The sequence below is a fragment of the Chryseobacterium rhizosphaerae genome (assembly GCF_003385455.1).
Taxonomy (GTDB): Bacteria; Bacteroidota; Bacteroidia; order Flavobacteriales; family Weeksellaceae; genus Chryseobacterium; species Chryseobacterium rhizosphaerae.
The window spans coordinates 1-93,068 of the sequence record NZ_QNUF01000021.1 but is presented as its reverse complement, the minus strand read 5'-3'; the positions used below and the strand labels follow the sequence as shown (position 1 = coordinate 93,068).

87 protein-coding genes and 1 riboswitch are annotated in these 93,068 nt (G+C 36.4%); of the genes, 45 read left to right on the top strand and 42 right to left on the bottom strand.

The window, feature by feature from the left end; genetic code table 11:
- From tssD (DRF57_RS16700) to tssO, 18 genes are all read right to left on the bottom strand, one after another.
- A partial coding sequence (tssD, locus tag DRF57_RS16700) for a type VI secretion system tube protein TssD (protein WP_317126110.1) occupies positions 1-263 on the bottom strand: 263 nt, incomplete at its 3' end.
- Between the two features lie 484 nt (positions 264-747).
- On the bottom strand, positions 748-2,061 hold the full coding sequence (locus DRF57_RS16695; protein WP_084086637.1) for a hypothetical protein: 1,314 nt from the start codon (positions 2,059-2,061) through the stop codon (positions 748-750).
- Positions 2,062-2,073: 12 nt separating this feature from the next.
- A complete protein-coding gene (locus tag DRF57_RS16690) occupies positions 2,074-2,463 on the bottom strand; it encodes a hypothetical protein (RefSeq protein ID WP_123863338.1) in 390 nt (129 codons plus the stop codon).
- Positions 2,464-2,618: 155 nt separating this feature from the next.
- Positions 2,619-3,671 carry a LysM peptidoglycan-binding domain-containing protein gene (locus DRF57_RS16685; protein WP_157969907.1) on the bottom strand — a complete coding sequence of 351 codons (1,053 nt, stop codon included), beginning with the start codon at positions 3,669-3,671 and terminating at the stop codon, positions 2,619-2,621.
- A gap of 4 nt (positions 3,672-3,675) precedes the next feature.
- Positions 3,676-5,841 (bottom strand): type VI secretion system Vgr family protein, encoded by a 2,166-nt coding sequence (locus DRF57_RS16680; protein ID WP_052188783.1) that lies wholly within the window; start codon positions 5,839-5,841, stop codon positions 3,676-3,678.
- A gap of 208 nt (positions 5,842-6,049) precedes the next feature.
- Entirely contained in the window at positions 6,050-6,463 is a 414-nt protein-coding gene (tssD, locus tag DRF57_RS16675) for a type VI secretion system tube protein TssD (protein ID WP_084086641.1), read from the bottom strand.
- Positions 6,464-6,952: 489 nt separating this feature from the next.
- On the bottom strand, positions 6,953-7,819 hold the full coding sequence (locus DRF57_RS16670) for a lytic transglycosylase domain-containing protein (RefSeq protein WP_052188759.1): 867 nt from the start codon (positions 7,817-7,819) through the stop codon (positions 6,953-6,955).
- 75 nt (positions 7,820-7,894) lie between these two features.
- Complete coding sequence (locus DRF57_RS16665) at positions 7,895-10,390, bottom strand: ATP-dependent Clp protease ATP-binding subunit (protein ID WP_047494598.1); 2,496 nt, start codon at positions 10,388-10,390, stop codon at positions 7,895-7,897.
- A gap of 231 nt (positions 10,391-10,621) precedes the next feature.
- Positions 10,622-11,293, bottom strand: coding sequence for a hypothetical protein (locus tag DRF57_RS16660; protein WP_115919716.1), 672 nt, complete (start codon positions 11,291-11,293; stop codon positions 10,622-10,624).
- Positions 11,294-11,506: 213 nt separating this feature from the next.
- Positions 11,507-12,127: a hypothetical protein gene (locus tag DRF57_RS16655; RefSeq protein ID WP_123863337.1), complete on the bottom strand. Its 621-nt coding sequence runs from the start codon at positions 12,125-12,127 to the stop codon at positions 11,507-11,509.
- Positions 12,128-12,180: 53 nt separating this feature from the next.
- Entirely contained in the window at positions 12,181-12,738 is a 558-nt protein-coding gene (locus tag DRF57_RS16650) for a hypothetical protein (RefSeq protein ID WP_084086644.1), read from the bottom strand.
- A 75-nt stretch (positions 12,739-12,813) separates the two neighbouring features.
- A complete protein-coding gene (locus DRF57_RS16645; RefSeq protein WP_115919712.1) occupies positions 12,814-14,271 on the bottom strand; it encodes a reprolysin-like metallopeptidase in 1,458 nt (485 codons plus the stop codon).
- Positions 14,272-14,273: 2 nt separating this feature from the next.
- Positions 14,274-16,199, bottom strand: a complete 1,926-nt coding sequence (locus DRF57_RS16640; RefSeq protein ID WP_115919710.1) for a type VI secretion system Vgr family protein — start codon at positions 16,197-16,199, stop codon at positions 14,274-14,276.
- Positions 16,200-16,374: 175 nt separating this feature from the next.
- Positions 16,375-16,782, bottom strand: a complete 408-nt coding sequence (tssD, locus tag DRF57_RS16635; RefSeq protein WP_047494621.1) for a type VI secretion system tube protein TssD — start codon at positions 16,780-16,782, stop codon at positions 16,375-16,377.
- A 517-nt stretch (positions 16,783-17,299) separates the two neighbouring features.
- Positions 17,300-19,705, bottom strand: coding sequence for a type VI secretion system protein TssR domain-containing protein (gene tssR / locus DRF57_RS16630; protein WP_047494626.1), 2,406 nt, complete (start codon positions 19,703-19,705; stop codon positions 17,300-17,302).
- Between the two features lie 48 nt (positions 19,706-19,753).
- The gene (locus DRF57_RS16625; RefSeq protein ID WP_047494628.1) at positions 19,754-20,665 is read right to left on the bottom strand and encodes a PKD domain-containing protein; all 912 of its coding nucleotides are present in this window, start codon (positions 20,663-20,665) and stop codon (positions 19,754-19,756) included.
- A 51-nt stretch (positions 20,666-20,716) separates the two neighbouring features.
- Complete coding sequence (locus tag DRF57_RS16620; protein ID WP_047494630.1) at positions 20,717-21,241, bottom strand: type VI secretion system transmembrane protein TssO; 525 nt, start codon at positions 21,239-21,241, stop codon at positions 20,717-20,719.
- Between the two features lie 12 nt (positions 21,242-21,253).
- Positions 21,254-21,790, bottom strand: coding sequence for a type VI secretion system TssO (gene tssO / locus DRF57_RS16615; protein WP_084086647.1), 537 nt, complete (start codon positions 21,788-21,790; stop codon positions 21,254-21,256).
- Positions 21,791-21,969: 179 nt separating this feature from the next.
- Between tssO and DRF57_RS16610 the strand changes: the two genes are divergently transcribed.
- The 7 genes from DRF57_RS16610 (at position 21,970) to DRF57_RS24180 (ending at position 29,560) form a co-directional block, all read left to right on the top strand.
- Positions 21,970-22,641, top strand: a complete 672-nt coding sequence (locus tag DRF57_RS16610; RefSeq protein ID WP_047494635.1) for a response regulator transcription factor — start codon at positions 21,970-21,972, stop codon at positions 22,639-22,641.
- Between the two features lie 250 nt (positions 22,642-22,891).
- Positions 22,892-23,182 (top strand): HU family DNA-binding protein, encoded by a 291-nt coding sequence (locus DRF57_RS16605; protein WP_002984212.1) that lies wholly within the window; start codon positions 22,892-22,894, stop codon positions 23,180-23,182.
- Positions 23,183-23,549: 367 nt separating this feature from the next.
- Positions 23,550-25,109 carry an Rne/Rng family ribonuclease gene (locus tag DRF57_RS16600; protein WP_115919708.1) on the top strand — a complete coding sequence of 520 codons (1,560 nt, stop codon included), beginning with the start codon at positions 23,550-23,552 and terminating at the stop codon, positions 25,107-25,109.
- 73 nt (positions 25,110-25,182) lie between these two features.
- Entirely contained in the window at positions 25,183-26,613 is a 1,431-nt protein-coding gene (locus DRF57_RS16595; protein WP_115919706.1) for a T9SS type A sorting domain-containing protein, read from the top strand.
- 68 nt (positions 26,614-26,681) lie between these two features.
- Positions 26,682-28,112, top strand: a complete 1,431-nt coding sequence (locus DRF57_RS16590) for a T9SS type A sorting domain-containing protein (protein ID WP_115919704.1) — start codon at positions 26,682-26,684, stop codon at positions 28,110-28,112.
- Positions 28,113-28,211: 99 nt separating this feature from the next.
- Positions 28,212-28,682: an OsmC family protein gene (locus DRF57_RS16585; protein WP_047494646.1), complete on the top strand. Its 471-nt coding sequence runs from the start codon at positions 28,212-28,214 to the stop codon at positions 28,680-28,682.
- A 227-nt stretch (positions 28,683-28,909) separates the two neighbouring features.
- Entirely contained in the window at positions 28,910-29,560 is a 651-nt protein-coding gene (locus tag DRF57_RS24180; RefSeq protein ID WP_262484697.1) for a response regulator transcription factor, read from the top strand.
- A gap of 201 nt (positions 29,561-29,761) precedes the next feature.
- Here DRF57_RS24180 and DRF57_RS16575 read toward each other — a convergent pair whose 3' ends face one another.
- The 6 genes from DRF57_RS16575 to DRF57_RS16550 all read right to left on the bottom strand — a co-directional run bounded on the left by DRF57_RS16575 (position 29,762) and on the right by DRF57_RS16550 (position 35,224).
- On the bottom strand, positions 29,762-31,273 hold the full coding sequence (locus tag DRF57_RS16575) for a carboxypeptidase-like regulatory domain-containing protein (protein ID WP_115919702.1): 1,512 nt from the start codon (positions 31,271-31,273) through the stop codon (positions 29,762-29,764).
- Between the two features lie 11 nt (positions 31,274-31,284).
- Positions 31,285-32,649 (bottom strand): CsgG/HfaB family protein, encoded by a 1,365-nt coding sequence (locus DRF57_RS16570; RefSeq protein ID WP_115919700.1) that lies wholly within the window; start codon positions 32,647-32,649, stop codon positions 31,285-31,287.
- 24 nt (positions 32,650-32,673) lie between these two features.
- Positions 32,674-33,084, bottom strand: a complete 411-nt coding sequence (locus tag DRF57_RS16565; protein WP_047494654.1) for a curli production assembly/transport component CsgF — start codon at positions 33,082-33,084, stop codon at positions 32,674-32,676.
- Between the two features lie 11 nt (positions 33,085-33,095).
- Positions 33,096-33,830, bottom strand: a complete 735-nt coding sequence (locus DRF57_RS16560; RefSeq protein WP_228450431.1) for a curli production assembly/transport protein CsgE — start codon at positions 33,828-33,830, stop codon at positions 33,096-33,098.
- A gap of 7 nt (positions 33,831-33,837) precedes the next feature.
- Complete coding sequence (locus DRF57_RS16555; RefSeq protein ID WP_228450430.1) at positions 33,838-34,230, bottom strand: hypothetical protein; 393 nt, start codon at positions 34,228-34,230, stop codon at positions 33,838-33,840.
- A gap of 175 nt (positions 34,231-34,405) precedes the next feature.
- Positions 34,406-35,224, bottom strand: coding sequence for a hypothetical protein (locus DRF57_RS16550; RefSeq protein ID WP_115919696.1), 819 nt, complete (start codon positions 35,222-35,224; stop codon positions 34,406-34,408).
- Positions 35,225-35,572: 348 nt separating this feature from the next.
- Here DRF57_RS16550 and DRF57_RS16545 point away from each other — a divergent pair, with 348 nt between their 5' ends.
- From DRF57_RS16545 to DRF57_RS16530, 4 genes are read left to right on the top strand one after another with little or no spacing between them, the layout of a single operon-like run.
- The gene (locus DRF57_RS16545; protein ID WP_047494663.1) at positions 35,573-36,202 is read left to right on the top strand and encodes an NUDIX hydrolase; all 630 of its coding nucleotides are present in this window, start codon (positions 35,573-35,575) and stop codon (positions 36,200-36,202) included.
- A 27-nt stretch (positions 36,203-36,229) separates the two neighbouring features.
- A complete protein-coding gene (locus DRF57_RS16540) occupies positions 36,230-37,036 on the top strand; it encodes a lysophospholipid acyltransferase family protein (protein ID WP_047494666.1) in 807 nt (268 codons plus the stop codon).
- Between the two features lie 16 nt (positions 37,037-37,052).
- Positions 37,053-37,490, top strand: coding sequence for a hypothetical protein (locus tag DRF57_RS16535; RefSeq protein WP_115919694.1), 438 nt, complete (start codon positions 37,053-37,055; stop codon positions 37,488-37,490).
- Positions 37,491-37,496: 6 nt separating this feature from the next.
- Positions 37,497-38,834: a UDP-N-acetylmuramate--L-alanine ligase gene (locus DRF57_RS16530; RefSeq protein WP_115919692.1), complete on the top strand. Its 1,338-nt coding sequence runs from the start codon at positions 37,497-37,499 to the stop codon at positions 38,832-38,834.
- 108 nt (positions 38,835-38,942) lie between these two features.
- On the opposite strand, the gene DRF57_RS16525 is transcribed toward DRF57_RS16530, so the two are convergent.
- The 3 genes from DRF57_RS16525 to DRF57_RS16515 form a co-directional block, all read right to left on the bottom strand.
- Positions 38,943-39,392 carry a lipocalin family protein gene (locus tag DRF57_RS16525; RefSeq protein ID WP_115919690.1) on the bottom strand — a complete coding sequence of 150 codons (450 nt, stop codon included), beginning with the start codon at positions 39,390-39,392 and terminating at the stop codon, positions 38,943-38,945.
- A gap of 48 nt (positions 39,393-39,440) precedes the next feature.
- Entirely contained in the window at positions 39,441-40,502 is a 1,062-nt protein-coding gene (locus DRF57_RS16520) for an NAD(P)H-dependent flavin oxidoreductase (protein WP_115919688.1), read from the bottom strand.
- A gap of 175 nt (positions 40,503-40,677) precedes the next feature.
- The gene (locus DRF57_RS16515; protein ID WP_084086658.1) at positions 40,678-41,553 is read right to left on the bottom strand and encodes an aldo/keto reductase; all 876 of its coding nucleotides are present in this window, start codon (positions 41,551-41,553) and stop codon (positions 40,678-40,680) included.
- Between the two features lie 1,075 nt (positions 41,554-42,628).
- Here DRF57_RS16515 and DRF57_RS16510 point away from each other — a divergent pair.
- Positions 42,629-43,063, top strand: a complete 435-nt coding sequence (locus DRF57_RS16510) for a GNAT family N-acetyltransferase (protein WP_115919686.1) — start codon at positions 42,629-42,631, stop codon at positions 43,061-43,063.
- Positions 43,063-43,530, top strand: a complete 468-nt coding sequence (locus DRF57_RS16505) for a GNAT family N-acetyltransferase (protein ID WP_115919684.1) — start codon at positions 43,063-43,065, stop codon at positions 43,528-43,530. Before DRF57_RS16510 ends, DRF57_RS16505 begins: the two co-directional genes overlap by 1 nt.
- On the opposite strand, the gene DRF57_RS16500 is transcribed toward DRF57_RS16505, so the two are convergent.
- From DRF57_RS16500 to DRF57_RS16490, 3 genes are all read right to left on the bottom strand, one after another.
- A complete protein-coding gene (locus DRF57_RS16500; protein WP_047493969.1) occupies positions 43,504-44,403 on the bottom strand; it encodes a LysR family transcriptional regulator in 900 nt (299 codons plus the stop codon). The two genes, DRF57_RS16505 and DRF57_RS16500, sit on opposite strands and share 27 nt — an antisense overlap.
- Positions 44,404-44,657: 254 nt before the next feature.
- Positions 44,658-45,545, bottom strand: a complete 888-nt coding sequence (locus DRF57_RS16495) for an alpha/beta fold hydrolase (RefSeq protein ID WP_228450420.1) — start codon at positions 45,543-45,545, stop codon at positions 44,658-44,660.
- A gap of 364 nt (positions 45,546-45,909) precedes the next feature.
- A complete protein-coding gene (locus tag DRF57_RS16490; protein ID WP_115919728.1) occupies positions 45,910-46,656 on the bottom strand; it encodes a metallophosphoesterase family protein in 747 nt (248 codons plus the stop codon).
- A 261-nt stretch (positions 46,657-46,917) separates the two neighbouring features.
- Between DRF57_RS16490 and DRF57_RS16485 the strand changes: the two genes are divergently transcribed.
- From DRF57_RS16485 to DRF57_RS16460, 6 genes are all read left to right on the top strand, one after another.
- Positions 46,918-47,532, top strand: a complete 615-nt coding sequence (locus tag DRF57_RS16485) for an NAD(P)H-dependent oxidoreductase (RefSeq protein WP_047493965.1) — start codon at positions 46,918-46,920, stop codon at positions 47,530-47,532.
- Positions 47,532-48,416 carry an NAD-dependent epimerase/dehydratase family protein gene (locus DRF57_RS16480; RefSeq protein ID WP_115919680.1) on the top strand — a complete coding sequence of 295 codons (885 nt, stop codon included), beginning with the start codon at positions 47,532-47,534 and terminating at the stop codon, positions 48,414-48,416. The genes DRF57_RS16485 and DRF57_RS16480 overlap by 1 nt, the downstream gene beginning before the upstream one ends.
- 2 nt (positions 48,417-48,418) lie before the next feature.
- Positions 48,419-48,706 carry a putative quinol monooxygenase gene (locus DRF57_RS16475; RefSeq protein WP_115919678.1) on the top strand — a complete coding sequence of 96 codons (288 nt, stop codon included), beginning with the start codon at positions 48,419-48,421 and terminating at the stop codon, positions 48,704-48,706.
- A gap of 80 nt (positions 48,707-48,786) precedes the next feature.
- Positions 48,787-49,461 (top strand): type 1 glutamine amidotransferase domain-containing protein, encoded by a 675-nt coding sequence (locus DRF57_RS16470; protein ID WP_084086852.1) that lies wholly within the window; start codon positions 48,787-48,789, stop codon positions 49,459-49,461.
- A gap of 175 nt (positions 49,462-49,636) precedes the next feature.
- Entirely contained in the window at positions 49,637-50,620 is a 984-nt protein-coding gene (locus tag DRF57_RS16465) for an aldo/keto reductase (RefSeq protein WP_115919726.1), read from the top strand.
- Positions 50,621-50,698: 78 nt separating this feature from the next.
- Complete coding sequence (locus DRF57_RS16460) at positions 50,699-51,667, top strand: cyclase family protein (protein ID WP_115919676.1); 969 nt, start codon at positions 50,699-50,701, stop codon at positions 51,665-51,667.
- A gap of 266 nt (positions 51,668-51,933) precedes the next feature.
- Here the strand turns inward: DRF57_RS16460 and DRF57_RS16455 are convergent, their stop codons facing one another.
- From DRF57_RS16455 to DRF57_RS16445, 3 genes are all read right to left on the bottom strand, one after another.
- Positions 51,934-52,377 (bottom strand): carboxymuconolactone decarboxylase family protein, encoded by a 444-nt coding sequence (locus DRF57_RS16455; protein WP_115919674.1) that lies wholly within the window; start codon positions 52,375-52,377, stop codon positions 51,934-51,936.
- Positions 52,378-52,384: 7 nt separating this feature from the next.
- Positions 52,385-52,813, bottom strand: a complete 429-nt coding sequence (locus DRF57_RS16450) for a DoxX family membrane protein (RefSeq protein WP_047493992.1) — start codon at positions 52,811-52,813, stop codon at positions 52,385-52,387.
- A 63-nt stretch (positions 52,814-52,876) separates the two neighbouring features.
- Entirely contained in the window at positions 52,877-53,449 is a 573-nt protein-coding gene (locus tag DRF57_RS16445) for a Crp/Fnr family transcriptional regulator (RefSeq protein WP_047493945.1), read from the bottom strand.
- Between the two features lie 65 nt (positions 53,450-53,514).
- On the opposite strand from DRF57_RS16445, the gene DRF57_RS16440 reads away from it, so the two are divergent.
- The 4 genes from DRF57_RS16440 to DRF57_RS16425 all read left to right on the top strand — a co-directional run bounded on the left by DRF57_RS16440 (position 53,515) and on the right by DRF57_RS16425 (position 57,356).
- Positions 53,515-53,880: a DUF1304 domain-containing protein gene (locus tag DRF57_RS16440; protein WP_047493942.1), complete on the top strand. Its 366-nt coding sequence runs from the start codon at positions 53,515-53,517 to the stop codon at positions 53,878-53,880.
- Positions 53,881-54,420: 540 nt separating this feature from the next.
- Positions 54,421-55,671: a quaternary amine ABC transporter ATP-binding protein gene (locus DRF57_RS16435; protein WP_047493939.1), complete on the top strand. Its 1,251-nt coding sequence runs from the start codon at positions 54,421-54,423 to the stop codon at positions 55,669-55,671.
- Between the two features lies 1 nt (position 55,672).
- Positions 55,673-56,500, top strand: a complete 828-nt coding sequence (locus tag DRF57_RS16430) for an ABC transporter permease (protein ID WP_047493936.1) — start codon at positions 55,673-55,675, stop codon at positions 56,498-56,500.
- A 1-nt stretch (position 56,501) separates the two neighbouring features.
- Positions 56,502-57,356: a glycine betaine ABC transporter substrate-binding protein gene (locus tag DRF57_RS16425; protein WP_115919672.1), complete on the top strand. Its 855-nt coding sequence runs from the start codon at positions 56,502-56,504 to the stop codon at positions 57,354-57,356.
- Between the two features lie 67 nt (positions 57,357-57,423).
- Here DRF57_RS16425 and DRF57_RS16420 read toward each other — a convergent pair whose 3' ends face one another.
- Positions 57,424-57,813: a winged helix-turn-helix transcriptional regulator gene (locus tag DRF57_RS16420; RefSeq protein ID WP_047493989.1), complete on the bottom strand. Its 390-nt coding sequence runs from the start codon at positions 57,811-57,813 to the stop codon at positions 57,424-57,426.
- 170 nt (positions 57,814-57,983) lie between these two features.
- Between DRF57_RS16420 and DRF57_RS16415 the strand changes: the two genes are divergently transcribed.
- Both DRF57_RS16415 and DRF57_RS16410 read left to right on the top strand, forming a co-directional pair.
- On the top strand, positions 57,984-58,973 hold the full coding sequence (locus DRF57_RS16415; protein WP_115919670.1) for an NADP-dependent oxidoreductase: 990 nt from the start codon (positions 57,984-57,986) through the stop codon (positions 58,971-58,973).
- Positions 58,974-58,976: 3 nt separating this feature from the next.
- A complete protein-coding gene (locus DRF57_RS16410; protein WP_115919668.1) occupies positions 58,977-59,453 on the top strand; it encodes a cupin domain-containing protein in 477 nt (158 codons plus the stop codon).
- A gap of 279 nt (positions 59,454-59,732) precedes the next feature.
- On the opposite strand, the gene DRF57_RS16405 is transcribed toward DRF57_RS16410, so the two are convergent.
- A complete protein-coding gene (locus DRF57_RS16405; protein ID WP_115919666.1) occupies positions 59,733-60,194 on the bottom strand; it encodes a thioredoxin domain-containing protein in 462 nt (153 codons plus the stop codon).
- Positions 60,191-62,260: a TonB-dependent receptor plug domain-containing protein gene (locus tag DRF57_RS16400; RefSeq protein WP_115919664.1), complete on the bottom strand. Its 2,070-nt coding sequence runs from the start codon at positions 62,258-62,260 to the stop codon at positions 60,191-60,193. Before DRF57_RS16400 ends, DRF57_RS16405 begins: the two co-directional genes overlap by 4 nt.
- Positions 62,261-62,383: 123 nt before the next feature.
- Here DRF57_RS16400 and DRF57_RS16395 point away from each other — a divergent pair, with 123 nt between their 5' ends.
- The 9 genes from DRF57_RS16395 (at position 62,384) to DRF57_RS16355 (ending at position 72,406) form a co-directional block, all read left to right on the top strand.
- Positions 62,384-63,535: a homogentisate 1,2-dioxygenase gene (locus DRF57_RS16395; protein WP_047493917.1), complete on the top strand. Its 1,152-nt coding sequence runs from the start codon at positions 62,384-62,386 to the stop codon at positions 63,533-63,535.
- A 322-nt stretch (positions 63,536-63,857) separates the two neighbouring features.
- Positions 63,858-65,369: a succinate CoA transferase gene (locus tag DRF57_RS16390; RefSeq protein ID WP_047493914.1), complete on the top strand. Its 1,512-nt coding sequence runs from the start codon at positions 63,858-63,860 to the stop codon at positions 65,367-65,369.
- A 199-nt stretch (positions 65,370-65,568) separates the two neighbouring features.
- Positions 65,569-66,843, top strand: coding sequence for an acetyl-CoA hydrolase/transferase family protein (locus tag DRF57_RS16385; protein WP_047493911.1), 1,275 nt, complete (start codon positions 65,569-65,571; stop codon positions 66,841-66,843).
- A gap of 136 nt (positions 66,844-66,979) precedes the next feature.
- A complete protein-coding gene (locus DRF57_RS16380; protein ID WP_115919662.1) occupies positions 66,980-67,771 on the top strand; it encodes a hypothetical protein in 792 nt (263 codons plus the stop codon).
- 237 nt (positions 67,772-68,008) lie between these two features.
- Positions 68,009-69,139, top strand: coding sequence for a 4-hydroxyphenylpyruvate dioxygenase (hppD, locus tag DRF57_RS16375; protein WP_047493905.1), 1,131 nt, complete (start codon positions 68,009-68,011; stop codon positions 69,137-69,139).
- Positions 69,140-69,209: 70 nt separating this feature from the next.
- Complete coding sequence (locus tag DRF57_RS16370) at positions 69,210-69,671, top strand: hypothetical protein (protein WP_047493902.1); 462 nt, start codon at positions 69,210-69,212, stop codon at positions 69,669-69,671.
- Positions 69,672-69,733: 62 nt separating this feature from the next.
- On the top strand, positions 69,734-70,981 hold the full coding sequence (gene fahA, locus DRF57_RS16365; protein WP_047493899.1) for a fumarylacetoacetase: 1,248 nt from the start codon (positions 69,734-69,736) through the stop codon (positions 70,979-70,981).
- 97 nt (positions 70,982-71,078) lie between these two features.
- Positions 71,079-71,495, top strand: coding sequence for a GxxExxY protein (locus tag DRF57_RS16360; RefSeq protein WP_047493895.1), 417 nt, complete (start codon positions 71,079-71,081; stop codon positions 71,493-71,495).
- An 86-nt stretch (positions 71,496-71,581) separates the two neighbouring features.
- Complete coding sequence (locus DRF57_RS16355; RefSeq protein ID WP_115919660.1) at positions 71,582-72,406, top strand: flavin reductase family protein; 825 nt, start codon at positions 71,582-71,584, stop codon at positions 72,404-72,406.
- Positions 72,407-72,468: 62 nt separating this feature from the next.
- On the opposite strand, the gene DRF57_RS16350 is transcribed toward DRF57_RS16355, so the two are convergent.
- The gene (locus DRF57_RS16350; protein ID WP_084086677.1) at positions 72,469-72,984 is read right to left on the bottom strand and encodes a hypothetical protein; all 516 of its coding nucleotides are present in this window, start codon (positions 72,982-72,984) and stop codon (positions 72,469-72,471) included.
- Positions 72,985-73,051: 67 nt separating this feature from the next.
- Entirely contained in the window at positions 73,052-73,891 is an 840-nt protein-coding gene (locus tag DRF57_RS16345) for an alpha/beta hydrolase family protein (RefSeq protein ID WP_084086678.1), read from the bottom strand.
- 70 nt (positions 73,892-73,961) lie between these two features.
- On the opposite strand from DRF57_RS16345, the gene DRF57_RS16340 reads away from it, so the two are divergent.
- The 8 genes from DRF57_RS16340 (at position 73,962) to tenA (ending at position 81,302) form a co-directional block, all read left to right on the top strand.
- The gene (locus tag DRF57_RS16340; RefSeq protein ID WP_115919658.1) at positions 73,962-74,735 is read left to right on the top strand and encodes a HipA family kinase; all 774 of its coding nucleotides are present in this window, start codon (positions 73,962-73,964) and stop codon (positions 74,733-74,735) included.
- A complete protein-coding gene (locus tag DRF57_RS16335; protein ID WP_047493883.1) occupies positions 74,722-75,105 on the top strand; it encodes a DUF3037 domain-containing protein in 384 nt (127 codons plus the stop codon). The genes DRF57_RS16340 and DRF57_RS16335 overlap by 14 nt, the downstream gene beginning before the upstream one ends.
- A 21-nt stretch (positions 75,106-75,126) precedes the next feature.
- Positions 75,127-76,146, top strand: a complete 1,020-nt coding sequence (locus DRF57_RS16330; protein WP_115919656.1) for an alpha/beta hydrolase — start codon at positions 75,127-75,129, stop codon at positions 76,144-76,146.
- A gap of 210 nt (positions 76,147-76,356) precedes the next feature.
- Entirely contained in the window at positions 76,357-78,198 is a 1,842-nt protein-coding gene (locus DRF57_RS16325) for a carbon starvation CstA family protein (RefSeq protein ID WP_174772384.1), read from the top strand.
- Positions 78,199-78,244: 46 nt separating this feature from the next.
- Positions 78,245-78,338, top strand: a riboswitch (TPP riboswitch).
- A 67-nt stretch (positions 78,339-78,405) separates the two neighbouring features.
- The gene (gene thiM / locus DRF57_RS16320) at positions 78,406-79,203 is read left to right on the top strand and encodes a hydroxyethylthiazole kinase (protein ID WP_174772385.1); all 798 of its coding nucleotides are present in this window, start codon (positions 78,406-78,408) and stop codon (positions 79,201-79,203) included.
- Entirely contained in the window at positions 79,200-79,835 is a 636-nt protein-coding gene (gene thiE / locus DRF57_RS16315) for a thiamine phosphate synthase (RefSeq protein ID WP_115919652.1), read from the top strand. Before thiM ends, thiE begins: the two co-directional genes overlap by 4 nt.
- On the top strand, positions 79,832-80,665 hold the full coding sequence (thiD, locus tag DRF57_RS16310) for a bifunctional hydroxymethylpyrimidine kinase/phosphomethylpyrimidine kinase (RefSeq protein ID WP_115919650.1): 834 nt from the start codon (positions 79,832-79,834) through the stop codon (positions 80,663-80,665). The genes thiE and thiD overlap by 4 nt, the downstream gene beginning before the upstream one ends.
- Positions 80,652-81,302, top strand: a complete 651-nt coding sequence (gene tenA / locus DRF57_RS16305; RefSeq protein ID WP_115919648.1) for a thiaminase II — start codon at positions 80,652-80,654, stop codon at positions 81,300-81,302. The genes thiD and tenA overlap by 14 nt, the downstream gene beginning before the upstream one ends.
- An 81-nt stretch (positions 81,303-81,383) precedes the next feature.
- Here the strand turns inward: tenA and DRF57_RS16300 are convergent, their stop codons facing one another.
- Both DRF57_RS16300 and DRF57_RS16295 read right to left on the bottom strand, forming a co-directional pair.
- Positions 81,384-84,161: a TonB-dependent receptor plug domain-containing protein gene (locus tag DRF57_RS16300; RefSeq protein WP_228450421.1), complete on the bottom strand. Its 2,778-nt coding sequence runs from the start codon at positions 84,159-84,161 to the stop codon at positions 81,384-81,386.
- A gap of 517 nt (positions 84,162-84,678) precedes the next feature.
- On the bottom strand, positions 84,679-87,009 hold the full coding sequence (locus DRF57_RS16295; protein WP_047493862.1) for an ATP-dependent helicase: 2,331 nt from the start codon (positions 87,007-87,009) through the stop codon (positions 84,679-84,681).
- 287 nt (positions 87,010-87,296) lie between these two features.
- Here DRF57_RS16295 and DRF57_RS16290 point away from each other — a divergent pair, with 287 nt between their 5' ends.
- The 3 genes from DRF57_RS16290 (at position 87,297) to secG (ending at position 91,311) form a co-directional block, all read left to right on the top strand.
- Positions 87,297-88,610 (top strand): M16 family metallopeptidase, encoded by a 1,314-nt coding sequence (locus tag DRF57_RS16290; protein WP_115919646.1) that lies wholly within the window; start codon positions 87,297-87,299, stop codon positions 88,608-88,610.
- A 7-nt stretch (positions 88,611-88,617) separates the two neighbouring features.
- Positions 88,618-90,648, top strand: coding sequence for a M16 family metallopeptidase (locus DRF57_RS16285; protein WP_115919644.1), 2,031 nt, complete (start codon positions 88,618-88,620; stop codon positions 90,646-90,648).
- Between the two features lie 309 nt (positions 90,649-90,957).
- A complete protein-coding gene (gene secG / locus DRF57_RS16280; RefSeq protein WP_047493852.1) occupies positions 90,958-91,311 on the top strand; it encodes a preprotein translocase subunit SecG in 354 nt (117 codons plus the stop codon).
- 51 nt (positions 91,312-91,362) lie between these two features.
- On the opposite strand, the gene DRF57_RS16275 is transcribed toward secG, so the two are convergent.
- The gene (locus DRF57_RS16275) at positions 91,363-92,202 is read right to left on the bottom strand and encodes a glycosyltransferase family 2 protein (RefSeq protein WP_115919720.1); all 840 of its coding nucleotides are present in this window, start codon (positions 92,200-92,202) and stop codon (positions 91,363-91,365) included.
- Positions 92,198-92,809, bottom strand: a complete 612-nt coding sequence (gene recR / locus DRF57_RS16270) for a recombination mediator RecR (protein ID WP_047493845.1) — start codon at positions 92,807-92,809, stop codon at positions 92,198-92,200. Before recR ends, DRF57_RS16275 begins: the two co-directional genes overlap by 5 nt.
- Positions 92,810-93,068: the final 259 nt, after the last annotated feature.

Genomic DNA, 93,068 nt, shown 5'->3' with positions numbered 1-93,068 from the left:
AAAGTAATCAATGTTCCTTCTTCGTGAGATTTGTTGAATGTAATTTCTCCTTTAGTTGGCTTGTACTTTCCGTTCAATAAACTTTCAAGGATATCAGACTTTTCAGTAGCCTCTACTGTAACTTTGATTAAGGCATTAGAAGGATCTGATGCTACACGTCCAGATACATCGGTAGATCTTGATACGCTGTAGTTCATTTTTAATAGTTTTTGTCCTTCGCCTCCGTTGAATTTTAAGATTCCTCTTGAATTTCTTTCTGCCATGATTTGTAAATTTTAATCGTTAGTAATAAATTGTTATTCAATAATTATATAACAAAGATAAAGCCCCTGGTTTTGAAAAAAAAGCTTTTGATAAGAAATCTGAAATTTTGTAGTAGTTCTACGATTTCATGTCGTAATTCTACGACAATAGAGTTAAGCGACATCACAATCGCTTATTAATAAATAATTTAACTGTAATTTAAAAACAGCAATAAAATATCCATTAATACACTTTTATGGGAAATATTTTAATATAAAGACTCAATTATTACGATTTAAACATCATTCTGATTGAAGTCCTTTTTGTACATATTGGGATATAGATAAGATCTGAGAAAGCCCCTATCAAATGACAAAATATTTTCAAATGCGCATCTTTTCTTTCCTAGTTGCCATTGTAAAATCCGAAAAGTGACATGTCTACAGAATTATAGAGGTGAATAGATTTTTTATAAGTATTGGGGAAAATCTACATGCTTTATAGTTATCCATAATTAGCTACAATATTAATCCCGTTACCGGCATCTTCAGCCATAGCGTTGGCTAAAGCTTTTCTGGAATCTTCTGAAAAGCCTGTGGCAATAAACGGGAAGAAGAACCCAATAAACCCACCTCCTTTTACGCCAAGCTTCCCTATGTTCTTAATGTTTTGAAGTTTTAAAGCCGGTAATTCTTTCGCTAAATTGGGTAGGTTTCGGGGACGTACTCTTCCTAATCCATCTTTTGCTGTCTGTACAAGTGATTCAGAATATTTTCCGTTTCGAATGTTCTCCACGATTGCTTTTCCTTCCGGTGTTTTCCATACTTCACGAGAGTTTATCCCTTCCAGTGCTGATAAATCCTTGGATAAAGCTGTTCCTTGTTTTATTTCTATAAGATTCTTCTGCCAATCCTGAACGTACCACTTTCCATTAAAAAATATAGGTGTCTTTCCATCTCTGCTCGCCAGTCCTCCTTTTTCATTAAGTTCCAAAATATCCGGGCTGGCAAGATCAGAAGGTGTTATCCCCACTAAACTCTCTGGCACATCTTTTACGTATCCCGGTATTCTACTGTTTTCATCAACTTCATTATTCATATCCTGGTAATGGGTATTATCTTGTAATGAGCCACCTCTAATCCATTCCCTTTCCCAATAGGTACCTTCATTCATAGCCACCATCGTTCCTCCCATCCATAGTAAAGTTTTTGCTATTCCCATTTCTGCTCCGGCAATAACAATTCCGGCTCCTCCAAAGAAGGAAGCAAAAGCATTCAATCCTATTTCTTTATTATTATTGGATTTAATTTGCTCAGCATATTTTTTTGCTATTGCATAACTAAAAATTGGACTTAAAAGTCCTCCTGCATCACATACCAATATAGAATTTTGAGTAATGGCTTTTTGCTTGTCAAATGTTACTTTTTCATGTTCGATTTTCCAAGTTCCTTTCTCCAGAGATCCAGTACATAAGTGATTTATTTTTGTACCATGATAAATAGCTGCTCCTGCACACAAGAGCACCCCTGCTCCTACTGCCAATGCTGCCCACCCAATAGGTCCTGATAATACTAAAAGAGCACCCACAATAAGTCCTGCACCAAAACAAATAAACCCCCACATTGCATTTTTAGGGCTTTTACAGGGAAATTCCTTATCTCTTATATTTTTATCTGCAACGGTAAGCAATGGCCTTGTTGTATCCGTTCCATAAAATACAGTTGGAGCATTTCTTGTATCAATAAATTGTCTGGGCTCTGCATCTGTTTGAAATGTACAAACAGCATAAACATCTTTAGGTATATATGAAGCACTCATAATTTTATATTTTTATTTTGTGGAATACCAATAAATATTTTGAAATTTTTCTTTTTTTATTTTTGAAAAATGCAATTCTTTTTGTGCATGCTTTAAAAATTTCTTTAAACTTTCTCCTTTTTCTGTTTCATATTTGTTTTTATATTCAACATCATTAAGATAAATTTTAGAATCATTCATCAAACAAAATTTGAAATATATCTTGGAATTTTGTAGCGAAGGTGCTTTGCTCTCATAATCATAGGCATAAAATCCTGTAATATCAGACTTAAAATATTTTTCGATTGGTTGCTTTCCTTTTTGTATAAAAAGATAGTTATCATCAAACCAAATTTTAACCTGAACTGAAAAAGCCTTTAAAATTAAATAGCAACTTCCAAAATAGAAAAGTGTAAAAAACATTACAAAAGACAGCCTGAACATCCCTTTAAATAACAGATAATATAAAGCTCCATAGAAAATCATACATGGGATAATCACAAGTAGTGTCTTTGCTATATGGTATGGCAAAACATTTTTAAATATAAAACCTCGGTTCTCAATCATAATAAAGATTTCTAATAATCAATTTGCTTTAAATCAAATTGTGTAATAAATTGATAATTATTTTTCACTTCTTCTTTCATCAGTGCAGAAGCATTTACAATGGTTCCCGTTTTTTTATCTACCATTCTTCTGATCCGATAATCATAATTATATTCTGTAAAACCATATTCTATAACAGGTTTATAGAATTTGTCATATTGATTTTCTAAAACAGAATTATCAATTTTATGTTTTAAAAGGGTCCCTACTGTTCTATATTCTACAAAATAATCATCTTCTTTTATAATACTGTGCTGCAGTTCCAGTTCAATCGGAATATTAACAAATATCTGGGAGATAAATTTTAAAATATCATTTTTTTCTCTCTTTTTATGGGCATCATAATCATTAAACAATACATGATATAAGAGTGACTTGTCATAGGTCTTTCTAAGATTGATCTCATTTTCAAACTCTAATCCGCCCCCTTTAATGATATCTTCTGCTGCTTTTGAATTGATATTTTCCACCTGTCTGTAAAATTCTGAAGCGGCCAATTTGGGTTTAAAACTTTCCCATTTTTCTTTAATCTCAGAAAAATTAACTACTTCCTTGATCGTATTATCGTTATTTAAATCCAGTACAACATTTTCTTTATCAAACTCAAGTTCCTTTACTGCCTCGATAGCCAGAGCCATATTTTCAGGATTTATTTTATACAGGTATTCTTTAAGTTTTACCTTAGCCCTTGTGTGGGCTGCATTTTTTTCAACAGTATATTCTTTCTTCGTATTACAATGAAATGATATTCTATCTTCTAATTTTGTAGTATTAAACTGCTCGCATCTATACCTAGCTTTTAAAGGGAAGTTTTTATCTTCTATAATTTTACTTATTTCTTCCTTAGTTTTTTTTTCCAGAAGCAAACTCTGCAGATGAATCGGCAGTTTTTCTCCAATGATAAAATTTGTTGTTCCACAATATAAATTATGGAAATTAATAAGTTCTTGAATAGATATACCTTGCTTATCTGCAATAGATTCTAAGGTATCCCCTTTTTTAATATCGTATTTTATAAACTCCATCCTATTAATTAATATCAACCTGACCTCCGGTAATCTTCGTATTTCCTTTAAAATTAGCCGTAGCATTTCCAGCTTTGATATCTACTTCGCTACTGGTAATCGAGATTTTAGTTCCTGTAATGACGATCTCACTGCTTCCTACTTTGAGGGTTATTTTATCAATTCCGGTGAGATCGATCACTCCGGCATTATCCATTGTAAAAACACTTTTTCCTTTTCCTACTTCTACTTTATGGGTGTTCCCTACATCTGCGATATGATCACAACCTACTTCCAGCTTTTTATTATTGCCAATTTTATCTGTTTTATTATTACCAACAGTCTTAGTACTATCATTATTAGCATTATGTACTACATTACCGGCTCCGTCAAAAAACATATTGGCTCCACCCTGATCTTTTAGGTTCATTGATCCGGCTCCATTGTCGTACTTCAGTTCAGCTCCACTTCTTCCGCTAAAGCTCATTACATTATTTCCTGCTCCACCACCTGCTCCGATACCTCCATGAAACATTCCTCCCATAACGAATGGACGGTCAGGGTGCTGATGTACAAAATTGATGATCACCTGGTCTCCCACTTCAGGAATTGACATGAAGCCCCGGTTTTTATTTACCTTATCACTGCTTCCGGCATCCGGAGACATGACACGGATAAATTCTGTAGTATCAGGACCATTCTGCCAGTCAAACTGTACCTTAACCCGTCCCTGGTTTAAAGGGTCTGCATTGGAAGTTACTTTTGCAAACTGGGCTTCGGCCCTTGGAGCTTCAAATTCCGGACGGGGAATAAATCCTGTATCAGCAGCAATGGCCTCAAATTTACCGTCATAATACCCCCTTGCATCTACTTCATGAGTAACTTCAAGGATCATTAATTTGGTAAAGTAGGACGTTTCATTGCTTCCGGATTTACGCATTTCAATATCTGCGGGACATCCCGGATACAAGAACGGAACTGTTGTGGTTCCTGAAGTAATGAAAACTTCAGAAGCCTTACTTCCTGCCGTTCCTTTCTGAGAAGCATCAATATCCATAAAAGATGTGGCCTTTATAGGAGCTACTCTCAAAGAGGGTGTTGTAAATGTTTTTTCTGATATTTCGTAAGCACGCCGTGCAATATCTGAAGTATGGTTTATTTTTGAATTTCCGGTAATTAGTTTTTCATTTTTGCTGCTGTTGTACCCATAAAATGTTGGGTTGACATGCTGTGCTTTCATTTTGATAGCGATATCACTTACACTGCTGCCATAAGTAAGTTTTACGGGTTTTTCCTGTGGTGGAAGTTTTCCAAAATGCAGAACTTCACCATCATAATAAAACTGTTCGCCATAAGCTTCAGCCATTCTGGCAAGATAATTATAATGGGTCTCTTCATACTGAGAGCTATAGGAAACGTTTCCATGCTGGGCATCTACCCGAAAATCGAATTTATTCTGTCCCAGCCCTTCTCTGATCACCTGGTCTGCAATACTGTTCAGGCTGACTGGCTGGCCCCCTCCAAAACTCTGGATGTGAGGTGCAGCATCTAAGAGAACTGTAGGACTATATCCTTTAAGAACAATATTTCCCAGACTTCCTTTTTCCTGGCTGAAGCCTACCTCTGTAATCACTCCTACAAAGTTACGTTCAGCTCCTTTTTCAATATCCTTATATTTGAAGACTACTGTAATTCTTTTTCCCAGAAAATTCTGAGCTTCTTCTAAATTGTGGTTCTCCGCATTTCCAAGGGTGTCATGAGCCAGTGTTAAACTGAATTCATGATGTTTAGCGGCACTTTGAACCAGCTTGAAATGCTTAAAATGTTTGATCATCTGACCTTCAATAACCACATCCAGCTTTACCACACGGTTTATACCGGAGACAAAGCTTTCAGCAATAGCCAGAGCGTTATGTATTTTTGAAGTGGGTTGTTTTGCCCATACTTTATTTTCAATGACGGAAGGTTTATTAGAAACCAGAGCCTGATTCATAAACATATCTGCGCCCTGTACAGCGCTTAAGCTTTGCTGTCCTGCTCTTGCTGCTTTCTTTACTTTTTCACCCGCTTTTTTTAATTTTCCCTCTGCCTGTTGGGTAGTTTTTTCCTTTACTGTGTTTTTCAACTTATCGACATCTGCTTTTTTAGCATTTTGCCCCTCTAGTTTAATTGATTGATCATCCTGAAACATAGTGTCTTGTGTTTTAATTAAAAAATTATTGAATAAACTACTGCTGTACAGAACATGGAATCAAAAATAGCAGAGCAAATTATACTCTTTCCGAAAAAAATGATTCCTGATGTCCTTCTTAGTCCTTATAATGGAAAAACAGAACAGCATACCCTCACGAGCGCGCTGTCCTGTACCAATTTTATTTTTACTAAGATGATGAATCGGCTTATTTACCCGATGAAGGCCACAGTCCTGCGTACTGAGAAGTACCGTAGTCGATTGTTTCAGCGCTGATCACGAAACTGATCAACATACTGTTGCTGTCTACTGCATCGAAGTCTACTTCGTGCTGAATTACATATCCGTTTTCCCAGTTTAAAGTAATCAATGTTCCTTCTTCGTGAGATTTGTTGAATGTAATTTCTCCTTTAGTTGGCTTGTACTTTCCGTTCAATAAACTTTCAAGGATATCAGACTTTTCAGTAGCCTCTACTGTAACTTTGATTAAGGCATTAGAAGGATCTGATGCTACACGTCCAGATACATCGGTAGATCTTGATACGCTGTAGTTCATTTTTAATAATTTTTGTCCTTCGCCTCCGTTGAATTTTAAGATTCCTCTTGAATTTCTTTCTGCCATGATTTGTAAATTTTAATCGTTAATAATATTTTGTGATTCGGTGATTGTATAGCAAATATAGAGGGTCTTTTTTTCTAAAAAAAACTTTTGAATATAAATTTGAAAAATTGTAGTAGTTCTACGATTTTATGTCGTAATTCTACGACAATAGAATTAAAAACAAAACTTAAAACACTATTAAACAACATATTACAACTGAATCAAAACTATATCAAAAAATAAAACTTTACACTCTAAAGAGAAATACTAAACTTTTTTAGTATAGATTAAGATGCTTTTAACAGATGTAAAGCTCCAGTACAATATTTGAAAAACAATATCAAAATAAACTCTTCACAATACTCTCCAGTCAGACCATTTTCCTATAGAATCTTTTACAATAAAAAATACAAAGACAGAAGTTCTGTCTTTGTATTTTATTGAGTTTATTAGTTTCATAAAGAATCCTTTTGGAGCTCTTTATGATCTAAAAAAATATAGGTATCATTATTATGGCAGCTGAGCCGCTCCCTCTTTTATGGACCTGGAAAGTATTTTATTCTTTTTCAGCAGAAAATCGGGCATAAGATCTGTGGGAAGGTAGAAAGTGCTTTCTCCCTTTTTCTGCAGTTCTTCCACTATCCCCGGATTCCAGGCAAGGATTTTATCTACTTCCACATCCAGTTCATCTGCAACAACCTTTAAATTAAAACCGGCATTGATGTCTGTTTCTGAAAGAGCTTCATTTGTTACATTTCTGCCACCCTCTTCAAAAAAAACTTTATTAATTCTCGAAGTATTATAATTACTGAGGACACTCTGAAGTTCTCCTGTTGCATAACAGGCATTCAGGTATTTTTTCACATGGTTGATTGTTTCTTCGGGAAGGTATTTTGAAAATTCGTGATATTGTGAAGAACCTGCAGCCTGCATTGCTTTTGCTATATTTCCTTCCCCGCAATTATAAGCTGCAACCACTGTTACCCAGTTGTTATACTTTTTATAAAGGTTTCCTAATGATATTACAGCTGTTTTTGTACTTTTATATACATCCGTACGGTTCTGCTCTGTAAGCCCGTACTGATTGGCATGTGCCGTCATTAGCTGCCAGATTCCTACGGCCCCGGCACCCGATGTAATATTTCTGTTAAAATGGGACTCAATCAGGGCCAGGTTTCTCAAATGTTTGGGAAGCCCTTTCTGAAGGAGTAGCTGCTCAATAAATTCCACAAGATCTTTATTGGAATTTATGATTCCTTTGTATTTTTTCACGCTGCTTTCCGAGGTATCAGAAGCAGTTAAAAATTGTCCGTTTACAAATATACCGGTACCTACCAGCATTACACCTGTAAAGATATTTCTGACAATAGTTTTCATTTTAAATATGTTTATAAAGCTAAAAACAAAAAAGGCTAAAGAACCAACTGGGCAATTAGCCTTTTTACTTTATTATTAGTCTACTTTCCAGTTCAGTTTATCTTCTTCTGTATTCCAATCCACATGGATGGTCTGACCGGATTTTACTTCTTCTCTTACAATCATTTTGGAGATAGGTCTGGCCAATTGGGCACGGATAACCCCTGAGATCTGTCTTGCACCATATTTACTGCTGAACCCTCCCAATGCAAGATTTTTCACGGCTTCATCACTAATCTTCAAGGCCATTCCTAATCGGGTCAATGAAGCATGAAGTGATTTCAACTGGATATTGAAAATTCTTTCTGCAATAGATTCTGTAATCGGTGCAAAAGGAATGATCTCGGTAATTCTTGCTAAAAATTCAGGTCTGAATCTTCCTGAATTAGACATGATCTGCATCAGTGAAGATGATTCCGGAATTTTCCCTTCTTCAAACTGTTTTACAATTTCTTCACTTCCGATATTGGAAGTAAAAAGGATCAGTGCATTGCTGAAATCTCCTTCTTTTCCTAGTTTATCATGCACTTTCCCTTCATCCATAATCTGTAGAAATACATCAAAAACAGAATGGTGTGCTTTTTCAATCTCATCAAATAAAACAACGGTATACGGCTGCTGTCTTATTTTGTTAACCAGCATACCTCCTTCTTCATATCCTACATATCCCGGAGGCGCTCCATATAATAATGCAGCAGAATGTTCTTCTTTAAACTCTGACATATCAAAACGTACCATGGCTTTCTCATCGTTGAAAAGCAATTCCGCCATTGATTTTGCAAGCTCTGTTTTACCTGTTCCTGTAGGTCCTAAAAGGAAAAATGAACCAATGGGCTGCCCCGGTTTATTCAATCCGCTTCGGTTTTCAACAATAGCATCGGAAAGGATTTTCAAAGCATGATCCTGCCCTACCACTCTGTTAAGTAGAAGGGATTCCATGTTCAGAAGTTTTTCTTTTTCCTGAGCCTGAATTTTACCGATTGGGATATTGGTTTTAGCAGCCATAACAGCAGCCAATTCTAATCTTCCCACTTTTTCTCTTTTCTTAGCGGCATGCTGAAGAAGCTCTGCGTAAGTATCATCAATAATTTTATGAATCTGCTCTACCGGCATTGAATTGTCAATAGCCGGTTGTTCGCTCAGTGATCCCCATAAAATAGGGCTTATTTTATCACGCAACAGATTGTAAGTCCAGATCAATTCGTCAGCCTGATCTTTATTGTCTGTATATTCTTCTTTTAAAATCTCTTCATAGCTTGCTTTCCAGCTTTCGAGTTCTTTTTCTGAAAGTTCATCAAGCATTTTGATAGCAGCCATTGTTCTGTCTAATAAATCGATGGCTGCATCCGGTAATTTTTTACCTTTTGCATATCTTTTAGCCAGACGTACACATTCAGGGATAGCTGTTTTTTCTACCTCAATCCCATGGTGCTTTTTATAGCCATCAAGCAGTACATCGATCATTTTCACGCAAGTCTGCTCATCCGGCTCATTAACGGTTAGCACTTCAAAACGACGGTTGAAAGCCTGTTCCGGTTCTATAATTTTTCTATATTCTTCCTGGGTAGTAGCTCCTATTACTGTAATTTCACCACGTGCCAATTCCGGTTTCAGAAGGTTGGCTACATTTCCTATACTGCCTTTCGGATCTAAAAGGGTATGAATTTCATCAATGAAAAGGATGGCTTTTTCAATTTTCTTGCATTCATTGATTATTTTTTTCAGGCGGTCTTCTATTTCTCCTTTATAAGAAGTTCCGGCCAGTAAAGCTCCGGTGTCCAGTTCCAAAAGGGTTCCATTTTTAAGCATTTCAGGAACATTCCCTTTGGTGATTTCAATAGCAAAACCTTCTACTAAAGCTGTTTTTCCAACTCCCGGTTCGCCAATAATGATGACATTCGGTTTACTTCTGCGGCAAAGAATCTCTACCAGCATTCTAAGTTCTTTATCTCTTCCGATTATATTTTCAAGATCTCCGTTTCTGGCCTGAGCCGTTCTGTCTACACAATAGCTTTTAATAGATGGAAATGAAGAGTCTGAAAAGTCTGAACCGTTTGAAAATAAGGAAGCAAAATCTCCATTTTCAGATACGGTGAATGGGGTATCTTTTCTATACAGGTTGAAGATCTCATGTTCTCTCAACGGAAGTGATTTCAGTTGCTGAAGAGTAAATACAACCTGTGGTTTTACGATAGCGGTAAGGATACAAATGGGTGTGATCTCATCCAAACCTAATTTTAAACGGATATCATCTGCTTCTTCCACAAGGGTATCAATGGCATCATCCTGAGCCACTTCGTCAGGAAGATGAGCTGTCTTAGGATATTCTTCAATGCGGACATCTGCCCATTCATAAAAATAGCCCGGATCTTTATCTATGCTTTTCAAAAATTCATTAAGTCCGATATCTTTGTGCATTAAAGCCTGTAGAATATGAGGTCCACCATAAGTAGCATTATAATTTTCCTTCGCTATCGACTGAGCAATATGAAATAGCTGTTTTACTGTTTCGTTGGTTACTAGTACTCCCATTTATAATTTTTCTTATATTAATATTTGCGCTCTGTTTTGTGAGACTTAAGTTCTCATGGCGGAGAATCAGAAGCCGTGATTTTTTATCTGCCTAAAATTAAATATTTTATTCTAAACGAGATAAAGATAGTTAATTCTTCAATTAGAGAAGTAACCATGGTGTTTTTTTAATTTTCAGCACTGGCATATATTGTCACATGTTACCCTTTTTTGATATATGATTACAATATTCTATATTTTTAGAAAATAAAGTAAAATTAAACTTACCCACTGCAGACCGATAAAGATATAGAACAACATAGCGGAAGGCTCTGCCAATTCCTGAAGTTTTTCAATAAGTGCCACTTTAATGATCTCGGAAAAATCTGCATTATCCGCTGATAGGTTCAGTTCGTCGAATTTTATTTTATCCAAAGCATAGCTTACAACACGTTTTACTATTTTATTTTCTGAGCTGTTTTTAAATTCATTCAACAGTTTGACTTTTGCAATGGCAAAATCTGAACCGGTCCGGATAACAGTAGGCTGCTTTGCCTTACATATCCCAATCACCTTTTCAATAAAAGGAACTACAATGGTCTTGGAATGATCCTGTAATAGTTTACTGATCACAACAGACATCGCATATTTTGTGGCAAACATAACAGTAAAGAAAGGGGCTATGATGATCAGCAGATAGAAAATACCCGCAGAAACCGGTTTTGCCGTAACGGTAGCCACTAAAAATGCGAGTCCACCACTGTGTCCTAATGACGAACCTAAACTGTCTGCTAAAATATAAATTCCCAGTACAAGGGTAATAATGGTGGAAAAAACTCCTATTGCGTAAATCTGCAGGACACTGAAAATAAATGCTGCAGATAGTTTTGAAAAGTATTTTAAATGGGTAGTAATGGTACTCATTGGCAAATTTTGTTTAATTGGTTTTATGGTTTTGTTTTTGGCAATATAGTGTAAAATAAACAAAGAGCTATAGAATAAATATTGGCTATGTAACCCTTTGATTCCGCTCTTCATATCAAATGGTATGGAGATTTTCCTTTTCATCACTGGAATCGTCGATATGGATTCTTCTCCTACGTTTATCTTAATTAAAAATTCTTTGTTGAGATAAGATTAATTGTTAATAAACTTCGATTCTTTTCTCGAAATTTCTTTACCGGAAATACCATCTAAAATAATATTTTCAACTAAACTTGGCTTTTTAAGCCATTCTATCTCCCAAATAGGTTTTTCATTTTCTATTCTTCGGGTAATGGTGGTATGAAAACCTGTACTTTGTAATACAGGACCTTTGGTTAAAGGGATTCCTTCTTTCTCACAGAATTTTAAGATATCTTCAAATGAAAATTTGTAAGGTTTGTCATAATCTACTTCCTTGATTAAATTTCCCTTTTCATCAAATTCATACCAAGTACCCTTAAGAAAAGTACTCCAGGGCAAATTAAGAGTTATACCTTTAGTCTGTATGATATTATTTAAATAATATACTTTTACAATCTTGAATAACGAATTATTAGGTGTGAATTTATAGCTAATATTGTTTTTATTTTTCATTATTTCAATAAAACCAGAATCTGTTTTTTTATTTACATTTTCTAATTTATCTATATCAGGAAACTTATTTGCATTGAAAGTTTCACTATGATTATCTATTAAAGGCAACATACTTTTTTTATTTTGTGATTTACAAGAAAAGATCATTACTAAGCTTAGAAAAAACATTATTTTTTTCATAAAACTCTGTTTTATATTATTATCGGTTATTCCTGTTCCTGTAAAAACAAACATTAATTGTTAATAAACTTCGATTCTTTTCTCGAAATTTCTTTGCCGGAAATACCATCTAAAATAATATTTTCAACTAAACTTGGCTTTTTAAGCCATTCTATCTCCCAAATAGGTTTTTCATTTTCCATTCTTCGGGTAATGATGGTATGAAAACCTGTGCTTTGCAATACCGGGCCTTTCGTTACCGGAATCCCCTCTTTTTCACAGAATCTTAAGATATCTTCAAAAGTAAATTGATAAGGTTTATCATAATCTATTTCCTTTATTAAATTTCCTTTTTCATCAAATTCATACCAAGTACCTTTTTGAAAACCTCCCCACACATTAAACTTCAGCCCTTTTTTTCTTATATTATCAGAGGGATAAAAATCTTTAAAAATCATAAAATATGATTTTGGAGGTGATTCATAATAGGCAGATCCTGACTTTATTTTAATCCTTTCTATAATTGTCCCATCATTTAGTTTTTCATAAACAGAACTTGATTTGTTCTGATGGAGTTCATTATATCTGATATTATCAAATTTTTCAAAATTATTATCAATTAAAGGCAACATATTTTTTGTATTTTGTGATTTGCAAGAAAGGATTATTAGTAAACTTAAAAAAAACATTATTTTTTTCATAAAATTCTATTTTGTATTATCATTGGCTATAATCCACTGCCACTTCCAAAGGCTGTAACGTGTTTCCGGAATGTGATGGGAATAGTCCATAATATTTTCTGTTTTGGCATATTCATAAGTAAATTGTGCTTTTGCATCAGCCTCTGAATTGGTAAAACTATGAGGTAATGCAAAACTATGCAGAAACTCATGAGCAGCCGTTTGATCATTTTTTGAAGGAAATAATACAACAAACTTGCCGGAACTATATCCATTAAGCCCCTTAACATTTCCTGATGCATCAACAAAACCTCCATTTTCACCTAAATAAATAGCGACATAGTATTTGTTATATTTTGTTTCAGGAATATTATTACTTTTTAAGTTTTCTTTCACTTTATTGTAAGCATAGTTTTGTAGTGCAACAAATCCGGAAGGAGCATTGCCAGCAGGCTCATAATAAGCTGCTATTTTCCCTCCAATCACATATCTACCTCCAATCTGAAAATGAGCATCACCAGACACATCTACAGTTTCGGTTTCTACATCTGCTTCTATAAGTGCTTGTCTCAAGTAACTTTCAAATAATTCCTTTTGACCAGTAGAATTCCCTGCCTTTTTACCATTTATATCGGTTTCTAAATTAATAATAAGTATTTTTGATTTTTTCCTTTTAGCAGCATGATTAGCCCAAACGTTTAATCTTCCCGCTACTTCAGAAACTTCAAGACCAGCACTGTCTTTCTTAACGGCAACCACTTCTATAATTTGATCATCTGAAAATTCTTCCAGACATTCTATAGTTACAAAATCTTTAAGATCATGTTTACCTTTTGTTTTAGGTGTAATCTCCATGGGAGAAATTTTGAAAAGTTTATTTTCTTTAAATCTTAAAGTATCCGGTTCCTCATCAACTTCAATATTCAGGCTTAAAATAGCTTTGGTATTTTTAAAATTGGAAGCGGTAAGCTGGTTTGTTTTAGTATCTTTAATTTGTGAAGGATAAAGTGATAGCCAGGAGCAGTAATAATTTTCAAGCGTACCATCCGCTTTTTTCTTCCACGGAATACTGTATACACCATATACCTGCTTTAGCTTAGAATATAAAGTAGGAGCCTTTTTAAAACTTCCATCATATTCATTAATATCTCTTTCTAATGTGGCATAAGTGGCATCTGTATATTGCTTCGCTACAATATCTTCATAATTAACATCACCAAAATTGGATGTTTCACCTAATCTCATCCAGTCAAAACCATATTCTTCACCTTTCCATCCATTTTTACTACGAAAATGTACAACACATTTTGCTTTTATTTCTGGAGGAGGAGGATCATTTGGTGTACCATGACTCACCCCTTTTTTATCACCTTTTTCTGTAAACCATTTAAAGGCACGCGAAATAATATTCTCCTGAGAATACATATTGTGGTCTTCATGAGAGATTTTATTATAAGTACCTCTTACAATTCTTGTTCGGCTCATGATTAATGTGCTTTAGATTTCTCCCCACTATTATTTTGTACTTCCTTCTGTGCATGTTTATTAATCGAAGCATTAGAACTTATGTTCATTTCTTTTTCAGAAATCTCATTCCGTCCTTTCTTTGTTTCACTGTGCACATCTCCTTCAATAATTTCAGTCAGTTTTCCCGTAATAAATGTACTTGCATCACCCATTACGGAAGTCAGCTTCATTGCTCCCACACTTTCTGTATTATTCAGGCCAATACTGTCCGATTTATTCATCCCTACCGTTGTACTCATGCTTTCAATCACATTGATATTCATATTCTTACAATTCAGGGTCATGGTTTCCGGTGCGGTAATATTGATATTGCTTCCTGTAGTATCCAGATGAATCTCATTTCCGCTCTTATCCGTGATAATGATGCTTTCATCTTCTGTAAAGACTATTCTGTGGCCGCTTCTGGTTTGGATCGATTTTACACGGTTATCTGCTCCGCCTCCAAGGCCTATTCCTCCATGGAACATTCCCCCCATAACGAATGGTCTATCGGGGTGGCTGTGAACAAAATTAACCATTACCTGGTCTCCTACTTCAGGAATGGCTACATATCCCCGGTTTTGAGTAATCTGATCAGTTCCTCCCGCATCAGGACTCATCATTCTTATAAAATGAGTCGTGTCATTCATCTGCCAGTCGAATCTTACCTGAACCCTTCCCTGACCTTCAGGGTCGGCATTGGAAATGACTGTGGCAATCTGAGGTTGTGCGGCAGGCACTGTAAACTCCGGTTTCGGCAGGAAGCCTGTATCGGCAGCTATAGATTCAAAACTGCCGGTGTAATGTCCAATGGTATCAATTTCATGTACTGCTTCTGTTACCATCACTTTGGTAAAATATGAGGTTTCATTGCTATCCGGTCTTCTCATATGGATATCTACCACGCAGCCGGGGTGCAGAAAAGGGACAGTTGTAGATCCTGAGACTGAAAATACACTTACGGCTTCACTTCCGGAGGTGCTTTTTTGGGAATTTTCTACATCCAAATGGGTAGATGCCTTTATAGGAGCTACCTGAAGAGCAGGAGTTTTATAAATTTTTTCGTTGTGACTGTATGCTGTTTTGGCAAGATCTCCCACATGGGCAACGGGCGTATCACCAGAAGTCAGTTTTTCATTTTTACTGCTGTTGTAGCCATAGTATTGCGGCTTGGTATGTACCGCTTTCAATTCTACTTTAATGTTATCGGCATTGCTTCCGTAAATCAGTTTGATCGGTTTATTCTGTGGTGGAAGTTTTCCAAAGTGCAAAACTTCTCCGTCATAGTAAAACTGTTCGCCGTAAGCTTCTGCCATTCTTGCCAGGTAGTTGTAATGGGTTTCATCATATTGGCTGCTGTAGATAATCTGGGAGTAATCGTTGGTATCAATTCTTATATCAAAACGCTCTTTATCAATCCCTTGTTTGATGACATCTGCCGCAATGATTCCCATATTAACGGACTGGCCTCCACCAAAACTTTGGATATGGGGAGCTCCATCCAATAATATAGTGGGACTATACCCGGACAATACAATATTTCCGAGGCTCATTTTATCCTGGCTGAAACCTACTTTGGTAATAATTCCCACAAAATTTCTTTCGGGGCTTTTATCTATATCTTTATAGGAAATAACTGCTGTGAGGCGTTTTCCCAAAAATTTATTAGCTTCTTCAAGGGTATGATTCTGCTGTTCTTCCAATGCATCATGGGCAAGGATAAGAGTAAATTCATGATGATGATCTGCCCTTTGTTTAAGAGTGAAATGTTTATAGTATTTTATCATTTTACCTTCCACAACCAAGGATAACTTTACTAACCGATTGATCCCTGCATGATGGTTTTCGGATATGGCATCCGCATTTTGTGACGGACGGAAGGAAGATCCGTTTAAGTCAGTTCTCATATGTATTTTGTGTTTGTGTTTGTTTAAAGATAATAATATTTAACGAAATAGTCATTCAATATATCCTATGGAAGTGATAAAAATAAATCCTCGTTAACGCTTTATCTTAGAAAAAAAAGACCGTCTTTGATAAGGACAGTCTTTTTTCGTATGAATGTGTGATAATGTGTCAATTTTAACTGCTTGGCCAAAGTCCAGCATACTGAGAAGTACCGTAGTCGATTGTTTCAGCACTTACTACGAAACTGATCAACATACTGTTGCTGTCAATAGCATCAAATTCTACCTGGTGTTGGATAACATATCCGTTTTGCCAGTTTAAAGTAATCAATGTTCCTTCTTCGTGAGATTTGTTGAATGTAATCTCTCCTACTGTAGGTTTGTACTTACCATTCAATAAACTTTCAAGAATATCAGACTTTTCAGTAGCTTCTACTGTAACCTTAATTAATGCGTTAGAAGGATCTGATGCTACACGTCCAGATACATCGGTAGATCTGGATACACTATATTTCATTTTTAATAGCTTTTGTCCTTCTCCTCCATTGAATTTTAAGATTCCTCTCGAATTTCTTTCTGCCATGATTTGTAAATTTTAATCGTTAATAATATTTTGTGATTCGGTGATTGTTTAGCAAATATAGAGGGTCTTTTTTTCTAAAAAAAACTTTTGAATGTAAATCTGAGAAATTGTAGTAGTTCTACGATTTTGTGTAGTAATTCTACGACATTAGATTTATCAACACACAGATAACTCCCTCCAGTAAAAGGATTTAAGTAATTTACATTTTTTCAGTAAAAAAGCAATTTTCCACTTAAAAGAGAAATAAAAGTCTTTTCAAGACATAAAATTTAAATTTTGAAGCTCTAAAATGAACCTCTCAATTTGTTTTTTATGTTTGATTAAGAATTATGAATCAATATTTAAATCTTAGTTCGATGTGTCCATACATTCTAATAGGTGCTGCCATTTGCTATAAACGTTCAAGCAAAAATTCCTATTCAAACTTAAGTATATACCATATCTCGGCTCTCTTCCTCCCCCAAACAAAAAAAGCAGAAGTATAACTCCTGCTTTTAATAGTATAAAATATAAACAATTAATGTTTAGTGTATTCCGGCTGTTCTGTTGGAATTCTGGTAGGTGTAAAGTACTCATTAAGCCAATAGAATGTCTGTCCGTTCTGCTGAATCTTCACCGCAGGATTATTCCTGTTGGCAAGCATTCTGTCTGCAAGATCTTTATAGTGATGGAAATAATTCTTCACCGTTTCATTAGGAACAATTTTAGATTTCCTCCAACCTTTAAGCTTATATTTAGCCATCAGTTCTTCTTCTGTAAGATCAAAACCGGTACTCATTCCAATTGCATAAGACATAGGCTGCTCATAAAGAGCTCCTTTGTCAAGGAATTTTATCGTTGGGTTATATTTCTTCAGAAGTTTTACATATTCTTTAATGGCTTTTGCCTGGTTAAACCCTGGTTTATCAGCTTCTGTATTTCTATAGACTTCGGTATAGAAAGCTTTCAGATTGTCATATTCCGCTTCAGAAATAAGGATTCCTTTTTCGATGACCGGTGTAAACTCTTTTAAATCTTTCGGGATATATCCTTTTACCAGGAACGGACTTCCATAGTTGATCAGCTGGGCTGCAATTCCTGCAGAAACAGGATTGGTAAGTCCCGGATACAGATATTTATATTTCAGGTCAACATCTGTTTTCCCTGCTCCTACGGAAGAATGGAAATATTCGTTAAGCGATTGATCAATGGCCAAATTATCGGCAGTTACCTGAGAAATCAGGCTATCCACAGATTTTTTCAGGTATCCCGGAGTTGCAACATCTCCTTTTTTAGGGAAAATAACATACCCCTGAGACATACTCTGCTTAGGATAAGCCAATGAGAAAAATCCTTCATCCCCTTCTACAAGGCTGAAATTATTCTTAGTCAGAACATCATATTGATTGATGATCTTTTGTTTTTTAAGCTCTGCAATATTTTTCGCCGTATTGGTTACAATATTTTCGGCCATCAATACAAAGTCATTATAAGTATCTGATGATCTTGCGCTCGTCTGGAACATAATCAGTCTTGCCTGAGCCTGGGTAAGGGAACTGATTACACTGTACATATTTCCGCTTTGGTTAGCAGAAGTTCCTACAGTCACTACAATATTCGTTTCATCCGGAACGTTTGAAAGAAGGTTTCCTGCAGCCGTAAGCGCTTCTCCTACCGGTTGATAGCCACTGTTGCTGTTACAGTTCATTTCATTCGTTTTTTCAGTAATGAATGTAGTGATTTTACTGTAGTCTGCACTTAAGTTTGAAACTGAAGTATTGTTTCCACAAGGGTTATTTTTATATAAAACCACTCCATACTTAACGTTACTGAAATAAGATGGTTTTTCAAATCTAAGCTGTAAATCCTGTAATAATGATTTTACAATAGGTGCGTAGGGTGCATTCGGTGCGCTTACATCCAATGCAAAAACAATATTGATATTTTTGTCCCTTTCTGTAATTTCCCTGTAACGGTCAAAATAAATAGGTTCCCCTAACACATTGTAAACAAAGTTTTTACTGTAATCTAGAATATTGGTGAAATATTTTGTTTTGATATCCGGAGTCGGAGCTTCATCCAAAGGCAGATTCACCGGATAAATATTTTCCAAAGGTGATCTTTTGTTGATATCTGAAATAAAAATAGCCGTTTTGTTAGTGGCATCTGATGCTGATCCACCCGGATAGCCTTCGTGTATCCCTAGTTCAGAATCATTAATTCCGGTTGTATTTTTCAACTTTATAGCAGAACGTTCTCCCCATGTAGAGATCACGTTAGAACTCACCCATCCGTAAAGACCTGTACTGATACTGTCTATATCAAGAGAAGGTTTTTTACCTACCAAAAATCTTTTATTATTCTCAGCCTGCTTGTACACGTATACCATCTGTCCGTTAGGAATCTTTACGTTGGCCGTTTCAATAAGACTTGGAGAATTAAATACAATGATAGAGTCATTCTTATAGTATCTTTCTGCACTTCTGATCACCTCGCTGTTATTAGGCACTACGGCTACTCTTACAGGATATCCTGTCTTTTCACTTTTTAAAGAATTATTCCATAATAAAAGGTCAGATTCAGGAATCCAGCCATACGTCTTAATAGACTTTGATGAAACTTTTTTCATTAAAGCATCCGGAACGTATTCGGCCACCTTTACCATTCCGTCTCTATGTTTTAAAACCATTAAAGGTTCTAAAAATTTAACTTCTTTATATGACTTTTCGTCATTTTTATCTAAATACGCTGTATTTCTTGACCGGTCTGAAATCACAATCCATGGAACAGATTTCTTGGGGTATCCATTGACAACAGTAGAGTTATCTACCTTTCCATACTGAGATGGTTCGGGAGTTTTCTTTGACGGAAGCTTTACCTGGCAACTCGTCAACAATACTGAAAGTCCTATATAATATGCTGCTAGAGGAAATTTATTTCTCATCCTATTTTATCTTTTTATGATTGGCGCATCCGGCAGTGCCGGACGGTATTATTTGCTTTGGTTTATATCTACTTTAGTTACACAGTTTTGTGTATCATCTAAATTCACCTTTACGGTTTGGATCACAGTATTTTTGTCAAACTGAAGACCTGCACAGTACATATAGAAGTTATTTACTTTGCTGTCATTTACTTTTACCACTGTGTTTTCATTGTTACACAGGTAAGTTTTCAACAAGTAGTTGTAGTGCATATTGAAACTGTTCCCGTTGGCAATCTGCTGTAAGTGATATTTAAAATCATTATCCACCTTAGCGTATGAATCTTCTACAGAAACTTCATCCTCTGCCAGAGAGTTATAAGCAGGAATAATTTTGATATTGTGATAGATAGGCTCCTGAGTTTCTTCGTTGTATAAAGTCACCAGATAGTCACCCGGCTTTTTATAAGCATAAATTGCCAGCTTATCTTTCGAATCTATATTTCCTGTTTCACCAAATTTCCACGCAAACTTTTTAGCTTCAGAAACGGCACGAAATTGCACGTTTTCATTTTGCATCGCCTGTATAGGGGCCTCAATGGTTGATTTGATTTTTGAGGTATCTTTGGCCTTCTGCAGGCTTCTTGCGGCCACCATTACAGGGAAAGATTTCGTATACTTGTTGTCAACGATTAAGCTTACCTGATAATACCCCGGTCTGTTGTAGAAGTGAATACCACTATTTTTGTCAGAGGTTGTACCGTCTCCAAAATTCCATCTTTTGGTTTTTGCAAATTGGGTTTTATCTTCAAATAGAAGTGTATCTCCCACAGACAATGAGGACGGATAAACCACCCCAACAATATCATCCGCAGAATGAATCACCTTTTTCTGCAGCCATAGTGCAACCAGTGCTGCTATGAGCAATGTTGCGATAACACCAATGATAATGTTCTTTTTGTTCTTTTGAAAATAATTCATAGTTAATAATTGTGATGTGTTCTGTTTAAGTTCCTAATATTTTATTTCAGACTATTGAGTTCGTGCTTTCAGTGCGCTTTCACGCTCATAGAGTCTATTCTGTTTATCTTTAAAGCCAATTCTGCAGTCTTCAACCTGTTTTTCAAATCTCTTGATATCTTCTGTAGTCGTTGAAACCACTTTTTTATCTTCAAAATACATTTTGTAAAACTTGGCAATTTGTGGGTAAGCATCTTTTCGGATATCAGAAATATCATAGTTGCTAAAGTAGCTGTTCAAATCGTTAATACCTACCTGAATATTATTTTCCACAAAAGGCTGTGGGGCTTCGTCTGTAAGTTTGGTGATCATTGTGTAAGTGCTGTCCATGATCGGTAACACAATCTTTTGGTGCTGTTCAAATTCTGCTTTCTGCTCAAGGTTCTGAATACCTCTTACATCTTCATCAGAAAACGGAGATTCAAATCCTTTTAAAAAGATAATTCCCAGAAAAATCATAGACATCACAAGCATCAGTATTAAATAAAAAAACTGATAATGCCTTTCCTTTTTAGATAATGTAATTTGTCCTTGCATTGTTTTTCTTTTTTATTTTCTTCTTTTACTTCCCGTGAAATTTCTTGTAGGGTCTTTTCTGAGCTCGTTATTGGCTCTTACCGTTTTGCCCATGCATTCTTCAAGGTCCCTGAAGACTATTTTCTTTTTGTATTCTACCTCAATGATCTTACTTTTTAAGTTCATGATAGATCCAATCTGCTTCATCAAGACAGCATAATGCTTAAGGCTTCCGGCACTATCTTTACTCATGATATTTTTGGCATCCCTTACATTATCCATAATACTGGTTCTGAGAAATACATCATTCTCCACCTTGTTTATATTAAGCTGGGACATCTGGTCGTAAATAATATCAACGTGATTTTTCAGTACATCACTTCTTTGCATCAGTTCCTTATAGGCATCAGCTTCCTTACTGATTCCCTCTCTTTGCATATCATAACTCTTAAAGAAGAGAAATAAACACGCAAAAGAAACCACAGACAAAACAGCAAAAGATAGAATAAACTTCCAAATGCCCGTTCTGACGTCAGATTTGTTCAATTTTTTTTCCCGATTTGAAGACATAATTTGCGATTTGTTTGGCCTGTGAAAGTATAAAAAAAAAATTTTATGTACAATACGTATTTTCCCTCAGCAAATTTCGTGAAAACCCGGATTAACCTAATATTAATTTTCTCTTTGATAAGTTTTTCCTAAATTAGGCCTCTGAATTTCAAATATCATTTGCCAAATCGATATTAAGAATGAGTAAAATATTATCTAATACCGTGCGCTTTTCTATAGCTGACAGCGATTTTTATTTTAAAAAAATAATGATCAAAACGCTTATGGAAAACCCTTTCTATATGCTTCTGAACGACTGTAATAACGGCCATGAGCTGGTAAACAGAATCTACAGAAGACAGGAAGACGTGTTCATCATAGAGCTCTTTATGCCGGTATTAAGCGGAATTGAAGCTATAAAATATATCAGGAAAAGTAATACGGAAACCCCTATTGTCACTTATTCCGGGACCTTTCAGGAAGATATGGCCGAAATTCTTGCAAAGATTCCCAATACGTATTACTGTCAAAAGAAAAGCAATACGATAAAGGATATCATTAAAGGAACTATTGCTTCAGATGAGTTTGATTATCATACTTATTCTAAAGAATGGGAACAGCAGCCCCTTGCCGTACAGGAATACATGGACAGGCAGAAAAAAAGCCAGGAAGAACTTTCTCCGGCAGAAATACAGCTGATGAGATTCTGCTATGAAGGATACAGCAATAAGGAAATTGCAGAGAAACTGAATTTAAGCACAAGAACTATTGACACTTATATCAACAGGCTTACAGAAAAGCTGGGATTGAAAACCAAGCTTCATCTCATCCGTTTTTGTGTAGAAAACGGATATTATAATTCCAGTATGTAAAAAAAGTTTGAATAATTACAGGACGTCAAAGAGGAGTTATTATTGAACCGGTTGAACACGGTTCTTTTTCACTTTAACCATTGTTATACGGCTATATTATAAATTCATTAAATGATCATAACTCTGCCTTAATATAGTGTTTACAATAAAAACTCAACGATCAGAACAAAAATATTTCGCCACTAATTTGCTAGTATTCAATTTTTTTAACTAAATTTGCACACCTAAAATTTAAAATTAAAATAAGGAAATGACAAAGGCAGAATTGGTAAACACCATCTCAAATAAGTTGGGAACAGAAAAGAATGAAACACAGAAAGTTGTAGAAGCTTTTATGCAGGAGATCAGAACTTCTATGTATAATGGGGATAACGTTTATCTAAGAGGTTTTGGATCTTTCATCATTAAAACAAGAGCTGCTAAAACAGGAAGAAATATTTCTAAAAACACTGCAATTGAGATTCCTGCTCATAACATTCCTGCTTTCAAACCATCAAAATCTTTTGTGGAGAAAGTAAAAACTAAAGTCGCAGTAAAATAAGAACATTAACTGAATATTAACTAGTTACTAAAAAATTAAAATTATGCCAAGCGGAAAGAAAAGAAAAAGACACAAGGTTGCAACACACAAGAGAAAGAAAAGAAGAAGAGCAAACAGACATAAGAAAAAATAATCTCTTCTTCTCGAGATTTACAATATAATAATATAGTTGGTGGTTTTAAATTTTAAGACTCACCGACTATATTTTTATTTACAACTATAAGATTCCGCGGAAGACAGCCGGTTTCAAATATTATTTTAATAAAAATATAATGGTTTTCATTCTAAATCCTTATATTTATATTTATGAATTAACAGAGACACCAGCCAATTTCCTATAATCTTAACAATTTTATCTAATAACAAAATGAAGAAAGAACTAATAGTTTCGCATGAAGATGATCTTACAAAGATTGCACTGCTGGAAGACGGAAGACTATGTGAACTTCATGAGCAAGAGGACAAAAGCGATTTTATAGTTGGAGATCTGTTTATAGGAAAAGTAAAAAAACTGGCACCTAACCTGAATGCCGCATTCGTTAATATCGGATATGACAAGGATGCTTTTCTGCATTATCAGGATCTGGGCCCACAATATCTTACATACAGAAAGTTTTTAAAAGATACTATTTCTAAAAAACAAAGCGCTTCAAGCTTAAAAAATTTCGAGATACAACCCGAAATAGACAAAAACGGAACAGTAGACAAAGTAATTGCAAAAGACGATTTGGTTCTTCTGCAGATCACTAAAGAACCCATTTCCACAAAAGGCCCCAGGATTTCTACCCAGGTCTCTCTTACCGGAAGATTTTTGGTTCTGATTCCTTTCGACAATAAAGTTTCCATTTCCAAGAAAATAAGAAGTTTTGAGGAAAAAGAAAGACTGAGAACCCTCATTGACAGTATCAAACCTGAAGGATTTGGGGTTATTATCAGAACAGTGGCCGAAGGAAAAAAAGTAGCTGACCTCCATAATGATATGAATCAACTGATTCAAAAATGGGAAAGCACTTTTAAAAACATCCAGAAAAATAAAGTTCCGTCAAAAGTTTTAAGCGAAGAAGATAAAGCTTCCGCTATTTTAAGAGACAATTTCAATCAGGATTTCGTCAGTATTATCTGTGATGATGAGCAGATGGTCCATGAGATGACCAATTATGTTGAAGTAATTGCTCCCGAAAGAAAAAATATTGTCCAGTTTTATGACTCTCATATTCCACTTCTGGAATATTACAATGTTGAAAAACAGCTTAAACAAAGCTTCGGTAAACACGTCAACATTCCAAGCTCAAAAGGAGCATACCTTGTTATTGAACACACAGAAGCACTCCATGTTGTGGATGTCAATTCCGGAAACAACATTACTACCGGAGCCGCTGTCAATAAGGAACATGCCCTAAAAGTGAACAAAATGGCAGCCACAGAGATTGCCAGACAGCTACGTCTTCGAGACATGGGAGGTATTATTGTCATCGACTTCATCGATATGCCTAATGCCGACCACAGAAGAGATCTTTACGAACATCTTAAAGAGGAGATGAAGCGTGACAAAGCACGCCACAAAATCTTACCTCCAAGTAAATTTGGACTGATCCAGATTACCAGACAGAGAAACCGTCCGGAAAAACAGATCGAAACCAAAGAGGAAAACCCTAATAAAGACGGAGAAATTGTAGCTCCTATTGTTATTGTGGAAAGAATGGGTGAAACCATCAGAACCATTATGCAAAAAGAAAAGGGTAAACTTTACCTCCATGTACATCCATTCGTAGAAGCTTACCTTACTAAAGGAATCAAAAGCATCCAGATGAAATGGTTTATAAAGTACAAAAAATGGGTAACCATTATCCCAAGGGATTCTTTTAAATATTTAGAATACAGAATTTACAATTCAAAAAAAGAAGAATTGATAGGACATTCTAATTAAATCAAAACAAAATTCAAACCTTCAGCTATGCTGGAGGTTTTTTTACTACATTTACACCAAATTTATTTACACAATGAAAAAAAGTTTATTTCTTGTATTCATTCTGACTATTCAGAGTGTGTATTCTCAGATCGTTTCTTATGATAATAACTTTGCTGTAAACGGAAAATATGCTATTACAGCTGGCGCCAATGCCAATTATCTCACCAAAATTCTTCAGCATACTGACGAAAGCATTTACTTCACATACGCCAGAGACAATACTGTTTTAAACAGTCCGGAATGCGTGGTATCAAAACTTCATCCCAATGGAACCCTTGATTCTACTTTCGGAAATAATGGAGAAACTGTGATTAGCAACTATTTTACAGCTGTGGACAGTCAATTAACTCAACAAACAGACGGCAAACTTTTAATCTATGGTTTTAATACCGACGGATCCGTCATTACAAGGCTGCTGCCCAACGGCCAGGTTGACACTACGTTTGGAGTAAATGGGGTTGCAAAAATCACCAATGTTTTTACAGATTTCAATGGATACGGCTATGGTTTATATGTGCAAAATAATAAGATCATTATATATGGATTATCCACTGACGGACCTTCCAATTTTTATAAAATAATTTACAGATTGAACAACAATGGAAGTATTGACAACACATTTGGTAATAACGGTTCTATCAAAACAACTGGGAATTTTGTATTTCTAGACAGTCAATCAAATATCATCAGCCTGATTAGTGATCATAGCCATACGAATGCAAATACCCTATACCCTAACGGAGGATTGGAAAAATATACCTCAGATGGACAGCCTTTAACAAGCTTTGGAAATAACGGAACTTTGGCTTTCAACACTTATCCTGGAATGGTAGGAAATGCTCTCATAGATAGCAATAACAATATTATCTGCTATAATATGAATAACGAAATTTTTAGGATTAGCGCTAACGGGGCTTATGATACCTCTTTTGCATTTGACAGTGCTAACGCCTATCCTTTTGCAATCATCAGCTTATCTTCTGTAATGGAAAAAAACAACAGTTATTATATTGCAGGGCAGACAGGAGCAATGGGAGAGACTTTTTTCATTTCCAAACTGACACCTTCAGGAACTGTAGACCCCGTTTTTAATTATTACTCCGAAACTACCCCAACTTCAGAAGGAATTGGTGATATGATTATTAATAACAATTCGATCATTGCAGGAAGAGGAACTCATATTTTGAAATTTTTATTAAGTAATTCAACATTAGGAACCTCTGCCAAAGTAACGGAAACCAATCTTCCTTTATTTTCATTTGAAAATCCTGTTCAGCAGAATTTGATTTATCATACAAAAGAAAGAGTACAGTCCATAGAAATATATGCTTTAAATGGTAAGCTTATCAAAAATATAGAAAGTAACAACACCCGTATTTCTGAGGTCCCAAAAGGAGTTTATATGGCAAAAGTTGTCTTTGAAAATGGAAAGACAACCACAAAGAAGCTGATCAAAAACTAATACATATTTCTAAAATGTTTGTTTAAAACAGACACTTTTCATTTCTCATTAAAAACTAAAAAACTACAATGACAAAAAAATTATTTCTCGTGCTGCTTCTGGCGGCACAGGCTGCTTTTGCACAAATCATCTCTAAAGATCCAACATTTGCTTCGAACGGTGTCGCTGAAATCCCCAGCTACTCTATGAGTAACTCGTATCAAATGGTTCAAAATTCTAATGGAGAAATTTATTTTACTTATAATGTGGACGTTGCCACGGGAGTCACTCACGGATTTGTATCCAAGCTTACCCCTAATGGACTCCTGGATCAATCTTTTGGAAACAATGGAACGGTTAAGCTAGCTTCCGAACCATTCATGAACCAAATCAAGCTACAGGCAGATGGAAAATTATTAATTTTCGGTTTATGGGGCAATGCTCAAATAGTAAGAATGCTCCCTACCGGTCAGCTAGATCCTACCTTTGGTACAAATGGTATATCACCGGAAATATATGCCGATCATGATGATTTCTATAATTCTTATGAATTTATTCTGCAGAATGAAAAAATAATTGTGCATGGCATCAGGAGAGATCAAAATCCACATCATGCAATCTACAGACTGAACTCCAATGGAAGTATAGATCAGACTTTTGGTAGCAACGGTTATGTATCCACACAGGGAAACATTACCGGCAGAACATTTGTGCTTATTGATAATCAATCTAATATTATCAGTTTCAGTGACAATATCGGCGTTATTGAAAAATTTGACTCCAACGGACATCCTATGACAAGTTTTGGAAATAATGGAGTGGCACAAATTAACATTAATGGCTTCGCTGTAGGGAATGTTAGTGCTGCAATGATGGACACTAATAATAGAATTCTTTTCTCAACAAATGAGAATCATGATATTTTCAGAATAAACCCGAACGGAACCCTTGATACCACATTTAATTACGACTTATATACCAGTCTGGGATTAAGTGCAGGGCCGGATATTTTTAGTATAAATGAAAAAAACGGATCTTATTACGTTGGAGGAAATGCTGGAAACACATTATTTAGTACTAATTATTTCATTTCAAAACTTAATCAAAATGGGTCTATAAATTCCACGTTCAACTATTATATAGAACCCAATTTTGCTGATCCTCCCTATCTTACTCCCCCTTTCTCAGGAATAGCAGAAATGATTGTGAATAACAATAATATTATCGTAAAAGGGAATAATTATATTGTAAAATACCTGCTTAATAGCGCTACACTATCGACAACAGATATTACAAAAACTGATTCTGATATTTCTTTTGAAAATCCAATTAAAGAAAGCTTAATCTACCATACAAAAGAAAAAGTACAATCGATAGAAATATATACTTTAGATGGTAAACTTATAAAAAATATAGAAAGTAACAATACCCGTATTTCTGAGGTACCAAAAGGAGTTTATATGGCAAAAGTTGTCTTTGAAAATGGAAAAATATCTGTAAAAAAACTTATAAAGGATTAATTCCCCTTTTAAAATCTTTTCAGGTTGATAAAAGTATTTACTTACAGGCTAAGTAAATACTTTTTTGTTTTTTAAGCTTAAACAAAATAAATTTACATTATGAATAAAGAACACCACTACAAAACCATCATCCAATGGACCGGAAATAAAGGAACCGGAACCAGCGGCTACAGAGATTACGAAAGAAGTCATACGATTTCTGCAGAAAACAAACCTGATATTGAAGGTTCATCCGATCCTTCTTTCCGGGGAGATAAAAAGAAATATAACCCGGAAGAAATATTTTTGTCTTCGCTTTCCTCATGTCATATGCTTTGGTATCTTCATTTTTGTTCCGAAGCAGGCGTTATTGTCATAGACTACACGGACGAAGCTACGGGAATAATGGCAGAAACCTCCAATGGTAGTGGACATTTCACCGAAGTAACCCTATATCCTACAGTGATTGTAGCTGAAGAATCTATGATTGAAAAGGCAGCACAGCTCCATCATAAAGCCAATGAATATTGCTTTATTGCCAATTCTGTTAATTTCCCTGTAAAACATATCCCCACAACGTTGATTAAATAATTTTATCATTAAAAAAAAACACTCAACAAACCATTATAAACATTAAGTTTTAACAACAATAACTCTAAAATATACAACTAAAATTCATCAAAAAGAGATTTATTTATCAAATAATCAATAAAAAATAAAATTTTTTACACATAAATTCATTAAAAAGCGTAAATATTTATCAATTTTACTTAAAATGTGATTTTTTATTTATATTTTTATATAAATAAAACAAAACCATGATGAAACCCAGATTAACCATTTTTGATGAGCCCATGCTGTATACGGAAGGACTCTCAAAACTGCTTATGCAGAGTAAAATTTTTAACACGATTGACATCTGTAATTCTTTAGAAACCCTTTCCAGGCACTTAAAAGATCAACCTCCCGAAATTCTGGTAATGAGTTCCAACATCCTTATGTTTACTGAACTTTATAAATCTATAGAAGATATTACCCATGAATATAATGGTATAAAAATCATTATTATAGGAAACTGCTATGATGTAATTGATATCCGAAAGCTTTTCAATAAAGGGATTAAAAGCTATCTCGACAAAAACTGTAAATATGATGAATTCCTGAAATCCATCAACGCTCTTCTGCTAAACGAGATCTACATCTGTGATCACGCCAAAGAAAGAATGATCAGCTTTATCAGCAATGAACAGGAAAAGCGGAATCTTCATATGAAAGATCCCCTTACCCGTCGTGAAATGGAAATTCTAAAACTCATTTGTGACGGTTACAGCAGTAAAGACATTTCTGAAAAACTCTTCATTAGCATCAATACGGTAGAGACACACCGGAAAAGAATCCTTTTGAAATTGAACGTAAAAAACTCTGTAGGAATTGTAAAATACGCATTAGAAAATCATATCATCGACTAAGCCATAACCAATTATCATTAACCAAAAACTTCCAAGCCTTTCGGTTTGGAAATTTTATTTACGATCATGAATTTCTAATGACCAGTGCTTATGAAAATTCAGCAATAAAGGTTGGAAAACTTAGAGCTAAGACCTGTGATGGAAAACAGAAATCTTAGCTCATACACTTTAAACCCTGTTTTTCACCTTTACAGCTATTCATTACTCATAATCCGGCATTTCACCATTAGTAAAGAGAGAGGTTCGTGAAAGATCTGTCATACTGCTGTTCAGATCAATGACCATAACATTTTTCAACGAGATATTATCATTGGAGGTATTCATAAAGATCACCTGTGCATTATTCGGTGAGAATCTTGGATCGAGATCATTGGTTCCCATAGGTTTCTCGCTCGCATCAGAAATATCGTACACCATGTCATTGACGAGGTTGTAGATAAAAATATGAGAATCAAGCTGACGGTAGTTTCCGCTTCCATCCTGATATCCCGAAATATCCCGGGTAAACAGGAGAAGCTGACCATCTACCGAAAAATTCAGTCCTCCACTTGCTCCTGCTGATCCTGAAACAATGGTTTTAAGAGTATTTCCGGTCATGTCAATAATGTAGATTTTTGTATTGTAGCCATTGTAATCATTGGTTTTCAATGCAATTTTGCTTCCGTCATAGCTCCAGTCGCACTCGGAGATCATACTTCCATCCGGAGTGGTATACACCAGATTCAATCCACTCCCGTCCTTATTGATCCGGTAGAGTTTATTAAAGTTTGAATAAATAATTTCCTGACCATTGGTACTCCAGGCAAAATCCATTTCATAATTATTAAAACCCGCTGCCGCAACAGTTGTTACCTTAAACGGATTGGAACCATCAGGATTTGCTGTATAAATATGGGTACTTCCACCTTCCGTACGTAGAAAGGCAATGAGACCGGCGTTATTATTTTTCCTTGGCCGCCAGCTGTTATAAGAAGCACTGGTAAACTGAAAATTATTCCCTTGTGCATCACTTGATATGATTACAAAATTACCATTCTGTTTCTGTACATAATGATATCTGTTGGCAGGAACCGTATTGGTCGTAAATTTACCTATTGAGCTTAAAACTGGCTGGTGAATGTCGTCCGAAACAGACACCTGCCAGAAGTAACTTACACCAAACTTCAGATTTGACAGCGAATAATGATTAGCTGTCAAATCATTAACCTGAATCACATTAGTGTCAAGATTATTTTTAATTGTTAAACTATATTTTAAAACATCTGCCGTATCGGGATCTGTGGCACTCCAGGTCAGCTCCACACTTAAAGGCTGATTGACCGCATTGTCTATCGGACTTAGCAATTGCGGTGCTGTAGGTGGCGAATTCAGAGATGTATCATCATTCATTTCAAACACCACTGTTACCACCTGATTCTGGTTCTGTATATTAACCGCCTGAAAGCTTGTCAGGTATCCGGAAAGTTCTGCTTTTACAGAATAATTACCAATGGGCATTGCATTAATTTCAAAAGAACCGTCTGTACCGCTAAAAACAGTCTGTGTGGTAGGGTTTGTGAAGATTTTCACGTTAGCAAGAGGTACATTACTTCCCCTTTTTACTACTTTTCCTTTTAAGATTCCCGTCTGAGCCTGTTCTACAAGATCTTCATTGCATGAAAACAGACAAAAAGCAAGGATGAATATGCTGAGTATTTTTATTAAAGTTTTCATAGTTTAGATTTTTATTTGTTTCCAAAATAGAAGTTGATTCCCAATGCAAAGCGCAAAGACTGGTCTTTTCTTTTTCCATTTACAAGCCCTTCCCAGTTATCTTTAAAACCGAGATCGTACTGTGCGGAAGCTCTCAGGGAGATATTATGGTCAATCATATACTCGAGTCCGCCGCCAAACTGCCCTTTATACTGAGGTTTGTATTTTGAATACATGGCTCCTGCGCCTCCGTAAACATATGGACTGAATTTATATTTGGGAAAAAGCAGAAATTCGAGATTCACCTCGGGACCGAAATAGTTTCTTTTCACAATATTCTCATTCTCCAGTGTAAAATAACTACCATTGACTTCAATGTTAAAATTAGGGTTGAGAAAATATTTAAAGCCCACTTTTCCTCCAATATTCATTTTGGGATTCACATAATCATCTTTAACCTTTTGTGCTTCAACATTTGCAAATACAGCGACTTTCTGTCTATAATTTTCAGGAAATCTATTGCCCACTACCCTTCCTTTGTTCTGATCCTGTTCTCTGTTATATTCATTGATTAAAGATTGGTAAGCAGATGTATTTTCTGCTGCTTTTCCCCATATTTTATCTCTCACCCCTTCAACAATCAGAGATTTCACCGCTTTTTCAATGGCTTCAGTCACCGCAAGCTGAACGGGTTCGTTCTGGGTAAGTCCTACTTCAGCCTCAAGAAGCCTTTCCGTATCAATATATCTGAAAAAGCTCCCGTTTATACTTGTTGAAAGAATCGTTTTGGAAGTATAGACTGTTTTAAGAATCTCCCCATTAAGGGTAGAAACAGCACGCAGGTAAATGGTAATCCTGTCCTGACGGTATTGGGTAGAAGCCCCGATTCCGAAATATCTCGCACCAAGCCCTCCCGTCATAATATTACTGTCATAGGAAATCACACCCCCTTCGAGAAGAATGCCCGCGTATAAAAGTGGGGGTAATGCCTGGTTATTTTTATCAGCATCTTTCATATATTCCTGTCTGGTGGAACGGATGATCTGCCTTTCATTGAGAAGATTTGCAATATTTTCCCTTTCAATAGGGATAAACCAACGGCTGTCTTCCAATGCTTTAATAAGGATGGTTGTAGTACCCTGCGGCACTGCCGTACTCCAGTTATTCCCATTTTCAGAAGGTTTATACTGACCGGTCTGGTCTCTGAATTTGTAGACTCCTATGACTATTTTTTCACTAGGCAAAGGAAGGTTTTTCAGTTCTGTAGTAGAAGTCGTGGTCTCTCCCATCGTTGATTTCTCGGGATCCGATGGCAAACCAAAGATCGAGCTGCAAGCCTGCAATATACATAGCAGCAATGTACAGAAAAAAATTCTGGTGTAAGTGTAAGTTCTCATGATAAGTCTGGTTTTTAGTTATGGCTATTTCGGAATCACGATCTCGGACTGATCGCCTGTACTGGTATCCAAAATATTAATCAAAAGTCCCTGATTGGTCGTTGTAATCTGAAGGTAAAGTGATCCGAAAAGATAATCTCCGGGCTTTATTCCTCCATCTCCGAACTGATCTTCAAACAGTTTTCTGGAAAGTTCACTTAGTATCTGGCGGTTGAGGCTCTGACTGAAACTGTCCAGTGAATTCAAATTATCAAGAAGACTTTTATAATCATCTTTTTCATCAAATTGATTTTGTGCATTGGCGGAGCTTAGAAGCCACTGATAATTAAAGGTATCTCCTCCGAAAGCCGGATTCACAGGTTTATAGACAAGTTGCTGAGATTTTCCGTAAAAAATACCCGCAATAAAGGTCAAAATAATGATACACGTTTTCATGGCGAATGTTTTTAGTAGATGAATTCATTTTTAATAAGGTTTTTCTTTACATTAAATTCTTTAATATATTTTAAACTGGCAGCGAGCTGCTCTTTTAAATAGTCTTCACTTGGATTGGTCATAAAGCTGTAAACAATCTTATCTTCAATCTGGATATTGATCTGACCGCTTGTTCCCCGAAGAGGAAGCTCTGAAATAGTGACGGCCCCACTGCTTTTATCCGGAAGCTGGCTGTACTGCATATAGAAAAGGTCATAAAAATCCTTTCCTACTTTAGTTTTGGTTTCATCAATCGTAAGTCCTTTAAGTTCGAAAACCGCATCCTCTTCTATTTTAGCCGCTTTTCTTTTAAAAAAAGTATTGTTAATTTCCAAGCTGTCTTTGGCTATTAGATTTTGGTTTTCCTCGTCCCTGATATAGAGGAAAGCTTTCAGGGCATCTTTTGGTTCAAGATTTACACTGATTTCAGATAAAATTTTTACTTCATTGGGATTAACAGAAAATTTACCGCTTTGTTTGTTATTGGAAAGGTTTCCATCACTGTTCTTTTTGATGGATACCAGAAGATAATTCAGCTCCTTGTAGACCGCTGTATTGTTCATGACAACAGCTTTCAGTTTGATCTGATTTTCAAGGAGACTATTTTCAAGCCTTGCAATTACTTTTTTATCATCCTGCCCATAAATCATCACAGACAGGAAGATAAAAAAAGTGTTCAGGCTCATCGAGTATAAAATTTTCATCATTTGTGTTTTAATAATTTCTCATGAAAACAGTTTTATTATCTCCTTTCATATTGATCTGCATTCCTTCCGAAATACTGTTACTCCCTGTAACATCAATAATGTTATTATTTCCCTGGGTAGTAATGCCTGCCTTTGTTTCCTTATCTGTAAAGGAATTGATGAAGTACAGTGTATTATAGTCTCCCAGTTGTTTTACTGCTATACTAGTCCTGGCATTAAGAGAAAGTTCAGCATTATTGAAATCACCGATTTGGATGATATGAGACAGATCCTGATCCATATTCTGCATGGTTATCATATTAAAGATTGTATTACTATTGATCTTATCCCAGTCTGTATTTTGCGCATGCAGGGGCAACATCGTAAAAAGAAGTAATACTCCCCATTGTAAATTAAGCATGACATTAGTTTTTATTATTAAAGGTACATTAATAGAGAATCGGGAAAAACACACCTGGCAGGTATTGATATAAAATCACGGTTTACCGGTATATTTGTCTTGAAATAAAAAAAGGAGAAACCCTGCAGTCTCTCCTTCACAATTTCTAAGATTTACAGTATTGTTACTAAAGGCCTTAGTTTGATTGAGTGATTACCATTGAATTACTGTTTCCTATCTGAGTTCCTACATGAATGTGAGAATCACCGCTTTGAGCCACCCAGGTAAAGTTACCGTTACCCAACTGAACATCTATCGCTGTGTTGGAATCTCCTAACTGAAATTGGTATAATTGATTACTGTTTCCGACCTGTAATCCCATAGAGGTGTTATCATTTCCCATCTGAACAGATCCTGCAATATTATTATTACCTGCCTGAGTATGAGTAGCACTGTTATCATTACCATCCTGGTATTGTACCAAAAGGTTAGCATTTCCTACCTGAAGACCATCAGCATTATTTCTTCTTCCTAATTGAGTCTGAGCAGCTATATTACCTGTTCCTATCTGGATCATCGAAGCATCATTTCGTCTTCCGTCCTGATATTGAACAACCGCATTACCCACACCAAGCTGTACTGAAGAAACACTATTTCTTCTTCCAATCTGAGTTTGATCTGTAGAATTTAATATTCCAAGTTGCCAGGTTACTGCAGAGTTTCTGTTTCCCTGTTGAAGCACATCATTAGAGTTTCCCAAGCCTATCTGATCAACATCAATAGAGTTTCTGTTACCAATACTTTGTGCTGTATTCACATTCAAAACTCCTACCTGATCAATGTCTGCTGTATTACGGTTTCCATTCTGTGTTAAAGAATTAATGTTCAGAAGACCTGTCTGGTCCACGGTAGCAGTATTTAAGTTTCCAATCTGTGCAGTCACATCAATATTAGATTGCGCAAAGCCGAAACTCATGGCCAATAGTGTAAAGACACCTGTAAGTAAATTTTTCATTTTGGTAAAAATTAATTGGTTAATAGTAAGACAAAGGTAACCTGTGCCCCAAAGTGAAAAACCACCATCAAAGTGTAAATTTCAAAAATCATGGTTTCCGGTTTTGAAAGTCACCATTTATGGTTTTCCCTGTATCACTGGTTTCGGTTACGGGAAAATACGGTAGCAATATGGGGCAGCTGGTCATGATTACTCCACTTTGCTTGTGAATCTTCCCCAAACCCTATTCATCATTCACTTTGCGAAGTAAAAAATCCACTCTTGACAGTTCTATCACTAAAAGAATCAACATAGGTTAATTATTGTTAAGCCCTTTAATTCTTCGAGATATATTGTTAAATTTGGACTATGGAAAATTTTGGAAAAGATTTATTAAGGAAAATAACGAATGTAGAGCTGCCTGGTGAGCATGCACACGGGGTATTCTCACCCCCTTACCGTCCTGTTTTCACCTACGATGAAGTGCTGGCAAAGAATCCCAAATTTGCCGCAGTAAATATTGTATTGTATTTAAAAGACAATGAATGGTATTTTCCTCTGATCCAAAGAACGATTAATGAGCATGACAGACATAGTGGCCAGATTTCACTGCCTGGCGGAAAACGTGAGGAAATGGATCAGGATTTTGCGGAAACAGCCATTAGAGAAACCTCTGAAGAAATTGGAATAGATAAACATTACCTGAGAGTGATCAGGGAAATGTCCCCTATCTACATTCCGCCAAGTAACTTTTATGTGTATCCCTACATTTCATACACTAAAAAGAATCCACTTTTTGTTCTTCAGCAAAGCGAAGCTGTGGAAACAATTGAATTTCCTATCACCTCTTTTCTAAATCTGTCTGACACCCCGGAAATGATGGCTCTTCCCAGTGCGGGAGGGCATGAGGTTCCTGTGATTAATTTCAACGGATATATTATCTGGGGCGCTACAGCGATGATATTAAGTGAATTCAGCCAGTTGCTGAAAAATATGTAACTTTGCACAACCGTGTTTAATTGAGAGATGGCGAAGAAAAATATTTTCACCGATGCATTCGGAACACCTTATTTTTTAAAAAGGTTAGTTATTTTTATTTTAGGAATTGTATCCTATAGACGATTCAATGGCTTTAATAAATTGAAGATAACCGGCACAGAGCACCTTGTGGATCTTCCGGACTCTAATGTACTTTTTGTGTGTAACCATCAAACCTATTTTGCGGATGTGGCAGCAATGTACCATGCTTTCTGTGCCGTAAATAATGGTTATTTAAACACCATCAAGAACCCGATCTACCTGTTGAATCCAAAGATTGATTTTTACTATGTAGCCGCTGAAGAAACTATGAATAAAGGTATTCTTCCAAAAATTTTTAAAATTGCAGGCGCTGTAACCGTAAAAAGAACCTGGAGAGCAGAAGGTAAAAATGTCAACAGAATGGTAGATATGAGTGAAGTTGACAATATCATGAAGGCTTTAGACAATGGTTGGGTAGCCACGTTCCCACAGGGCACAACATCAGCTTTTGCACAAGGAAGAAGAGGTACGGCCAAACTGGTGAAAAACCAGCGTCCCATCGTAATTCCTATCAAAATAAATGGGTTTAGAAGAGCTTTTGATAAAAAAGGACTTCGTGTAAAAGTAACCGGTGTAAAGCCAACCATGGAATTTAAAGCCCCTTTGGATATCGACTACGATAACGAAAAGGCACCGGAAATTTTATTAAAAATTATGACTGCCATTGAGCAGACCGAAGATTTTAACCTACTACACACTTATGATGAAGAACTTAAAGCTAAAAAATTAGAACAACAGGACCCTAATAATTAAAGTAAATTAAAGAATTATGAACAGAATAATAGGAATCTTATTCGCCATCATAGTATTAGTTTCGTGTAATAGCCAAAAAGTATATTCAGATTTTGATATAAGTTATTCCAAAAGTGGAGGATATGCACCGGTATATGAAAATCTACTTATAAAAGATAATAATGCACACTATTCTTTCGAGGGGCAGGGTAAAAAATACAAACAGGATTTTAAAATCTCAAATGAAGATTTAAAAAAACTGGACCAAACCCTCTCTCAGAACAATTTTAGAAGAATTCAGGAAAGTCGTAAAAAACTTTATGATAACATTACGACTTCTATCAATATCAAGAAAGGGCCAAATGAAGGCAGTAAAACAGATGCAAGTCTGATTGTTCCCAACTTTCAAACCAATTGGAACAATATCCTTCAGGTTTTCCAGGAGCTCATTAATAATAATGTTAAAAAACAGTAAATACAATTGAAAACCCACTTCATTGCCATTGGCGGAAGCGCTATGCATAATCTTGCTATTGCGCTAAAAGATAAAGGATATCAGGTTACAGGTTCAGATGATGCTATTTTTGAGCCTTCAAAATCCAGATTGGAAAAAAAGGGACTCCTGCCACAGGAAATGGGCTGGTTTCCGGAAAAAATAACTTCGGATATTGATGCTGTTATCCTGGGAATGCATGCGCATCAGGATAATCCTGAATTGGCAAGAGCAAAAGAATTGGGTCTAAAGATATATTCTTATCCGGAATTTTTATACGAACAGTCAAAAAATAAAACCAGAGTGGTGATTGCCGGTTCACATGGTAAAACAACCATTACCTCAATGATTCTCCATGTTCTGAATTTCCATCAAAAGGAGGTAGATTTCATGGTAGGAGCACAGCTGGAAGGTTTTGACTGTATGGTAAAACTGACTCAGGATAATGATTTTATGGTACTGGAAGGTGATGAATATCTATCCTCTCCTATTGATCTGCGTTCAAAATTCTTATTATACCAACCGAATATCGCTTTAATGAGCGGTATTGCCTGGGACCATATCAATGTTTTCAAAACTTTTGACGACTATATAGATCAGTTCAGAAAATTTGTGGCAAGCATTACTGCCGGAGGAGTATTGGTTTACAACGAAGAAGACCCGGAAGTAGTAAAAGTAGTGGAAAATGCTGAAAACTATTTCAGAAAAATCCCTTACAAAACTCCTGAATATGAGATCAGTAACGGAAAGGTTTATCTAAAAACTGAAATGGGAGACATTCCTCTTTCTGTGTTTGGAGCACACAACCTGCTAAACATGGAAGGAGCAAGACATATTTGCCGACAACTCGGAATTATGGATGAGGATTTCTATGATGCAATTATGAGCTTCAAAGGAGCTTCCAAACGTCTTGAAAAAGTAGAAAGAGAAGATAAAGGAACTCTTTATAAAGACTTTGCCCATGCACCAAGTAAAGTGAAAGCAGCGGTAAAAGCCTTCAGAGAGCAATTTAAAAATGAAAAGAAATACGGATTCCTTGAGCTTCACACTTATTCCAGCTTAAATCCTGCCTTTTTAGAGCAATATGACCATGCAATGGATGGATTGGAAGAAGCTATCGTATTTTATTCTGAAGATGCATTGAAAATCAAAAGAATGGAACCTATCTCTCCTGAATTCATTAAAGAAAAGTTTAAAAATGAAAATCTAAAGGTTTTCACCAATGCAGAAGACCTTCATGCCTACTGGAATACTTTAGATAAGACTAATGGTGCTTATTTGATGATGAGCTCCGGAAATTTCGGCGGCCTGGATCTGACAAAATAATTTTAATTTGAAAATAAGCTTATCTGACCATTTGAAAATAGAATGCTTATTTCAGATTTCTGTATAAAACAAAAAACCTTTCAGTTGTTCTGAAAGGTTTTTTATTTTTTATTTGATTTTTCTAAAGTATCTTATCACAAGATCCTTTACACCATCATCATCTCGGTCTTCTGTACGGTCTTCCGTCACCATTTCAGTAGGAGTGAGTTTAGACACAATTACAGCATTGCTGTTATTATCTTTATACCAGAGTTTTTTACTGGTTTTATCATAGGTATACTGGGTATTATAAGCTTCTGATGGAACACATACTCCTTTACTTAATGCATACCCAACTGTATTCAAATGGGTCTGATTAAACTCAAAAGTATTTTCCGACTCACAACCTTCCGGATAATGAACTTTTACTTTATTGTTGAATGAAGTATGTTCTTCACCTTTATACTGATTCCATGTTCCAATGATAGGAGATATCTCCTGTTCGTTATTATTATCATTATCAGTACTGCATGATCCTATTACTGAAAATACAGTAAATGATAGAAATATTTTTTTCATTATTAAGCCTACAATTATATTTAAGGCCCGAAGATAAAGCTTTTATTTCTACTTCACCTCTGTTTGAATAATGAGATTCCTCAGGATTTCTTCTGTAGAAAGCTCACTGTACTTATGAATAGACTGCCCTACCCAAAGTCCCAGGAAATCTGAATTCTGTAAAGACTTTGCAACTTTACGCAGCTGATTGGTCAGTTTGTTTTGATATGGATAAGGTAAAATATATTCTGAATTTTCAAGAACTTCAATGTATTTATTTTTAACCCCTCTGGCATATCTTCCTGAAAAACTTTTCGTTAAAATAATCTCATCTTCTCTCACCTTTTTAAGCCTTTCTTTTTCAAAAGGGAGCAAAGCACTTTCTTTAGATGCCAGTAAAAGATTACCTACCTGGAAACCCTGTGCTCCCAAATCCTTTATTGCCTGTACTGTTTTAGCATTATAAATTCCCCCTGCATAAATCAATGGAACATTCACATGATCATAAACCTGTGACAATAGAGATAAGCCTCCAATCTTGGGAATATCATCTGCATCAAAACTTCCTCTATGCCCTCCTGCTTCTATCCCCTGCACACAGATCATATCAATTCCTGATCTCTCAAGAGCCAAAGCTTCTTCTACAGAAGTACAGGTGCCAATAAGGGTTAGCCCGTTTTCTTTTAATTTCTGAATACTTGTATCATCTAAATTTCCAAAAGTAAAGCTTAGAATCCTGCATTTTTCAGCTATTATAGCATCTATTTGTTCATGATAAGTATGTAATTGAATAGCTTCAAGATCCGGAAGGCTGACTTCAATATGATTCTCTAGAGCCAACTGTTCTATAAACTGTTTGGCTTTGACAAATTTCGTTTTTAGCTCTGCTGTGATTTCTGGAATAGAGTGTACAAAAATATTTGCCGCAAAAGGCTTATCGGTAAGCTTTCGGGTTTCTCTGATCAGCTCTATAGACTGATCGGCTGAAAGATCAGCCAACGCCAGAGAGCCCAGACAATCTGCTTTTGCTGCTGCTGTAACCATCTGTGATGTACTTACTCCAAACATTGGAGCCTGAATTACAGGATATTTTACCCCTAATTTTTTACTGATTGTATCCGGCCAAAACATAAGGATTATTTTTATTAGAAGTTACGGATAAGCAGACAATACTCATGATTAAACGAATATGACATTGCTCACAAAGATGATTTTTAATAATAATCCCACAGATTTCACGGGAGATACAGACCTTTTGATCTGTAAAAATTTGTGAAATCTGCGGGATTATTTCAATTTTTTATTACTAAATATCTGCTACAGCATTCAGCATCTTCTGTTCCCATTCCGGATCTTTCGGATCAAAAAACAGTCTTTTTCCTGTATCCAAAGAACGGACAACATTCATTTCATCTTCTGTCAGTTCGAAGTCGAATACATTAAAGTTTTCTTCAATTCTTGACGGAGTTACAGATTTCGGGATAACCACAAAACCTTCCTGTAAATGCCATCTCAAAATAACCTGAGCTACAGTTTTACCATATTTTTCGGCAATAGTCTTTAATTCAGCATTGTTCAAAAGATTGGCGTTTCCGTTTCCAAGTGGGCTCCATGGCTGTGTGATGATGTTATTTTCTCTGTCGTAAACCTGTAATTCTTTCTGCTGGAAAACAGGGTGGAGTTCAATCTGATTAATCACCGGTAAAACACTTGAATGAGCTTTCAGTTCTTCCAGTTTCTCGATAGTAAAATTACAAACTCCTATTGCCTTAATCTTTCCTTCCTGATACAATTCCTCCAAAGCTTTCCAGGTTCCTAAAAAATCCCCGTAAGGCCAATGTACAAGATACATATCAAGGTAGTCCATCTGTAATCGGTTTAAGGTTCTCTGAAATGCACTCTTTGTTTTTTCATACCCATGATCCTGAACCCAAACCTTTGAAGTGATAAACAGCTCATCTCTGTTGATTCCGCTATTTTTCACAGCAGCTCCCACCGCAGTTTCATTCTGATAAATGGCGGCTGTATCAATCATTCTGTACCCTGTCTGAATAGCTTTAATGACTGCATTTTCACATTCCTTCAAGTCTTCCATCTGCCATACTCCAAATCCTAAAGCAGGAATATCTATCCCATTATGTAAGGTTACTACAGGTTGCCCTGTGTAGGTTTTCTTTTGCATAAACTCTTAGTTTTAATTTTTAATATAAAGTGATTAAACAAATTTGCAATAAAAATTTGAAATTTTCACCTACCATTTTTACTGGTTTTGTTAAAAAAATGTTATTTAATAGGCTTTTTTAAGCATTATTTTTTGAGATCATAAAGGGTTGGAAAAACGCAAAGACGCAAAGGGTTTTTCATACTTTATGCCATAAGACGCAAAGATTTTATCTCCGATAAAATGGAATGCTGCTAATCTAAAACTGCAATATTCTACTTGATAAGACTTACTGAAAATCTTTGATTTTCTTGCGCCTTAAAAACTGTTTATAATGAAACTTCTTTGCGTCTTTGCGTTTTTCCAACACATTATAACATAAAAAATTCATTTAATATTGGAAACGCAAAGACGCAAAGGGCTTTTCATACTCTACGCCATAAGACGCAAAGATTTTATCTCCGATAAAATAGAATGCTGCAAATCTAAAACTGCAATATCCTATTTGATACGACTTACTGAAAATCTTTGATTTTCTTGCGCTTTAAAAACAGTCCTGCTTATTAAATCTTTGCGTTTTTCCAACACATTACAACATAAAAAATTCATTTAATGTTGGAAACGCAAAGACGCAAAGGTTTTTACATACCCTACGCCATAAGACACAAAGATTTTATCTCCGATAAAATAGAATGCTGCAAATCTAAAACTGCAATATCCTATTTAATACGACTTACTGAAAATCTTTGATTTTCTTGCGCTTTAAAAACAGTCCTGCTTATTAAATCTTTGCGTCTTTGCGTTTTTCCAACACATTATAACATAAAAAATTCATTTAATGTTGGAAACGCAAAGACGCAAAGGGCTTTTCATACTCTACGCCATAAGACGCAAAGATTTTATCTCCAATAAAATGGAATGCTGCTAACATAAGACCACAATATTCTATTTGATGAGACTTACTGAAAATCTTTGATTTTCTTGCGCCTTAAAAACAGTCCTGCTTATTAAATCTTTGCGTCTTTGCGTTTTTCCAACACATTATAAACTCTTTTTCCTAACTTCTAATTTTCTATTTTTGCCTAAATTTTAAATCATGTCACATCAAATAAGGCTTGCCACTTCCGAAGATTATCCGAAAATCATGGAAATATGGGAATCTGCTGTAAAGGCTACCCACGATTTTCTTTCTGAAGAAGATTTTACGTATTTCAAAGAAGCCATTCCAAGGGACTATCTACCCAACCTGGAGGTCTATTTAATTATTGAAAATGGTGAAAGTAAAGGGTTTTCATCTGTTGCTGAAGGTAATTTGGAAATGCTTTTCATCCATAATGAAGTCCGTGGGAAAGGCTATGGAAAGGTTCTTTATCAATTCATGAAAGAGAAAACAGGCCTTACCAAAGTAGATGTTAACGAACAGAATCCCCAAGCCATTGGATTTTATGAGAAGATGGGTTTCCAACCAGTAGGAAGATCAGAAAAAGATGGTTCAGGAAAGGAGTATCCAATTATTCATATGAGTTTGTAATGGAAAATTTCACTTTCACCCGCATTGAATCAGGTTCGGAAATTCCCTATAAGCTGCTTTTATTAGCAGATGAAACTGTAGAAGCTATTGACCGATATATTTTCAACTCTGACATCTATCTTTTACAGGACGGCCTGCAGGATGTTGCTGTTATGGCATTGTACAAAAACAGTGATACCGAACTGGAAATTAAAAATATTGCTGTTATAGACCCTTATAGAAACAAAGGAATCGGAAGTATTTTGATAAATAAGGCGAAAGAAATTGCAAAAGAATATCCCTATAAAACGCTGACTGTTGGAACCTCGGATACAGGCTTCCAACAGATCAGATTTTATGAGAAAAACGGGTTCATCAAAAAGGGTATTCTCAAGGATTTCTTTATTGAAAATTATCCTGATCCTATTTATGAAAACGGATTACAAATGCGGGATATGATTTTACTTACCCATCATCTTGCGGAATAGTCCTTTAATATGTTCTATTTCCGATTGATAGTTAGTCTTTTTTCTGCATCCGAAATAGAGGGTATTTTCCAGCTTTTTCTTCCCTTCCCAAATAAGTTTTACATCTCCGCTCTCAATTTCATTCTTACATAAAAAATCAGGAATAACCGCTAACCCGGCTCCTCCTTTCAGACAACGGATGATTGAATTTAAATTCGGAACAATGAAATTCGGGCGAAAATTTGGCTTATGTCCAAAGTTCAATGTCCAGAACTGGAATAGATGTTCCATATCTCCCGTGGTTCCATACCATTTTTCTTTTTTCAGCCACTCTTCTATCTGTTCCCCATCCTTTGTTTTCAAAATCTTTTTAAAACTATCTGTATCGACCTCTTTCCCCCCTACCAAAACAATTTGTTCAGAAGAAAAAGCCTCATGTTCTATATTAGGAGAAGATCCTTTTTTAGGAGTGATGATAAGATCTAATATTCCTTTATCCAGCTGGTCAAGCATTTCCGGATATTCTCCAAAGCTGATGATCAGATTAAAAGGCAAAGAAGAAACATATTGCTCCAAAGTCGTCTGAAAAGTTTCAAAACACATTCCCACACTGATGGTCGGAGTATGTTTTTCCGTAGATTTCTGAAAATTTTTCTCTACATCTTCCAGTTTGGTAATAGGCTCAGCAACTGCGTTGAATAATACTTTACCACGCTCTGTTGGAATCATCTTCCTACCCGTTCTGTCAAACAATTTATATCCCACATAAGCTTCCAGTGAACTTAAATGTAAACTCACCCCTGGCTGTGAAATGAATAAAGCATCAGCTGCCCCAGTCAATGTCCCGGTTTTATAGATCGCCTTAAAAGTACGATACCATTCTAAATTGACCATAATTTAATCTATTAATATTCTGATGCAAAAGTACAAAATAATTATAATACTAATTACTATTTTAATAATATCAGGAAGCTTGAAATTGGAAGAGAGAAGCTAATATGCTTTCTAAACAATAATAACTGACTTTATTGATTTTACTGATCATTTAAATTACTTAACCCGATAACAGCAATACGTAATCTATTCAATAGCAACTATAAGCTTCACTCTCCCATCTTCCGCCCTTCAACTTTCCTCTAAAATTTTGATTACTTTAATACATGAATGATTGTATTCTGAAATTTTTCCGGTTCATCTTTATGTATCTGATGTCCTGAATTTTCGAATAAAAATAGATCTTTTCGGGGTGCTTTTACTTTTCTAAAATAGTCAGTTGTAATTCTCGTGGAAGTTTGAACATCGTTTTTACCCACAAAGAAATAAATAGGACAATCCACTTTTTTTAACGTCTTGGGCAGGTCAATATTCATCACTTCATTCCATGCAGGTGACCAGGTTTTTGACCATTGAAGAAATCCTTTTTTGAAATCCTCACCGGTTACATATTGTTTTCCGTCTTTGTAAAAGAGCCATTTTCTTAAATAAAACAGGTCCTCATCTACCGTGAATGGAATATGTACACTTCCTAGCTCTTTAGTGGCAACAGGATCTTCTTTAAAATGATCTTTTAAAATCTGAAGCAATTCTTTCTCACTTGCTAACTGGCTTACAACAGGATTTACCGCAAAATAAGCATGCAACAGTTCAGGATGATTTCTGACGATGTAGAAACCTAAAGCGTTCCCCCATGAGCTTCCTAACAGATATATTTTCTCCTGTTTTAATTCTTTTCTCAGGAAATTGATAACCTGATAAGTATCTTTCCCCATCAATTCAACGGAAGGCTGGACTGGTGAAGGATTTAATTCCAGCGTTTTTCCGGCATCTCTCTGATCCCATTGAACAATAGTGAAACTGTTTTTTAAAAGGTCGGTAAAAGAATTTGCATTTTTCCGCATTGAGCTTCCGGGTCCTCCTGATAAAAAGAGCAGTATAGGTTTCCCGGAGTCATCTGTCTTAATATCTATAGCTTGTTTTATTCCGCCAATTTCCGGAGTAAGCAAAGTGTCTATTTTTCCTTTGTGTAATTGTGACATACAAAATACTGATAATAGTAAAAAAATAAAAAAGCTTGTTTTTTTCATGATTTCTAAATTTTAATTTGACACAAATATCCTTCAGAGTATTTTCAGAAAAGACCGAATAAAAAAAGTCGAACTGATTTTAATAAAAAAATAAGTTCGACTCCCTGCAAATCAAAGTTCGAATAATTACAAAACACTGTAAATCAGACATTAAAAACACAATTAATCTTTACTTGACAGTTCCAAAAAAACTCAGTAAAATCCAATATTTTCAATCTATAAAATTTTATTATCCCTTTTATGAACCGGGAATGTCTCAATAGCACAAAAGAAATGTGGTTCTTCTCAGAACTATACACTGTATATTCAAAAAAAATTAAGACATTGATACCTGTTCATTTCTTAGAAATGAGGCATAATAATCCGGAATTTCACTTTCTTCAATCCGGCGGGCTGTTTCATCAAGCGGATAGCTGAGTTGTATGATCTCCGGAATAATCTTTTCTTCATCCAAAGTTAAAATTAAATAGGAAGCTAATCTGTTCTCTTCCTTAGAGCGCCCTACAGATCCACAATTAAGAGCCCAGCTATTATTTTCAAACTGTTTTTTAAATGATAAATGGGTATGTCCCATTACAATAACATCAGATCTGGATTCTTCCAACATTTTTATAAAAACCTCATCGCTTTCAGATTCATACAGATAAGTGTCATTACTCGATAAACTTGAGTGCACAAGTTGAATATTCCAGTGCTTCTCCCCTATCTTATAATTTAACTGCAAATGAAAAGGGAGCTCAGAAAGAAACTTCTTATTTGATTCCGTAATGTATTTTTTAGAGTGATCAATTGCAACGAAACGGGCAAAAGTTTCTTCTTCGGTATGCTTAGATAAGGGAACTACAGGAATATCGAAAGCAATTCTTTCGTCATGGTTCCCCATTAGACAGGGAATATTCAGGTCTTTAATTTTTTCAGTAACTTCATTTCCCCAGGGAGCAAAATCTACAAGATCTCCCAAACAGAATTTTTGACGGATTCCCCTTTTCTCTATATCCTCTAACACCGAATCCAACGCAGGAAGATTTCCATGCACATCACTAAAAACTGCAATCTGTATCATATTCATTCTGTTTATCATAACAAATGTACAAGAGAGAAAGGAATTTTGGCTCAGATAGAAGATGACATTTTACCATAAAACCATGAATGGTCAGTTTTGCTGCATAAATCCAATTCTGAATTTTTACACAACGAACAAAACCAATGAATCCAAAAAACTAAAACTATCATTATTATAATACTTTGGTATAATTTATACTATTTTTATTATACAATCATCCATCCTAACTTTGCATCATAAAATTTAAACAATCATAAAAAAATGAAAAAAGTATTAATCATCAACGGAGGGCAAAATTTTGGACATTCCGGAGGAAAATATAATGACACTATCGCAGAAAATACATTAGAGGTTCTAAAATCATTTGATAACATAGAAGTACAGATCACCAACGTAAGTGAGGGTTATGATAAACATGAGGAAGTAAAGAAATTTGTTTGGGCAGATTATATCATTTACCACACTCCGATCTGGTGGTTTCAGCTTCCGAATGGTCTTAAAAAATATATTGATGAAGTTTTCACTGCAGGTCATGCAAAAGGAATTTATATGAGTGACGGGAGAAATGCAGAAAATCCGCAGATCAACTATGGTACCGGAGGAATGCTTGGCGGTAGAAAATATATGCTGACAACAAGCTGGAACGCTCCTGCAACAGCCTTTACACTTCCCGGAGAGTTTTTCAGTGAGAAAAGTGTAGACGAAGGACCATTATTTGGGTTCCATAGAATGAATGCCTTTGTTTCTTTAAAAAAAATGGAAAGCTTCCACTTTCATGATGTGGAAAAGAATGCCAATATAGAACGTGATATGAAGCTTTACAGAGCGCATGTTAAAAACGTATTTGAACAGGAACTAAAACCACAATTAGCCTAATGGAAAAAATACTCATAACAGGAATTACCGGTTATATTGGTGGTACTGTTGCAAAGAAACTATTAGAAAAAAACTACAGCGTAGCAGGGCTTGTCCGCAATGCAGCCGCTGCAGAAAAACTACAGCAGTTAGGAATCGAACCTATTATAGGAAATATACATGACGAAGCCATTCTGAATGCTGCAATTTCTCATGTTGATGCCGTTATCCACACTGCTGATTCCGCTGATGATGCCTATGCTGCAGATAGTTTTATAAATGCTTTGGAAGGGAGTGGAAAAACTTTTATTTTCACCTCAGGCTCAGCCATTTTCGGAGGAAAAGAAAATGGAGAAAAAAATGACTTTATTTTTACAGAAGACTTTCCTCTGAATCCAAGGCTGGAAATGGCGTCAAGGGTATTAATCAATAATTATGTGCTTCAATCCGCCAAAAAAAATATAAGAAGCATAGTCATTGTACCGACCATGGTTTACGGAGAGGGATTAGGTCTGAAAAAAGACAGCATTCAGCTTCCGGCTTTAATCAATTTATCCAAAGAAAAGGGATTTGGAGTTTATTTTGGAAAAGGTGAAAATATATGGTCGAACCTTCACGTTGAGGATTTAGCCGATATGTATGTACTTGCTTTGGAAAAAGCAAAACCCGGTTCAATATACTATGCAGAAAACGGTTCTTCAACAATCAAAAATCTGGCGGAGCACATAAGCCTGCACTATAAATTACAGCCTGCACAATCTGTTAGCGTACAATCTGCTGTAGATCAATTTGGCCCCGCGGGTGGATATTTTGGATTTGCATCAAACAGTGTATGTCATTCCGATAAAGCACGAACAGAATTGGGATGGACCCCTCAATATAAATCAATCGAAAATTTTATTTAATTATGAAAATTTACCTTACAGCAATAATAAAATCCAAAGAAGAGCATCAGGCAGAAGTACTGGAAGTTCTTCAGAATATGGTAAAAGAAACGAGAAAAGAAGAGGCTTGCGAGTTGTATACCCTTCATCAGGGGATTGAAGATAAAAACCAGTTTATTTTCTATGAAATCTGGAAAAGTGAAGAAGGGCTGGCACAGCATAATCAGCAGCCTTATATTCAGGCTTTCGGAGCTTTGGTTGATATAAAGCTTCAGGAGAAACCTCAAATTTATATCACGAATATTATTTAATTATGAAAAAGCTGGCACTTTTATGTCTTAGCCTGTTCATGATAGGATTTATTCAGGCACAACACCAAAAAACGAGTCATATGAAAAAGAAAATTTTATTTGTCGTAACCAGCCATGATAAGAAAGGCAATACGGGTGAAGACACAGGATACTATTTGGGAGAAGTTTCTCATCCATGGGAAGTTCTTCACCAGGCAGGTTATGAAATCGATTTTGTAAGTCCTAAAGGCGGAACTCCTCCGGTAGATGGATTCGATTTAAAAGATCCTGTCAACAAAGAGTTTTGGGAAAATAAAGAATATAAAAACAAGATTGATCATTCCTTGACTCCATCTCAGGTTAACCCTAAAGATTATTCAACAATCTTTTATGCAGGAGGACATGGAGCAATGTGGGATTTCGCAGATAATACTGAATTGGCAGATATCGCTTCAACTATTTATGAAAATGGCGGTATTGTAGCAGGTGTATGCCACGGTCCTGCAGGCCTGGTAAATATTAAGCTTAAGAACGGGAAGTACCTCGTTGACGGTAAGAAAATCAATGCTTTTACCAACGAAGAAGAATCTGAAGTAAAATTGACAGATGTTGTTCCTTTCTTACTGGAAAATAAACTGAAAGAAAGAGGAGCTAAATTTGAAAAATCAGGTCTTTGGCAGAATCATGTAGTAGCTGATCAAAGAGTGATTACAGGACAGAATCCACAATCTGCAAAAAGCGTTGGAGAAGCAATTTTAAAAGAATTAAATAAATAACAACTCATTTTTAATCCTCAAAACCTGACGCTTAAGAAATACTTAAGTACTCTCAAAAACCTTTACTACTGTCAGAATTAAAACTGTAATAGCTCTCTCTTCCTTAGAGGTGGTAAATCAAAGATTTGAAGGAGTGGTTTTAATAGGGGATAAACAAAATTTTAAAATAAAAAAAATGGAATATAGAAAATTAGGAAATACAGATTTAGAATTATCAACCATCACACACGGGGCTTTCGCCATCGGTGGCAATATGTGGGGAGGTAATGAAAAACAGGATTCTATAAACTCTATTCATGCATCGCTGGACCACGGGGTAACTTCTATCGACACTGCACCATTCTATGGTTTCGGATTAAGTGAAGAAATGATCGGGGAAGCCATCAAAGGGAAAGACCGTTCAAAAATCCAATTACTTACAAAGTTTGGTTTAGTATGGGACGGAAGCAACAATGGCAAAGGAGAATTTTTCTTTGATGCTGAAGACGAAGGGAAAACAATCCCTGTTTATAAGCTAGCTTCCAAAGAAAATATCATCAAAGAAGTTGAAGAAAGTTTAAAAAGATTAGGCACAGATTATATTGATCTTTTACAACTTCACTGGCCGGACAGCACTACTGCGATCAGTGAAACAATGGAAGCCATGGAACTATTAATCCAACAGGGAAAAATCCGTTCTGCAGGAGTAAGTAACTACAGTGTAGCTCAGATGGAGGAAGCCAACAGAACTTTGAAACTGGCAAGCAACCAGGTCTCTTACAGTATGCTGAACCGTAGTATTGAAAATGATCTTGTTCTTTATTCTTTGGAAAACAATTCAGGAATTATCGTATACAGTCCTATGGAAAGAGGTCTTTTAACAGGTAAATATTTCAAAGAAAACAAATTAAAAGACAACGACCATAGAAACGGTTATTTCTCCCAGTTTGATGTAAATAAAGTAAAAACGTTCTTAGAAAAAATAGAACCTATTGCTCAGGAAAAAGGAGCCAGCCTTTCTCAGCTGGTGTTAAGATGGACAACACTGCAACCTGCAATCACCGTAGTATTGGCAGGAGCAAGAAATGCTCAGCAAGCTATCGAAAATGCAAAGACAATGTCTATTGATCTTTCACAGGAAGAATTGAACGTTATCAATTCTGCTTTGAGCGAAATATAATATAAAGCTGGAAGTACGATCAACATACTGATAAGAACTTCCAGCTTCATTTCTCTTACCTCATAAATCATAAAAAAAATGAAAAAGAATCTGATCAAAATGTTCGGATTAGTCACCCTATTGACTATAAACAGCGTAACATTACAGGCTCAAACCCTGGTCAATCCTGAAGATCAATCGTGGTACCCTTCTGCTTACGGGGCACAGGATGAAATAGGAGCCGCTAACCTGTTGACCCCTGAGGTAGTAAAACAAGCTTTAGGACTGGTAAAACAAGGTAAAACACTAGCTCTTGCCGTTCCTATTGATAAAAATCTTCCCGCTTTCAGACACAGAAGTTTCAATTTATACAATATCCAACCCGGAGAACAGGCCGGAAAAAGTATAGGCCCCAATAAATTCACCTTCAATGATGAACTGGTAAACGGCTGGACCGGAGTGGGAACACAGCTTAATGGTATTGGGCATATCGGTATTGACAATATCTACTACAACGGAAATAAAGCTACCAATTTTGTAAGTGTAGAAGGTGTAAAAAAACTGGGAGTTGAAAAAGTTCCTCCTTTTGTTACCCGAGGTATAGTCCTTGATATGACCGCTCATTATGGAAAATCAATCGTTCCGGGAGGAACAGAATTTACCGTAGATGATATTCAATCAGTTTTAAAGAAACAGGGACTGAGTTTAAGAAAAGGAGACATCATTCTTTTCAATACCGGATGGCTTGAACTGATAGGTAAAGACAATAAAAAGTTTCTGGAAACAGAGCCAGGAATCGGGATGGAAGCCGCAAAATGGCTTGCAGATCAGGGAATCGTTGCTTTTGGTGGTGATACGTGGGCTTCAGAAGTCTATCCAAATCCAAAAAGTAAGGAAGAATTTCCAATCAACCAATTTATGCTCGCCAAAAAAGGAATCTACAATCTGGAACTGATTGACAGCCGCCCATTGGTAAAACAAAAAGTATGGGAGTTTCTGTTTGTACTGGGACAACCTTTATATGTAGGATCTACTCAGGTGAATGTAAACCCTGTGGCTATCTATTAAATTCATTATGTATTTCTCAGCAATAAAGGAACTTATAATATACTGTAATAAACAGTGAGACAAAGTGATTCGTGTTTTGAAAAAATAAGACTAACCCATAGAATTTATTTTTAGAATTAATACCTGGCAAGGACTACTCCGCCTCATTGTGTTTACATAAAAAGAGCTTTTCAGTTTTGAAAAGCTCTTTTACAAAGTAAACGACAAGCAGCGAAACCGTCCTCATGAACTTCCTTCTCCATGTTTCCAGCTTTCTTACTTTATTTCTATTTTGCAATCGGAAGATGAGTACTTACCGCAATTCTGTTCCATGCATTAATGGTTACAATAGCTATGATGATCTGTGCGATCTGATTTTCATCAAAAATTGACTTGGCTTTTTGGAAAGTCTCTTCTGTCAAACCTGCATGGCTGATCAAAGTGATCTCTTCTGTCATTTCCAAAAGTACCTGCTCTTCTTCTGTAAATAAATCTTTGGCTTCTCTCCACCCGTCAAGGATGAAAATTCTTTGAGGGGTTTCACCATATTTAATGGCATCTTTCGTGTGCATATCAAGACAAAAAGCACATTTATTAATCTGTGAAGCCCTGATTTTAATTAATTCTTTCTGAATGTGGTTTAAAGAAATAGTCTGTAGGTATCCTTCCAATCCCATCATCGCTTTATAAGCTGCTGAATCTACTGTTGCAATATTTAATCTTGCGCTCATTATGATATTATTTTTTGGTTAATTGATCTATACTAAAGGAATATTGTTGCTGAGAAGCCAATAAAAATGCCCCTGCACATCCTACCCAAACAGAATAATCAAGGGGGGCTTTGATCCCCAATGCAATAGTCATTGACACTGCAAAAATCAACAAGAGAAAACCGCTTCCATATGCCGCAATTTTTGTTTTAAAACCTAAAATCAGCATCAGTGGAAATAGGATTTCCAAACATGTTGCAGCATATGCCGACACAGTACTTAAAGCTTCGGGAAGAAAAAATGTCAGTTTTCTTGTGTATGCTTCAAAATTGGCCATATTTCCCCATGCAGCGTTGGCGCCCCAAAAACCCAATCGGTCTGCTACTGCAGAGAGCATAGTCACTGAAAGTGCTAATCTTAAAAATAACTGCGGAAATTGATTCTGTTGATCTGTCATTGTATTGGCTTTTAATAACATGACAAATTTCCAAATTATAAATGGTAAAAAACTTAAACTGGTTTAAGATCGTAATTTTGCTCTGATTTCGCTGAGATATTCCGGAGTAAGATTTAAAAAGGAAGCGATCAGATATTGTGGAATCCTTTGAATAAACCAAGGGTATAATGTACTAAAATGAACATATAATTCTTCTCTGGACATTTCATACAAATATCGTATTCTCCTCTCTGATGCAGCATAAGCTCTTTGATAAATCATTCGGAAATAGCGCTCCATAATAGGATGCTTCTGCAGTAACAGCTCCTGGTTTTCCAGATCAATGACCAAAATAGAAGAATGTTCCACTGCCTGAATAGAAAAATCAGACTGTATTTGTCTTTCATAAGCAAATGTATCTGTGATCCACCAGTTTTCAATAGCAAATTCAGTAGTTTGCTCTACCCCTTTTTCATTGATGAAGAATTTTCTTAGACAGCCTTTATTGACAAAATACATATGTTTACAAATTTCTCCATTAAGCATTAAGTTTTGCTTTTTTCTGACTTCCAGTACCTTAAAAAAAGAAAGAATAGAAACATATTCCTCTTCGGTTACACTGATAAATTTGTCTAAATGTATCTTAAAACTATCCATCTTTAGATTTAAATACTCAAACTTAACTTTATTTTTTTAGTTTTACAATGACAAAATCGTAAATCATGGAACTCATTGCTAAAATTCTAATAGCAGTTGTTGCGTTAGAACATATCTATATTCTCTGGATGGAAATGTTTGCCTGGGAAACAAAAGGTAAAGAAGTTTTCAAAGCAGCACTGCCTGCAGAAATGTTTAAGCCAACTAAAGGGCTTGCAGCCAATCAGGGCCTGTATAACGGTTTTCTGGCTGCCGGACTCATCTGGTCATTTCTGATCAAAGACCCTCAATGGCAGGATAATGTGGCATTATTCTTTTTAGGATGTGTAGCTGTAGCCGGAATTTATGGGGCTATTTCTGCTACCAAAAAGATATTTTTTGTACAGGCACTTCCCGCAATACTGGCAATTATTGCTGTTTTACTGAAATAATTTCATCGGCCATATTCTAAAAAAATTTCTTAAAAATATTGATTCTGTAAGTGCTCTTTTATCTTGAATGATAAGGGTAAAATTGCTATGAATATCTTGTTCCATCATTAGACTTAAAACCAGCTTCTTAAGGCTCAAAAAATCCATTTAATATAAAATTTGTAAATTTGCACCGTCATAAGAAATTGATATACAGATTTTTTATGCTGATCTGCATTTTGATGGAATGTAGAAATTCAAGTTGTTCAGTACACATATCTTTAATTACTTCATCAGTAATTTAATTGTAGAATCTATGTAAAAGATTAATTTCTTTTTACATGATACACTCTTTTTCTAGAGTATAATCTATTGACATATTTAAAATAAACATAAGGCCTGGGGTCTTTATGGTCTTATTTTTTTGTGAAAAGCTTTTATCACCAGAAGCTTATATAGATGTTTTTTACTATTACCATCAACAGAACAACTAAGATAAAGGCATAATAATAAATTGGTTTACAATTTCTTATATCATTTATTAATTGAAAAATTCTGAATATGGAAAAAAATGAAAACAGTAGAAAAGTAAAACTTAAAGTTGAAGATCTGACTATTATTTTTGGCAAAAACAAAGAAAAAGCACAGGAACTTTTAGACAAAGGTTTTTCCAAAAAGGAAATTCTAGAAAAAACAGGCTGCACGGTAGGAATCAACAAAGCCAGTTTTGAAATCTATGAAGGTGAATTCTTTGTGATTATGGGATTATCAGGAAGTGGAAAATCCACTTTACTACGCTGCCTTAACAGGCTGAATGAGCCCACTTCAGGAAAAGTATTTATCAATGATGATGATATTACCGGTAAAAATAATAAAGAGCTTCTGGAAGTAAGAAGAACGGAAATGAGTATGGTATTTCAAAAATTTGGATTACTACCCCATCATACTATTTTAGACAATGCAGGTTTCGGCCTGGAAATCAGGGGAGAAAATAAAGCTTCCCGTGATGAAAAAGCTCAGAAAGCACTGGATATTGTGGGATTAAACGGCTTCGAAAACCAGTTTCCTTCCCAACTTTCAGGAGGAATGCAGCAGAGAGTGGGATTAGCCAGAGCTTTGGCCAACGACCCTGAAGTATTGCTGATGGATGAGGCTTTCTCCGCACTGGATCCTTTGATAAAATCTGAAATGCAGGATCAAATGCTTGAATTGCAAAATACATTGCAAAAAACCATTGTTTTCATTACACATGATTTGGACGAAGCCATTAAAATTGGAGACCGTATCGTCATTATGAAAGATGGTGTCATAGAACAAATAGGAACAGCCGAGGATATTTTAACCAATCCTGCCAGTGACTATGTAAAAGCCTTTGTAGAGAAAGTGGATCGTAAAACAATTATTACCGCTAAATCTTTGATGTTTGACAAAGCTACGGTAGTGCGTTTTAGAAAAGACGGACCTGAAGGTGCCTTAAGAAAAATGAGAGCAACAGGTTTGGAAAACTTACCTGTTGTAGATTTTCAAAATAAATTTCTGGGGTTTGTCACGCTTAATGATATCGTCAGAATTGCAAAGAAAAAAGAACCCACGGTAGAATCGGTTATCAACAGCAACGTTCCTTCCGTTTATCCGGAGGTGACTGTAGAAGAAATGTTACCGTTAATTTCCGGAAGTAAATCAGCCATTGCCGTGGTAGATGAAAACAATAAATTCTTAGGTCTTATCACCCAGCTATCTCTCATCATAGAAGCTACAAAGTTTAACGAAGAAGAGATCATTGAATTAAAAGAAATCGCAAACAATCAATAAGATGAATAAAACTATAGATATAGGTCAATATGTAGAAACTGCAATCAATTGGCTCACAGAAAATGGAAAACCTGTATTTGATATTATAAAACATGTAGGAAACTCCTCTATTATGGGGATTGAATGGGTTTTGGTAAACACTCCCTTTTATGTTATCATCCTCTTTTTTACGCTATTGGCATTATGGAAAGCCGGAAAAGGCATCGCTGTGGTGACTGTAGCTGGATTGAGTTTAATATTTTTAATGGGATTATGGAAAGAAACCATGGAAACCCTTGCCCTTATTTTTGTAGCAACCATTACTGCATTGATCATTTCAATCCCTTTAGGAATTTGGGCTGCCAAAAGCAAAATAGCCGCAAAAATTATCCGCCCATTACTGGATTTAATGCAAACAATGCCCGCATTTGTCTACCTGATTCCGGCTGTATTATTTTTCAGTATCGGTAAAGTACCGGGTGCTTTTGCAACGATTATTTTTGCGATGCCACCAGCTGTACGGTTAACGACATTGGGAATTGAAGCTGTTCCGAAAGATATTGTGGAAGCAGCGAGGGCTTTTGGAGCTACCAACCGCCAGATATTATTTAAAGTAGAACTTCCTTTAGCCATGAAAACGATTTTAACAGGGATCAATCAAACGATACTGTTATCCTTATCTATGGTCGTTATTGCAGGAATGATTGCTGCAGGCGGTTTAGGTGAAAAAGTATTGGAAGGAATCAATAATCTGGATATCGGATTAGGATTTGAAAGTGGATTATCCGTTGTGATTTTAGCTATTATCCTCGACCGGATTACTCAAGGATTTGTAAAGAAAAAACAATAAGATGAAAAATTTAAAATATCTATTTTTTCCAATTTTAATAGGAATATGCTTTATATTAAATTCATGTGAAAATATAAAAAACTCTAAATATATCACCATCGGGATGGTAGATGGCTGGGCAGAAGATGTTGCCATGACGCATGTTGCCAAAGCTATTTTGGATCAGCAGGGATATCATGTTATTATTCAAAAAGCTTCTACAGATATGATTCTGGCTTCGATGAATAATGAAGATACGGATCTTTTTATGGGAGTTTGGCTACCTTACACGCACGCTAAAAAGGTAGCTAAGTTTCCGGGACTAGTGAATATAGGAACAAATTATGATAGCGGCCGTATAGGATTGGTGGTCCCGGAATACATTCCTGTTAATTCCATTGAAGAGCTTAATCAGCATAAGGATCAATTCAATCACAGCATCATTGGAATTGAGAAAGGAGCAGGACTGACATCCGGAACAGATCAGGCTATTATAGACTATACACTGGATTATAAACAAATCAACTCTTCTACCATTGCCATGATCACTGAATTACAGAATGCCATACAACGTAAACAATGGATTGTTGTAGCTGGATGGCAGCCTCACTGGATGTTTGGGAAAATGAAACTTAAGTTTCTTCATGATCCTAAAAAGGTATTTGGTGAAGCTGAACAGATTAAAACTTACGCCAGAAAAAGCTTTGGTAAAGATCATCCGGAGTTGACCAAATTCTTTGCTAAAGTACATTTTGATGATGAACATATGGCTGATCTTTTACTCAAAATGGAACACAGTAAAAATAAGGAAGCCACTGCCATCAAATGGGTGGAAGAACATCCTGAACTGGTAAAATTATGGCTAGATAAAAAGTAACGGACCGGTACTATTACCCTCATCTAAAATCCTCAACTCTTCAGGAGTCTGAGGATTTTTTTGTCATCTATGATTCAGAAGAATTCATGGATTCTTTGATCTTCTCCCGATGGAGTATTCCCCAATTAACCAATGTCTCCGTCACCGGAAATACCGATTTCCCATATTCGGTAACAGCATAAGTAACAGTGATGGGTTTTGTATCCTGAATCGTCCTCGTAATAAGAAGGTTGATTTCCATTTCTTTCAGTTCTTTGCTCAGCATTTTAGCAGAAATTCCTTCAATGCTGCGCTCCAGTTTTTTAAAATGAATTTTCTGATCAGGCCTGTTGGTCAGGTATCGCAGGATCATCAGTTTCCATTTTCCGCCTAATACATCCAGACTATCACGCATCGCGAACAATTCTTCCGTGCAGCTCGCTTCTCTTTCTATTCCGTTTTCAATGATTTTTGCCATAATAGTTTCATGAAGGTAACTAGTTACCATTTGTTAACTAGTAGCAAATATAAACTATTCCCTCTTTACATTTGTGTATCAAATGAACGGGGTGAAATCGCTATGATTTCTCAAATGCAAACAGATGATCTTGCGATTGCATATGACCTTAAAAAAATAAATATCAACATATGAAAGTAGTTATCTTAAATAAAAATTTCCAACTGGAAGATGGGAATATAGAAATACCACAGGTAAAAAGTAATGAAGTTTTAATTCAGATCAAAGCAAGTGGCTTCAACCCCATCGATTATCAGATGCTGGAAAATGAACTGGAGCGAAAACTGATCAGTTCACCAATATTGGGCCGGGAATTGTCCGGAGTTATTGTAGAAAAAGGAACGGAGGTCTCTGAATTCAATGTTGGAGATGAAGTTTTCTCAGGAAGTGGTTCTATGGGCAGCAATGGAACCTATGCAGAATATATCAGTGTTCCGGCAGCCATTGTTTCTCTCAAACCTCAAAATATATCCTTTGAACAGGCCGCATCTATCCCATCCGCTGGCCTTACATCTCTGCAGATCTTTAAACGGTTACAATTAAACCCCGAAAATACCATTCTTGTAACAGGCGCTACAGGAGGGGTGGGCTCTTTCCTGATCAAATTATTACTGACTAATCATATCCGGAAGATCATTGCAACGGTTGGCAGTGAAGCCAACAGACAAATCCTTCTCAATATGGGGCTGGAAAGCCATCAGATCATCAACTATAAAGAGGAAAACCTTATTGAAAACCTTTTAAAAGCAAATAAGGGTCAGTCTTTCGATATTGGGATAGACCTGGTAGGCAATCATATGTCAGAAGTCACGGCCAATGTATTAAAGATCAACGGAACTTATGTAGACGTTACCGCCCTGGTGACTAAAGAGGCCCATGAGCACCTTTTCAACAAAGGAAGTTTGATTATGAATATCTCCAATTACACCTACAGTATGGTGAAAGATTATGGATATTACAAAAATAGCTTGGAGGAAATATCAAAACTCATTGAAAACGGAGCTATTCTTCCTCCGCAATATAAAACTATAGGGAATTTATCCTTAGAAACGGTCCTTCAGGCTCATTCTCTTCTTAAAAACAATCAGGCCCAGGGCCATAAACTCATTATGAAACATTAATTTATGAATAAAATACCAAGACGCATTGTAACAGGAATTCAAAGCGGAAAATCTGTTATTATCGAAGATCAGCCTGTAGCAAATGCAGTAGAACATTTCCCCGGACTTATTATTTCCGATGTATGGAATACCCAACAAACGCCGGCAGGCTTAGACTTTGAAACCCCAATTCCTAATACCGGATTTCCGCAAACGCCAAAGAATGGAACCTACTTTCGATATGTAGTGGTACCTCCGGATAAAGATCTGGGGATAGAATGGAAAAAGAATGAACCTCATCCGATGATGCATCAGACACCGACACTGGATTATATTATTATTCTTTCCGGTGAACTCTACCTCATCATGGAAGAAGGCGAAACACTTCTGAAACCGGGAGATATTGTCATTCAGAGAGGAACCAATCATGCCTGGAGCAACCGCTCAAACAAACCGTGTATTCAGCTGGCAGTGCTAATAGATGCAAGTGCTCAGGGGTAGAATAATTGAAAGATTTAATTATTTAAAAATTGAAAGATTGAAGTAGTTCTCACTAATTTCAAAATACGTTAAAGAAAAAATCTGCGGGATCTGTGGGAAATGAAAAAAACTTTTAAGGTTGGGCAAACGCAAAGGCACAAGAAATCAAAGGTTTTCAGCAAGGATTTACAAATATTGTATTAGGAATATACAATTTTATCACAGCTAAAATCCTTGCACCTTAAAGCATAATAAAAAGAAAAAATTGCGCCCTTGCGTTTTCCAACAAAAACCACCCACTTACAAAGCAGAAATTTCCAACAGCTTCTGTTTCATTTTTTCAGCAGTAAACTGTCCCTCATGATAATAGACCAATTTTTGGTTTTTATCCAGAATGATCCACAGTGGATATACAGGCTGATCTTTATTTTTTGACAATGCCAGCGCCAACTCATGGATTCCTGAGCTCCCATTGGATAAATAATTAAACTCATGATCCTGAAAATAAATTTTTTCTTTTGTCTTTTCTGCTTCAAAATTGATAAAATAAAAATGGTCATTCATCATTGTAACAAGGTCTTTATCTTTGCTCAAACGGAAAGATTCAATTTTACAAACCGCACACCAGTCTGTATAAAGATGAATAACAGTAGGCCTGGCATCTTCTTTTTGCAAAACCTCTACTTCAGAAAAAGTGCCTGTCTTCATCTGAGACAGATAAAAACAGGGCACTAACATTAAAAATAAAGCTAATTTTTTCATTTCAAAGTATATTTTACTCCCAGGAACCCTCTGATACGCTGCATAGGAGCATACCCATAAGCCGTATCAAAAGTATAATGATTGGGATTGCTGATGGGATCATCAGCATGTTTATCAAATGGGTCAAACGGTCTCATTAAAGGATCTTTGGGAGTAAAATTGAATAAATTTTTCACTCCGCAATACACTTCAAAGCCGGATTTAAAGCTTTTTGAAACCTGAATATTGGCCAAAGAATAGAATGGTGAATATTCGGGACGGAAGTCGTTAGGTAAAACCGGAAGTCTCATGGGACCATAAAACTGCCCGGTAAAATCTACCGTCAGATTACTTGGGAATTTATACGTCAGGTTATAGGTTCCGCTCCATTTTGGAGCATGCAGTTGTTGTGTTTTCTGATTTTCATTATCAAATTTCTGATATACGTCAAGATAAGTTACTCCTAAGTTGACACTTAAAGGAAAGCTGAAGCTGAAATCTACATTCAGGGAAGCTCCTCTTGAAATTCCATATCCATGAAGATTATCATAAATAATTTTATCAGGATCAGAATCAAAATCACCTACAATTTTATTACTGAAATAGGTATAAAATGCAGAAGCATCAAGATTCACCATACGGGTACCCACAGGAATTTTCCAGATATAGTTCAGGTTTCCGTTAACCGACCTTTCAGGTTTAAGATCAGACTTTACGACCACTTCACGGGAACCCGTTAAGGCTGCATGATCTTCGGTAAACAAGTTCACAACCCTAAACCCCGTTCCAAAGTTGAAACGCAGAGTATGATAAGGATTCGGTGAAAATTTCCATGCCAATCTTGGGGAATGCACCGAATGATGTACTTTATCATAATCATATCGGTAGCCCAACAGCAGCGTATTTTTATCATTAATTTCCCACTGGTCCTGAATAAATGCTCCCCAGATCGGAGACTTCATCGGTGCATTGGTGATTCCGTCTGCTCCCAGCGTTCCCGGTGTATTATCATCATAAAAAGTTCTTTTGAAGGTAAGTCCGGCTGTGATATCATGTTTCCCAAAACTTCTGTCCCAATACGTTTGTACAAAAGCCACTTTTTGAAGTGCATTAAAGGGATTAGCTCCATAAAAAGAATTCTGGTCATGATAATTGTAAGAAAACTGAGTGACAATATGCTCTTTCATAGGCCATTCATACAAACCGAAAACCTCTGCTCTGTTGGTATAAATACTTTCTCCATATACTTCATCACTTCCCCGGTAGGATTTATTCCACTGCATTTCTCCTCCGAAACGGTCTTCATATAGATATCTCATGGCAAAGCTCGCCTGGCGGTTTTCTTTTCTTTTAAAATTCCATTTGTTAAAAACAGAAATTCGGCTCTGTAAAGTGGTATCGGTAAAATTATCTTTATTCTGATCTATTTTTTCCTGAAAACTGAAATAATTTAAACTTAGCAAGGACGCCGCGTTTTTCCCTACATTAAACTTTGTAGAGAGGTCCAGATTATTCTCACTCCATGTCGTAGTCATCAGATCCACGCTCAATTTTGGGGCTGTCAATGCGTTTTTGGTGATAATATTGATTACTCCGCCCATGGCTTCAGAACCATAAATAGAAGAAGCCGGACCTTTTACCACCTCTATCCTATCCACCAGGCTGTTCGGAATTCCACTTAGACCATATACCGTAGAAAGCGAACTTACTATAGGCATTCCGTCAATCAGAATCATGGTATAAGGACCCTCCAGTCCATTGATGTGAATATCCCCCGTATTGCAAACCGAACAGTTCAGCTGAGGTTTTACTCCATTTACCATAGCAATGGCTTCAAAAATACTTGGAGTAGGATTCTTCTGGAAAAATTTCTGGCTGTAAATCTCTACTGCCACAGGACTTTTGGATCTGCTCATCGGTTTTATGGTTCCGGTAACCACTACATCTTCAATACTGCTGGTTTTAATTTCTTTTTTTGAAATTCTGGTTGAATCTATGTTTTTATTTTGATGTAAACTTAAACTGTCTGTCTCCTGAGAGAAACAATAGGATGATAAAAAAGTAATAGAAAATAATATTCGTTTCATGAAATTAAAATTGTTAGACAAATCTAACAATTATTTTTAAAACACGAAACACTATGTTGAATATTTTGGTTGAGTCAATTCGTGAAAAATGATTAAATTTGAGAAACTACATATAAAAGTAAAATGAGATATCATTTATCGGGAAACATCCCACCAAAAAGACATACCATCTTTAAGTCTCCGGAAGATAAATTTTACTATGAACAGCTTTTCGGAACAGAAGGCTTTCACGGTATCTCTTCTCTGCTATACCACATTCACCGCCCTACACAGATAAAATCAATTGGGGAACCTAAGGATGTGACACCGAAAATTGCGGTAGAAAAAAATATTACCCCAAGAATGTTCAAGGGAATGAATGTCACTCCTGAAGATGATTTTATGGACAGCCGAAAGATCCTTTTGATGAATAATGACCTGAAAATGGGATTGGCAAAGCCGAGAAAATCAATGGATTATTTCTATAAAAATGCCGAATGTGATGAGCTTTTATTCGTTCATGAAGGAGCCGGTATCTTAAAAACATTTGTAGGAGATCTTGAATTCGTAACTGGTGATTATCTTATCATTCCGAGAGGAACCATTTATCAGGTGGAATTACAGTCTGAAAATACGGTGTTCTTTGTTCTGGAAAGCCACTCTCCTATCTATACTCCGAAAAGATACAGAAATGAATTCGGACAGCTTTTGGAACACTCTCCGTTCTGCGAAAGAGACATGATTGCTCCTGTTTTCAAAGAACCCAAAGATGAAAAGGGAGAATTCTTAATTAAAGTAAAAAAAGAAAACCAGATTACAGACTTCATCTATGCAACACACCCATTTGATGTAGTAGGCTGGGACGGATATTTTTATCCTTATAAATTCAATATCAAAAACTTTGAACCTATTACAGGAAGAATTCACCAACCCCCACCGGTACACCAGAATTTTGAAGCTCATAATTTTGTAGTGTGCTCATTCTGTGCCAGAATGTATGATTACCATCCAATGGCTATTCCGGCTCCTTACAATCATTCCAATATTGATTCTGATGAGGTTTTGTTCTACACAGAAGGAGACTTTATGAGCCGTAACCACATTGACCTGATGGATTTCACTCTTCATCCGGGAGGAATTGTACATGGACCTCACCCAGGGGCTATGGAAAGAAGTATTGGTAAAAAATTTACTGAAGAATATGCCGTAATGGTAGATCCTTTCCGTCCTTTGAAAATTACAGAAGAAGCTTTGAAAGTGGAAGATCCGTCATACAAAACTTCATGGCTGGAATAATTGAAATGATTTTAATTCTTTAGGCTGAACAAGAAGAATAGCCCTTAAGTTTCATAAAAATGTTTAAAACACAGGTTCTGTGACTTTTAACCACGTTGAATCTTAAGTTTTGAGTTAAAAATTCTAATAGATGTATCTCATACTAAAGAGCCTAAACAATTTCTTATAAAAAGTACTGCTGAATACATATAAAAGACCCTTTGAATGCTTTATTTAAAGGGTCTTTTTTCGTAAATTTGTGAGAGATGGTTAACATTTATAATCACCATTATTTTTCATAACGCATCCTAAGTAATGGTGGTTACCACAAAATCAAGATTACATGTTAGAAAGAATCAGATTAGAAAGTCTACACCAAAAAGTGACAACAGCTGAAAACGCTGTAAAAATGATTAAAGACGGTATGGTCATAGGATCTAGCGGCTTTACAAAAGCAGGTGACAGCAAAGCAATTTTGCCGGCATTAGCTGAAAGAGGAAAAACTGAAGATATTAAGGTCACTCTAATGACCGGAGCTTCATTAGGACATGGTACCGATGGCAAATTAGCAGAAGCTAATGTATTAAAGAAAAGGATGCCTTTCCAGGTAGATCCCATTTTAAGAAATAAGATTAATAATGGCGAAATTCTCTTCATTGATCAGCATTTAAGTGAAAGTGCCGAACTGCTTCACACTAAAAACCTACAGACTATTGATCTGGCGGTGATTGAAGCAGCTTATATTGAAAGAGACGGGAGCATTGTCCCTACAACTTCTGTAGGAAACTCAGTCACTTTTGCGGCATTGGCCAAAAAAGTCATCATCGAGATCAATACCGAAGTTCCTGAGGAAGTGTATGGTATTCACGATATCTACCAGGCTGAAGATTATCCTTACAGAAACGTTATTCCTATTGTCGCCCCATGGAACAAAATCGGAAGAAAAAGTATTCCTATCGATCCTGATAAAATTGAGGCTATTGTTTTTACCCACCTTAAAGACAGCCCTGCAGATATTGCAGAACCGGATGAAAAAACAACTGCCATTGCAAAGCACCTCCTGGGTTTCTTTGAAAATGAAGTTCTTCTGGGACGTCTTACAGACAGATTACTTCCTCTTCAGGCGGGAATTGGTAAAGTGGCCAACGCCGTTCTTACAGGATTTAAGGACAGTAATTTTTATGACCTGACTATGTTTTCTGAAGTGCTTCAGGACAGTACCTTTGATCTGATTGATTCCGGTAAACTAAGTTTTGCTTCCGCATCTTCCATTACGGTTTCTCAGGAATGCTATGAAAGAGTATTAGGAAACCTTTCAAAATACAGAGAAAAATTTGTTTTAAGACCCCAGAATATTTCCAATACTCCAGGATTGATCAGGAGATTAGGAGTCATTGCTATCAATACAGCAATTGAATTTGATATTTACGGAAATGTAAATTCCACCCATATTGGCGGAACAAAAATCATGAACGGAATCGGAGGGTCCGGAGATTTTGCAAGAAACGCTTACTTAAGTATTTTTGTGACTCAGGCTGCTTCCAAAGGAAACAATATTTCCCATGTGCTTCCAATGGTTTCTCATACCGATCATACAGAGCATGATGTTGACATTTTGGTTACCGATATCGGGCTGGCTGATTTAAGAGGTTTAGCTCCCAGAGAAAGGGCTCAGAAAATAATTGACCATTGTGTGCATCCTGATTATAGAGAAGAGCTGCAGTCCTACTTTGACAGAGCCTGTGAAAGAGGTGGCCACACTCCTCACTTACTTGAAGAAGCTTTTAGCTGGCATTTGCGATTTTCTGAAACAGGAAGTATGAAGCAGAAAACTGAAGCTCCTATTTTAAATTAAGAAATTAATTCTAGCCTATAAAAAGACCGAATGCAGTGCATCCGGTCTTTTTGCTTTTTCTTTAAATTCTTTATGTTTAACATGATAAAAATCTTCTAATTCGCCTGAAATATTTAGAATAAGTAAAGACGATAAAGCTTATCTTTGAGAGAAGACAGGTGTTTTATGAGATAAAAAATTAATATCAAAAAAATAAAATATGCATAATTACATAAGCGCTGAAGAAGCAATATATACTATAAAAAGTGGAAACAGGGTATTTTTCCATGGCAGTGCATGTACTCCTAACTACCTTATTGATGAACTGGCGAGACAATCTCATCGGTTGGAAAATGTAGAAATGGTTTCTATTACCCAACAGGGAAATGTAGAAATTGCAAAACCCGAATATAAAGACAGTTTCTTTGTCAATTCTTTATTTGTTTCCACACCGGTTCGTGATGCTGTCAATTCAGACAGAGGAGACTTTGTTCCCGTATTTCTCAGCGAAATTCCTATTTTATTCAGAAAAAATATACTGCCTCTGGATGTGGCTTTAATAACCGTTTCACCTCCTGACAGACATGGCTTCTGTACGTTGGGAACTTCTGTAGATATTGCAAGATCAGCAGTGGATACTGCAAAAATCATCGTTGCAATCGTTAATCCGAGAATGCCGAGAACTCATGGAGACGGAATGATCCATATCAGCAGGATTCATAAGCTGGTATGGCATGAAGAAGAGCTTCCCACAGTAGATTATGGTTCAAAAGTAGGTCCTGAAGAAATGCTTGTAGGAAAAAATGTAGCCGAGCTTATTGAAGACAGGTCTACCCTTCAGATGGGTATCGGAACAATTCCCGATGCCGTTTTAAAGTGCCTGGGCAATCATAAAGATCTGGGTATTCATACCGAAATGCTCAGTGATGGAGTCATTGATCTTATTCAGAATGATGTAATTAACAACAAATACAAAGGCTATAACGACAATAAAACCATCACAAGTTTCTGCTTTGGAACCAGAAAATTATATGATTATGTAGATGATAACACTGTTTTTGCATTCAGAGATGTGAGCGAAGTTAATTTCCCCATTAACATTATGAAAAATAAAAAAATGGTAGCCATTAACTCAGCTATTGAGATTGATCTTACCGGCCAGGTATGTGCCGATTCTATAGGAACCATGCAGTATAGTGGTATCGGAGGACAGATGGACTTTATGAGAGGAGCAGCATTGGGTGAAGACGGAAAACCAATTATTGCCATCACTTCAAGAACCCGAAAAGGAGTTTCCAGAATTGTCCCATATCTTAAACAGGGAGCAGGGGTAGTTACTACCAGGGGGCATATTCACTATGTAGTTACGGAATATGGAACAGCTTACCTCTATGGCAAAAATCTTCGCCAGAGGGCGCAAGAGTTGATCAGTATTGCGCATCCGGATGACAGAGAAATGCTGGAAAGAGCCGCTTTCGAAAGATTTAAACATTAATAATCAAACAGATAATCTCTTAAAAGTTGTTTTTATTTAGAATCAAAAAAGTATTTTCATGCCAGACTCCATGAATCATAATAAAACATTAACCTTTTGGCAGTATATTTGATAAAATCATTCTAAAACAAGGAAATTGAAAACGATATATAATTCGATACGAGAAGAAGTTGAAAAGCATTCGAAGGTAAGGAATTCTGTTTTGGGGAATGTGAGTGAATGGAAAAGAAGCCATTATATTATCCTTTCCGAAATTATTAAAGAAGAATTATCAGAAGCTGAAGAATTGAAGGGAGGGAAAAAATTTGAAATAGGAAATACTATTTCACATGTTACTTTACAACGTTTTTTTGAAAACGATTACCAGGACAAAACCCATAGCGACCTCAGATTTTTAAAAACTCTGGACAAGATATGTATCTTTCTGGGATACAAAGATCTTAATGATTACATCCTTTCTATGAGGCATAAAAAACAGGAAGATAAGGAAGCTGATGATCATTCATTTCTAACCCAAATGGTTTATGATTACTGTGCCACCGCTTTTGAGTTTTACAAACAGTTTCCTAATCATAATACCGGTATCTTTAAAGATCTGGTATTTAACGATTCCCCTTTTCTAGAAAGGGCATCATTATACAGTAAAGAGCTGTGTGACAAAGATTTTCAACTGGTCACAAAAAACAATCGGTCCAATTACGAAGTTTTTGACATCCACATTGTTACAGATGAGCCTGAAAAAAAAATACTGGAATCTCAGGAGTTTTGGAATCTTCTGTTCAAAGTAGGAGAAACCGGCGAAGAGCATTTTGTCAATCAGCTGAGCACCCAAATTTACTTTATCAGAAAGGTAGATGACACCTGGAAGATCTGGGATAATTACAATCCTGATGCAGGAAGCTTAAACAGGAAAATAGAAGTTTTATAAAAATAAGAAAGCCGCAGAAAATCTTCTGCGGCTTTCATGTTCGAAATATTATTTTTCACTTGTCTTTTGTATTACAAATGTAGGAGGTCCATTCTAAACCTAAGAAACTTAAATATACTTAAATGAACTCTTCTTTAACTTTATGTTAAATAAACACCAGGATTTCTGTTTATTATTTTCCCTATGTCCAAGATTTTTGTAATTTGCATACCAATAAAATAAAAGTAAAAAGAAAACATGTCAACACTAACATTTGCCGAAAAAATTGCTCAAGCAGAGAATTTTTTACCGATTAACGGTACAGATTATATTGAGTTTTATGTAGGAAATGCAAAACAGGCTGCCCATTATTATAAAACCGCTTTCGGTTTTCAGTCTGTAGCTTATGCGGGTCCTGAAACAGGAGTAAGAGACCGTGCATCTTATGTTCTTCAACAAGGAAAAATAAGATTGGTTTTAACTACCGGACTTAAGTCTGACTCTCCAATCAGTGAGCACGTAAAAAAACATGGTGACGGAGTAAAAATTTTGGCACTTTGGGTAGATGATGCCTATGCAGCTTTTGAAGAGACTACAAAAAGAGGTGGAAAGCCCTATTTAGAGCCTGTAACACTTACTGACGAACATGGTGAAGTAAGAATGTCCGGAATCTATACTTACGGAGAAACGATTCACATGTTTATTGAAAGAAAAAACTATAAAGGAGCTTTCATGCCAGGATATGAAAAATGGGAAAGCAACTACAACCCTGAAGAAGCCGGTTTATTGTATGTAGACCACTGCGTAGGAAATGTAGACTGGAACAGAATGATTCCTACCGTAGAATGGTATGAAAAAGTAATGGGATTTGTAAATATCCTTTCTTTTGATGATAAACAGATCAACACAGAATATTCTGCTTTGATGTCTAAGGTAATGTCAAACGGAAACGGATTTGCAAAATTCCCTATCAATGAACCTGCAGAAGGTAAAAAGAAATCTCAGGTAGAAGAATACCTTGATTTCTATGAAGGAGAAGGGGTACAGCACATTGCTGTTGCTACAAAAGATATCATCCACACAGTCACGGAATTAAAAAAACGTGGGGTAGAATTCCTTTCCGCTCCTCCTGAAGCTTATTATGATATGGTTCCTGAAAGAGTAGGTCATATTGATGAAGATCTTAAGAAATTACAGAGTTTAGGTATACTTATTGATCATGATGAAGAAGGGTACTTACTTCAGATTTTTACCAAGCCTGTAGAAGACCGCCCTACCCTATTCTTTGAAATCATTGAAAGACATGGTGCACAGAGTTTTGGTGCCGGAAATTTTAAAGCGTTATTTGAAGCACTGGAAAGAGAACAGGACAGAAGAGGAAATCTTTAATTTTACAGTATATACTAAGTTTTGTCAGGATGCAAAGTCTTGACAAAACTTTTTTATAAAAACACAGCATATGAAAAAAATTTTAATAGGAACTCTATTCCTTGGAACATTGGGCTTAAAAGCTCAATATGGAACATTGGATGCAATTCTTACCAAACTTGAAGAAAGAAGAGGCATCAATCAGAATCTCGACAATGTAAATATTGACAATAAAAAGTTTGTTTTCATTAAAGATGAGGCAGACCACACGGAAAGAGATTTTATTATCATCAAAGGAAATAATGCTACTTATGTAGAAGTTTTTGATGATAAAGCTACCGGAGAAAGCAGTTCCAATGTTTTTACAGGTGACATCATCAGAAAGAAAAACATTATTTCTTTAAGAGCAGATAAGCTTGAAGATAAAAAAATTCCACTGCCGGTAACTAAAACCCTGATGCTCACCAAGCAAAAGGATATTCTTTATCTCATTGATGTCAATACCAGAGACCGATGGATTGATGAAGAATCCTACTCGAAAAAGGCAAAATAAATATCTTGAAAACAGCTGTTTCTCAGGGTGCTATTTTAATCTAACTTAAATCTAATAAACTTATGAAATCATTTGTAGACTATTCCTCAAATTCGGATTTTTCTATACATAATATCCCTTTCGGAGTCGCAGTTTTTAATAAAGAATATATCGGATGCTGTACAAGGATCGGAGATCAGATTATAGATCTGGCAACCTTGTATGATCTTGGATATTTTGAAGACATTGAAGGATTGGATGACAATGTTTTTGAAGCATACACCATCAACGAATTTATTGAACTGGGTAAACCGGTTACCAATGCTGTTCGTACAAAAATTCAAACGCTATTACAGGAAGGTTCTGCTCTTTCAAAAGACCAGAAAACCATTGAAGAAGCATTTTATGATCTTGACAAAGTGAAAATGATGATGCCTCTTCACATTCCTAACTACACTGATTTCTACAGCAGCATTGAACATGCTACCAATGTTGGAAAAATGTTCCGTGATCCTGCCAATGCTTTATTACCAAACTGGAAACACTTACCGGTAGGTTACCATGGAAGAGCCTCTTCAATTGTAATTTCCGGAACAGACATTAATCGTCCTAAAGGACAGATGAAACCTGCGGATGTGGAAAAACCTGTTTTTGGTCCTTGTAAACAATTGGATTTTGAACTGGAAATGGCCTTCATCATCAACAAAAATACTGAGATGGGAGAAAGCATTTCTACAAAAGACGCTGAAGATGCTATTTTTGGAATGGTAGTATTCAACGATTGGTCTGCAAGAGATATACAGTCTTGGGAGTATGTGCCACTAGGTCCATTCCTTGCTAAAAACTTCGGTTCATCTATTTCACCATGGGTAGTTACCCTGGAAGCCCTGGAACCATTCAGAACCGCTTCTCCTACACAGGACCCTGAAGTGTTAGACTATTTAAAATTTGAAGGAGACAAAAACTACGATATCAATCTTGAAGTTTATATCCAGCCTGAAAATGGGGAACAAAACCTCATCAGTGAAAGCAATTACAAACACATGTACTGGAATATGACGCAACAGCTGGCTCACCATACTGTAAACGGATGCAACGTTGAGGTAGGTGATCTGTATGCCAGTGGTACTATCTCAGGAAGCGATCCAAAATCTTTCGGTTCTATGCTTGAATTGACATGGAGAGGACAAAACCCTTTATCATTAAGCAACGGAGAAGAAAGAAAATTCATTGAAGACAATGATACGGTTACCATGAAAGCATGGGCTGAGAAAGATGGTGTAAGAGTAGGTTTTGGTGAAGTTTCAGGTAAAATTATCCCAACCGTATAATAATTATTTAAACACTTTAGTTTTTTAAGCTAAATAATAATGGAAAAATTGAGTTCACTTTAGTTTTTGAAAATCTGCGATTTTCATTTTTTCTCACATGATGATTACTCAAAAATTGATTAACGAGCTATCCTACAAAATTGTTGGCGCTTGTATAGAAGTACATAAACTAGCGGGTCCTGGTTTGTACGAAGAGGTTTATCATCAATGTTTAGAAAAAGAATTTGATCTGTTAGGTTTAAAATATCAAAGTGAACTTGAGATTCCATTTTCCTATAAAGGAAACCATATAAATTGTAAGGTAAAATGTGACTTTTTAATTGAAGAATTAATCGTTTTAGAGTTAAAATCAGTTGCCGAAATTCATCAAATTCATAAAGCACAAACTATAAACTATATGAACCTTTTAAAAGCACCTCGTTCAATTTTAGTCAACTTCAATGTTACAAACCTTTACCATGAAGGTTGTGAATCCTTTGCGTCCAAAATATTTAAAGATCTTCCAAAAGAATGAAAATCGTAGATTTTCAAACTTAAGTGTACTTCAATAAAACGCAATAAGAAATAACTAAAAATAACTTAGGTGTTAAAAGTAAAAATATGAAAACAGTAATCCCCTCTGAAATAACCGCCGTGCAGCTGCAAACCATCATGCAGACCGCCGTGTCACCGCGCCCGATTGCATTGGCTTCTACGGTAGATAAAAATGGTACGATCAATTTATCACCATTCAGTTTTTTCAATATGTTCAGTACCGTTCCTCCGATTTTGATTTTCTCACCATCGAGGAGAGTGCGTGATAATACGACTAAACATACCCTGGAAAATGTTCTTGAAGTTCAGGAAGTGGTGATTGGAACAGTAAATTTTCCAATTGTTCAGCAAATTTCCTTAGCTTCCACAGAATATGAAACCGGAGTCAATGAGTTTATAAAATCAGGGCTGACAATGAAAGATGCTGATTTGGTACAACCTAAGCTGATTGAGGAATGTCCGGTCAATTTTGAATGCAAGGTTTTAGAAGTAAAATCTTTGGGTGATCAGGGAGGAGCCGGAAATCTTGTGATCTGTGAGGTTCAGAAGATTCATATCAGAGAAGAATACCTGAATGAGGCTGGAAACCTGGATCAGAAAAAACTCGATATGGTAGCCCGCTTAGGAGGCAACTGGTATTCCCGAAGCAATGAAAACAGCCTTTTTGAAGTTCCAAAACCTCTGGTTACAAAGGGAATTGGATTTGATCTTCTGCCTGATTCTATTAAATACAGTAAGATTTTCACAGGAAATGACCTTGGAATGCTTGCCAATGTAGAAGTATTGCCAACAGGAGACTTTCATGCGGATGAACATATTCATGCAGATGCACAGAAGCTATTATTGGAAAGTAAAATTGAAGAAGCCTGGATAGTACTAACGATAAAATAAAAAAAGCCTGAGATTTCAGGCTTTTTTATTTTAAATGAAGAAGGAAAAGCTTATGCTCCTCTTTATTTTGCTTTCAGTGTTTCTGAAACTGTAATTTTACCTTTTTCGGCAAAGTCACTTACTTTTCCGTTTTTATCAATCGCCACATTCAGGTTATCATTCTTTGCATCATAATAGATGGAAGTGGAATACCCCGGGCAATCATGTTGCTTACATCCGTTCAGCTTATAGATTCCGTTCTCTGAAACAACAGGGCTTTCTACATTAAAGAATTTTACCATTTCAGCATACTCAGAGCCTACCACTTTTTTCAATCTTTCTGTCAGGCTTTTGTCTTCAAACAACTTGATATCATGCGGATATTTACCTACATTTTTAGTAATAATATTGTCTGTAGAGGCTGTACCCTGGGAAGGAACAGCTACTGAGTCTGTTTTTGGAATTCCTGTAGAGTCTTTAGGCATTACAGTAGCTAATGTATCTCTGCTTGCTGAGGATTCTGTTTTAGTTTCTTTTTTACAAGAAACAGCTGTTGTCAATAATGATAAGGCGAATACGCCTGCAATAAGTTTATTCATAATTAATTTATATGGTGGTTACTATCATAACGGGATTTCTGATATATTATTTCTGATATTGAACGTATTACATCTTTGCTTTTATAAATTCAATACATTTTTCTGCTGCAGTATTCAGATCTTTTGGTAAGTCATTTTCTGTCCAGGGCTCCTTAGCTCCAAAGGTATGATTGGCATTTTCAATAAGAAACAGTTCAGAGTTCGGATGAAGCAGGTGAAGATGTTCTGCCTGTTTTACTTCTACCGCTTCGTCCTGTGTTCCATGAATAATTAACATATGGACTTTGGCCATTTCTGTAGCTCTTTCCACATCAAAACGGTTTACATTTTGCTCAAAATCCTCATAAAATTGATAGTAATGAGGCATTTCCTGTTTTGTCCGTCCATTCAATGCATAATAAACTCCTTCCTGCTTCCAGTTCGCTAATGCTTCATCTTTAGGGAAACGTTCCAGGGTATCTACACTGGCCAGGGTAATCAATCCATTGATCCTCTCATCTTCAAATGCTTTAATAATAGAAATTCCACCTCCTCTGCTGTGTCCCATCAAAATTATTTTTTGATCATCTACCTGAGGTTCTTTGATAAAGTGATCAATTACCACACCAAGATCGGAAAGTTCCTTGGAATAGTTATTATTTCCGAAAGCCTCAAGGTCTGCAAAATTATGGGAATCCCCAACCGTTGTTCCGTTGTGAGAAAAGTTGAATTTTACAAAGAAAAAGCCGGCTTTAGCAAATTTCTCAGCCATTACATCCCATGCTCCCCAATCCTTATAACCTTTATAGCCATGAACAAATATCACTAACGGCAATTTCTTTTCTGCATTCATATAAAAAACATCCGCAAGAAAGCTTCTTGTCTCAGTGTTTTCCAAATGTATATTCTTTTTGATAGTAAGATCCATACAATAAGAGAATTAATTTTAATCGAAATTTATGAAAAAAACTATTAAAAAATAACCTTATTTTTGCGGTATGCAGAATTTAAGAACGGTAACCGTCACACGTTACATTCTGCCATTAAGAGAAGGAGGTTCACTACCTGCTCTGGCAGAAGCTGATGATGATTTCAAATATGTTTTAAAATTCCGGGGCGCAGGCCATGGAGTTAAAATGCTGATTTCTGAATTGTTGGGAGGCAAAATCACGGAAGCTTTAGGGCTTAAAATTCCTGAGCTCGTTTTTGTAAATCTTGATGCAGACTTTGGCAGAACAGAAGCGGATGAAGAGATCCAGGATCTGCTCAAGTTTTCTGAAGGCTTAAATCTGGGGCTGCATTATCTTTCAGGATCTATCACCTATGATCCGGGAGTGTCTGTTGACCCTCTTCTGGCTTCAAAAATTGTTTGGCTGGATGCCTTTATTACCAATATTGACCGTACTTTTAAAAATACCAATATGCTGATGTGGAATAAAGAACTCTGGATCATTGACAACGGAGCCTCTTTCTATTTCCATCATTCATGGCAGAATTTCGATACAGCAGCAAAAACACCATTCAAATATGTGAAAGACCATGTATTGCTTCCGAAAGCAAAAAAACTGGAGGAAGCTGACCAGTTTGCCCACAGCATATTAAATGATACTTTTTTCAGAGAAATTGTCAACACAATTCCTGAAGACTGGTTACATTGGAATGACGCTGATGAAACACCTGATGAAATCCGTGAGATCTATTTTCAGTTTATGAAAACCAGATTAGAAAATTCTCAAATCTTTGTAAACGAAGCCAAAAATGCAAGAGGATAAAATATATGAATATGCGGTAATACGCTTAGTACCGAAGGTTGAAAGAGAAGAATTTTTCAATATAGGACTCGTTATGTTTTCAAAAAAAGAAAAATTTATCCGTGTAGCATTCCATTTGTGCCCTGATAAGTTCAAGCTGATGCATAGCAAACTGGATTATGAGGATATCATTCAAAACCTGGAAAGTTTTCAGAAAATCGCTGAAGGAAATAAAGAGGGCGGTCCTATTGCACTGTTTGATATCCCAGAACGCTTCCGATGGCTGACCGCTGTACGAAGTTCAGTAGTGCAGACCTCAAGACCTCATCCCGGAAAATCCAGAGATTTAAATACTACTTTTGGTAAGCTTTTTGAGGAATTAGTAAAATAATATGCCTCAAAAAGACTCATTATGAAATTATCATACGCCATATCTATCAACAGGTTTTTTACAAACCTGTTTTTTATTGTATTTTTAAGTTTTTCGCATTTATCCTTTTCACAAAATTCAGCCCAGGCTTCGCGTGTAAAGACTACCCTGCTTCCGGAAATAGCCACTGTTTCTGAAAATATAATTTACAAAACCAACAAAAAAGGAAATCCTCTTCAACTGGATATTTATACGCCTAAAGGTAATGTACCCGGTAAACTTCCCGTATTGATCTACGTTCATGGAGGAGGATGGGTAGAAGGCGACAAAGTGATCCTTAAAGATGATTATGTAGAAAACACAATGGCCAAACTGATCGCAAAGCAATATGCAGTGATCAGTATAAATTATACCCTGTTAAATGACAGTACTCACTTCCCTCAACCTTTGGAAGACACTAAGGATGCCATAAGATGGGTCAGAAAAAATGCAGAAAAATATAATTTCGACACTCATAATATTGGAATTTTCGGGACATCTGCAGGCGCTCACCTTTCCCTGATGGCGGCATACACTCCAGATGATACATTTATCGGAAGTCCTGAACTTTCATCTTATCCTTCGAGTGTCAATTATGTTATTGATCATTATGGCCCTGCTGATCTGAATAAGCTTTTTCACACCAAAACAGGCACTATTCCCGTTTTTATGGTGGGATTACTATCAAAAAAGATTATCAGTTTACAAAAGAACCTAGTCAAAGGACTTTCCGGATATGATATAGACAAAGACCAGCAAAAGATAATAGAATATTTCAAAACCGTATCTCCGGTTAATATTGTTTCAGGTGGGGTTCCTACTTTAATTATGCAGGGCAATAAAGACAAGATTGTCCCTTTAAGTCAATCAAAAAAGCTCTACCGAAGATTAAAAAGAGCAAATATCCAGACTTCCTTAGTGGTTGTGGATAATGGAGTCCACAGTTTCAGTACTACCGACAAACCCTATCTTGACAGGCTCACAGATCAGATGGTAGATTTCATCATTTCTCAGAAAAAATAATATATACACACAAAACAAGCATAACACACACATACAAACTGATAATCAATATTATAAATTAACAAAAAACACACACAAATAGCAAATTTGCTAAATTAGTATACATATCATTAATTTTTACACTTAAAATAATTAACTTGGCTAATATTTGAATTATTAATAACAAAATAGGATTCAATTTTAATTATTCACTACAAAAATCAAAATGATATGGATTTCCTGAACAATATCAATGCGCTTACTCTCATTTTTGCATCAGTCCTCATTTTTGCTATAGCTTATCGTGTGTATGGCATCTTTATCGCCAATAAAGTTCTTCGTCTCAATGACCAGCATACAACCCCGGCTGTTGAATTTGCAGACGGAAAAGATTATGTCGCTACGAATAAAAATGTACTTTTCGGACATCACTTTGCAGCTATTGCTGCTGCAGGCCCTTTGGTAGGTCCTGTCCTGGCTGCACAGTTTGGTTATTTGCCCGGTGCCCTATGGATCTTAATTGGCTGTGTATTGGGAGGAGGTGTACATGATATGGTGGTATTATTTGCTTCCGTAAGACATAAAGGGCAGAGTCTTGCCACCATAGCTTCAAAGGAGATCGGTAAAGCAACCGGTACGGTAGCAGGGTTTGCCATCTTATTTATCTTGATCCTTACCCTGGCAGGGTTATCCCTGGCATGCATCAATGCCATGCATGAAGCTTCCTGGTCTTTGTTTACAGTGGTGATCACAATGCCTATTGCAGTAATTATGGGACTGATCATGCGGTATAAAAAGAACAGTGTACTCTTTGCCAGTATTTTAGGCGGAATTCTTTTAATAGCGGGAATTATTGGTGGACACAGCCTCATGCAGAATCCCACTATGAATAATTTATTTTCGTGGGATATCAAGACCATTTCCATTGCTATCCCATTATATGGTTTTTTAGCTTCTGTATTACCGGTTTGGTTATTATTGGTTCCCCGTGATTATCTTTCTACATATTTAAAAATAGGAACGATCATTATGTTGGCTATAGGAGTTATTGTCATTCATCCTACTGTACAGATGCCGGCACTTACCGCTTTTGTAAACGGAGGAGGTCCTGTCATTGGTGGCCCAGTGCTTCCATTTATTTTTATTGTGATTGCCTGTGGTGCTATTTCGGGATTTCATGCTGTCATTGCTACGGGAACAACTCCAAAAATGCTTAATAAAGAAAGAGAAATTCTTTTTGTGGGCTATGGTGCCATGCTTGTAGAGGGTTTTGTTGCACTAATGGCTCTCATTGCTGCATGTACATTAATGCCGGGGGATTATTTTGCCATCAACACTCCAAAAGAATCATATGACGCTTTTCTTGCAGCACATCCTGCCTTACATGGAGTAGACATAGATTATTATTCACAAAAGATTGGTATTGATCTTCATGGCAGAACTGGCGGGGCTGTTTCACTTGCCGTGGGAATGGCTCACATCTTTAATAAGATCCCTTATATGGATCAATTAACCGCATACTGGTATAATTTCGCCATTATGTTTGAGGCCGTATTTATCCTGACAGCCATTGATGCAGGAACAAGAGTCGGGCGCTTCTTTTTACAGGAAATGCTGGGTTCTGTGATTCCAAAATTCAATGATAAAAACTGGGTTCCCGGAATTATTATCAGCAGCCTTCTTTTCACTTTTGCCTGGGGATACCTGGTATACACCGGAAATGTAAGCAGTATCTGGCCACTATTCGGGATCAGCAATCAATTACTTGCCGCTTGCGGATTGATTGTCTGTACGACTATGCTGATCAGGATGAACAGAGGAAAATATGCTTTATGCTCGGCTATTCCGGGTGTTTTTATGGCTGGAATTACTTTTTGGGCCGGCTATATCCAGGTTGCTACGATCTATATTCCAAAAGAACAGTACTTATTGGCTGCTTTAGCAGTAACAGCTATGGCACTGATGCTTATTGTTTTTATCGGAGCTTTTATAAAATGGTATGAGCTCTTAAAAATCAATACTACGAAAACAGATTTTTATGGAGAACAGGTAAAGGAACTTGTGGAAAGATAAAATTACGGGGAAGGTTTTTGCCCGGTCTGATAATTTTTATACATTTGTTTTGCTTTAGGGGTATTCTGAAAAAGAATTGAGAGAGTCCCTTTGAACCTGATACGGCTTACACCGACGTAGGGAAAAGCAAAATTACATGACCCGCTCATGTGATTTTTGTTTTGGATTTTTTCCTAAAGCTATTTTTATTTTAATGATAAGATAACAATGGAAAAAATACTTTGGCAGCAAGTGCAGCTTGTAAAACAAAAATCTCCCCTGGTTCACAACATCACCAACTATGTAGTCATGAACAATACGGCCAATGCTCTTTTGGCTGTTGGAGCCTCTCCCATTATGGCACATGCCCGGTCTGAGATCAAAGAAATGATCGGTATTGCCCATTCCGTGGTGATCAATATAGGAACGTTAGATGAATACTGGTCAGAATCTATGCTTCTGGCAGCTGAAACAGCACATTCCGTAAATAAACCATGGGTTTTAGATCCTGTGGGTGCCGGAGCAACCTCTTTTCGTGATCAGGTTTTACAACAACTCTTACAATATCAACCTAGTGTTATCAGAGGAAATGCCTCAGAGATTATTGCACTGGCCAAAGCTAATACCACTGTTACTAAAGGAGTAGATAGTACCGCTCAAAGTAATGACGCGGTTCATGCTGCTCAAATACTGATGCAACACTACCATTCAACAGTCTGTATTTCCGGTGAAACAGATATTATTATAAGCCCACAGCAGAGCTTTTTCATTAAAAACGGACATCCGCTTATGACTAAAGTAACAGGTCTTGGATGTTCTGCTACCGCATTAACAGGTGCGTTTATAGGTAGTGTGGAAGATAAAACATTGGGTGTTGCTGCTGCAATGGCATTAATAGGCATTGCTGGAGAACTGGCTGTCCAGCAAAGTAAAGGTCCCGGAAGTCTTCAGGTTAACCTGATTGATAAACTGTACAATATAACAGAAGAAGAATTCATCCAAAACCTAAAGATAGAACAAAAATGAGCCTGCATCCTTTCCCCTACCAACTGTACCTTGTGATTTCTGAAGCTGATTGCATTGGAAAAAACTTTCTGACAGTTGCCGAAGAAGCCATCTTGGGCGGAGTGGACATTATCCAGCTCAGAGAAAAAAATGACAGTACCGAATTGTTCCTCCAAAAAGCCCAAAAGCTTATGGAAATTACAGAAAAGTATGGTATTCCCCTCATTATAAATGATCATATAGAAGTTGCTGAAAAAGTAAATTCTGCGGGTATTCATGTTGGGAACAGTGATACTGCACCTACTTTTTTAAGACAACGACCTTCTATCCAAAATAAAATCATTGGATATTCTATTGAGTACCTGGCCCAGCTTGAAAATGAACAGACAATGGTTTCTGATTATCTTGGTATAAGCCCTGTATTTAAAACACATACCAAAACAGATACCATTACAGAATGGGGGCTTGAAGGTGTTGCAAAAATCCGACAGCTTACAGAAAAACCGCTGGTCGCCATAGGCAGTATACATCTTGGAAATGCGAAGGAAGTCCTCAACGCCGGAGCAGACTCCCTTGCAGTAGTTTCTGCAATATGCAGTGCTGCAAATCCCCAGAAAGCAGCATATGAATTAAAAAATGAAATTTTAAAATGAAAAAATACAAATACCCGTCCGTATTGACCATTGCAGGTTTTGACGGAAGTGGTGGCGCAGGTATTCAGGCAGATATCAAAACAGCTTCTGCTTTAGGCTGCTTTTCCACCTCAGTATTAACGGCCCTGCCTGTACAAAATACACAGGGAGTAAGAACAATATATCCTATTCCTGTGGAAGCAGTAGCCGATCAGATCAAAGCGATTCTGGATGATATTTTTCCTGATGCCATTAAGATAGGAATGGTACATACTCCACAGTTGGTTGAGACTATTGTTTCCACATTATCACAGTATACAAGAATTCCGGTTGTATTTGACCCTGTAATGGTAGCTACCAGCGGGCATAGGCTTATTGAGGAGGAAACCATCACAGCGATCACAGAAAAACTATTTCCAATTGCTGATATCATTACCCCCAATATGGATGAAGCAGCAATTTTAGCCGGCATGAAAGTCGAAACGCTGGAAGATTTATATACTGCAGGTGAAAAAATAAAACAGTTAGGCTGCAAGAGCATACTTCTCAAAGGTGGTCATCAGGAAACCTCCACCATCACCTCTTTATTCTATGATGAACATGGACAATACCATACTTTTGAAACGCTGAAACTAAACACCATTAATACCCATGGTTCCGGCTGTACTCTTTCTTCTGCAATAGCTGCTTACCTGGCTCAGGGAAAAAGCTTACATGATTCTGTTTCTTTAGGACAGGACTATGTTTATGAGGCTATAAAAAACAGCATAGATGTACAGACAGGATATGGCAATGGTCCTCTTAACCACTTTTTTAATCCTCAAAAACTCATCAAAAATGAAATGGTCTGAACAAACCTGGCAAACGATAGAAGAATATTATCAGTCTATTCTTAGCATGCCTTTTATCAAAGAATTATCAGAAGGTTCCTTACCTCAGGAAAAATTCCGTTTTTATATGGCTCAGGATTCATTATACCTTGAACATTTTGGCAGAACCCTCTCCCTGATTGCTGCAAAAATTCCGGATCTCAAGGATGTTCTTACTTATATGCGATTTGCTGAAAATGCCATTGTAGTGGAAAATGCACTGCACGAATCTTATTTTAAAGATTTTGGACTTACAGATAAAGGTGTTTTACAGCCTGCCTGCCATCATTACATTCATTTTCTGAGAAGTACCGCTGCCTTAGAATCTGTAGAAATTGCCATTGCCGCCGTGCTTCCTTGTTTTTGGATCTACAGAGAGGTTGGAAATTATATTTATCAAAACCATAATACCGTCAACAATCCTTATGACAAATGGATTGCCACCTATTCCGGAGAAGAGTTTTCAGCTGCCGTAGACCAGGCTATTTTCATCTGTGATACAATAGCAGAAAAAACCACTGAGGAAACACGAAAAAAAATGACCGAAGCTTTTATAACCGCCTCCAGAATGGAATATCATTTCTGGGAAGCAGCTTATGAATTAAAAACATGGAAGTAATTCCGTAAACAAACCGAAATTTCAGACATAAAAAAAGACTGTTCATTTTCAGAACAGTCTCCCTTCAAATTTTTATAACCATTAAAAATTAAAATTCAGTCTTGTGAAAACATATCTCCCGTTCTGCCCAAACTGAGAAGTAGAACGTGAATAAACAAACTGGTCATTATTAGTAGACGCAGGAAGGTTTTTAGTAGGATAAATATCAAATAAATTGTTTACACCGAGTGTCAGTCCAATGTTTTTGGTAAACTGATATGCCAGAGAAAGATCCGTAATAATTTTGTCTCCAATCTGCTGATGCTCATTGAATCCGATAATTCCGTCTCCGTTGGCATCAATAATATCTGCTCCCGTTACTTTTCCGAAATACGTATTTCTAAGATAGAAGCTCGCATTTTTCCATGAAAGGGTATGAGAAAGACTGGCCTTTACTCTCGGTACGGCTTCTTCCAGATATACCCTGGATTTTTCTGAGAAATACACTTTTTCAAGCTTTGCAGACTGTAGAAGTCCTGAAGAATGGATGTCTCCTACCTGTTTAGTTTGACTAAGATTGACAGCAAAGCTGTTATCCAGTTTTAAGCCTGAAACTCTGACATTATGCGAAATAACCACATCCACCCCTTTGGTTTCCGTATCAATAGCATTGGTAAAAAGCTGTGCTCCGTTAATACCTAAATCATCATAGACTTTTTGTGCAGCAGCAGGTACATCTGCTCTTAAAAACTGGTCTGTAAGAATAATTCTGTTGTCTATTCTCGTAAAGTACCCGTCTGCTGTAAAGGTCAAATTAACAGAAGGAATTTTATAGGTAAATCCTACACTTGCAGATTTTGAGGTTTCCTGTTTCAGTTTCGGGATTTCCAATAATCCTGCTACTGCCGAATCATTACTGAAAGTTCCTACTTCCAGAAGCTGATTGTTGGTAAATAAAGTAGAAGTTACATTATAATAAATCTGATGAATAGAAGGCGCTCTGAATCCTGTAGATCCGGCAAGCCTTACATTGAAATTGGGGGCTACCTTTATTCTTGAAGCCAATTTATAATTAAAAGTAGATCCGAAATCAGAATAGTTTTCATATCGCGCAGCTGCATCCACCAATAACCAATTGGTAAAATTAAATTCCACATCTGCATACGCTGCTACAGACTGTCTGTTTTTGTCTACTGCATTGACAGGCTTAAATCCACTGAATACCTGAGAGCCGCCGGGAAGTGCTGCCCCAAAGAAGTCGGTGGGCCTTTGAGAATTCCCCGTCCATACATTTCCTGAAGTATCATATGTAGCATAAGAAGCTTCCTCTCCTGCTGTTATTTTAAAATTTTCATAACGGTGTTCTGCTCCAAATGCAACATTGATTCCTTCCCAGACATCATATTTTTTTGAAAAATCCAGATTAATCGTATTTTGGGAAAATTTTAATCCTCCGGCCTTAAATTCATTGGGTGATGCAAAGCGCAAAGATGTATTTCCGGTATTCTGAATGGTATAAGTAAATGAGTTCTGCCCGAAAGTATTACTGAAATCAATATTCCAGCCATCCCATTTCCCTTTGATCCCTGCAGCCAGTGAAATATCCTGGATATCCGTTCCAATCTGAGGCAGATAACCGTTAGCAGACAGCCCGGTAAATGTTCTGCTTTGGTTAGGTTTTCTGTAAAACCCTCCGGAAGTACCATGTCTTAGGCTATATCCTCCGAAAGAATATACTTTCCAGTTATCATTGATCGGAACTTCCATATTGACAAAAAGCTGATGATTGTTAAGCTTAGACTGTCCTACCTGCATATTGAAATCCTTTCTTGTGAGTCCTCTGTAAGCAAGTTCCTGATCAGTAACATCAAAATTCAATAAAGACTGAAGTCCTTTCTGAATAACATTTCCGTTTCCGTCTTTTATATCCTGGATGGTAGATGCCCCCTGAATGGCAGCCTGCTGATCGGCAGTAAAGTAGTTTACCCCCTGAGCATACTGATGAATAGAGTTGATGATCTGTTGTGAATTCGGGGTACTATTGATATTATTAAAAAGAGAAGAAAGATTAACCCCATTATTTAAAGCACGCTGTTCAATAGCATTATAGGCATTATAAATCGTTCCGCTTTCTGCACCGGCTCTTGAAGTAGGTTCTCTGAACTGAGAAGACCAGGTGATATTAAAGAAACCACCTTTTGTTCCTATTTTATTACCGTAATTCAAGTCTACCTGAACATTCTGACCGTCAAAATTTCCGGTATGGTCGTTGGCTGTAGGGGTCAGATTTCCTCCGTAGCTCACCTGCCCGGTTAATTTTCCGGTATCTTTTTTAAGCTCAAGGTTAATAACTCCGGCAATGGCATCTGAACCATACTGAGCAGCCGCACCATCTCTCAGAACCTCAATCCTGTTAAGGGCAAAAGCTGGAATAGCATTCAAATCTGTTCCTACCGTTCCTCTTCCGGGTGTTCCGTTTACATTGACTAAAGCTGAAGTGTGCCTTCTTTTTCCATTTACCAATACCAATACCTGATCCGGTCCCAATCCCCTCAACTGAGCAGGATCCAGGTGATCCGTCCCATCAGAATTGGTCTGAATTGTAGAAGTAAAAGAAGGAGCCAGTGCATTCAAAATCTGCCCTATCCCAGATTGGGGAAGAATAGCCGAAGATTCTTTGATATTGAATACATCCACAGGAACCGGGCTGTCTACTTTTGATCTTGCTCCGGCACGTGAACCTAAAACCACTACCTCTTCTACATTATTCGTTTGTATGGTGTCTTTATGTACTTTTATACTGTCTTTTTCCTGGCCATAAGCATAGGATCCCAGAAAAAATAAAACAGAAGCTGAAAAAATAGTTTTTTTATTTCTCATATAGTTTAGAATTTGATTAACCATTTATGTTTTACAGGGTGCAAATGTAAAATATATTCACTAGTCTACAAAATTAATAGACTTTGTTTTTGTAAAAAATAATTATCGTTTCTTTCTATCCCTTATTAAAGTTAGATAAATTCAGAGAGATTTTAATAAAAAAATGATATTCAATAGGGACGGGCTTTAGCCGGTTCTTTGTAAAAATAGAAAACCACCCATTGGCTTTAGCCCAAACATAAGTCCGTATCATTATCTTGCGTACGTTGCCATTCTTAAGTTTAAGCTAAAGCCCTATTGGAAAATCATTTTTTGTAAATGGGCTAAAGCCCATTTCTATTGAATAATGGAATGAGCCCAGAAATAATAAATGAGTTGTTCTAGGAAAATGAGTTAAGATTTGAAAGTTGAGAGTGAATGGTCAATGATTGATTCCTGGTTCTAAAGCCTTGTATTAACAACAAAAAAACGGACTCAAAATTGAATCCGTTTTTCTATATCGATAGTACTATGAGTTCTAAATCTTAGTTAATTTAGCATATTTAAGGATCAGGTTTTTCTCTCCTTCATGAATGAAAACAACTTTGGCCTTGATGTTTTGAGGATCAGTTCCGTCCAGGAAAGTCACCTGTCCGATCCCGAAACGGTCATGTCTCACTTTATCTCCTACTTCAATATCCTGAGAAGAAGCTCCACTAGGATTGATAATTTTAGCGGTACTTACAGGTTTTAGCTTTCTTACTTCCTGAGCCGGCTGTGATTGCTCTCCTTTAGCAATTGTCTTTTTCTCAACTTTTTTGAACGTCTTTTGTTCTGATGGATATTCATCAAAAATATTGGATTTAACCCCGGAATTATTGATGAATCTTTTTTCCATTGCCGGATTAATGAACTCGATAAATTCATCATCTATCTCACTCAAAAATCTCGAAGGTTCGGCATCTGTAATTTTTCCCCATTGAAAACGGGAAACAGCATAAGAGAAAAACACCTGTTTCTCAGCTCTTGTCAATGCTACATAAAATAATCGTCTTTCTTCTTCAAGATCTTCACGGGTTGCAGAACTCATGAAACTCGGGAAAAGGTTTTCTTCAAGTCCCACCAGATGAACTACCGGGAACTCAAGTCCTTTTGAAAGGTGAATGGTCATTAAAGAAACCATATCATCACCCAGGTTTTTATCCTGTGTATCTGCCGAAAGAGCAATGTTTTCAAGGAAATTGGGAAGACTTGGATCTCCATCCTCAAGCTGCATCTGCTCTTCAATGAATCCCTGCATAGAGTTCATTAATTCCTGAACGTTTTCTACCCTGGAAATTCCTTCCGGAGTCTGATCATCTTTTAAGAATTTAATTAAACCACTTCGCTTTGCCACTTCCATGGCTACGCTATACGCAGTTTCGGTTTTCAATAACACCTGGAATGCCTTGATCATAGACCAAAAGTCATTCAGCTTGTTTAAAACACCATTGTTTAAACCCAGTTGAGGGGCATACATCGGAAGATTATCCAATACTTTTGACACAGAAACATTTTGAGCATCCGCAAAGACGATCAATTTATTCTGTGTGGTTTCCCCTATCCCTCTTGCAGGATAATTAATAATTCTCATCAGCGCTTCAGAATCATTTTCATTGACCAAAAGACGCAGGTATCCGATAAGGTCTTTCACCTCTTTTCTTTGATAGAAAGAAAGACCACCATATACTTTATAGGGAATATTTTTACGTCTCAAAGCATCTTCAAATGCTCTTGTCTGAGAGTTTGTTCTGTATAAAATAGCAAAATCGCTGTATTTTCTCTGATCACGGTTCCGAAGTTCCCAAATATTTCCGGCCACAAAATTCGCTTCATCAGCATCAGAAAGTGAGCGGTAAATTTTGATTTTATCCCCTTCTTCGTTATCACTGAAAACATTTTTCTTAAACTGCTGAAGGTTTTTTGCAATAACTACATTGGCAGCATTTACAATCGTTTGGGTTGATCGGTAATTCTGTTCCAGAGAAACCGTTACCGCATCCGGATAATCTTTTTTAAAGTTTAAGATATTATAGATATTGGCACCACGGAAAGAGTAAATAGACTGTGCATCATCTCCTACCACACAGATATTTTCAAATTTTGAAGCCAGTGCTTTTACAATAAGATACTGAGAATGGTTAGTATCCTGGTACTCATCTACCAAAATATATCTGAATCTATCCTGGTATTTTGCCAGAATCTCCGGAAAACGGGTTAATAATTCGTTAGTTTTTAACAGCAAGTCATCGAAATCCATAGCTCCATTTCTAAAGCATGCATCTACATATCTCTGATAAATCTGTCCGATAAATTTCATATTGGCCTTTTCATCCGCTTCCATCAGTTCCGGATTATTGAAATAAGCTTTTACCGTAATCAGGTTGTTTTTATAAGTAGAGATTCTTGCCTGAACTTTCTTGGGCTTATAAAGATCAGCATCAATATTCATATCCTTCAGGACTTTTTTAATTACGTTCAGAGCATCCTGCTGATCATAAATAGTAAAGTTGGAAGGGTAACCAAGGTAATGAGCCTCTATTCTTAAAATCCTTGCAAAAACAGAGTGAAAAGTTCCCATCCAAAGGCTTCTTGCATTACTGTCTCCCACTACTTTTGCGATACGCTCTTTCATCTCACGTGCCGCTTTGTTGGTAAAGGTAAGAGCCAGGATATTGAAAGGATCCACCTTATTGTTGATCAGGTGGGCAATACGCATAGTAAGTACACGTGTTTTCCCGGAACCGGCTCCTGCAAGCACCATCAGAGGGCCTTGTAAAGAGGTAACGGCTTCATATTGTGATTCATTGAGTCCTTTCAGATAATCCATACTGCAAAAAAAATTTGGGAGTACAAAATTAATGTATTCAGAGGAGAATTCAAACTTTGATTAGAGAAGTTAGAAATTATAGGGTCTGGAGTGGACATAAGAGACTTAGAGATGGGAAACTTGAGGCAAAACGCCACAACCGGCAGTTATAATTCATAAAGTTTGAATTAATGGATCAGCCAGGTGAGCTAACGATTCATCATTTACTTATTCTTTTTAGCTTATAACTCCATTTCTGTAACATTTAATTCACTTTTCCTACTAATTGATAAACAATTTCTAACTTTATGAAAAAGCGATTTCTCTCTGCTGCTGCCGTAGCTTTCTTCGGAATGATACTGAATGCTCAGCAAATCAAATTTGAAGAGTATGATCTTCCGAACGGTCTTCACGTAATTCTTCATCAGGATAATTCTGCTCCGGTAGTTACTACAGGGGTTATGTATCACGTAGGAGCAAAGGATGAAGTGAAAGGCAGAACCGGTTTTGCACACTTCTTTGAACACCTTTTATTTGAAGGGACTCCCAATATCAAAAGAGGTGAATGGTTTAAGATCGTTTCTTCAAACGGAGGACAGAACAATGCCAATACGACCAATGACAGAACGTATTACTATGAAACCTTCCCTTCCAACAACGAGCAGCTGGGTCTTTGGATGGAATCAGAAAGAATGCATGCTTCTGTAATCAATCAAATTGGAGTGGATACTCAGAGAGAGGTAGTAAAAGAGGAAAAAAGAATGAGAATGGATAACCAGCCTTATGGAAATCTTTTCCCAACTATCCAGAAAAACCTTTTCACCAATCACCCATACAACTGGCCTACTATTGGGTCTATGGATGATCTTAATGCTGCGAAGCTTGAAGAATTCCAGGCATTTTATAAAAAATACTATGTTCCCAACAATGCTACATTAGTGGTGGCGGGAGACATCAAACCTGAACAAACAAAAAAATGGATTCAGGAATATTACGGCGGTATTCCCAAAGGAACTCTTTATCCAAAAGATTTCCCTAAAGATGCCCCTATCACTCAGGAAAAAGAAGTTACAGCAACTGATCCCAACATCCAGCTTCCGGCTTATGTTTTCGCATACAGAACACCGGCCAACAAAGAGAAAGATGCTTATGTATTAGATATGCTTTCTTCTTACTTAAGCAGTGGAAAATCATCTGTTTTATACAAAAAACTAGTAGATCAGGAGAAAAAAGCACTTCAGGTAGCCGCTTTTAACCAGGGACTTGAAGATTACAGTATTTTCGCATTCTTTGCTATTCCGATGGGACAGACTACCAAACAGACTCTACAGGCTGATATTGATGCGGAGATCAAAAAACTTCAGACGACTTTAATTTCTGATGAAGATTATCAAAAACTTCAGAACCAGTTTGAAAATCAGTTTGTCAACCAGAACTCAAGTATTCAGGGAATAGCTGCATCGTTAGCTACTAATCACGTATTGATGGGAAATACCAATCTTATCAATAAAGAAATAGACATTTACAGATCTATTAGCAAACAAGATCTTCAAAATGCAGCTAAAAAATATCTGAATTCCAACCAAAGAATCATTATCAACTACGTTCCTGAGAAAAAATAATTTACCCATGAAAAAGCAATTTACCTATATAGCAGCGGCATTTTTATTTGCAGGAATGCTTTCCGCACAAAAAATTGACATCAATGCAATGCCAAAACCGAGGCCTACCCCTGCCATCAACATTGCCCAACCCAAAACCTTCCAGCTAAGCAACGGGCTTACTGTAATGGTTGTTGAAAACAACAAACTTCCAAGGGTTAATACAACTCTTTCTATGGACAGGCCTCCTTACTATGAAGGAAATATAGCTGGTGTAAGCCACCTTATGGCAGAACAGCTGGACAATGGAACCACGAACCTAAGCAAAGATGAGTTTAATAAAAAAGTGGACTTTCTGGGAGCTAATATCAGCTTTAGCTCTACCGGAGCCACTTCCAACTCGCTTTCAAAATATTTCCCGGAAGTATTGGGACTTATGGCTGATGCAATCGTTAATCCTAAGTTCTCTGCTGAAGAAATTCAAAATGCAAAGGAAAGAATTATTGAAGGCTTAAAAGCTGATGAAAAAAATGCATCTTCTATTGCCTCAAAAGTTTCTAATGCCTTGATATATGGAAAAAACACGTCAAGAGGAGAATTTGAAACGGTAGAATCCATCAACAAGATCCAGCTGGCAGATGTACAAAATATTTACAACAAATATTATACTCCGGATAATGCGTATTTAGTGATTGTAGGAGATGTAAAATTTGATCAGGTGAAACCTTTGATTGAAAAGGCTTTTGGAAACTGGAAAAAATCAAATACTAAATTTGCTGCTTTAGAACCGGCTTCCAATCTTTCCAAAACAGAAGTAAATGTAGTGGATGTTCCTACCGCAGTACAGTCTGTATTATCGGTAAGCAACCTGAACAGTCTTAAAATGAAGGATCCTAATTACTTCCCTGCTACAATAGCCAACTATATTTTAGGTGGCGGTGGTGAAGCCAGGCTCTTCATGAATCTTAGAGAAAAAAACGGGTTTACTTATGGAGCTTATTCCAGCATGACTGCAAGCAAATATTCTCCGGAATTTTCAGCTGAAACCAGCGTAAGAAATGAGGTTACGGATAAAGCTGTAAAAGAATTAATGAATGAGCTTAATGCCATTTCTACCGTAAAGCCTGAAGAATTGGAAAATGCCAAGGCTAAATTGAAAGGTTCTTTCATCATGTCCCTTGAAAAGCCTGAAACAATTGCAAGATTTGCCGTAAACCAAAAAATTCAGAATCTTCCTTCAGATTTTTATACCAACTATTTAAAGTCTATTGACAAAGTAACAGCTGCCGATGTTTCCAATGCTGTGAAAACAACGATTCTTCCCAACCAAAGCAGAATTTTCATCGCCGGTAAAGCATCGGATATTTCTGAAGGATTAGAAAAATTAGGGTATCCTGTAAAATATTTTGATAAAGAAGCGAACCCCGTAGCAAAACCTGCGGCACAGAAAGTAGATACCAGTGTGACTATTGCCTCTGTTGCAGATAAATACATCAATGCCATTGGCGGTTTAGCAGCTGTTCAGAAAGTAACTTCCATCACAGCGGATGCCACTACCAAACTTCAGGGAATGGATATGAGCATGAAGCTTACTCAGGCCAAAGGTGGAAAAATGGCTATGGATATGAAAATGATGGGCAACACCATCCAGAAAATCATTTTTGACGGTAAAGATGGATATGCAGAAACGCAAGGACAAAAAATTCCTCTAAATGACAAGCAAAAGGCTTCTATGGCAGAACCGGAACTTTTCCCGGAACTGACTTTTGCAAAATCTTCTGATTTTAAACTCGCAGGAATTGAAAAATATAATAATGAAGATTCTTACGTGATAAAAGGAGCTAAACAAACCTATTACTACAGTGTAAAAACGGGTCTAAAAACCGGAGAAATAAAAATGGGAGAAGGAGGTGCTATTCCAACCAGTTTTGCAGACTATAAAGATGTTTCAGGAGTAAAGTTTCCGTTTACCATCATCCAGAATATGGGAGGAATGGAAATCAATATGACTGTACAATCCTATGTGCTTAACCAGGCTAAGGATTCTGATTTTAAGTAAAATTTCAGATATATCAATAAAACGGCAGCAGAGAAGCTGCCGTTTTATTTTTGCCGATAAGATAAAATTGAAATTTGATCCGGAATCTGTATGTAAAAAGAGAATAAGGTTCAAGCGGCCTTAAAGCAGTCTAAAGATGTAATGCATCGCCTGTTTTGCTGTTTATACTTTCTTTCCATCTTAAATTTTAAGCTCAAAAGTATTGTCTGATCTCTAAACTTTTGCACTTGATTCACATTTACTGTCATCTTTTTTTGTCGTTCAGTAAAAAAAGGTTAAATTTGCCCATTCAAAAAGATATCAGAATTAATGGATACTATATTTACACTATTGATGGTTCTTATTATGATTGCCAGTGTTTTATTGGTGATTGTTGTTATGGCTCAAAATCCTAAAGGAGGAGGCCTTTCCAGTACATTCGGAGGTGCATCATCTGCACAGTTCGGAGTACAAAGAACCAATGATTTCATGGAAAAAGCTACATGGACTCTAGGCGGAACAATCATTGTTCTTATTCTTTTAAGTGTTGTGATTACCGGTAAACCGTCACAAGCGGCTCCTGCACAACAACCTGTAAAAAAGGAAGCTCCGGCTAAGCAATCAGCTCCTGCTTCTTCTACAACTACAGCTCCGGTTCAGGCTCCTGTAACCCCAGCTAAATAAGAAAGTTACTACTTTACATAGAACAAAAGCAACTCAAATTGAGTTGCTTTTTTATTTTAGCTTGATCTTTTCAACCTGGTGCCGGAGTTTCAATCCTGCCTTTAAGAATGAATACTGTACAGGCTTTTCTTCTTTATAATACTTGTCAATAAAAATCTGCATGGCTCCATAAAACCTCTTCAGATAGACATCATCTTTAATAGTACTTTCACCTTTATGATGAAGGATGGAAGCCTTACCATAATAATAGTTTGTATAATGATTTCTCAACAATGTATAGCAAAGGTCTATATCTTCCCCATACATAAAATAAGCTTCATCCAGCCCACCAATCTGTTGGTACACTTCATTCTTAATCAATAAAAAGGCTCCTGTTATGACTTCTACTTCAGCAACAGCATACTCCTCAATATCGCTTCTGTAATATGATTTTGAATTATTTTTCTTAAAATTGACAAACAGCTTCTCAAAAGAATTAAACATATCCGGTACTGATCGTTTACTTTCAGGCAGAAAATCTCCCTGAGCGTCATGCATGCGTACCCCAAGGCACCCGAAATCAGATTTAGAATCTGCAAAATCCAGCAGATCTCTCATATAAAAGCCCTCCAATTCTGTATCCGGATTAAGGAGCAAAACATATTCTCCTTTCGCTAAACTGATCGCCTGATTATTTGCTTTGGAGAATCCTCCGTTAATCTCAGAAGAAATAAAATGCACCATTGGAAATTCCGCAATAAGGTCTCTCCAGGAGGTATCTGTAGAAGCATTATCCATAACAATAACCTCAAAATCCACTTCTTTTATATACTTTTGGATAGACAAAAGACAGTTTCTGAGTAATTGGGTAACATTGTAGTTAACAATAATAACAGACAACTTCATATTAATCCTTTTCGTTGTACGGTAACCTGTTGATAATAGATCTTCCCAATGAAATTTCATCGGCATATTCCAACTCATCTCCTACTGAAATTCCTCTTGCAATGCTTGAAAAATTTACATTAAAATTTTTGAATTTTTTGTAAATATAATAAGCAGTGGTATCTCCTTCCATGGTGGCACTCAAAGCAAAAATAAATTCCTTAACCTTGGTTTCATTTAATTTTCTTTCAATACTTGGAATATTCAGCTGGCTTGGTCCTACTCCTTCCATTGGAGAAATCTTCCCTCCCAAAATCAGATATTTCCCTGTATATTTTCCTGTATTTTCAATGGCTATCACATCTCTGACATCTTCAACAATGCAGATCAATTCGCCGTTTCTCTTCTCATTACTGCAAATCTCACAGATATCAAAATCAGAAAAATTATGACATTCCTTACAGTACTTAATTTCATTAACCAGATTAATCAGTGAGTTCCCAAGGCTCACGGCTCTTGAGTTCGGCTGTTTCAATAAATGTAATGCTAATCTTAAGGCTGTCTTTCTGCCAATCCCGGGTAAACCTGAAATCTCATCAACCGCCTTTGCCAGCACTTTACTTGGGTAATCCATAGATACAAAAATAAGGATTATAGTTGAGGAAAAGTGATAATTTATCAGTTATAATTATGAATTATAGATGACGGAACTCAGGTTCTGCGAAGGAAAAATAAAAGGGGATAATCAGACAATAATCAATAGGCTTTGCTGTTCTTTATTTTTTAAAATGTATAATGTATAATGTATAATGTATAATGTATAATGTATAATGTATAATGTATAATGTATAATGTATAATGTATAATGTATAATGTATAATGTATAATGTATA

Coding starts and splice junctions, on each gene's coding strand:
- DRF57_RS16340 (WP_115919658.1), top strand. CDS start 73,962: ATGCAGAATTTAAGAACGGTAACCGTCACACGTTACATTCTGCCATTA.
- DRF57_RS16650 (WP_084086644.1), bottom strand. CDS start 12,738: ATGTTGCCTTTAATTGATAATAATTTTGAAAAATTTGATAATATCAGA.
- DRF57_RS16535 (WP_115919694.1), top strand. CDS start 37,053: ATGAACAGAATAATAGGAATCTTATTCGCCATCATAGTATTAGTTTCG.
- DRF57_RS16505 (WP_115919684.1), top strand. CDS start 43,063: ATGGAAAATTTCACTTTCACCCGCATTGAATCAGGTTCGGAAATTCCC.
- DRF57_RS16670 (WP_052188759.1), bottom strand. CDS start 7,819: ATGAAAACTATTGTCAGAAATATCTTTACAGGTGTAATGCTGGTAGGT.
- DRF57_RS16465 (WP_115919726.1), top strand. CDS start 49,637: ATGGAATATAGAAAATTAGGAAATACAGATTTAGAATTATCAACCATC.
- DRF57_RS16355 (WP_115919660.1), top strand. CDS start 71,582: ATGAAAACAGTAATCCCCTCTGAAATAACCGCCGTGCAGCTGCAAACC.
- DRF57_RS16425 (WP_115919672.1), top strand. CDS start 56,502: ATGAAAAATTTAAAATATCTATTTTTTCCAATTTTAATAGGAATATGC.
- DRF57_RS16360 (WP_047493895.1), top strand. CDS start 71,079: ATGATGATTACTCAAAAATTGATTAACGAGCTATCCTACAAAATTGTT.
- DRF57_RS16455 (WP_115919674.1), bottom strand. CDS start 52,377: ATGAGCGCAAGATTAAATATTGCAACAGTAGATTCAGCAGCTTATAAA.
- DRF57_RS16680 (WP_052188783.1), bottom strand. CDS start 5,841: ATGTTTCAGGATGATCAATCAATTAAACTAGAGGGGCAAAATGCTAAA.
- DRF57_RS24180 (WP_262484697.1), top strand. CDS start 28,910: ATGATGAAACCCAGATTAACCATTTTTGATGAGCCCATGCTGTATACG.
- DRF57_RS16570 (WP_115919700.1), bottom strand. CDS start 32,649: ATGAGAACTTACACTTACACCAGAATTTTTTTCTGTACATTGCTGCTA.
- DRF57_RS16415 (WP_115919670.1), top strand. CDS start 57,984: ATGAAAGTAGTTATCTTAAATAAAAATTTCCAACTGGAAGATGGGAAT.
- fahA (WP_047493899.1), top strand. CDS start 69,734: ATGAAATCATTTGTAGACTATTCCTCAAATTCGGATTTTTCTATACAT.
- DRF57_RS16640 (WP_115919710.1), bottom strand. CDS start 16,199: ATGAGAACTGACTTAAACGGATCTTCCTTCCGTCCGTCACAAAATGCG.
- DRF57_RS16410 (WP_115919668.1), top strand. CDS start 58,977: ATGAATAAAATACCAAGACGCATTGTAACAGGAATTCAAAGCGGAAAA.
- DRF57_RS16605 (WP_002984212.1), top strand. CDS start 22,892: ATGACAAAGGCAGAATTGGTAAACACCATCTCAAATAAGTTGGGAACA.
- DRF57_RS16550 (WP_115919696.1), bottom strand. CDS start 35,224: ATGAAAAATTTACTTACAGGTGTCTTTACACTATTGGCCATGAGTTTC.
- hppD (WP_047493905.1), top strand. CDS start 68,009: ATGTCAACACTAACATTTGCCGAAAAAATTGCTCAAGCAGAGAATTTT.
- DRF57_RS16330 (WP_115919656.1), top strand. CDS start 75,127: ATGAAATTATCATACGCCATATCTATCAACAGGTTTTTTACAAACCTG.
- tssO (WP_084086647.1), bottom strand. CDS start 21,790: ATGTCTTCAAATCGGGAAAAAAAATTGAACAAATCTGACGTCAGAACG.
- DRF57_RS16435 (WP_047493939.1), top strand. CDS start 54,421: ATGGAAAAAAATGAAAACAGTAGAAAAGTAAAACTTAAAGTTGAAGAT.
- tssR (WP_047494626.1), bottom strand. CDS start 19,705: ATGAGAAATAAATTTCCTCTAGCAGCATATTATATAGGACTTTCAGTA.
- secG (WP_047493852.1), top strand. CDS start 90,958: ATGGATACTATATTTACACTATTGATGGTTCTTATTATGATTGCCAGT.
- DRF57_RS16460 (WP_115919676.1), top strand. CDS start 50,699: ATGAAAAAGAATCTGATCAAAATGTTCGGATTAGTCACCCTATTGACT.
- DRF57_RS16595 (WP_115919706.1), top strand. CDS start 25,183: ATGAAAAAAAGTTTATTTCTTGTATTCATTCTGACTATTCAGAGTGTG.
- DRF57_RS16335 (WP_047493883.1), top strand. CDS start 74,722: ATGCAAGAGGATAAAATATATGAATATGCGGTAATACGCTTAGTACCG.
- DRF57_RS16420 (WP_047493989.1), bottom strand. CDS start 57,813: ATGGCAAAAATCATTGAAAACGGAATAGAAAGAGAAGCGAGCTGCACG.
- DRF57_RS16520 (WP_115919688.1), bottom strand. CDS start 40,502: ATGTTTTGGCCGGATACAATCAGTAAAAAATTAGGGGTAAAATATCCT.
- DRF57_RS16325 (WP_174772384.1), top strand. CDS start 76,357: ATGGATTTCCTGAACAATATCAATGCGCTTACTCTCATTTTTGCATCA.
- DRF57_RS16625 (WP_047494628.1), bottom strand. CDS start 20,665: ATGAATTATTTTCAAAAGAACAAAAAGAACATTATCATTGGTGTTATC.
- DRF57_RS16350 (WP_084086677.1), bottom strand. CDS start 72,984: ATGAATAAACTTATTGCAGGCGTATTCGCCTTATCATTATTGACAACA.
- DRF57_RS16345 (WP_084086678.1), bottom strand. CDS start 73,891: ATGGATCTTACTATCAAAAAGAATATACATTTGGAAAACACTGAGACA.
- DRF57_RS16590 (WP_115919704.1), top strand. CDS start 26,682: ATGACAAAAAAATTATTTCTCGTGCTGCTTCTGGCGGCACAGGCTGCT.
- DRF57_RS16430 (WP_047493936.1), top strand. CDS start 55,673: ATGAATAAAACTATAGATATAGGTCAATATGTAGAAACTGCAATCAAT.
- DRF57_RS16400 (WP_115919664.1), bottom strand. CDS start 62,260: ATGAAACGAATATTATTTTCTATTACTTTTTTATCATCCTATTGTTTC.
- DRF57_RS16575 (WP_115919702.1), bottom strand. CDS start 31,273: ATGAAAACTTTAATAAAAATACTCAGCATATTCATCCTTGCTTTTTGT.
- DRF57_RS16610 (WP_047494635.1), top strand. CDS start 21,970: ATGAGTAAAATATTATCTAATACCGTGCGCTTTTCTATAGCTGACAGC.
- DRF57_RS16560 (WP_228450431.1), bottom strand. CDS start 33,830: ATGATGAAAATTTTATACTCGATGAGCCTGAACACTTTTTTTATCTTC.
- DRF57_RS16540 (WP_047494666.1), top strand. CDS start 36,230: ATGGCGAAGAAAAATATTTTCACCGATGCATTCGGAACACCTTATTTT.
- thiD (WP_115919650.1), top strand. CDS start 79,832: ATGAAAAAATACAAATACCCGTCCGTATTGACCATTGCAGGTTTTGAC.
- DRF57_RS16565 (WP_047494654.1), bottom strand. CDS start 33,084: ATGAAAACGTGTATCATTATTTTGACCTTTATTGCGGGTATTTTTTAC.
- DRF57_RS16475 (WP_115919678.1), top strand. CDS start 48,419: ATGAAAATTTACCTTACAGCAATAATAAAATCCAAAGAAGAGCATCAG.
- DRF57_RS16385 (WP_047493911.1), top strand. CDS start 65,569: ATGCATAATTACATAAGCGCTGAAGAAGCAATATATACTATAAAAAGT.
- DRF57_RS16600 (WP_115919708.1), top strand. CDS start 23,550: ATGAAGAAAGAACTAATAGTTTCGCATGAAGATGATCTTACAAAGATT.
- DRF57_RS16445 (WP_047493945.1), bottom strand. CDS start 53,449: ATGGATAGTTTTAAGATACATTTAGACAAATTTATCAGTGTAACCGAA.
- DRF57_RS16620 (WP_047494630.1), bottom strand. CDS start 21,241: ATGCAAGGACAAATTACATTATCTAAAAAGGAAAGGCATTATCAGTTT.
- DRF57_RS16370 (WP_047493902.1), top strand. CDS start 69,210: ATGAAAAAAATTTTAATAGGAACTCTATTCCTTGGAACATTGGGCTTA.
- DRF57_RS16525 (WP_115919690.1), bottom strand. CDS start 39,392: ATGAAAAAAATATTTCTATCATTTACTGTATTTTCAGTAATAGGATCA.
- DRF57_RS16515 (WP_084086658.1), bottom strand. CDS start 41,553: ATGCAAAAGAAAACCTACACAGGGCAACCTGTAGTAACCTTACATAAT.
- DRF57_RS16290 (WP_115919646.1), top strand. CDS start 87,297: ATGAAAAAGCGATTTCTCTCTGCTGCTGCCGTAGCTTTCTTCGGAATG.
- DRF57_RS16440 (WP_047493942.1), top strand. CDS start 53,515: ATGGAACTCATTGCTAAAATTCTAATAGCAGTTGTTGCGTTAGAACAT.
- DRF57_RS16395 (WP_047493917.1), top strand. CDS start 62,384: ATGAGATATCATTTATCGGGAAACATCCCACCAAAAAGACATACCATC.
- DRF57_RS16665 (WP_047494598.1), bottom strand. CDS start 10,390: ATGGGAGTACTAGTAACCAACGAAACAGTAAAACAGCTATTTCATATT.
- DRF57_RS16545 (WP_047494663.1), top strand. CDS start 35,573: ATGGAAAATTTTGGAAAAGATTTATTAAGGAAAATAACGAATGTAGAG.
- DRF57_RS16470 (WP_084086852.1), top strand. CDS start 48,787: ATGAAAAAGAAAATTTTATTTGTCGTAACCAGCCATGATAAGAAAGGC.
- DRF57_RS16500 (WP_047493969.1), bottom strand. CDS start 44,403: ATGGTCAATTTAGAATGGTATCGTACTTTTAAGGCGATCTATAAAACC.
- DRF57_RS16655 (WP_123863337.1), bottom strand. CDS start 12,127: ATGAAAAAAATAATGTTTTTTCTAAGCTTAGTAATGATCTTTTCTTGT.
- tenA (WP_115919648.1), top strand. CDS start 80,652: ATGAAATGGTCTGAACAAACCTGGCAAACGATAGAAGAATATTATCAG.
- DRF57_RS16495 (WP_228450420.1), bottom strand. CDS start 45,545: ATGTCACAATTACACAAAGGAAAAATAGACACTTTGCTTACTCCGGAA.
- DRF57_RS16390 (WP_047493914.1), top strand. CDS start 63,858: ATGTTAGAAAGAATCAGATTAGAAAGTCTACACCAAAAAGTGACAACA.
- DRF57_RS16695 (WP_084086637.1), bottom strand. CDS start 2,061: ATGAGTGCTTCATATATACCTAAAGATGTTTATGCTGTTTGTACATTT.
- DRF57_RS16645 (WP_115919712.1), bottom strand. CDS start 14,271: ATGAGCCGAACAAGAATTGTAAGAGGTACTTATAATAAAATCTCTCAT.
- DRF57_RS16555 (WP_228450430.1), bottom strand. CDS start 34,230: ATGCTTAATTTACAATGGGGAGTATTACTTCTTTTTACGATGTTGCCC.
- thiM (WP_174772385.1), top strand. CDS start 78,406: ATGGAAAAAATACTTTGGCAGCAAGTGCAGCTTGTAAAACAAAAATCT.
- DRF57_RS16490 (WP_115919728.1), bottom strand. CDS start 46,656: ATGATACAGATTGCAGTTTTTAGTGATGTGCATGGAAATCTTCCTGCG.
- thiE (WP_115919652.1), top strand. CDS start 79,200: ATGAGCCTGCATCCTTTCCCCTACCAACTGTACCTTGTGATTTCTGAA.
- DRF57_RS16405 (WP_115919666.1), bottom strand. CDS start 60,194: ATGAAAAAATTAGCTTTATTTTTAATGTTAGTGCCCTGTTTTTATCTG.
- DRF57_RS16690 (WP_123863338.1), bottom strand. CDS start 2,463: ATGTTTTTTACACTTTTCTATTTTGGAAGTTGCTATTTAATTTTAAAG.
- DRF57_RS16300 (WP_228450421.1), bottom strand. CDS start 84,161: ATGAGAAATAAAAAAACTATTTTTTCAGCTTCTGTTTTATTTTTTCTG.
- recR (WP_047493845.1), bottom strand. CDS start 92,809: ATGGATTACCCAAGTAAAGTGCTGGCAAAGGCGGTTGATGAGATTTCA.
- DRF57_RS16295 (WP_047493862.1), bottom strand. CDS start 87,009: ATGGATTATCTGAAAGGACTCAATGAATCACAATATGAAGCCGTTACC.
- DRF57_RS16480 (WP_115919680.1), top strand. CDS start 47,532: ATGGAAAAAATACTCATAACAGGAATTACCGGTTATATTGGTGGTACT.
- DRF57_RS16285 (WP_115919644.1), top strand. CDS start 88,618: ATGAAAAAGCAATTTACCTATATAGCAGCGGCATTTTTATTTGCAGGA.
- DRF57_RS16685 (WP_157969907.1), bottom strand. CDS start 3,671: ATGGAGTTTATAAAATACGATATTAAAAAAGGGGATACCTTAGAATCT.
- tssD (WP_084086641.1), bottom strand. CDS start 6,463: ATGGCAGAAAGAAATTCAAGAGGAATCTTAAAATTCAACGGAGGCGAA.
- tssD (WP_047494621.1), bottom strand. CDS start 16,782: ATGGCAGAAAGAAATTCGAGAGGAATCTTAAAATTCAATGGAGGAGAA.
- DRF57_RS16510 (WP_115919686.1), top strand. CDS start 42,629: ATGTCACATCAAATAAGGCTTGCCACTTCCGAAGATTATCCGAAAATC.
- DRF57_RS16660 (WP_115919716.1), bottom strand. CDS start 11,293: ATGAGTACCATTACTACCCATTTAAAATACTTTTCAAAACTATCTGCA.
- DRF57_RS16585 (WP_047494646.1), top strand. CDS start 28,212: ATGAATAAAGAACACCACTACAAAACCATCATCCAATGGACCGGAAAT.
- DRF57_RS16485 (WP_047493965.1), top strand. CDS start 46,918: ATGAAAAAAGTATTAATCATCAACGGAGGGCAAAATTTTGGACATTCC.
- DRF57_RS16450 (WP_047493992.1), bottom strand. CDS start 52,813: ATGACAGATCAACAGAATCAATTTCCGCAGTTATTTTTAAGATTAGCA.